We start from the raw sequence: 115,343 nt of genomic DNA on the forward strand, positions 1-115,343 counted from the left end.
GTCGGCGACGGTCGCCGGCGACACCACCCGCAGCCCCGGGATATGCGCGTAGAACGCCTCCAGGCTGTGCGAATGCTGCGCCGCCAGTTGCCGTCCCGCACCGGTGGCCAGGCGGATCACCAGCGGCACCCCCAGCTGCCCGCCCGACATGTGCCGCAGGGTGGCGGCGTTGTTGAGGATCTGATCGAGGGCGAGCAGGCTGAAATTGCCGGTCATGATCTCGACGATGGGCCGCATACCGCCCAGCGCCGCACCGATTCCCGCGCCCACGAATCCGGATTCGCTCAGCGGGGTGTCCCGAATCCGCTCCGGCCCGTATTCCTCCAGCAGACCGCGGCTGACGCCGAAGCAGCCGCCGTACGCGCCGACGTCCTCCCCCATGAGGAAGACGCGGTCGTCGTGATCGAGGGCCTCCCGCAGCGCCTGTCGCATCGCCTCCCGATAGGTGATCATGATGTCGGCTCTCCGTAGACGTAGCGGGTCAGGTCGGCGACCGGTTCCAGCGGTCCGGAGCGGCCGGTGGTGACGGCGTCCTCGAGTTCGGCCGCTACGGTCGCCTCGAGCTCTCGCAGCGCCGTCTCGTCCACCACGCCTTCGGCGAGCAGACGTGTCCGCAGTCGCGGAATCGGGTCGCGCGCTTTCCATTCCTCGATCTCGGCCTTGTCCCGATAGCGGTCGGCGTCGTACAGCGAGTGCGCCCGGAACCGGTAGGTGCGCAGTTCCAGGAAGCACGGTCCCGCTCCGCCGCGTATCGAGGTCACCGCGCGCCGGGTCGCCGCGGCCACGGCCTCCGCGTCCATCCCGTCGACCGGCCACGACATCAGTCCGTAGGACGCGGCTCGCAGCGCCAGATCGGTCGCGGCGTGCTCCCGGGCCAGCGCGGTGCCCATGGCGTAGCGATTGTTCTCGCACGCGAACAGCACCGGAAGCCGCCACAGCGCGGCCAGATTCAGCGACTCGTGGAATTCGCCCTCGGCCATCGCGCCCTCACCGAACAGGCATACGGTCACCCGTGGCCGCTCGCGCATCGCGTCGGCGAGCCCCAACCCCACCGCGACCGGAAGTCCGCCGCCGACAATGGCATTGCCGCCGTAGAAGCGCCGCTGGGCGTCGAACAGGTGCATGGAGCCGCCCCGGCCCCGGCTGCATCCGGTGGCGCGGCCGAACATCTCGGCCATGAGCGTCGGCAATGGGATGCCGCGGGCGATGGCGTGCCCGTGTTCGCGGTAGGTGGACACCACCGCGTCGTCGGGGCCGATCTCGCGCAGCAGTCCGGCGGCCACCGCCTCCTCTCCGATGTAGAGGTGCAGGAAGCCGCGGATCTCCTCGGCGCTGTAGAGCCGCACACAGCGTTCCTCGAAGCGGCGGATGCGAATCATGGTGCGCAGCAGGTCGATCCGTTCTTGGACGGAGAGGCTCCCGGTGGCGTCGAGCGCGGTCACGACACGCCCTCCAGGGTCGACACGTCACCCTCGGGCAGGCCCAGTTCGCGAGCCTTGAGCAGCCGTCGCATGACCTTGCCGCTGCGGGTGTGCGGCAGGCTCTCGGTGAATTCGATGCGTTTGGGCGCGACCGCCCCGAGTGCGCGCCGCCCGAAGGCGGTGATCTCGGCCCGCAGGTCGTCGTCGGGACGGAAGCCCGGGCGCAGCAGCACGAATGCCTTCACCAGCTCACCCGCGACCGGGTCGGGGGTGCCGATCACGCCGACCTCGGCCACCGCCGGATGCGACATGAGCGCGCTCTCCACCTCGAACGGCCCCACCAGATGTCCGGCCGACTTGATCACGTCGTCGGCGCGGCCCACGAACCAGTAGTAGCCGTCGGCATCGCGGCGCGCGAGATCGCCGGTGAGGTACCAGCCGTCCGCGAACGCCTTGGCGTAGCGCTCGGGATCGTTCCAGTACCCGCGGAACATCGAGGGCCACCCGGCCCGTAGCGCCAGCTCCCCCACCTCGTCGGTGTCGGCGAGGGTGACGGCGCCGTCGGTGACCGCGGCCCGGCCGTCGCCACCCCGGCGCAGGACGGTGACCTCTATTCCGGGCAGTGGACGTCCCATCGAGCCGGGCCGCACCTGCGCGGCGGCCAGATTGGCGATCATGATCGCGCCGGTCTCGGTCTGCCACCAGTTGTCATGCGCGGGACGGCCGAACACGCGATCGCTCCACACCACGACCTCGGGATTGAGCGGCTCCCCGACGCTGGCGATGAACCGCAGGTGCGACAGATCGGTGCCGGGCGGCAGTTCGTCGCCGCGGCGCATGAGCATGCGCAAAGCGGTGGGCGCGGTGTACCACACCGTCACCCGCTCGTCGGTGAGAACGCCGAACCAACGCTGCGGATCGAATTCGGCCTCGTCGCAGACCAGGGTGACGCCCAGGCTGAGCGGAGCGATCACCCCGTAGGACATGCCGGTCACCCAGCCCGGATCGGCGGTGCACCAGAAGATGTCGCCCGCCCGCAGGTCCAGCGCGTAGCGCGCGGTGACGCGGTGGGCGAGCACCGCCCCGTGCACATGCACCGCGCCCTTGGGTTTTCCGGTGGTGCCGCTGGTGAAGTGCAGCAGCGCCGGATCCTCGGAATCGGTTCGCACCACCTCGAATTTGTCGGAGGCCGCGAACATGGCCAGCGACAGATCGAGGGTGTCGTCCTCCTGCGGTGCCTCGATATCGGCGGCGTCGGTGACCAGCACGTGGCGCAGCGCGGGCACCTCGGCACGAATGGGAGCGACCTTGCGGTGATAGAGCTCCACCGTGGTGACCAGCGTGCTCGCCCCCGAGATCGCCAGCCGCTGCCGCACCGGCTCCGGCCCGAAGGCCGAGAACAGCGGGGACACCACGCACCCCGCCTTCCACGCGCCCAGAATCGCGATATACAGCTCGGGCGTGCGGTTCAACAGCACGCACACCCGGTCACCGCGCCGCACCCCTTGACTGCGCAGCACATTCGCGAACCTGTTGCTCAACCCGGCCAAGTCACGGTAGCTCAGCACACTGACATGTCCGGCCACATCCCGGCAGCGCAGCGCGACGGCGTCCGCGAGCGGCGTGCCCAGATGCCGGTCCACGGCCTCATGGGCGATGTTGACCCACCCCCGCGCCATCGTATCGAGATCGAATCGAGCGGCCTCCCAGGAGAATTCCCGGCGCGACAGGTCGTAGTCGGTCATGGTGGCGTCGGCCCGCTCCCGCGCCGACTTCTCGATGGGCTCCCACCGCACGGACGCGGTCTCCGGGACGCCATTCCGGTTCTCGGTCATTGTCGAACCTCCCGCAGTCAGTGAACGACGGCCGCCGCCAGCTCCGGCAGGGCGCAAAGACCATCGCCGCGGGGACCTCGGTCGCCTCTCGCCCCGGCGCGGTCGATCGGTGACCATGGTCCCGCCGGAACGGGGTATCAGGCCCCTCATCGAATCGGCCGCCACTGGGCAGGCTCGACGTATGACTACGAACTCACCTCGCATTTCGGTCGTCTTCGCCACCGCGCAGGGGTCGACCCGCGATATCGCCGAATTCATCGGTACCGAACTGGAGAGCCGCGGGGCGGTCGTGGAGATCGCCGAGGTCGAGCACGCACCCGATCTCTCGCGCTTCGACGCGGTGGTGCTGGGCAGTGCCGTGCACAATATGGCGCTGCTGCCCGCGCTCGAGGAGTACGTGCGGTCGCATCGGGACGAGCTGAGCGTCCGTGACGTCTGGCTGTTCAGCGTGGGGCTGGGACCGGCACTGAGCGGTCCGATCGGGCGGCGGTACGGCCGTCTGGTGCCCCAGCGGATCGCCGCTGTCCGCGATTCCATCGCGCCGCGTGATTACCGGGCGTTCGCGGGGCATTACGAACGCGTCGGGGTCTCGCTGTGGGCGCGCATCCTGTACCGGGTCCTGGGCGGCGGACGCTACGGCGATCTGCGCGACTGGACCGCGATCCGGGTGTGGACCGACTCCATCGCGCGCACGCTCGGCCTCCCGGCGGCACAGTCCACCTCCATGCACCCCTGACGGGGCGACCGGCCCGGAAGGACCGCCATGACCATCCGCCACGCACCGCTGTTCGTCATCGCCCTGCCCGTCGTGGTGGCGGGGCTGCAACTGGCGGGCATGCCCGCCTCGATTCTCTGGCTCGCACTGCTGCTGCTCGCCGCGCCGGTGCTGATGCTGCTGCTCATGCCCGCCGATATCCGTACCCCGCGCGCCGCGCCGCGCTCGGCCGGGCCACGCTGAAAAGGGTTGATGTACAAGTGCGTTCCACCATCCCACTCGGACGGGTGGCGGGCATCAAGGTCGGTGCGAACTGGTCGGTGCTCGTCACCATCGGACTGTTCACCTGGGTGCTCGGCAGCTTCCTGGCCGACACCGCGCGTCCCGCGGCGGTCTGGGCCGCCGCCGTCATCGGAGCGCTGACGCTCATCGCCTGCCTGCTGGTACACGAGCTCGCGCACTCGATCGTGGCGCGTCGCAGCGGGATCGGTGTAGATGGCATCACGCTGTGGCTGCTCGGCGGGGTATCCGAACTCGCCGACGAGCCCGAGGACGCGCGCACCGATCTACGCGTCGCACTGGCCGGTCCACTCGCGAGTCTGGGCTTGGCCGCACTGGCCTTCGGCGCGGCGACCGTCAGCGCCCTCGCCATCCCGGACGGGCCGGTCACCCCCACGCTGGTCTGGCTGGCCTCGGTGAATGTCATTCTCGGCGTGTTCAATCTGCTGCCCGGGGCACCCCTCGACGGCGGCCGGGTACTGCGCGCCATCCTGTGGTGGCGCGGCGGTGACCGGTTGCGGGCCGCGACCACCGCGGCGCGCAGCGGTCGGGTGCTCGGCACGGTGCTGATGCTGGTCGGCCTCGCCGAACTGCTGCTGTTCGGCCACCTCGGCGGACTCTGGCTCATCCTGCTGGGCTGGTTCCTGAGCGCCGCCGCCAATGCCGAGTTGTCCGTGGCCGGGCTGCGGCATCGCCTGGCCGACCATCGGGTGGGCGATGTCATGACGCCCGAGCCCATGGCCCTTCCCGCCGACTGGACCGTCGCCAGGCTGCTGCGCTCGGAAGCGCCCGATACCGGGCATCGGGTGTTCCCGGTGGTCGACCATAGCGGGCGACCGGTCGGTGTGCTCGCCTGGGCCGATCTGGTCGCGGCGGATGAGCGGTACCGCGACGGCATGAGCCTCGGCGACCTCGCCCGAAAGCTGCCCACCAGCGCGGTCGTCCACGCGGACGACCGACTCGCCGACGTGGCATCCCATACCGTCCTGCGACCCAATCTCGACGCGGTCGCGGTGGTCGACACCGGTGGCAGGCTGACCGGCCTGCTCACCGCCACCGACATGGTGCTCGCCTGCCAGCGGTCCGCACTCGGCATACCCGTTCATCACCACCGCGGGAGGCTCCCATGACCTCGGTACCGGTGCTGCGCGACGAACCGCAGCAGATCTTCCACGACCGCCGTGAAGCGGGGCGGGTACTCGCGCGGCTGCTCGAGCACTACCGCCACGATCCCGACGTGATCGTGCTCGGGCTGGCGCGGGGCGGCGTTCCGGTCGCCTGGGAGGTGGCGGCCGCGCTCGGCGCGCCGCTGGACACCCTCATCGTGCGCAAACTCGGCGCACCCGGAAATCCCGAATTCGCCATCGGCGCGCTCGCGGGCGGCGGCCGCCTGGTGCTCAACGACGACATCGTGCGCGGTCTGCGGCTCACCGCCGAGCAGGTGCGCACCATCGCCCGCGAGGAGGCCCGCGAGCTGCGTCGCCGGGAATCCGCCTACCGGGGTGAGCGCCCGCCGCTGGACGTGGCCGGGCGCACCGTCGTCCTGGTCGACGACGGCCTGGCCACGGGCGCGAGCATGTTCGCCGCCATCGAGGCCGTGCGGGCCGGTGAGCCCGAGCAGGTGGTGGTGGCGGTTCCGGCCGCGCCGGAATCGACCTGTCACGAAATGCGCGGCCTGGTCGACGATCTGGTCTGCGCGACCATGCCGTCCCCCTTCCTCGCGGTCGGCGATTCGTTCTGGAACTTCACCCAGGTCACCGATGACGAGGTACGGCTGCTGCTCGCCACCCCGACCACCGACGTCACACCGCGGGTGACCGATCCGGTCGCGATGCTGCGCGCCGCCGCCGTGGCCGCGCCGGCCGGCGTTCCGCCCGACGACGCATTGCGCGATCTCATCGGCGACGCCCGGTTCGTGCTGATCGGCGAGAGTTCGCACGGCACCCACGAGTTCTACGCCGCACGCGCCGAGATCACCCGCCGCCTGATCGTGGACCACGGCTTCCGCGCCGTCGCGGCCGAAGCGGATTGGCCCGACGCCTACCGCGTCGACCGATTTGTGCGCGGACACGGCACCGACGGTTCCGCCACCGAGGCGCTCGGCGGCTTCGAGCGATTCCCCTCCTGGATGTGGCGCAATGTGGTGGTCCGCGACTTCGTCGACTGGCTGCGCCGCTACAACGACCTCTCGGCCCAGGGAGCTCAGGCCGGGTTCTACGGGCTGGACCTGTACAGCATGCACCGGTCCGTGCGGCGGGTGATCGACTACCTCGAACAGGCCGACCCGCTCGCCGCGGAACGTGCCAAACGCCGCTACGGCTGCTTCGACCGCGGCTCCGGCGAGGACGGCCAGTCCTACGGCTTCGCGGCGGCCTTCGGTTCCGGCGAGTCCTGCCAGGCCGAGGTGGTGCGCGAACTGGTGGATCTGCAACGCAATGCCGCCGCGCTCATGGACGTCTACGACGGCGACGCCTACTTCGACGCGCTGCGCAACGCGTGGACCGTGCGCAATGCCGAGGCGTACTACCGCGCCATGTTCGGCGACCGGGTGAGTTCGTGGAACCTGCGCGACGAGCATATGGCCGACACCCTGGACGCCCTGGCCCGCCATCTCGACCGTCCCGGCGCGCCCGCGCGGATCGTGGTGTGGGCGCACAACTCCCATATCGGTGATGCCCGCGCCACCGAGATGGCCGCCGACGGTCAGCTCACCCTCGGCCAGCTGATCCGGGAGCGGCACGGAAGCGCCTGCCGCACCATCGGTTTCACCACCTCGCGGGGCACGGTGACGGCCGCCAGCCACTGGGACGGCCCGAGCGAGCACAAGATCGTGCGTCCGGCCCTGGCCAGCAGTATCGAAGAACTGCTGCACGACACCGGCATGCCGGCCCTGTTCCTGCGCACCGACCATCCCGAGGCCGCCGAGGTCCTGGCCGACACCCGGCTCGAACGCGCCATCGGCGTCATCTACCAGCCGCGCACCGAACGCCAGAGCCACTACTTCCACGCGCGTCCGGCCGACCGCTACGACGCCGTGATCCACATCGACCACACCACGGCCCTGGAACCGCTGCGCCCGGAGACCATTCGCCACGCGACCGGAGGACCTTCGGCCGTAGCCGACCGTCATCGGCACGAGAGACGCTGACAGCACACGACATTCGAGGGATCGGAGCCGTAATGGGTGACTATGTGGCGGGTCTGGCGGAACTGCGCCTGAGCGACGCCGACCGGGCCGGTGGCAAGGGGGCGAACCTCGGTGAACTGGTGGCCGCCCGGCTGCCGGTGCCACCGGGATTCGTGATCCTGAAATCCTGTTACGAGGAGGTCGTCACCGGCGGCCCGCACGGCGCCGAACTCGACGCGCTGCACAAGCAGGCGCTCGACGCCGCCCTGGGCGCTACCGCCGCCGACGGGCAACGGTTGGACGAACTGTGCCGGACCATGCGGGAGCGGGTGCTCGACACCCCGATCCCGGCCGCGGTGCGCGAGGCCGTGCTCGCGGCCTACCACCGGCTCGGCGACGCGCCCCGGGTGGCGGTGCGCTCCTCGGCCATCGGCGAGGACGGCGCCAAGACCTCGTTCGCCGGAATGAACCTCTCGCTCACCAATATTCGCGGTGACGACCGGCTGCTGACCGCCGTGGTCGAATGCTGGGCGTCACTGTTCACCCCGCGCGTGCTCACCTACCGCGCCCACCGCGACATGCGCGATCGCCCGGTCATGGCGGTCGTCGTGCAGTGCATGGTGAACGCGCGCAGCGCGGGCGTGGCGTTCACCGCCGACCCCTCCGACGGGCGTCGCGACCGCGTCGTCATCGACGCCGCCCGCGGCCAGGGCGAGGTGGTGGTCTCGGGGGCCACCGAACCCGACACCTATCTGCTCGACGCCGCCGGTCCCACCCTGCTCGCCACCCGTACCGGACACCAGAGCTTCGCCATCGTGGCCGGGACCGACGCCGACCAGCGGGTGGAACTGTCGGCGGCGGACCAGGACGCGCCGACGCTCACCGAGGAGCAGGCGATCGAGGTGGCCACGCTGGCGCTGCGGGTGCAGGCACATCACGGCGGCCGACCGCAGGATGTCGAATGGGCCTACGACGCCGACACGCTGTGGTTGGTGCAGGCCCGGCCGATCACCATGCTGCCCGACCATCCCACCGCGGCGGTCCGGCCGCCAGCGGACCAGCGGCCGGGGTCGGATCCGCACGAGGTGCTGGTGCGCGGGCTGGCCGCCTCACCCGGACGCGCGGCGGGCGCGGTCCGCGTGCTGCACGCACCCAGCGAGGGCGAGCAACTGCGCGACGGCGAGATCCTGGTGGCCCCCATGACCAATCCGGACTGGCTGCCCACCATCTCGCGGGCCGCGGCGGTGGTCACCGACAGCGGCGGTATGACCTGCCACGCCGCCATCGTGGCCCGGGAGCTCGGTGTGCCCTGTGTGGTCGGCGCGCGCACCGCGACCCGGGAGCTGCGCACCGGCACCGAGGTCACCGTCGACGGCGGCGCCGGGCTGGTGCGTGCCGGGCGGATGGCGGCCACGGTGGTCGGCAGCGCGCCCGAGCCGATCGCGGCCCCGGCCGTCGAACCGCTGGCCACCCGCGTATATGTCAATCTCGCCCTGCCCGAGGTGGCCGAGCGCGTCGCCGCCCGCGACGATATCGACGGAGTCGGTCTGCTGCGCGCCGAGACACTGCTGACCCGCGCGCTCGCGGGGCGGCATCCGCACGACCTCATCACCCGCGGTGAAGGCGAACGGTTCGTGACCGATCTGGCCGGCCCGTTGCAGCGCATCGCGGCGGCGTTCGCGCCCAGACCGGTGATCTATCGCGCTACCGATATGCGCAGCAACGAGTTTCGCGCCCTCGAGGGCGGCATCGCCTACGAACCCGAGGAACGCAATCCGATGATCGGCTTCCGCGGCTGCTATCGCTACGTGCGTGAACCGGAGATGTTCCGCTTGGAGCTGCGGGCGCTGGCGCGGGTCCGCGAGCAGTATCCCAACCTGCACCTGATGATCCCGTTCGTGCGCACCCGCTGGGAGTTGGAGGCGTGCCTGGAACTGGTGGACGCGAGTCCGCTCGGGCGCCAGCGCGGCCTGCACCGCTGGGTGATGGCCGAGGTGCCGTCGGTGGTGTTCCGACTGCCCGAGTACGTGGGCGCGGGCATCGACGGGGTGTCCATCGGCAGCAACGACCTCACCCAGCTCATGCTCGGGGTGGACCGCGATTCCGAGGAATGCGCCGAGTTGTTCGACGAGGCCGATGCCGCGGTGCTCGATGCCATCGACCGAATCGTCGGCACGGCGCGCCGGTTGGGCATCACCTCGTCGCTGTGCGGGCAAGCGCCCTCCACCCGGCCCGACTTCGCCGAGCATCTGGTGCGCATGGGCATCACCTCGGTGTCGGTGACGCCGGACGCGGTGACGCGCGCCCGGCGCTCGATCGGAGCCGCGGAACGGCGGGTACTGCTCGAACGCGCCCGGCGCGACTGAGTTCGAGCGGCCGACAGGTCTGGTTCGCCCGTCTTTCACACGGCCGCCCGGTGGTCCGGTAATAGAATGTGTCCCTGACATCGCGTAACCACGCGCGGTCGAACAAGACACAGGACAGCCGATATATGACCGTCGATCCGCAGAGCGGCTCCTACTCGGTTCGCGAGACCCTGTCGCAGCTGCGGCTACGAGAGCTGCTCACCGAGGTCAAGGACCGCGTCGAACAGATCCTCGATGCCCGCGACCGCATGGACGGCCTGGTCGAGGCCATGCTCGTGGTCACCTCCGGTCTGGACCTGGACCAGACCCTGCGCACCATCGTGCACACCGCCATCAGTCTCGTCGACGCGCGCTACGGCGCGCTCGGCGTGCGCGGGCACGACCACCACCTGGAACAGTTCATCTACGAGGGCATCGACGAGGAGACCCGTGCCCTCATCGGTGACCTCCCCGAGGGCCGCGGCGTCCTGGGCATGCTGTTCAGCCAGCCCAAGCCGATTCGGCTGGAGAATCTGGCCCACCATCCGTCATCGGTCGGCTTCCCGCCCAACCATCCGCCCATGCGCACCTTCCTCGGTGTGCCGGTACGCATTCGCGACGAGATCTACGGCAACCTCTACCTGACCGAGAAGGCGGGTGGGCAGCTGTTCACCGAGGACGACGAGGTCATCGTCCGCGCCCTGGCCGCCGCGGCGGGCACCGCCATCGACAATGCCCGCCTCTACGAGTCCGCGCGGACCCGGCAGGCGTGGATCGAGGCCACCCGCGATATCGCCACCGAGTTCCTGGCGGGCACCGACGCCAGCGAGGTACTCCCCCAGGTGGTCGATCAGGCGCGTGCGCTGACCCTGTCCGACTGCGGTTTCCTCGCCCTGTCGGAGGATCCGGAGACGCCGCCGGAGGAGATCACCGAACTGCGGATCGCGCACTGGTCCGGCAACGGCGACAGCCCCGCCGACCCGTACGTCCGCATCGGCGGCACCACCATCGGCGATGTGTTCGTCGAGCGCGCCCCTCGGCGTTTCGAGGGCCCCGACGACGCCCCGGACGCGCAGGCACCCGCTGAGTTCGGCAAAACGATCGCGAATCGCGGTCCCGCCATGATTCTGCCGCTGCGCGCGCACGATTCGTCCTTCGGTGTGCTCGTCGTGGTGCGTCCGCACGGCGCGGCCCCGTTCACGGAGGAGCAGCTCTCCCTGGCGGCGGCGTTCACCGATCAGGCCGCGCTGGCCATTCAGCTGGCCGAGGCGCAGCAGCGGATGCGGGCCCTGGATGTGCTCACCGATCGCGACCGCATCGCCCGCGATCTGCACGACCATGTCATCCAGCGGCTGTTCGCGGCCGGGCTGAGCCTGCAGGGCACCGTGGCCCGCGCCCGCACGCCGGAGGTGCGAAAGCGGCTCACCGACGTCATCGACGACCTCCAGGACGTCGTCCAGGAGATCCGCACCTCCATCTTCGATCTGCACAGTGGCGGCACGGGTCCGGCGCATCGACTGCGGCAACGCATCGAGCAGGTGGTCGCCAAGCACACCACCGATATGGATATCCGCACCTCGGTGCGGATATCCGGCCCGCTGTCGGTGGTGGACGCCGCACTCGCCGATCACGCCGAGGCCGTGGTGCGCGAGGCGGTCAGCAATGCAGTGCGCCATGCCGCGGCCGATACGCTCACCGTCGCCGTCGAGGTCGACGACGACCTCACCATCACCGTGACCGACGACGGCCGCGGCATACCCGAGAACATCACCCCGAGCGGTCTGCGCAATATGGCACACCGTGCCGAACAGGCGGGCGGCGCCTTCGAGATCGGCGCCGGCGAGGACGGCACCGGTACGCGGCTGCGCTGGTCGGTACCGCTCGACTGAGCCAGCACCGTCCGACCACTCCGGCCCGGCCGAGGCGATCCCACAGCCCAGGACGATCCTGCGGCACCACCGAGAACCACCGCGACCGTGACTCCGGCGATCAGCGCGACCGCACCACCACGGCCGGGCAGTCCACGCTGTGCAGCAGCGCGGAACTGGTGGAGCCCAAGAGCATTCCGGTGAATCCACCGCGCCCGTGGCTGCCGACCACCACCAGTTGCGCGTTCTCCGATTCGTCCAGCAGTGCGCGCACCGGGCGGTCCATCACCAGAATGCGGCGCACGGGCACGTCCGGGTAGCGCTCACCGTATCCGGCCAGGCGTTCGGCGAGCAACGCTTCCTCCTGATCGCGCACCATGTCCCAGCCCGGGGCCGGGAGGTACGGGCCCGTGTAGTCGCTCCAGGCGTGCAGTGCGGTGAGGCCGACCTTGCGCCGCGACGCCTCCTCGAAGGCGAAGGCCAGCGCGGGATCGCCGACCGGCGTCCCGTCCACGCCGACCAGCACGGGTTTCTCCGCCGAGATCGGATCCACGGCCGGACCGGGGATCACCGCGACGGGGCAGTGCGCGTGCCGGGTGACCGCGGTGCTCACCGAACCGAGCAGGCCGCGTCGGAAGGCGCCCAGGCCGCGGGTGCCAACCACCAGGGTGCGCGCCCGCTGCGAGCGGTCGATGAGATCGGGGATGACGGGGTGCAGGGTCACCTCGGTGGTGATCTCCAGGGCTTCACCGGGTGCGGCATTGCGGGCGATGCGCTTGGCTTCGGCCACCACGCGCTCGCCGTCCTCGTGCAGCCAGCGGGTATCCGATTCGGTCAGCTGCGCGCCGGGACCGAACGCGGTCGGCACCGACACGGAGGTGACCAGATGCAGCGGGCAGCCGTGCAGGGCGGCGTCCACCGCCGCCCACGCGGCGGCGTGATAGGACACCGCCGAACCGTCCACGGCCGCGATGACAGGCGGGTTCAGTTCCCCGCCCGGGGTTTCGGAGTTGTCGGTCATGAGCTTCTCCTCGAGGGGTCGTCCGGCGGCAGTTCGCCGTGTGCCAGGTCGTCCGATTCCAGTGTCGATCCGAACCGGGGTGTTATTCCAGATCTCGTCCGATGGGGCGGGACATGCCGCGCCATTCGGCCGCCCAAGCGGCCCGGCGGCGGGCATCCAGGGCATAGCCGGTTCCGGCGGCCAGGGCGGCGGCCGCACTCCAGGTGATCAGCAGCACCGCCGCCCCGGTGCCGATCCCCGCCTCGGCGGCGGTTCCGGCCCGCTGCGGCGAGTCGGTGGGCGTGCCGTCCGCGGTGAGCCAGGCGCTGGTGCGCTCCCCGGCCCGCAGACCGCCCGTCACCGGGACCGTCGTGGTTCCGGACCGGCCGTCGTACGCCCAGCGCACCGTCGCCTCGAAACGGCCGGTATCGGCGCGGCTGGCGGCCGCCGCCGGGTGCGGGTCGCCCACGAGGGTCGCCGGGACCTCGATCTTGCCCGCGTTCTCCACGGCGAGGCGTTCGGCCGTCTCGGTATAGCTCACGGTGCCCGCGGCACCCGCCAGCGGGACGGCGGCCAGGGCGATGGCGACGGCCACGATCCGGACCGAACTCTCACAGCGGTCGGAGAACCGCATGAGCGGATTGGCCGCCCACGGCCGCAGCCGCCATATGCGAAGCGGCAGTGCCGAACTGGCGGACATCGCCGATCACCTCTCTCGGAACTCGGGTGCTACCGCGCGCGGCGGTCACCGGGTGGTCGAGTCCACCGATCCCAGTGGCTCGTCCAGGGGATGCAGGACCTCGTCCAGCGGCAGTCGGGGCGTGGTCGGCACCGCCGCGCCGCTGGTCGCCGCCCAGCCCATGCGAATGATCAACTGCGGATAGCCGAAGTCGCCCAGGATGTCGTGGCGGATGCGGTCTCGGAACTCCGGCAGCTCCAGCGGTTCGCTGAGCGGACAGGTCGCCAGCCCGAGCGCGGTGGCGGCGAGCAGGACCGCACTGGCCGCCTCACCCGCCCGCAGCCGCGCCTGCGCGTCGTCGGTTCCGGTGCACAGCAACAGCATGCGCGCCGACTCATCGGTATCGTGCACCACCGTCTCGGCCAATCCGGGATCGCCGAACGGTCGGGTCGTCGCATCCCGCGCGGTGACGGCATTGCGGCCCGGAACACCGTGCGGCATGGCGTGATGCCCGCTCCAGACCGCCAGTTCGGCGCGGTAGGCGGGGTCGTGGGAGTGCGCGGTCGCCGCGCCCTCGAAACCGCGTCGCAGTGCCGCGAGTTCATCGGGGGCGTCGATGGCGCGGACCTGCACACCGCTGCTGGTGCCCGCCGCGGTCACCGTCGCGACCTGGGTGGCCGGCACCTCCCAGGAGGTGAACTGCCGCCGGTCGCTGTGCCGCCGCGAAATCGCCCGCGACAGCCGGACATCCTCGGGAGTCGGGGTGGCGGCATGGAATTCGACCGCGGCCAGATGCCGGATGTCGGCCGGATTCGGGAAGCGGTGCACCGCCGATTCCCACCCGAACACCCGCATGGCGACGCACAGATGATGCAGTGCCGCACCACAACTCACCAGCAGATCGCGCCCGTCCGGGTCGGTGTAGGGCAGCTGCCTGCTGTCGTCGGCGTACAGGTGCAGGGTGCGGTCGCCGATGCGCCAGAGCCAGGGTTGGCTGTTGTGCACCGAGGGTGCTCGCAGCGCCAGGGTCAGCGCCGCCCGCATGGTGGCGTGATCGGGGTGGTTGCTCGACATAGCTTCTGCTCCTTCAGGATTCGCCCAGGGCCAGGTTCTGTCCGGCGGTGGCGCCGCCGTCGAGTACGAACTCCGAACCGGTCGAGAAGGTGGCCTCGGTGACCAGGAAGCGCACCATGGCGGCGACCTCCTCCGGCTCGCCGAAGCGGGGCAACGGCTGTGCGGCGGCGACGGATTCGGGCAGCGGTTCGGTCATCGGGGTGCGGATGGGACCCGGATGCACCGAGCAGACCCGGATATCGTCGTGCCCGAGCTCCAGGGCGGCGGCCTTGGTGACGCCGCGCAGGCCCCACTTGCTGGCCACGTAGCCACTGATCCCGGCGTAGCCGATGAGTCCCGCGGTGGAAGAGACATTCACGATCACGCCGCCCCCGGCCGCCCGCAGCCGCGGAGCCGCCAGATGCATGCCCAACCAGGAGCCGTACAGGTTGACGTCGACGACATGGCGGAACATCGAGGGCGACTCGGTGTCGACGGTGCCGAAATCGAGAATGCCCGCATTGTTGATCAGGATGGCCAGCGGGCCGAAGGTCGCTTCGGCATCCGCGATCACCCGTTCCCAGCCCTGGGCGTCGGTGACGTCGAGGTGCCGGAAGAGCACCCGCGATCCCAGCGCGTCCGCCAGGGCCTCGCCCTCGCGATCGAGCAGGTCGGCGGCGACGACGCCGATACCCTCCTTGGCGAGCGCCGTCACCACGGCGGCTCCGATACCGCGTGCGCCGCCGGTGACGATGGCGCTTCTACCCTGGAAGTCGTTCATGGCGAAAGCCTTTCGTTCTGGTTCGGGAGACTGCCGCGGCAGCGTTCCGCTTCAGCATCTCGCGTCGCACCCCCGCATTGACGGGCCGAAGGTCACCGAACGCCCGGGTCGTCGGGCATTTTCGCGTCGTGCCGGACCACGAGCACCGGACATTGCGCGTGCTGGAGCAGCGCGGCGCTGGTCGATCCGATGAGCATGCCCGGGAAGCCGCCGCGACCATGGGTGCCGACCACCAGCAACTGCGCCCTGTCGGCGTGGTTGAGCAGCGCGCGCACCGGGGTGTCGCAGACGACCACGCGCTCCATGGGCACCTCCGGGTACCGCTCCGCGAAACCGGCCATCCCCTGCCCCAGCAGCACCGCTTCGGTCTCGTGGATGGCGGTCCAGCCGACCACCGGCAGGTCGTAGCCGTTGGTCTCGCCCCAGGCGTGCACTGCGACCAGGCCCACCTTGCGGCGCGATGCCTCCTCACACGCCAGTTCGATGGCGGGCTGGCTGTTCTCGGTGCCGTCCACACCCACCACCACCGGGAGCCGTGCGGCGTCCGCGTCGGTCTCCGACACGCCATGCACGACCGCCACCGGGCACTGCGCCCGCCGGCTGATGGCGGTGCTGACCGACCCCAGCAGGGCGCGCCGTACCGCACCCCGGCCGCGGTTGCCCACCACGATCATGACGGCCTCGGCCGACAACCGCATCAGGGTGGGGATGATCGGTTCGAAGGTGAATTCCGTGCTGACGGTGATGGATTCGCCCGGCACGGTGGCGTGCGCGACCGTGCTCGCCTCGCCGAGCACGCGAGCGCCGTCGCTGCGCAGCCACGCGGTCTCCGCCGCGCCCATCCCGGTGCGGGAACCGCGCCCCGTGGGGACGGCGTACGAGGTGATGATGTGCAGCGGGGCCCGGCGCAGATCGGCTTCCACGGCCGCCCACTTGACCGCCTGGTACGAGATTTCCGATCCGTCCACCGCGACGATGATCGGGGCGGTGCCCCGATCGGTCGCGGGGACGCTGTTGTCGGCCATGACGCCTCCTGAGTGTGGTTGTGCTCAGAGCATCTCGCCTGACCACGCCCACAGACAGGGACCAAGGTCACCGACCGGACTTGCGCAATGTCACCGGATGCGATGCCGAATCGACAGGGCTGTCGGCCGCCGAACGTCCAGGGGTCTTCACATGTCCGGATCTCGGCGCGGTCACGCCGACGCGGGACCGTGACCTGCGTGAAAGGTTACTGATTGCAGAGTTTGTAAATTGCCTACCTTGCGGAATTTTCAGTGAATCCCGACCGCGGCACCAACGGCGTGAGTAGCGTCTCGGCGCGCGGAGCTCCTTCCGGACACGTGGCAGAGAGGAACGAAAAACCATGGCGGACATGGATGTCGCATTGAAGGACATGATGATGTTGGACGGCGCGATCGGCGCTGCCGTCGTCGACTACGGCAGCGGCATGGCGCTCGGAGTGCTGGGCGGTTCGAAGAACCTGGATCTCGAGGTCGCCGCCGCGGGCAATACCGAACTCGTCCGCGCCAAGATGCGCACGATCGAACAGCTCGGTCTCAAAGAGGATATCGAGGATGTGCTCATCACCCTCGGTGCCCAGTACCACCTGATACGCCCGACCCGCGGCCGCCGATCCAAGGGGCTGTTCCTCTACCTCGCCCTGGACCGCAACCGCGGCAATCTGGCCCTGGCCCGGCACCGCCTCAAGGACATCGAGGAAGAACTCGAGGTCTGAGGCGAGCGCTCAGGCGTCGAGGTCGGCGGCGACCATTCCGGCGATCTTGTCGAGCGTGGCCTCGTCCTCGCAGGCTACGATGACCTCGGTGCCCGCGGCGGCACCGAGGGTCATGAGCATGAGCGCGGATCCGGCGTCGACGGGCGCGCCGCCGGGCACGGAGATGGTGACGGGGACGCCCGCGGCCTGGACGGCCTCCACGATGAGCGCGGCCGGGCGGGCATGCAGACCCTCGGCGGAACCGACGGTGACGGTGACCTGAGGCATGGTGAATCTCCCTGGTGGTGAGGTGGTTACACGGTGGCGGGGGCGGACGGGCCGACGGCCGCGGTGGTGCGGCCGAAGGTTTTGGCCGCGAGCACGCACAGCGCGGCAGCGAGCACGCCCACGGCCAGCGCGATCAGGAACCACGCGAGATGGCCGATGGCGAAGAAGACGAAGACGCCGCCGTGCGGTGCGCTGAGGGTCGCGCCCGCCGCCATGATGAGCGCCCCGGTCACCGCGCCGCCCACCATCATGGACGGGATGACGCGCAGCGGATCGGCGGCCGCGAAGGGGATCGCGCCCTCGGAGATGAACGACGCGCCGAGCAGCCAGGCCGCCCGGCCGTTCTCGCGTTCGGCGGGGGTGAACAGCCGAGGCCGCAGCACGGTGGCCAACGCCATGGCCAGCGGCGGCACCATACCGGCCGCCATGACCGCGGCCATGATGCGCAGCGACGCCGGATCGTCGACGCTCAGGCCCGCGACGGCGAAGGCGTAGGCCGCCTTGTTCACCGGGCCACCGAGGTCGAAGCACATCATCAGGCCCAGGATCACGCCGAGCACGATGACCGAGGTTCCGGACAGCCCGTTGAGCCAGTCGGTGAGCCCACTGGTGACCGCGGCGAGGGGTTTGCCCAGCACCACGAACATGAGCGCGCCCACGATGAGCGAGGCGAACAGCGGGATGACCACCACCGGCATGAGGCCCCGGGCCCACTGCGGCACCGCGAGCTTCGAGATCCACAGCGCCGCGAATCCGGCGATCAGACCGCCGACCAGGCCGCCGAGGAAACCGGCCCCGACGAAGACCGCCACCGCGCCGGCGGTGAAACCCGGTGCGAGACCGGGCCGGTCGGCGATGGCGAAGGCGATGTAGCCCGCGAGCGCGGGCACCAGGAATCCGAATGCCAACGCGCCCAACTGGAACAGCACCGCGCCGATATAGGTCGCCAGACCACCCTCGGGCAGCGCGGTCAGCGAATTGTCCAGCACGATCGTCTGGGCGTTGTCGGAGATCTCGTACCCGCCGAACAGGAATCCGAGCGCGATGAGCAGACCGCCCGCCGCGACGAACGGGATCATGTAGCTGACCCCGGTGAGCAGGATCTGCCGCAACCGGGTGCCCCAGCCGAGCCCAGCGGAATCCGCTGTGGCGGGCTCGGATTCGGCGTCCGGCCCGGACACCCGGGGCGCGGCGGGGTCGAGCGCGGCCCGCTGGGCCTCGGTCACCATGGCGTCGGGTTCGTTGATCGCGCGTTTCACGCCGGAGGCGACGAGCGGCTTACCCGCGAAACGCTCCCGACCACGCACGCCGACATCGGTGGCGAAGATGACCGCGTCCGCGGCGGCGATGGTCGCGGCATCCAGGGGCGTGCTGCCGGACGAGCCCTGAGTTTCCACGTGCACGGTGATCCCGGCGCGTTCCCCGGCGGCCACCAGCGAGTCCGCGGCCATGTAGGTGTGGGCGATGCCCGTCGGGCAGGCGGTGACGGCCACGATGGTGCGCACCACGGCGTCGTCCGACCGTTCGGCGGATGCCGGAGCCGAGTCGGGCTCGCGTTCGGGCATCGTCCCGGCGACCGTCGCTGTCGCGGCCTCCGGAGCCTTCGCGGCCTCCGGGGCTGTCGCGTTCTGCGACACCGTTGCGTCCGGTGCAGGGGCATCGGCCTTCGCCGGGAGATCGGCATTCGCAGGCGCACCGGCATTCGCTGACGCACCGGCTTTCTCAGGTGCACCGCGCTTCGCAGGCGCACCGGGCTTCGCAGACGCACCGGCCACTGCTGGCGCACTGGCTTTCGCTGGCACACCCGCCTTCTCAGGCGCACCGGCTCGGGCAGTCGCACCCGCCTCCGCAGTCGCACCGGGCTTCGAAGTCGCATCGACCGGCGCGAGCACACCGTCGACGAGTTCGAGCACGTCGGCGGCGGTGGGAGCGGCACGCAACGCGGCAACGAATTCGGGCCGCACCAGTGCTCGCGCGAGGGTGGACAGCACCTTCATGTGCTCGGCTCCCCCATCCGCTGGGGCGGCGATGAGGAAGACCAGGTCCGCGGGGCCGTCCGGGGCCCCGAAGTCGACCGCGGGGCGCACTCGGGCGAATCCGAGCGAGGCGCGCCGCACGGCCGCGGACTTGCAGTGCGGGATCGCGATGCCGCCGGGAAGTCCGGTGGCGGATTGACTTTCGCGCTCCAGGGCCGCGTCCCGCAGGGCGGCGGCGTCGGGTGTGCGGCCCGCGTCGGCGAGGCGCTGCGCCAAGGCGGCGATCACATCGTCCTTGGTCGCGCCCAGGTCGGCGTCCAGGGTGATCAGCTCGGCGGTGATGATCGGTTCGGCCATCGCGGTGTCCTTCAGGGATGGGGCAGGGAGTCCAGGGCCGTCACGGTGACGGCATCGATTTGGACGTGGTCCGGGCCGGGCAGACCGGTGCCGGGGAGGGTGACGGCGGCGGTCCCGTAGGCGACCGCGCGGCGCAGCCGGTCGGCGGGGGCAGCGCCGTCCAGATCGGCCAGCAGATATCCGGCAAGGGCGGAATCACCCGCGCCGACGGTGCTGCACGGGGTGACATCCGGCGCGGTGGCGTGCCAGGCGCCGTCGCCGGTCACCAGCACGGCACCCGCCGCGCCGAGGGTGGCCAGCACCGCGCCGACGCCGCGGTCGACCAGCCGCGCGGCCGCGCGGACCGCCTCGACCGGGTCGTGCAACCGCTCCGGATCGGCACCGGTGAGCTGGGCCAGCTCCTCGCTGTTGGGTTTGATCAAGGCCGGTGCGGCCGCATCGAAGCGACGCGCCAGGGCGATCAGTGGCGCGTCCGAGGTATCGACGGCGATCCTCGGGCCGCGCAGCCGCCGCACCAGTTCCACGTACCAGTCCGCGGGAACGCCGGGCGGCAGCGAACCCGACAGGACGATCCAGCTCGCGGTGGCGGACAGTTCGACCAGCAGTTCGGTCAGCGCGCGGCGGCGCTCCTCGTCCAGGGGCGCGCCCGGTTCGTTGATCTTCGTTGTGGTGCCGTCGATTTCGGTGATGGCGACATTGGTGCGGATCGGGCCGCCGCCGGGCACCACGCGATGGTCGATACCCGCCGCGGCCAAGTCACGCGATACGGGATCGCCTTCGCTGCCGGGCAGCACGGCGACGGTCGCCGCACCCGCCGTGGCGACCACCCGGGATACATTGACGCCCTTGCCGCCCGCCTGCACGGTCGCGCCCAGGGCTCGCTGCACTCCCCCGCGCCGCAGCGGTTCGGCCAGTGTGACGGTGCGGTCCACACTCGGATTGGCGGTGAGCGTCACGATCATGCCGTCACCACCTCGATGCCGTACTCGGACAACTCGTTGCGCACCGAGGGCAGCAGTTCGTCATCGGTCACCAGGGCGTCGATCTCCTCGATCGCCGCGAAGCGCACGAAATCCTCCCGCCCGATCTTGCTGGAATCGGCCACGACCACCACGCGGTGCGCGGCGGCGACCATGGCGCGCTTGACGGCGGCCTCATCCGGATCCGGGGTGGACAGGCCGTGCCCGCCGGTCAGCGCGTTGGTGCCGATGAATGCCACATCGACGCGCAGATCACCGAGCATGCGCAGGGTCTCCGGGCCGACCGCCGCCTGAGTGAGACCGCGGACCCGACCGCCCAGCAGTTGCAGGCGCACCGCGGTGTAGCCGGACAGGCGGGCGGCGATCGGCACCGAGTTGGTCACCGCGACGAGGTCGCGATCGGCGGGCAGCAGCGCCGCCACCCGCGCGGTGGTGGTCCCCGCGTCGAAGAGCACGCTGCCACCGGTGCGGGGCAGGAAGTCCAAGGCCGCCTTGGCGATTCGGTCCTTCTCGGCCGCGCGGCTGTGCTCGCGCTCGCCGGTGCCCAGTTCGATGGCGGTGAGCGCCGCCGCCGGGACCGCGCCGCCGTGCACCCGGCGCAGCAGTCCCATGCGGTCGAGTACCGCGAGGTCGCGGCGCACGGTTTCGGTGGTGACGCCGTACCGCTCGGCCAGCTCCGTGACCGAGACGCGCCCGCGTTCCCCGACCAGCGCGGCAATGGCCTGCTGCCGCTCCTCGGCGTACATCCGACCTCCAGACTCGATGTTGCTTTCTGTTGTTTTATGCCTGTATGTGTTGTTTTGTCAAGTATATGTACGTAGCCTGGATCACAGCGTGAAGGAGGATTCCATGTCTGTATCACTGCCGGAGCAAGCCGGATCTATAGTGCTCACGGGCATACCGGCGGTGGCCGGAGTGGTTGTGGCCCCGGTGATTCGGCCCGTGGAACGAGTTCGGATCGAGACGGCATCGGACAGCATCGCCGAGTCCGATCGGGCACCGGAGGCGGAGCGACTGCGCGCGGCGTCGGCGACCGTCGCGCAGCGTTTACGCGACCGCGCGACCCGGGCCGACGGTGCGGCGGCGGAGGTCCTCGCCGCGAACGCGGCCATGGCCGTCGATCGCGGCTGGCTCGGCGTCGCCGAACAATCCATCGCCACGGGCAGACCCGCCGCCGCGGCGACGACGGCCGCCATCGAACAGTTCGCCGAGATGTTCACCCGGCTCGGCGGCCGCATGGCCGAACGCGTGACCGACCTCTACGACATCCGCGATCGGGTGGTGGCCGAACTGACCGGCGCGCCCGAACCGGGCATCACACTCCCCGACCGGCCGTCGATCCTGCTCGCCACCGACCTCGCGCCCGCCGACACCGCCGGACTCGACCCGAATGTCATTGTCGGCCTGGCTACTTCACTCGGCGGCCCGACCAGCCACACCGCGATCATCGCCCGCCAGCTCGGTATTCCGTGCCTGGTAGCGGTCGCCGGACTCGACGAGGTGCCGGTCGGAGCGCAGGTGCTGCTCGATGGCACCACGGGTCGGGTCACCGTGCACCCCGACCCGGACGCCGCCGCGACCGCGGCCGCCGACCACCGCGCCGCGTCGGCCCGCGCCGCCGCCTGGTCGGGTCCCGGCGGCACCGCCGACGGCCACCGCGTCGACATCCTCGCCAATGTGCAGGACGGCGCGAGCGCCCGCGCCGCCCGCCGCACCCCCGCCGCGGGCATCGGCCTCTTCCGCACCGAATTGTGTTTCCTGGACCGCGAATCCGAGCCGAGTATCGAGGAACAGGCCGCCGTCTACCGCGAAGTCCTCGACGCCTACCCGGACGCGAAGGTGGTGATCCGCACCCTCGACGCCGGTTCCGACAAGCCGTTGCGCTTCGCCTCGCATCCGGACGAGGCCAACCCCGCCCTCGGCGTGCGCGGTATCCGCACCGCTCTCCTGGACGACGGTCTGCTCGACCGCCAACTCGACGCCATCGCCCTGGCCGCCGCCGACCGCGGCACCGCCCCCTGGGTGATGGCCCCCATGATCTCCACCGCCGCCGAAGCCGAATCCTTCGCGGCCAAGGCCCGCGCCCGCGCCCTGACCCCCGGCATCATGATCGAGGTCCCCGCCGCCGCCCTGCTCTCCGAAACCCTGCTCACCCACGTCGATTTCGCCTCCATCGGCACCAACGACCTGGCCCAGTACACCATGGCCGCCGACCGCATGTCCCCCCACCTCGCCACCCTCACCGACCCCTGGCAGCCCGCCGTCCTCCACCTGGTCGCCCGCACCGCCGCCGCCGGCCACGCCCTCGCCAAACCCATCGGCGTCTGCGGCGAAGCCGCCGCCGACCCCCTCCTCGCCTGCGTCCTCACCGGCCTGGGCATCACCTCCCTCTCCGCCGCCGCCCCCGCCATCTCCCCCGTCGGCGCCACCCTCGCCACCATCCCCCTCGAAACCTGCCGCCGCGCAGCCCAATCCGCCCTGGCCACCAGCAACCCGACCGAAGCCCGCGCCGTGGCGCGCACCGCATTGGGGCTGGATTCGTCGCAACCGGCCGAAATCGAGTAGCCGCCACGACGGGGCACCTCTACAGTCGCGCCGTGCCGCCACCCGACGATCCGAGCAAATCACGGTCCACCGAACCCCCTTGGGCCGAGCCGGACACCCTGCACGGCATGATCCAACGGGGCCGCGGTGCGTGCTACCCCGAAGCACTCGCGAACCGTGCCCGGGCCAGCGAGTACGTAATCGCCTGCATCGTTCGCGACCCTCGCTGGGATCACCAGGTAGAGGAGCGTGCGTGGCTCTATGCGGCCCTCATCGCGGACCTCGGAATCGATCTCACCCGATGCCGCCCGGCCTATACCAGTCCATCGGACCCGCACGGCGACTCCGATGCCTGGCTCGCCACCGACGTCCTGGCACTGCTTGCCCGGCGTGGCGTCGACGGAGCCGTCACCGAGTTGCGCCACTACCTACGCACCGGCCGCGATCTCGATCAGGCGCTGGCGAGGTTGCTCCCGTTCGCCGAGCACTCCGAGGCCGACGGGCTGCTCGATGACGTCCTGGCGGTCGCCGACGACGAGCGACTCGCCGCCGCCCTCGGCCCGTTCGGGCCATTCGACGACCTGTCCGCACCGCCCTGGCCGAACTGGTGTCGTGCGAATACCCGTGTAGGGGAGGTCATTGCGCTGGCCGAATGCACACGGACAGCACACCGAACCCCCGCACCCGACCGCGCCGCCCGCGACCGGCAACGCCTGCTCGCGGCCGCCGTCGACCGGAAACTCATCGACCCGACCGCAGCCCGCGATCTCACCGAGGAGCGTTGGGAGAACACACTTCTGACCCTCTCAGCGGATCTACTCGACAGCACGGACACCTCCGCCGCCGACCGCATCGCCCTGTGCAGATCCCTACGCACCCTGCGCTCCCCACGCACCCTGACCTGGGCACGCACGCATGCGGGCCTCCGCACCCCCGTCCAGCGCACCGCCCTGAGCCTCTTCGCCGAACGCGCCGAACCAGCCGACGCACCCCACCTCCTCGAACTCCTGACAACCGCCGCCTCCCCCGACACCCACATCTACACCCAGCACGACCTCGTCACCGCCCTCGGCCGCCTGCACCACTCCCCCGCCGCGCCGACCATCGAGGAGCTCTTCGACAACACCGTCTACTCCTATCTCCGAACCCGATGCGCCACGGAACTGAGCCATCTCACACGAGAATTCCCCGTCAGCCGAGCCACCGAGTGCCTCTACGACTGCGAATCCCGGACCCGAGCGATCGGCATCGCGCATGCCGACCTGTCCCTGCCCGAAGTCCGCGACCGACTCGCCCATATCGGCCATGACCCGACCGAGGACGACGACAACCGGCGAGCAGCCGCAGCCCGCATCAACCGTTGACCGACCCCGCACTGCACTCCAGCCACCGGTCAATGCGCGGCGGGCCAGGTGGTGGTGAGCCAGTAGCCGTAACCGCGTTCTGCCCCCTGCTGGGCCAACACATCGAGGGCGACGAGGATTCGAGGAGTGAAGTACCTGGTCCAGGCGAAAACGGCGAGCAGAAGCACTGCCAGGACGGGCAAAGTGAGGCCGCTGCTGGACGGCCCCTCGGGGACAACGATGACGTAGTAGATCACGCAGAAAGCGCTGATGACAGGAAGAAACCAGGACACCCGGTAGACAACCCACCGCCAGAGCAGCGCCGAACTCGTTGAATCCGGTCAGTGCCGCGAATCCCAGCAGCACCGCACACACCACCGGAACGACCACCCACAGCGGGGCGAACCGCAGCTCCCACAGCCGCTCACGGCCGCCTCGCACCGTCTTCATTCCCATCACCGCGGCTCCCGAGCCACGATGTCGGTGCGCCGCCATGCCCGCACCACGCCGGGCCAGGCGAGAAACCACATGATCGCCACAAATGCGACACCACCCGGCATCGACCACGAGTACCGGCCGGAGACCAGGTCGACGGTCAGCGAAATCGCGCCGCCCACGGTGACCAGCAGGAGATACAGCGTGACGCCGCGCAGCCGAGTGGCCCTGGTCAGCAGGGAGAACACTCGTCCGCGCACAGTGGCCGAGGAGCAGTCCGTGGGTTCATTCATACGCACCGAGTATGTCACGGCAAATTCTCAGCAACACCCCCGGCCTGCATGTACCGGTTCGCGGGCAGTGATCGATCCCAACCGTAATGTCATCGATCCGACAGGTGCCGCTGCCCGCGCGGCGCGAGGTCATCCGCAATGAGGTCCCATTCGGCACCGAACTTCCGGACAAGGATGTCGGCGAGATAGGAAACCAGATCCGTGCGCAGTGTGACCCAATCACTGCGCTCGAACTCTTCGAACGGCAAATCGTCTACGTACGTTTGCCACGCGCCAAACGCCGTCACGGGATCACGAACATAATCATCAGCGTCCGCACCCAAGATGTCACTCATCTCCGCTGCATTGGCCAGACAGTCCGAACTCCACTGCGAAAGCCCCTGCCGGGCTTGCTCGATCACTTCCGAGACTTCTGGAGACTTACTCACAGCTGTTCTCTCCCAAACCAATACGCACCGTACCCCTCCGGCCAACCTGCCGTGAAGCGGGTGAGCGACTGCGCTCAGTGAAAGAATTCACGCAGGACAGCCGCAACCGACGTGAAATCGTCGGGATTGTGGGTCTGCCTGGCCAACGACCTGAATCGTGAATCCGGCAATACCGCATCGAGTTTCTCCATGCTTTCCGGCCCATACCGATCGCTGGCGGCGCTGCCAGCAGCAGGGCGGGAATGCCCGTCGCGGACCAGCGGTTCAGGTCCGGATCCATCGCGCTGAGGCATTCCAGGTCAGCGATCAGTCCAGGCGCTCGGTCGGCCATGGCCGCTCCCAGCGAACGCAGGATGCCCTCGGGAACTGGTGAATCGAGTACGGCCCGGAAGAATTCGACCACCGAGTCGACGGGATGGTCGGCGACGAGCTCGCGGGCTCGCTCCAGTGTCGGCCGGAGCGGACCACCCGCCAATGCCAGGGGCGCCTCGTACAGCGCGAAGCGCCGAATGCTCGAAACGCCCGCAGCCACCAGCGGCTCCAATACAACCAGGCCACCGGCTGAATGTCCGAAGACGAAGCTCACATCGTCCTGGCGTTCGAGCACAGCGGCGAGATCCTCGACCTGCCGGGCGAAGATGCGTGGTTGTGTACCGCTTCCGCTCGGTGTGTAGCCCCGTCGACAGACGACTACGACTCGATAGTCGGTGGCCAGCAGCTCGGCCATCGGATAGTAGGTCTCCACCGTGACCGGCGCACCGTGCATGACTACCAGCGGCGGCCCGTCACCGAGAGCCTGGAAGACGATACGAGTGCCGTCGGCCGAGATAACACTGTCAGGTGTAGACCACATGAAGTATTCTCGCATTTCCGTCAGTCGCCTCGCCCCCAAAGCTCGTGCGCTGCTTCACCCCTCGGCGAAATGAAGACGGTAGACGTGCGGGTTTACCACTGGTCCCAGAGCACGTATGTCGTGTGATCGGCAGTTACAGAGGTTCTGTCGGCTTCAAGTCGGCTCGGCGGTTGGTCTTCGGCCCCGCCGCGCCTGCCGGTGCGGTCCGCGCGGGTCAGGCAACAGAACGTGTTTCGCCGTCAACCACCACGCACCCTCAGGGTGGGTACGAATCGATCTCGGCAGTCCAATCGTCCGCCGCCGCCGACACGGACACCGCGTCGACCCGGCACGAAATAACAAATGGATTGCCCGCACGGGTATGCCGTCGCCACGGCGGCGAGAGCTCCAGATCCAGACCGATACTCGGATTGATCGAACTCGTCTCGGCCGTGACGTAGGAGAAGGTCAAGTGCGGTGCAGTGAAACTCAGTCGCACACTCGAGTGCTCGTTGTCAGCAGACAACTCCCCCGCATGGTGAAGCCACTGCGCCAACGCGACGCCGTCCTCCGGGGTCAACGCCTGGCACCGGAAAGGACCCTGTTCCCTGAGGGCAGTACGCAGTCCCGGTGACGGCCAGCCAGCTCCTCCGCTGTTGCGGTTCGACCGCATCCGGGAATTGGTAACCCACCACGCCCAGTTCCACCCCGTACCCGTCGCTGCCGATCAACCTCATCTGTCCAGCATTCCACTGCGCCCGGTCCGCGATTCGCGCCCCCGTCGCGACGCAAAAGTCGTGCCCAGGCCACCCTGCAAGCAGCATATCCGTGCGTCCATTGGGCAGGGCCACGGCGGCGCGGACGAATCCGCGACCTGCCGCATTCCGATTCGTGGTTCGCAACCCACTCCCAGACGCAGGATTCCGCTGCGAGCGCAAACCTCGATCAATTGCGGCGACACACCGAAGCCGACCGTCAGCCGTGATGTCTCCGTCTCGCAGCGGGCTTTGATCTGTAGGCGTGGATATACCCCGCACGGAATGGGTTTCCGCGCGGGCCCCTATCACATTGTCGGTCTGCTCCGGTCCCGCGACATCGGCGGTCCTCTCGCCCTAACCGTGAGGTCGACCGTGCCCCTCGCTCTGGTCGTGATACCGGCTGCGGCGGGCCGGGTCGGGGTCAGGCGACTGGGGCTTACGACCGTAATGGTGGGGCTTGTCGCCGTGCCAGGGGTTATTGCCGCAGGGGCGGCGGTGGTAGCCCAGCGTCTTGTTTGACGCGCAGTCGGTGGATGGCGGGGCCGAGGAGTTCGTCGCCGTGGTGGCGGTGGTTGACCCGCCGACCCCGTGCCGGGTCGTGGTGAGTCGGGGGCCGCCACCCGGTACGCCCGGGGTACGGGGTGTGCGTGTCGAGGCGTTCGGTGGCCCATCCGGTGGGGTCGTCGGCGTCCTCGGCGACCTGGGCGTGGTGCCGGTCGCAGACCAGGGTGAGGTTGTCGATATCGGTGCCGCCGTGGTGTGCCCACGGGATGAGGTGGTGCACCGCGCACATCGTCGCGGGCACGTCACAACCAGGGAAGGTACAGCCACGGTCACGGGCTACACACGCCAACCGCTGCCAGCGCGACGCGAGGCGTTGTCCGCGTCCGAGGTAGAGCGGGACGCCGTCACGGCCGAAGAGCAACAGCCACGGGTAGCGGCCTTCGGCCAGCCGCAACGCGGCCGGGATCGACATCGTCGTGCCCGCCGCGGTGACCGCGTGCCCGGTGCCGCGTTCGAGGTCCTCGAGGCGCATGGTGAGCACGACCGAGACGGGCATGCCGCGGTGGCTGCCGAGGGTTTTCGCGCCCCCGGTCGCGGTCAGGAACGCGGTGAGGGCGTCATGGTTGCGTTGGGCCACCGTGCGGGTGTCGCGTCCGGCAGCGGCCTCGAGGTGTTTCGGGTCGATGGCGCGGGCACCCAGGGTGGGGCTGTCGGGGTCGGTGGGGTTGCACATGCCCGGTCGCGCGCCCTTGGCCAGCACCGCGTCCAGCAGCGCCCGCAACTGGGGGGTGAGCAGCCCGCTGATCTCGGTCATGCCGTCGATGCGTTGACGTCCCACCGTGATCCCCCGGACGCGGGCGCGGTCACGGTCGTCGGTCAGGGTGCCGTCGGGGTCGAGGTGGGCCAGGATCGATTCCCCGACCGTCACGATCGCGTCCGGGGTCAGCTCGCACGCGTGCTCGGCCAACAACCGTTCGGCCTCGACCCGTATCTCGGTCGGTACGGCGGCGGGGATGCGGTCCATGATCGTCATGATGCGGCGGGCGTGTTCGACCGACAGCAGCCCGGCGGTTTGGTGGGCGGCGGTGTGCGGGTATTCCGGTTCCCGGTCTTCTCCGTGCACGAAATGGAACACGCCGAGTTTCTGTGCTGCGCGGCGTCGTGCTCCGGCCTCGGCCATCGAGATCCGCAGGGTTTCGCTCAAATACTTGGCCAGGCTCTTGCATCCGGCGCGTTCGGGCAGGTGCCGGTCGCTGGTCTCGATGACCAGGCGATGCGACACCGCGCCCAGTCGGGCGCGGACGGCTTCGACGCGTCGCATCAGTTCCACGAAGTCGGTGTCGGTGTAGTGGGTGAGGTCTTCGTCGAGCAGGGCGGTGGTCGCGGTCGTCAATTCCTCCACGACCGCGAATACCTCACCCGCCCGGCTCGTATTCATGCCGTAATTCTATCGTGGAAAGGGTTGCGGCAGAATGAGAAAACCAATTCACGCACCCCTTCCAACAAGCGCAGTCCCCGATGGATGTCGTGAGCAGAAACCGGCGCGAGCCCGCAGATCTCGCGCCGGTTGCCCTGTCCCAGAACCTACTTCAGTTTGTCGCTCGACAGCCCCGGCACCCCGTCGGGCCACGATGAGCTGCTGGATCTGCTGGATGCCTCTAAATGGATGAGGATCTCGTGACCGGTTTCGGCTACATGGAGAAACGCTTGTACTCGTCGCCCTGATCTGGGCTGATCCTGCAACGGCACGCACTGGAATCAGTGCTGGTAGACCTGTCCGGTGATATTGGATCGGCTGGTGGCCGAACTGGATTCGTTGATGACACGGGGCCGCGACCAGATTCTGTCGGCCTGACCCGCGCGCCAGGGCACGTGAGAATGTATCGGGTCTGGCCACTGACCCGGAGCAGAAGAACGGGTGGACGCTGGCGAAGCGGGCGGGGAATCCTGGGTGTCACCCAAAACCGTCGTGACCATCGAATCAGTGCGTTCTGTCCGCCCTGCCCGGCCGGTCGGAAGCGACCCGTTGGCGGCAATGTAGATCATGATGCGTTCGACCACGGGACCGACCGGTTCGTTCCGCACGGTCAGCCCGCGCAGGGCACTCTCCCCGTATGGCCGTCACGGTCGCCAGCGCTCGACGTGGTGATCGTCGTAGGGCCAGCGTTCGGTTCCGAGGTCTCGAAGGACGCCGTGCCGAAAGCGCAACAGGTCCAGCCGTTCTCGGGGGGTGAGATCGTCGTCGGCAGGCGCGGGATCGTCCTCCCACCGGGCATCGATGTTGTAGTGCAATCCACCGTCGATGCAGTAGTCGCGGCGAAAGCTCGTGCGCCACTGCGAATTCGAACCCCAGCCGTTGGACAGGTCCTGCACCTTTCGATAGCAGCGCCAGAATGTCCAGTACATGCTGGATCGTGCGGCCGCGTGCGGGTCGAGGATCGACGAACCGGCGCGGACGGTGACTCCCGACCGGACCAGTAGCAGATTGCCCAGGAACGCTCCAGGCCAGTGCTGCTCGGCGATCGTGACCGGTTCTCGGGGGTCGTCGGCAACGATAACGTCGACGATCTCGTGGAAGAACGGATGGAACTCGTTCTCGGAGATGGGGACTGCGCCGATCATCGCGGTGAATTCCGACCATGCGGCGGGTGCCGCGCCCAGATAGGCGCTCTCCATGTAGTGCGGCTGATGCGGCACGAGCAGGACGTCCACGAGTCGACTCACGCCGTACAGCTGCCACCGTCGTTCCGGGGGAATCGGCGAGCGGTGCGCGGCCGGAGTGCCACATTCGTGCAGTGCGGCGCGCAGCCGTGGTCGCTGCTCGAACCACGGCGCGAATTCGCTGACTCCCCATCCGTCGGGACATGCCAGCAGAGAACCGAACAGTGCTTTGATATCCCACACGCTGTCGGACATCAACCGAACTTACAAGATCACGAGGCGGCGCGGACGGTGGACCAGGGCTGGGTTGGACTACGTTCCATGCGGTGACGTCCGATCCGCCGCACGCTGCTCCCACCCCTGATATGTCGTTCCCGGCGCGCCTGCTCGCCCACAGCGCCGTATCCACGGCCCTGGCGCTGCACAGCGATCACGGGTTACTCGAACTTCTCGACGCGGCCGCGCCGATCGGTGCCGGTATCGGCGGAAAGTCGGCGCTATTGGAGATCGCCGGTACCCAGGTCTTCGTGAAGCGGATTCCCCTCACCGACCTGGAACGGCAGCCGGAGCACGTCCGGTCCACGGCCAACCTGTTCGATCTGCCGCTCTGCTGCCAGTACGGTGTCGGCCTCATCGGCGGGCCGGGTTTCGGGGCCTGGCGTGAGCTCGCCGTGCACACCATGACGACGAACTGGGTGCTCGCGGCCGAGTACGAGCGGTTCCCGCTGATGTACCACTGGCGGGTGCTGCCTGATACGACGCCGCTGCCGGAGGAACTCGGCGACATCGATCGCGCCGTCGCGTACTGGGAGGGGCGACCGCAGGTACGCCACCGGATCGAGGCCCTCCGGGACTCCACCGCGAGCATCGCGTTGTTCCTGGAGTACATCCCGCACAACCTGCACCAGTGGCTCAGCGCCCAGATCGACGCGGACGCGCAGGATGCCGGTCGGGCCTACGCCATGGTGGAGCGGGAGCTGGCCGTCGGCACCGGATTCATGAACAGCCGCGGGCTGCTGCACTTCGACGTGCACTTCGGAAACATCCTGACCGACGGTCGACGCCTCTACTTCGGCGACTACGGCCTCGCGCTCTCCTCCGGGTTCGACCTCTCGCCGCAGGAGGTCGCGTTCTTCCACCGGAACCAGAGCTACGACCGCGGTTACACCTCCGCCTACTTGGTCAACTGGCTGGTCACCGCCGTGTACCGGCTCCGAGGGGAGGCACGCGCCGCGATAGTCCGCGCCCTCGCCGCGGGGAAACCGCCGGAGGGCGTCACCGAGGAGGCGGCCGCAGTCCTCACTCGGCACGCTCCTGTCGCCGCGACGATGTCCGACTTCATACGTGCGTTCCAGCGAGAGAGCCGCAATACCCCGTACCCGGACCAGGAAATCCGCCGCCTGCTGGACGGACCGGCCAGCGCCTGACGGATCGGCGGCAGCCCGCTCGCGAGCGACGGCAAGCTCGGCTTTCCCGGTTGTGTTTCGTTGCTGTCATGGCGGCCCTTGGGGCCCCGGCGGTACGGCACAAATACCGAATGTCAGCTGGCGACGCATGTATCATTTGCCAGTCGGCACAGCTCTGGCGCCGTTGTGACAGATGTCCGAACCGCAGGAGAGGTCGAAACATTGGCTGTACGCCGTCAATATGGTGCCGTAGCCCTCGTCGTTATCGGAATAGGTGCGCTTTTCGCGCAGGGTGGGATGAATCCGGCTCCGGCCCATGCAGCCGCACCGATAATGACCTGCGAGGAGACCGGGGGCGTGACGTGGCTGGGGCCTGGAGTCCTGGGCACGGCGACACCCGCAGCCTGGAACGCCACTGTTTCGTACAGTGATTGCTCCGGCTCCGCAATCGATGCGGACAAACCGTACCCGGTGCAGATGGTACTGAACGGAACCGAGACGGTGCAATGCGAGGGACCGACTACCGACCACCAGGGCACCGGCGTGTTGACGTGGTCGGACGGCACGACAAGCACCGTCCGGGAGGAACAGGTCAATGCGACCATGTCGGGCGATTCCGGCGAGGGAGAGTTCGCGGTCACCATCGATTCCGGCAATTACACGGGTTACAAATTCGTTGACAAGACGACGCTGACGTTCTCCGAAGGCGTATGTCCGGGCGTCACCGCTGGAACGTTCACCGGCACCTTGACAATGTTCTCCGAGTCCTGATGCCATCGTCGGCACGCCCTGCCGCTGACACGCAATTCGATCCGCCGATAGGGATTCGGGATATCGGTGTGCGGAGTACGGAAATACAGTGCCGTGCAATCCTCGAACGAGTTGTATCCGCCGCCGTCGGGCAGCAGTCCGCCGCGCTCGATCAACAATGCACCCAACCGTGCGACGATCACGCCGTCGGTCGTGTCGAGTTGCAGTGCGATATGCGACTCGTTGCATTCCGACCGCTCGTGGGTGGCGATCCGGGACAGTCCGCCACCTGTGGGCAGGGGCAGGACGAACAGCTCGACCATCGGAGAGTCGGCGTCGTGTGCGGCATCGCGCACGTGGACTATCGCGACCTCCAGGGCGTCGGCGTCCAGACCGTAGCGGCGGGCGAGTCGGCCGCGCACGACCACGCTCGGCAACGGCTCGCCGACGACCATGCCGAGGGCGCGCAGCTCGGCTAGCAATCCCTCGGTCGATGCCGGGAAGACCAGAGCGGCAACGTGCGCCAAGACGGTATGTGCCGCGACCTCGGCCCGTTGTGTTCCGGTCAGACCGGGCGCCACGACAGCGAGAACGGCATCGACCGAAGCACTACGCACGAACGACAGCGCATCGTCGAGCAGTGCCCGATCGGTTCGCTCGAGCTGCGTCGGCATTTGTGGGCTTCCCGCACGACTCCTAAGGCCGACCGTGGCGTCGGCCGGGGCGACGGGCTGTCTCACCTCACCCCGACAACATAAACCGCCAAGGGCGGAAAACCGTTGCAGAACACCGACGAAAAGCTCGACGTATAGGCGCCGGTATCGAGGATCCGCACGGAATCACCGGCTCGCAGCGTGGACGGCAGGAGAACACTGGTGCGCTGATAGAGCACATCGCCGTCAGCACAGGTCGGCCCGGCGATGACCACCCGCTCCGCCGGATCGCCGTCCCGGCTCGTCTCGATTCGGTAGGCAATGTATTCGGTGTCGATCAGTCCGCCGTGGCGGCCGATATCCAGGTACACCCAGCGCCGCCCGTCCGGCGCTGTGCGCACGTTCACGACCTCGGCGTGAATCACACCGGCGCTGCTCACCAGGGCACGGCCGGGTTCGACCACCAGATCGGCGTGCTCCGGGAGGTGCCGCGCCGCCGCGGCGGTGATCACCGAACCCAGCTCGGTCAGGTCCGGCACGGGGTCGGCATACGAAATCGGCATGCCGCCACCGATATTCACGGATTCGACGGATACATCCTTGGTGGCCAGCGCTTCCGCGATACCGCCGGCCTGTTCGATCCCGATCCGCCAGGCGGCCGGATCCAGCTGCTGCGAGCCCACGTGAAAGCACGGTCCGAGTACCCGGAGCCCGAGATCGCGCGCCCGCACCAGCAGCCGCACCGCTTCCCCGGGCGCGCAGCCGAATTTGGCACCGAACGACAGCCGCGACCGCGGCGCTGCGGCCAGGAACCGACACTCGACCTCGGCGCCCGGGGCGTGGGCGGCGATCCGATCCAGCTCGTCCTCGGTGTCGAAGACGAACCGGCGCACACCTGCCGCGTAAGCGGTGGCGATCTGGGTCGCCTTTTTCATTGGATTGCCGTAGCACATGACGGCCGGGTCGGCGCCCAGACTCAGACACTGCTCGATCTCGCCCACGCTGGCCACATCGAACTCCACGCCCTCATCGGCGAGTAGCCCTATCACCTCGGACACCGGGGCAGCCTTGACCGCGAAACGAATCCGTGTCGTCGGCAATGCGGACCGGAGTGCGCGGTAGTTTCGGTGTATCCGTTCGAGATCGATGACGAGACAGGGCGACACGGGCGCCGTGGATCCGATCGGAGTCACGGTGTTCCACCATATGACATATGACCGCCGTGAGAAGGTGCCGACGCGCGCCCGCGCTGCTGGTCGAAACCGGTCGGTTCCGACGCCGGGACTGTCGACTCCATGCCGTGTGCGGCAATGTCTGCCGCCGTGAGAGAGGTGCCGCCGATGGCTCACAGTACGGAGTATGGCGACGACTCCCGACGGGATCCGGTCCACGGGGAGGCGGCAATCGCACTGTGCGAGTTGTTCTCCGAGATACTCGAGATCCCGCGTGTCAGTCCGTTCATGACCTTCACCGAACTCGGAGGAGACAGTGTCCGAGCCATAGCGCTCACGGTACGAGCCAGGGCTTCGGGCCTACCGATCTGGACGGAAGACCTACTAGCCGACTGCACCCCCGAACGCCTCGCCGCCTTGGCGGCGCGCCGATCCTCGTTGCCCTCCACAGAACCCATGGCCGGGACGGCCCCGCCGGCGGCAGACTCGGGTCGGCCACAGACACTGTCGCCTCTGCAGCCGCACATGCTCGACGTCGCGGGCACGTACGGCGCGGAGACGGAGGCCGTGATGCTCTACGTCGACATCTCGGGCGACCTGGACGTACCACGACTCCAGGCGGCCGCGAAACAGCTTGTCCAGCGGCACCCGAACTGCCACTCCGGATTTCGCATCGCATCGGGGGACGGCCGGTGGGTACGCGAGGTCGGCACCGCGGTGCCACTGGCATGGCGCTACTGCGACCTCGGCGAACAGGAAATCGATGAAGCTGCCTTGCTGCGTGACGAACTGACGTCACGTTTCGACCTGACTCGGCCGCCACTGTTCCGGATCATGCTCATCAAACGTGGGCGTGCTCGATTCCGCCTGGTTGTCACGCACAGCAACATTCTCTGGGACGGGTGGTCCACCGGAATCCTCGCAGCGGAATTGGCAATGCTGTACGACGCTCCCGAGCAGCCGACGACGGCTGTCGATACCGGCACCGATCCGTATGACGACTACCTACGCTGGCTCTCTCGACAGGATCGCCGGAGCGCACTCCATGCATGGCGGAAGGTCCTGGCCGGAATCGAACGACCCACAGTTCTCGCAAGCGCAGCACCTCCGGAATCCATCGGCTCGACCGCCACAATCGAGCTGGCGCTATCGGAATCCGTCGGTACCGATCTCGAGATCCGTGCGCGCAGCCTGGGAACCACGCTCAGTACGGCCGTCCAATGCGCCTGGGGCCTGACCATCGCGGAAATCGTCGGTAGCGACGATATCGCCTTCGGATATACGACCTGTGGTCGCCCGGCTTCCGTTCCCGCGATCGACCGGGCGGTCGGATTGCTGATAAACGATGTTCCGATCCGCATGCGGATCTCCGACGCAGATACGGCGGCAAGCTTGCTCGCACAGATCCGGGATCAGCATTGCGAAATGATCCGGTATGAGTTCCTGGACTCGGACAGCATCCAGGGTGCCGCAGGATTTGTCCCACTGTTCGATACGCTGGTCGTCTTCCAGAATCTCATGCGGCCCGACGTGTACGTGCGTCAAGATTCGGGCCTGCGCATCGACGGCTATGGGATCATCGAATCGACCCACTACGCGCTGGTGCTATACGGCTACCCGGGTGATCATCTCACCTTCGAATTATCCTATCATCCGAACGTTTTCAGCAGATCGTTTGTCGACGGTCTCTGCGAACGTTTCCGCTACTACATCGAATTTATCGCCGACGACGCCGAACGCACGATTGCGTCGCTGAGCTCAGAAAGCAGCAACAGTCGTCGTTCGCATGCTCAATAGTCGAGGAGTCCCGATGTGGCCGACCGAGTTCGCACAGTCCTACCGAGCCGAAGGTTACTGGCAAGGAGAAACATTCGGTGAGCTTCTCGCTCGGCTGGCCGAGCGGCACGGAGATCGCACAGCCGTCGTCAGCGGCACCGCCCGCATCAGTTACGCCGAACTCGACCACCGAGCCGACCGCCTGGCCGCAGGGTTGCTCGAACGCGGAGTCCGCCCCGGCGACCGAGTGGTTGTCCAACTGCCGAATATCGTGGAGTTCTTCGATGCGATATTCGCCCTCACCCGTCTCGGTGCTGTACCGGTCCTCGCGCTACCCGCCTATCGAGCAACCGAGATCGAGAACCTCTGCGAAGCGACGGCGGCGGTCGCCTACATAACGACGAACGTCCCGGACGGCTTCGAGGGTCGGATGTCGGCCCGCGCCGACCCTCCGGTTCTTGTCATCGTGGTGGGCGACCCCGGGGAGAACCGGGCGCTGTCCAACCTCTACACGACCGTCCGAGAGCTCCCTCCGGGGCCGGCGCCGTGCGATACCGCGCTGCTGCTGTTGTCGGGCGGCAGCACCGGCACACCGAAATTGATCCCACGCACCCACGACGACTACCTGTACAGCGTGCGCGCCGGCGCACAGCTCTGCGGCCTTGATTCCGACAGCGTCTACCTGTGCGTGCTTCCGGTGGCACACAACTTTCCACTCGCATCGCCGGGAGTGCTCGGCACACTGCACTCCGGGGGCAAAGTCGTCCTTACCGACCGTCCGGACCCGGACCTCGTATTCGGACTCATCCAGCGCGAACGGGTGACGATCACCGCTCTCGTGCCGTCGCTGGCTCTGATCTGGTTGGAGGTCGCGGCCGCGATGGCGATAGACGTCGCCAGCCTGCGAATCCTGCAAGTCGGCGGTGCCAAACTCTCACCTGACGTCGCACGGCGATTGGGCCCGGCGTTCGGCTGCGTACTACAGCAGTCGTACGGGATGTCCGAAGGACTCGTCTGCTATACGCGACTCGACGATTCGGACGAGGTCATCACGACGACACAGGGCAAGCCGATGTCACCGGCCGACGAAATACGCATCGTCGACAACCATGACCGCGATGTACCGCCGGGCGCCATCGGTCACCTGCTGGCCAGGGGGCCGTCGACGATCAGGGCATATTGGAACGGCGGCGAGCGGAACCGAATGGCGTTCACCCGCAACGGCTTCTACCGCACCGCAGACCTTGCCCGCATCACCGCAGATGGCGATATCGTCGTCGAAGGCCGCGCCACGGACATGATCAACAGAGCGGGCGAGAAGATCGCCCCAGCCGACATGGAACGCCATGTCCGCGCCCACCCCGCTGTCCGTGACGTGGCAGTCGTCGGTGTCCCCGATCGGTACCTCGGCGAGCGCATCTGCGCATTCGTCGCCACACATCCTGATACCGATCCGCCCACCGCTGCGGACCTGAACAGATTCCTTCGCGCACGCGGCCTCGCCGAATTCAAGGTGCTGGACCGAGTCGAGACCGTGGAGAGCCTGCCGACAACGGCGGTCGGCAAGATCGACAGAAGGCGCCTTGTGCAAGCCTCCATTCCTTCATGGGAACAAGGCGTATGAACGGTGTGCTACTCCGGTGCCCGGAAGCCACCGATCTTCCGCTCCAACAGCTCGGCCAGCCGTAGTGGGGTGCGATCCTCGAACATGGGACCGATGAGCTGCACACCTATCGGCAATCCCTCGGCGGACCGACCGACGGGTATGGCGGTGGCGGGCAGGCCGGGCATGGTGGCCATGCCCGCCCAGACCAACTGATCGAAGTACGGGTATTCGACGCCGTCGATGTCGATGTGCCGGTCCTCCAGACCTCCCTTGTGGTTGTGCGGGAAGGCGGGCGTGGGCGTGATGGGGCAGACCACGGCATCGAATTCGGCGAAAAGCCGCCGCCAGCCCTGACGGTGGAGTTCGCGGCGGTGGTTCGCCTCGACCCAGTCGCGGTGGCTGAGCACCATGCCGCGCAGCCGCGCCGCGTCGAGGCTGTGGTCGTCCGCGCACAGGGTGGCGGCGTGGGTCCGTAGCTGGTCGTATGCGTCGATCGGGAGGTTCGCGGCGGCGTTCGACAGCATCAGCTGCATGTAAGTCGTCGCGGCTTCGACCGGATCGGGCAGCAGCGGACTGTGCCGTTCGACGTGAGCGCCTTCACCGGCGAGCGCCTCGGCGACTCGGTTGACGGCCGCCCGCACCGCCGAACCGGTCGGGATGAGCGGATGCTCCTCGATGATCAGGACGCGGAAGTCCGACAGCCGTTCGTGGCGCGCGGGCGGCAGTGCGATGTCGTAGGCGATGCCGTGGGTCAGCGGGTCGGGTCCGGCCATCACATCGAGCAACAGCGTGAGATCGCGGGCGGTGCGCGCCATCGGACCGACCACGGCGAGATCGAGGTCGATCGGCAGTGCCGGTGCGGGCGGCGCGACCATGCCGCGGGTGGGCGCCAACCCGAGCGTCGGCTTGTGCGCGTAGACACCGCAGAAGTGCGCGGGGGTGCGCAGCGAACCGGCGAGATCGGAGCCGATGGACAGCACACCGAATCCGGCCGCCAGGGCCGCCGCCGACCCGCCGGACGACCCGCCGGAGGTGCGGGTGTGGTCCCACGGATTGTTGGTGGTGCCGTAGATCTCGTTGAAGCTCTGGATATCTCGCAGCACCAACGGCACATTGGTCTTGCCGAGCAGCACCGCACCCGCGGCCTTCAACCGCGACACCTGCACCGCGTCCTCGGTCGGCACATGGTCGCGATACATGGGCATGCCCCAGGTCGTGGGCAGCCCGGCCATGTCGTAGGACTCCTTGACCGTCACCGGAATACCGAGCAGCGGCCGGTCCTCCCCACGGGCGCGCGCCTCGTCGGCACGCAGTGCATCGGCCCGCGCACGATCGAAGTCCGGCACACAGATCGCATTGATCCCCTCGTCCTCGCGCTCGATGCGGGCGATCGCCTCCTCGGCAAGCTCCACCGAAGTCACCGCGCCGGCACGCAGGACAGCCGAAAGTTCCGCCGCCGAAAGAAAACTCCATTCCATTGATCCGACGCTATCGATCCGCCACAGAGGACATAAAAATCCTCTTCGCACAACGGGATGGATATCTCAGTACTGGCCTCGTTCCTCTATCGTTGCTGAACGTGCGAGGTCTCCCGTACCTCGTTGCCAAAGCCCGTTGAGGAGGTTGCCCACGTGTGGACAGTGAATGCCAAGCTCGTTCACATCATGTCGGCTGCCAGAGATCGCCTCATGGGGGCAGCAGGAAAAGTGGGCGTTGGGGTACCTGCCGAGTTGCGGACGACCGGTCAGGGGATCGAGGATGCCGCGACACGCTTCGCACACGAAGACCAGGAGCTCGTCGAGCGCTTCGGCGGTATCTCGGGAGACGCCCGTATCGCAGGCGCGACGCTTCGAGCCGCACTCGACCGGGGACTGCTCACCTATCGGGACCTGCGCGATTACGTACAGCGATACGTTGTGCCGGACATGAACCCGGAGTCACCGCGGGATCGGGAACGACTCGCGGCTCGTACCTGGGGCGTCGCGATGGGGGCGAAACTCGATCACCTACGACAGCAGGATATAACCGGGATGTCGCGCGCGAAAGCGATGTGGGAATGGCAAGACGATATGGAACGCCAAGCTCGGCAGATGGGCGAGCCGCTTCCTTTTCCCGATGAGCTCAGCAGAAAATTGCCTTACCTGCGTACCGTGTACCGGGCTGACAAACGTCCACCAGAAGTCATCTTCAACGAGGGCTTCAAACCCTGGGGGGACGACACGGTGATCACGCCCGGCGCATTCGGTTACCCGCCGAAGCGAAACTACGTGTGGACTTCCAAGCGCCATGATGTCACGCCGGGCTACGTGAAAACGGGAGGCCACATCTATGTGGTGGAAGGCGCTCGTGGAGCTGTCGACATGAACGACCATTTCGGGCCGGACTACGCCATGTTCGACGACGACGAAGTGGTCTTCATGGGCGGCATTCCCGCAGACAAGATCAAAGGTGTTCTGATCGACAACAACGACCCGGACGCGGGAATCATCCCCAATCCCAACTTCGAACCCGTCGACACGACAGCGATCAGACCTCCGCGAGAAGACACACCGGAGTAGATATTGTCCCGGTCCGAATTCCACTGAGCAGCAACGGCCAGTCATGTTATTGGCCAGTAACTCGCGATTCGGATGACGAGTTGTCATCGAATCGGCGATAGCGGAAGTGCCGCTCCCCCAACACGGTTCGCGCTCACCCGCGCCGGACGACCGGTGCGCCTACGATGGCTCGCATGGACAGTGGTTGTGATCGAAAGCCCGGGGGGACTGTTCGACGCTCGGTGGTGTTGGGTGGCGGCGGAATCCCCGGGACCGCGTGGATGACCGGATTGGCCGGCGAGTTGCGCCGCCGAGGAATCGATCTCAGCTCGGCCGATTCGATAGTCGGTACCTCCGCGGGCGCGATTGTCGGTGCGGCGCTGGCGACCGGCCGCGATCTCGAATCGTTCGCCGACCATCAGGGTCCCGGCGCGGACGCTCGACCCGCGCCGAAGCCCGAGCTGCTCGCGTCGGTGTTCTCCCTGCTGTTCGACCCGAGCCTGGATCGGAATGTGATGCGGCGCAAGGTAGGTCAGCTGGCGATGGCCGAGGACCCGGCGCAGCCGAGGCACCTCGAACCAATGCAACGGCTGGTCGGTGGAATCGCCTGGCCGGACCGGCTGCGGGTTGTCGTCGTCGAGGCCGAGAGCGGTGAGCGCCAGGTCTGGACCAGCGGAAGTGGAGTGCCACTGGCGACGGCGGTATCCGCCAGCCATGCCCTTCCCGGTGCCTTTCCGCCGGTCGTCGTCGACGGCCGCCACTACATCGATGGCGGGGTGGGGTCGGCGACCAACGCCGACATCGCCGCGGACGCCGATATTGTCGTGGTCATCGAGCCACTGGCACACATGGTTTCGCGCGATCTGCCGCATAGCGAACTCGCCCACGCATCCGGCACGGTGGTGCGGTTCGGTCCCGACGCCGCCATGATCGACGTGTTCCGAACCTACGCCGCCAACCCGCTCGCGAGCTGGCCCGAAGCCTTCCGCCAAGGGGTACGACAGGCGGACTCATTGGCGCGGCAGCTGGGCGAGGCGGGCTGGGCGACGCCGAAGCGATGATTCGGCCCGTCTGACCGCGAGCGGCATGTCGGTCACGACGGTCGCGCGGGTCGGGTGCGACAGGAATGGCGAACCCGCGTGCGGCTAGCGATTTCCGGAGAGCATCGGGACGATCCGAGCGAGTCCGTCCGCCCCATGGCCTGCGTTCACCGCACGCCGGAAGACGGCGTTCGCGGCGTCGACGATGCCGGTGTCGATTCCGTGGCGCGCGATCAGATCGCGGAGAGAGGCGAACGCGTCCGAGGCCGATGCGATGGTGGTGTCGTGGCCGGGATAGTGACCGGCCTCGACCTGTTCGGCGGTGTCCGCCATCATCTCTGGCAGCAACGCGACCACAGCGGGCACGAACGACACCAGCTCGCTGCCCTTGATCCCCTCGGCCTCGGCGAGTGAGATGCCGAGTGATGTGCCGAAGAACGAGAGCCAGAACACCGACACCAGAGCGGCATCGAACGCGGCGGCACGACCGTAGTCCGCGCCCAGGTAGGTTCCCTGCCCGGCGAGCACCCGCAACGCCGATTCGGCTGTCCGATAGCCACGTTCGGAACCCGAGTACAGCACGAGCGCTTCCGCTGTCCCGATGCCCTGCGGTACCGCCATGACAGCACCGTCCACGTAGTCGGCACCGTGGTGCGTGGCCCACTCGGCTCGCCTGCGCGATTGCTCCGGGGTCGAGGACGTCAGGTTGACCAGCACCCGCCCGCGCAGCGCCGGGCCCGCGGTGCGCAACGTCTCCGCGACCGCCGCATCGTTGAGCAACGACACGACGACCAGCGGAGCGGCCGCGACCGCATCGGCCACCGACGATCCGCGTACCGCACCGAGGTCGGCCAGGACCCCGGCCTTCGTCTCGGTCCGATTCCACACCGTTGTCGGATACCCCGCCGCCAGGAATGCCTTCGCGATCGCCGAACCCATGAGCCCCAGGCCCAGGACCGTGACAGGTGTGCGCAGCGCCTCGGACATCCCAACCTCCCAATTGTTTGAAGAATATCCAACAATGATTGTTGTATTATCATCAAACTGTCAAGAGCTGGAGGAAGGCCCGTTGCCCGCAGAACTGCCGCATCCGGCAACCGCCGATCTCGAGCTGGCAGCGGTCATGCACGCGCTGTCCGATCCGGTCCGCCTCCAGTTGGTCGCCTGTCTGGCCTGTGACGAGGGCGAGAACTGCGGCGAACTCAGCCACAACATCGAACTGCACAAATCCACGCTGTCGCACCACTACCGCGTGCTACGGGAAGCGGGAATCACCCGGACGACAGTTGTCGGCCGCACCAGATTGATACGCCTGCGCTACGAGGATTTGCAGGCCCGCTTCCCCGGGCTGCTGGACGTGGTGTTCCGCGGCCTCGTCGACATGATCGAGGACGACGAGCAGTGGAACGGTTCGCCCGCGGACCGCGCGAAACTGCTCACGGCGTTGAAACGACCGGTGGACTCGCGACCGCTGCCCCAGCCGTGACCCTCGATGGACGCGGCGACTTCGCACGACGCGGCGCGCGAACCGCGTTCAGACGATGCGGACCGCGTAGGGCATGATGCCCTCCTCGCGCACCGGGGACACGCGGACGACTTCGCCGGATTGAGGGGCTTCGACCATTTTTCCGCCGCCGAGGTAGAGAGCTACGTGTTGGCTGCCGCCGGGGCCCCAGAACAGCATGTCGCCGCGTTCTCGGTCGGAGACGTTCACGCGGGTGCCCATGTTGTATTGGTAGCCGCTGTAGTGCGGGAGGGAGACGCCCACTCCGGCGAAGGCGTAGATCATGAGGCCGGAGCAGTCGAATCCGACCTTGTTGTAGTCGCCGTAGCTGTCGGCCACGCCGCCGTCGCGGATGCCGAGGGTGGGGCCGTTCTCATTGCCGCCGCCCCAGGCGTAGTCGACGCCGATCTGGGACATGGCGCGGTCGACCACCGTTTCGATGAGTTCGGCCCGACTGCCGGAGGGGATGCCGGGGAGCGTGCCGGAGCGTTGCGGGGGTGGGGAATCGCCGAGCTGGGTATGCGGACGGTGGGTGGTGGCGGCGCCCGCGGCGCGTTCAGCGGCGGCACGATCGGCCGCGACCCGCGCCGCGGCGGCCGCGGCGGCCGCGCGGATGGCGGCCTCTTCGGCTTGGCGCTGCTGATCCCAGGCGATGAAGGCGTCCCGCTGGCTCTGTAGGCCCTCCACTCGGGCTCGGGCCTCGGCGAGGCGTTGCTGGGCCGAATCCCGTTGCGCCACCAGGCCGTTGCGGACGGCCGTCTGCTGGTTCAGTTCGGCCTGGGCGGCGGCCACCGCGTTCTCGGCCTCCACCTTCTTGCGTTCGGCATCGGCCGCGGCGGCATCGGCGATCTGCTGGGCGCGGCGCGCCTCGGCGTTCTTGTTGGCCTGATCCACCTGGGCGCGGCGCAGGCCGTCCACCACCTGCCGCTGATTCTTCGAGGCGATGGTCAGCACCTGGGCGCGGGCCAGCGCGGTCTCCGGATCGGGAGCGGATAGATACGTCACCAGCGAGGTGGAGCCGGGCCGCATGTAGATCTGGGCGACGAACTTGTTGAACTCGCGGTGCGCGGCGTCGACGCGGGTGCCCGCCTCGGTGAGTTCCTGCTTGCTCGCCGCGACCGCCGCAGCGGCGGCATCGGCGACGGCACGGGCCTGCTGCAGATCCACCAGCGCCTTGTTGACGGCCTCGCGGCGCGCGGCCACCGCGTCGTCGAGATGGCGCAGCTGCTGTTCGATCGAGGCGACCTGATTGATCAGCGCGCCCACCTCACCGACCCCGGCATCGACCTGCGCGCCCGCGTCGGCGATCTCGCTGTCACTCGGATTGGGCGGGGGTGGCGGCACCGCATGGCCGGTACTCACGCCCACCGCGAAAACCGTTGCCACAACGAGCAATCCCGCAGCGACCCGCACCGGGCGTCCCCGCCACCTCGCCGGTAATCGCATCGCACCTCCCTGGATCCCGCTCGGCCCCGGGGAAAGGGAGCGAACAACTGCCCCATGAGCCTCATCAACACCATCCGAAACACCGGACTCCCGAGGCCCGCACGACACTTCTTCCCCAAGAGTGGCGTGGCGCCACGGTACGACACCCACGTCCCGGGATCGGGGAGGCACGCCACAATGACCACCATTCAATTCACTCGTTGCCGGTTATTAGCCCGATCTATATGACGCGTCAGGCATCGAGGACGGCGAACTCGCGGCCGGTCAACACCCGACCGCGAGCAACCAACGAGTGAACGAGACCCGGGCGTTGGAACGCACCGAATTCGTAGAAGTCAGGCGACCGGTTCGCGGTCCTTCGCGGCATCCGACGCCCCCGCAGCGCGGCGCGACTTCACCACGTACAGCCCGGCGATGATCGCCACCAGACCGGCCACCAGCACGGCCGTGATCAGGGTCCATGACAGACCCTCTTCGGACTTCATCCGGTCCACGAAGATGCGCGCCGCTTCCTCGGTGTGCGCCGGTCCGCGGTATTTGGCCTTGTCCTCGGCCCATTCCAGCCGCGCGCGGCTGTAGGTGTCACTCCAGGTGCCCACCCAGTCGTCACTGAAGACGACCACGGTGCCCTGCTCCTGCTCGCCCACTTCGGTGGCCAGATCGCGGAGCTTGGCTTCGATGCCCGGATTGCCGGGTATGACGATGATGTTCAGGTCGATGCCGTGTTCACGCGCATCGGCGGCGATATCGGCGAGGCCGTCCTGCTTGCGCCCCTCGGGTGCGGCGACATGGTTGTCGGCGAGATCGCGGAGAATGGCATCCAGATCGGTGTCCGGTGGTAGCTCGGCGAGCGCGGGGGTGAAAGCCTGGGTGTGCGAGACGGTCACGGGGTGCAGAGTACGGGACCGGTTGTCACATCACCTCACCACGGCGCGCCGAACGGTCGGTCACACCGCTCCGGATGCGCCCGGGACCCCTCCCCCGCTCGTTCACAGGACAAGCGTACTGTTAGGGTTGCACCCGGACGAGGCCGCGCGCCTCGACGAGCCATCGGCACAGCCCCGCCGGTGGCCCCCATTCACAGACGAGTGGAGCTGAAACGTGACGAGTATCGATACTTTCGGCGCCAAGGGCACCCTAGAGGTCGGAAGCAACTCCTACGAGATCTTCCGCCTCTCGGCCGTGCCCGGCACCGAGAAGCTGCCCTACGCGCTCAAGGTCCTCGCGGAGAACCTGCTCCGTACCGAGGACGGCGCCAACATCACCGCCGACCACATCCGCGCCATCGCCAACTGGGATCCGAGCGCGGACCCCGACACCGAGATCCAGTTCACCCCGGCCCGCGTGATCATGCAGGACTTCACCGGCGTGCCCTGTGTCGTCGACCTCGCCACCATGCGCGAGGCCGTCACCGCCCTGGGCGGCGACCCGAACAAGGTGAACCCGCTCTCCCCCGCCGACATGGTCATCGACCACTCGGTCATCCTCGACGTCTTCGGCCGCGCCGACGCCCTCGAGCGCAACGTCGACCTGGAGTACCAGCGCAACTCCGAGCGCTACCAGTTCCTGCGCTGGGGCCAGGGCGCCTTCGACGACTTCCGCGTCGTCCCGCCGGGCATGGGCATCGTGCACCAGGTCAACATCGAGTACCTGGCCCCGACCGTCATGGTCCGCAACGGCCAGGCCTACCCCGACACCTGCGTCGGCACCGACTCGCACACCACCATGGTCAACGGCCTGGGTGTGCTGGGCTGGGGCGTCGGCGGCATCGAGGCCGAGGCCGCCATGCTCGGCCAGCCGGTCTCCATGCTGATCCCGCGCGTCGTCGGCTTCAAGCTGACCGGTGAGATCCAGCCCGGCGTGACCGCCACCGACGTCGTGCTCACCGTCACCGACATGCTGCGCAAGCACGGTGTGGTCGGCAAATTCGTCGAGTTCTACGGCAAGGGCGTCGCCGAGGTGCCGCTCGCCAACCGCGCCACCCTGGGCAATATGAGCCCCGAGTTCGGTTCCACCGCGGCGATCTTCCCGATCGACGCCGAGACCATCAACTACCTGCGCCTGACCGGCCGCACCGACGAGCAGCTCGCGCTCGTCGAGGCGTACGCCAAGGAGCAGGGCATGTGGCACGACCCGGACCACGAGCCCGCCTACTCGGAGTACCTGGAGCTGGACCTGAGCACCGTGGTGCCGTCCATCGCCGGTCCGAAGCGTCCGCAGGACCGTATCCTGCTGTCGGAGAGCAAGATCGCCTTCCGCAAGGACATCTACAACTACGTCACCGAGGGCGACTCCACCCCGCACACCCAGCTGGACGAGGCCGTCGAGGAGTCCTTCCCGGCCAGCGATCCGGCCGTGCTGTCCTTCGCCGAGGACGACGCGGTGCTGCCGACCGCCGCCAACGGCTCGGAGGGCCGACCCACCAAGCCGATCAAGGTCTCCGATCCGGAGCGCGGTGACTTCGTGCTCGACCACGGCGCGGTCGTGGTCGCGGGCATCACCTCCTGCACCAACACCTCCAACCCGTCGGTCATGCTGGGCGCCGCCCTGCTGGCCCGCAACGCGGTGGAGAAGGGTCTGTCCTCCAAGCCGTGGGTCAAGACCAATATGGCCCCGGGCTCGCAGGTCGTCGCCGACTACTACGAGAAGGCCGGCCTGTGGCCGTACCTCGAGAAGCTCGGCTTCTACGTGGGCGGCTTCGGCTGCACCACCTGCATCGGCAACACCGGTCCGCTGCCGGAGGAGATCTCCAAGGCGATCAACGACAACGACCTGTCGGTCACCGCGGTGCTCTCGGGCAACCGCAACTTCGAGGGTCGCATCTCCCCCGACGTGAAGATGAACTACCTGGCCTCGCCGCCGCTGGTCATCGCGTACGCGCTCGCGGGCACCATGGACTTCGACTTCGAGCACGACTCGCTGGGCAAGGACAAGGACGGCAACGACGTCTTCCTGAAGGACATCTGGCCGTCCCCGCAGGAGATCGACGACACCATCAAGTCGGCGATCAACCGCGACATGTTCACCAAGTCCTACGCCGACGTCTTCAAGGGCGACGAGCGCTGGCAGAACCTGAGCACCCCGGAGGGCGACACCTTCGCGTGGGACGAGAACTCGACCTACGTGCGCAAGGCCCCGTACTTCGAGGGCATGGAACTCGAGCCCGCCCCGGTCGAGGACATCAAGGGCGCGCGCGTGCTGGCGCTGCTGGGCGATTCGGTCACCACCGACCACATCTCCCCGGCCGGTCCGATCAAGCCGGGCACCCCGGCCGCCCAGTACCTCGACTCGCACGGCGTGGCGCGCAAGGACTACAACTCCCTGGGCTCGCGTCGCGGCAACCACGAGGTCATGATCCGCGGCACCTTCGCCAACATCCGGTTGCGCAACCAGCTGCTCGACGATGTCTCGGGTGGTTACACCCGCGACTTCACCCAGGAGGGCGGCCCGCAGGCGTTCATCTACGACGCCTCGCAGAACTACCAGAAGGCCGGTATTCCGCTGGTCGTGCTGGGCGGCAAGGAGTACGGCTCCGGCTCCTCGCGCGACTGGGCCGCGAAGGGCACCCGCCTGCTGGGCGTCAAGGCCGTGATCACCGAGTCGTTCGAGCGCATCCACCGCTCCAACCTCATCGGTATGGGCGTGGTTCCGCTGCAGTTCCCGGCCGGTGAGAGCGCCAAGTCGCTGGGTCTGGACGGCACGGAGACCTTCGATATCGAGGGCATCACCAAGCTGAACGAGGGTGTGACTCCGAAGACCATGAAGGTGACCGCCACCAAGGGCAGCGGCGAGAAGGTCGTCTTCGACGCGGTCGTCCGCATCGACACCCCCGGTGAGGCGGACTACTACCGCAACGGCGGCATCCTGCAGTACGTGCTGCGGAATATGATCCGCGGCTGATTCGCCGCATTTCCCGCCAGCGCGGGAATGAGCCCTGTTGCGGCACAACCGAATAGCGAACTCCCCGGCATTCGTGCCGGGGACTCGCGTCCGGTATCGGTGGTAGGTGGCGGGTCACGCCGTCACCTGCCGCGCGACCTGTCCGGGTCGCTTCGCTCGTCGCTCGTGCGGGGTGTGTGCACCACTTCCGGTGCACGCGCCCCGCACAGATGGTTTCGGAGGAGTCCATGCCCAAGGTCAGTGACGACCACCTCGCCGCCCGCCGCGGCCAGATTCTCGATGGGGCCCGTCGATGCTTCGCCGAGTACGGCTACGAGGGTGCCACCGTGCGCCGCCTGGAAGAGGCGACGGGTCTGTCGCGCGGCGCGATCTTCCATCACTTCCGTGACAAGGACGCGCTCTTCCTCGCCCTGGCGCAGGAGGACACCGCCCGCATGGCCGAGGTCGCCGCCACCCAAGGCCTGGTGCAGGTGATGCGCGATATGCTCGCCCACCCCGAGGACTTCGACTGGCTCGGAACACGTTTGGAGATCGCGCGGCGGCTGCGCAACGATCCCGAATTCCGCGGCCACTGGGAGCAACGCTCCGAGGAACTCACCGCCGCCACCGTCGCGCGCCTGGAACGCCGCAAATCCGAAGGGGCGCTGCGCGACGACGTCCCCACCGAGGTGCTGCTCGGGTACCTCGACCTGGTGCTGGACGGCCTCATCGCCCGCATCGCCTCCGGCCACGCCGGGGACAACCTCTCGGCCGTCCTCGACCTGGTGGAGGCATCGGTCCGTCGCAAGAACTGACCGCCGTGTCGGGCAGCACCGGCTACCGAAGCACGAATCGACAGGCCGCCGCAGCGCACGCTCGTATCCCGGCGCGCGGCCCGGCGCGACGGCGGTCCCCGCGCGACGCGTCGACGACGCAGCTGCCCAGCATGCTCGCATCAGCCTGCTCGCATCAGCCCGCACGGACCGGTCGCGCCCCGGGCACCGCACTACCGCGAATCCAACTCCGCGACCAGCCGTTTCGGCGCAACGGCGCGATAGGCGTCCTCGACGATCTCCGCCACCTCGGTCCAGTCGACGGGTACGTCCAGATACACCCCGAGCCAGCCCCGATGCCCCACGTAGGGCGGGCGGAAGTAGCGCGTGGGCGCGGCCGCGATCAGCTCCTCCTGGACGCCGGGCGGGGCGGCGCACCAGAATCCGAGCCGATCGTCGTGATGGTGGTCGGCGAACATCACGAACAGCTTCTTGCCGCGCACGAACCAGCACGGCTCGCCGTGGCTGACGCGCTCGCTCACCTCCGGCAGCGCCAGGCACAGCGCCCGCAGGGATTCCAGTGGGTCGCTCATGAGCGGAGAATAGCGGCCCGGATCCGGCGGCGGCTTGGACGAATGGGAAGCGGCTCAGGGCACTGCGCCGGACTCCCAAGCGCGCAGCAGAGTGCGGCTCGCTGATCGTCTCCCGGCTGATGCCGCACGCCTTCGGCGCCGCCCCGACCAGTGGCGCTCGCATTCTGATCGCCCTCATGCCGGGGATCGAGTGTTTCGAGTACTTCCGGCTACTCGAACGATTGGCGCACGGCGCCGCCACCGTCGAAGACCTCGCGGCATCCCAGGAGGAGTTCGACAACTGGTTCGTCGACGCCCCGGGTGGTGGGCCGAGCGCACGGCCGGTCGACGCTGACACGCCGCGGCCGCGACGCGAGCCGGGCGGGCGCGCCAACCCCGCGCAATGCGTTCGCCCGCTGGCGATCGCGGTGGTAGCCGGGCGGTCGCCGATGTGCCGAAGACCACCGCGCAGCCGGGAATGCGGCCTATTGTGGGAGAGTTTGTCCGGTTATGGCTTTCTCTGTGCCCGTCACCGTGCGCGGTTACGAACTCGATATCAACGGTCATCTGAATCAGGCCGTTTACCTGCAGTACGCCGAGCATGCCCGCTGGGAACTGCTGAAGGCGGCCGGTGTCCCGGGCGAGAAGATGGTCGGATCGGGGATCGGACCCGTGGTGCTGGAACAGACCCTGAAGTACCAGCGCGAGCTGCATCTCGGCGATGAGGTGACCGTGAGCTGCGAGTTCCGCTGGAGCGGCGGCAAGGCGTTCCGCATGCACCAGGAGATCCGCAAGCTGGACGGCACCGTCTCGGCCACCATCGACGTGGTGTGCGGCATCATGGATCTGCGGCTGCGCAAGCTCGTCGCCGATCCCGCGGCCGCGCTGCGGGAGGTCGCGGAGTTCCCGGAGACGCTGGGCCTCTGAGCCCGATTGCGAACACCGAAAATCTTTCGGCGGTAGCGGTTTCCGCAGCGTCGACGCCGGTTTGCCGGTACGCCTGAAATCTTTCGTTGCGAACCGAACAGGCCATGTCGCGAGATATGATCTGGATCACGCTCGGCTCTACAGCAAATCCCGAGCAGATCGGAGATCAGTATGACTGGCGCCCTTCGTCCACGTGTTTCCGCGCCACCGGGCACCGCAGCCCCACCCACCGCTACCGCCTCGCCACCGCTACCGGGCTACCTCGTCGATGCCACCGAACGCCATATCCGCGTGCGGGTCACCGACGGCATCTGGACCTTCCGCTGGGCCGACGTCCTGGCCCTGACCGACTGTGAGTTCGGGGCCCAGGGTCCGCGTCTCGGCGACGCCCGCCCCGTACTGGTGCGCGTGCGTGCGGGCGCGACCGCCGACTTCACCCAGCGGCGGCGGATCGAACTCACCGAGCGCCCCCTGACCCTGCCGCAGGACCACACGCCCACCCGCGGGGACGACGAACTGGCGCGGCTCACCGAAAGCTGGGCTCGCCGCCTGGAACTCACCACCGGCCCCGGCATCGGCGGCGCGACCATGACCTGCTGCCAGACCCGTTCGCATTCCGGTAGCGACGACGGCGCGGCCTGCGACAGTCTCGACTGACGAGCCGATCGAGGCTCTCCGATATGACAGCCCGCACAACGGGTTCGGTGCTCATTGTGACCGAATCCGACGATCTCCATGGCGACGCCCTCGCCGTGACCCTGCGAAAGCATCACGGGCTCACCCCGATTCGGCTCGATATGCGCGACTTTCCGCGCGAGAATGGGACTTTCCGCCTGGCCCGTGACGGCACCGCCCGCAGTCTGTCCCATGTGCTCGGACTCGATGACGTGGTCTCGGTGTGGTGGCGTCGCCCGCATCCCTGCCTGGTACCCGGCAGTGCACAGCACGGCGACGACGCGTACCGGCAGGCCGAATGCGACGGTTTCCTACAAGGCATGCTCTGGTCCATACCGGCGCTGTGGGTGAACGATCCGGGGGCCGACCGCACCGCCACCCGCAAGATCGTGCAGCTGGAGACGGCCTATCGCGCCGGGTTCGCCATTCCGGAAACCCTGATCACCAATGACGCCGAGGAGGCGCACGCGTTCGTCGAGTCCCGCCCCGGCCCGGTGGTGTACAAGCGCACCGGCACGGGACGCGGCCCGTTCACCGAGACCCGCGTCGTCACACCGGGCGAGCTGACGCGGCTGCCCTCGATCCGCCACTCCCCCACCACGTTCCAGGACTACATCGTCGCCGCCTACGACCTGCGGGTGGTGTGGGTCGACGGGCTGGAGTGGGCGGTGCGCATCGACTCGCAATCCGGTGTGGGCCAGGTCGATTCGCGCCTGGACACCTCGGTCGACTTCACCCCGGAACGCCTGCCCGCCGCGGTGAGCAAATCGCTGACCACCCTGATGGGCGCGCTGGGCCTCAGTTTCGGCGTGCTCGACCTGCGGGTGGGCCTCGACGGGGAGTTCTACTTCCTCGAGGTCAACCCGCAGGGCCAGTTCGCGTACCTGGAGATCAAGACCGGGCTCCCGATCTTCCGGAGCCTGGCCAATCTCCTGGTGTTCGGCGACGGCACCGTGCCCGACCACTGAGCGGCACGCGCGACACCGTCGTGCGGCACCACTCGCCGTGGCGCCGCACGGTCGGCGAAATCGCCTACTTGCTGGCGGATTTGGCGCTGGACTTGCGCCGGTTCGCCCCACCCCGGCTGCGGAGCTGCACATGCGACTCCACGAGCACATTGTGGATGAAACCGTACGATCGCCCGGTCTCTCGCGCCAGCGAGCGGATGCTCGCCCCAGCCTCGTACTGCTTCTTGAGCTGGGTTTGCAGGCGATCTCGCGACTTTCCGGTGACGCGCGTGCCTTTACCCAATCCGGCTTTACCCTGTGCGGGCCTGTCACTCATGGCTTCCTCCGAGTCGCCCTGCAGCCTCTTTCCAGGCTAGACACTCGGAGAGCTGTGATCAACGGATTCCTGTGATGAGAATCACGCCAGCTGAATGAGTTCCAGATAATCCTGCGACCAGTGGTCCTCGGTGCCGTCCGGAAGCATGATCACACGCTCGGGGTTCAGCGCCTCGGCGGCGCCCGGGTCGTGGGTCACCAGCACCACCGCGCCCGCATAACTGCGCAGCGCGTCGAGCACCTGTTCGCGCGACACCGGGTCGAGGTTGTTGGTCGGCTCGTCGAGCAACAGCACGTTGGCCGCCGAGGACACCAGACCCGCGAGCGCCAGTCGGGTCTTCTCACCGCCGGACAGCGTGCCCGCGGGCTGCTCCAGCTGCGGGCCGGAGAACATGAACGCGCCCAGCAGGCCGCGCAGATCCTGTTCGCCCGCGTCGGGGGCGGCGTGCCGGATGTTCTCCCAGACGCTGGCCCGATCGTCCAGGGTGTCGTGCTCCTGGGCGAAATAGCCGACCTTCAGGCCGTGCCCGGGTTCGAGCTCACCCGCGGTGGGGGTCTCCACGCCCGCGAGCAGCCGCAGCAGCGTGGTCTTGCCCGCACCGTTGAGGCCGAGGATCACCACTCGGCTGCCGCGGTCGATGGCCAGGTCCACGCCGGTGAAGATCTCCAGCGAGCCGTACAGTTTGGTGAGGTTCTTGGCCATGAGCGGCGTCTTGCCGCAGGCCGCGGGTTCGGGGAACTTGATCCGCGCCACCTTGTCGGCCACGCGCACCTCGTCCGCCTCCGCGAGCATGCGCTCGGCGCGCTTCAGCATGTTCTGCGCGGCAACGGCTTTGGTGGCCTTGGCGCCCATCTTCGCGGCCTGCTGCTTGAGCGCGGACGCCTTCTTCTCGGCATTGGCGCGTTCGCGGCGGCGGCGCTGCTCGTCGGTGGCGCGGGCGTCGAGGTACTTCTTCCAGCCCATGTTGTAGATATCGGCCTCACCGCGCACGGCGTCGAGGAACCACACCTTGTTCACCACGTCGGCCAGCAGCTCCACATCGTGGGAGATGACGATCAGGCCGCCGTCGTGATTCTGCAGGAAGCCGCGCAGCCAGGTGATGGAGTCGGCGTCGAGGTGGTTGGTGGGCTCGTCCAGCAGCAGCGTGGTATCGGATTTGCCGCCGGAGCCGTCCGAGGCGGCGAACAGGATGCGCGCCAACTCGATTCGCCGGCGCTGACCGCCGGAGAGGGTGCGCAGCGCCTGGGCCAGCACCCGGTCGGGCAGGCCCAGGCTGTGACAGATGCGCGCCGCCTCGCTCTCGGCGACATAGCCACCCAGGGCCGAGAAGCGCTCCTCCAGGCGGCCGTACTTGCGAATGGCCTTCTCCCGCTCGCCGTCGTCGACCACCTCGGCCATGAGCGCCTGCTGCTTCTCCATATCGCGCAGTAGCTTGTCCAGTCCGCGCGCCGACAGCACCCGGTCCTTGGCCAGCACGTCGAGATCGCCCTCGCGCGGATCCTGCGGCAGATAGCCGATATCGCCGGAGCGAATCACCTTGCCCGCGTAGGGTTCCCCCTCGCCCGCGAGAATTCGCAGGGTGGTGGTCTTGCCCGCGCCGTTGCGCCCGACGAGACCGATCCGGTCACCGGCCTGCACCCGCAGCGCCGACCCGGGTGCGGTCAGCAGGGTGCGGACTCCGGCCCGGACCTCCAGATCGGTCGCGGTGATCACACAGGTCTCCTCGGTGCGCGGCGGATGGCAAACGTGTCGATTGTGTGTCCCCTCGACACACAAGAACCACCGATTTTACCGCCGACACCCCGGTTGGGCCGAATCGAGCGTATCGCCCGCAACCGGACGCCCGGGCCGCTCACCTGCGCGATCCGCGCGCGAGGACCGCCGCCCCACGGCCCCCGGCGTCCGACAGTGACACATCTCACCGCGGCGATCACGGTCCGGTGCTGTCGCACCCGGCCCGACCGGCGTCGAATCCGCCGCGCTTTCGCCCGGTCGCTACGGGCACGGTGTGGTTAGCTGATCATGTGCTGTAAGTCGGACAAATATCCCGCCCGAATGAACTCAGGAGGTCCGATCATGCCCACCCGTGATTCCGCGTGGCCGCAGGGCACACCGTGCTGGGTCGACTGTTCGGTGGACGACCCGGCCGCCGCCCGCGAGTTCTATTCGCGCCTGCTGGGATGGGAGGTGCTCGACGGCCCGCCCGAGGCGGGCGGATACCTGATGGCGATGCTGAACGGACGCGCCGCGGCCGGAATCGGTCCGAAGATGGGCGACGGGCCCATGCCGTCGGTGTGGACCACCTATTTCGCCGCCGACGACGTGGACGCCGTCGCGGCGGCCGTCAGCGCGGCGGGTGGCACGGTGTACGTGCCGCCGTTCGACGTGATGGAGGTGGGCCGCATGTGCGTGGCCGCGGACGGCGACGGCGCCGTCTTCGGGGTCTGGCAGGCCAAGGCGCACACCGGGGCCGAGATCTGCAACGAACCGGGCGCGTACTGCTGGAACGAGTTGCACACCAACCGGTTCGCACAGGCGAAGCAGTTCTACCTGAGCGTCTTCGGATGGTCGTACCACACCGTCAGCGATACCGACCGATTCCGCTACGCCACCTTCTCCACCCCGGGTTCCGCCGCCGAGGTGGGTGGCCTCATGGACTCCACCACCGTGCCCGGCGAGACGCCGTCCTACTGGCTGGCCTGGTTCCAGACCGCCGATGCCGACACCAGCCTCGCCACGGCGCGCGAACTGGGCGCGAACGTGCTGATGGGCCCGGAGGACAGTGCGTTCGGGCGCATGGGCATCGTCCAGGGCCCGCAGGGTGAGGTGTTCGGACTCATCGACACCACGCGCACGGTCGGCGACGCCCCAACCAGCTGATTCCGGCCCCGGAGCACCGGGCCGCGAACGACCCGATGCCCGACCGTCGGCACCTCGGCGCGACCGATCCACCGTCCGCGCGGTGCCGGACGGCCCGGGGTGATCCACCCGTTTCGGACGGTTTGCCGATCGGTCGCCGACACTTGCGATCAAACAACAACCGGACCACCCGGTTCTTGGTATCTTCTGCCCGGAGCGCCGCCGTCCACCGGGCTTGGAGCTCGGGACGTGGATATCGCGGCGCTGTCGCGCGATCTGGAGGAGTCAGTCCGAACGTTCCGAACAAGGAGTGTGCGCCTTGTCTTTTCGAACTACCCGATCGTCCTCGACAACCTGGGGCCTGGCAGCGGCCGCCGTGCTGGCCGCGTCCGCAGCGCTGTACACCGCGGACGCGCCCCCGGCCGCCGCCGCCCCGAACGCCTGCCCCGACCTCAATGTGATCGCCGTGCCCGGCACCTGGGAGACCTCCCGGGAGGAACCGGGCCAGGGCATGCTGGCCCAGGTCACCCAGGGCTTGCCGGGCAATGTGCGCACCGACTACGTGACCTATGCGGCCACCGCCCTGCCGTGGGAGGGCGCGGTCTACGGCCGGTCCAAGAAGGAGGCCGTCGACACCGCGCGCGGCCTGCTCTCCGCCACCGCGGCCCGGTGCGACGCAACGCGTTTCGCGCTCATCGGCTACAGCCAGGGTGCCGATGCGGCCGGCGATCTGGCCGCCGAGATCGGCACCGGATTCGGTGTGGTGCCGCCGGACCGGATCGCGGCGGTCGGCCTGATGTCGGATCCGCGCCGCTCCCCCGCCGACGCGCTGGTGGGCCCGCCGGTGCCCGGCGCGGGTGCGGGCGGGGCGCGTGTCGGCGGCTTCGGCTGGCTGTCGGACAAGGTGCGCACCTTCTGCGCGGAGGGTGATCTGTACTGTTCGGTGCCCAATGACGATCTCGCCGGGCGCTTCGCGGGCTTCGCCACCCAGTTGTCCGCGCCGGATCCGCTGCAGGTCGGCAATTACGCCTACACGCTGCAATCGATTCTGGCCGAGGCGCTCATTCCGGGCGGCACCGCCATTCTGGCCGCTCCGGCCGAGGATCCGGCCGGTGAGCAGTGGGTGCGCCAGGTGCAGGAATTCCTGATCTCCGGTGTGCACCAGTCCTATCCGCGCTATGTGGTGGACGGTAGCGGTGCGACCGCCACGCACTGGCTGCACAACTGGCTGGCCGACGTGGCCGTGGCGGACTGAGCGTCACCCCGCACCGGCGGATGTGCGCGCCCGCAGCCGGTCGTAGCCGAGGGTGGTCGCGACGCCCAATCCGACCGCGATCACGACACCGAGCGTGCACATCCCCACCGCGCGGGTCAGGCCCGCGTCGGCGCGGGCGTCGAAGTACAGGATCGAGCGGATACCGAGATAGACCTGATGCATCGGCTCGAATCGCGACAGTGCCCCGTATGCCGGCGGCGTGGCCTCGATGGGCACGATGCCGCCGGACGACGGCAGCCCCAGGGCCAGGAAGAGCAGCATATTGATGGGCATGCCGAGGGTGTTGAGCACCGGCAGCCGCAGCGCCGTCGCGGCGGTGGCGACCACCGTCAGAATGGTCATGGCGGTCATGCCGATGGCGAGTGAGGCATAGGCGCTGAACAGGTAGAGCGCCGTGTGATGGTCCATCGGCATGCCCAGCGCCGCGGCGATGAGCTGGTAGACACCGGCCATCACCACCGCCACCACGCCCGCGAGTCCCCACTTGTAGAGCAGCACCCGCCACCGCGAGATCCCGGTGTCGTGCGCTACGGCCGCGTCCACGCCGCCATTGATGAGCAGACTGCCGGTGAATCCGGCGAAGACCACCAGCAGCGTGTAGTAGAAGGCCGAGATGCCATTGGCGCTGCCCGCGGGCAGTGGATGGAATTCGACGACCGACATCCGGAAGGGTTCGGCGAGGGTGATCAGGGCGGCGTCGGTCAGCGGCGCCCCGTTCGCCCGCGCCCGGTTCAGCACGTCCGCGCCGAGTTCACGGTTGGCCCGCTCCAGCACCGGATCCACGAGCCGTACCGCCAACGAGACCGCCGTGGCACCGGTGCGCGGATTGGTCCGGATCTCGACCACCGGCGCCGCGCCCACGCCGGTGTGCTGTTCGAGGGCGGTCACCCGGGTGCTGAAGTCGGCGGGAATCACGATGGCGGCGTACGCCTTTCCCGCCGACAGCACCGATTCCGCGGTCGCGGCGTCGGTCGCCCGGAGGCTGACCTGATCACCCCGCAGCCCGGCGGTCACCGTATCGGCCACGGCGGCGCCGTACTCACCCCGATCCTCGTTCACCAGCAGCAGCGGGAAGTCGTGCAGATTGCGCTGCGGATCGAGGATGCTGGCCAGATACGACAGCGCCAGCAGACTCAGCAACCCCATCGCGACCAGCAGTGGAACCGCCCAGAGCTGATGTTCTCGGCGGGGTGGGACCGGATTCGGCGCGTCGGTCGGCACTCAGCCGACGCTAGCAGCACACCCGGGGCGAACGTTCGCGGTGGGTGGTCAGTCGCCGGTCAGGGCGGCGTAGCCGGTGGCGTCCAGCAGCGCACCGGTGGTTTCGACCCGCACCCGGAACAGCCAGCCCGCACCGTACGGGTCGGAGTTGACCGTATCCGGATCGTCGACGACCGCGGCGTTGATCTCCACGACCTCGCCCGTCACCGGCGAGTACAGGTCGCTGACGGATTTGGTGGACTCGATCTCACCGCAGACCTCCCCCTGCGCGACACGGTCGCCGACGGCGGGCAGTTGCACGAAGACCACGTCGCCGAGCGACGAGGCGGCGAAGTCGGTGACGCCCACGGTGGCGGTGCCGTCGACGACATGCAGCCACTCGTGCTCTTCGGTGTAGCTCAGATGTTCGGGAAAACCCATGATGGACGACCTCTTTCAGGAGCGGGAGTAGAAGGGCAGGGCGGTGGTCTCGACCGGTTCGCGACGGCCGCGCACGTCGATGGTCAAGGCCGTGCCGGGGGCCGCGTGGTCGCGGTCCACCATGGCCATGGCGATGGGCACGCCCAGGGTCGGGGAGAGCGCACCGCTGGTGACCACGCCGACCGCTCGGTCGTCGGCGTAGATCTCGTAGCCGTGGCGACCGGCGCGGCGGCCGGATCCGATGAGTCCCACCAGCGTTCGGCCGCCGCCCGCCTGCTCGCGGGCGGCCAGCGCGGCGCGCCCGACGAAAGTGCCGGGCTTGTCGAACTTCACGACCCGGCCGAGGCCGATGTCGAACGGAGTCACACCGACATGGAGCTCGTTGCCGTACAACGGCATTCCCGCCTCCAACCGCAGGGTGTCGCGGCAGGCCAGACCCGCGGGCAGCAGGCCGTGCGATGCCCCGGCCGCGCTCAGCGCCCGCCAGATGTCGGCGGCCCGCTCGGGCGCGCAGTACACCTCGAAACCGTCCTCACCGGTGTAGCCGGTGCGTGCCAGCAGCGCATCGACTCCGGCGATCCGGGCGGGCATGCCGGCGTAGTACTTCAGCGGACTCGGATCGACATCGGTCACGGCTCCGACGATCGCCGCCGAGCGCGGCCCCTGCACCGCGATGAGGGCGTAGTCGGTCGAACGGTTCGCCACCTCGGCGGCGAAGCCGTGTGCCCGATCACGCAGCAGGATGTAGACGATCTCGGCATTGGCGGCATTGGCGACCACCAGGAACCGCTGCTCGGCCAACCGGTACACCACCAGATCGTCGAGGACGCCGCCGTTGTCGTGGCAGAGCATGGTGTAGCGGGCGCGACCGACCGGCACCGCCGACAGCCGCCCGACCAGTGCGAAGTCCAGCATGCGCGCGGCCTCCGGCCCGGACACCTCGATCTCGCCCATATGCGAGAGGTCGAAGATCCCGGCGGCCTCCCGCACCGCACGGTGCTCGGCGAGTTCGCTGCCGTAACGCACGGGCATCCGCCATCCGGCGAAGTCGATGAAGACGGCGCCGTGCTCGGCGTGGACGGCTTCCAAGGGTGACGACGTGCGGGTGGGCACGCCGTCGCGAGCGACAGTCATGGGAGGTCCTCGAGTCGACCGGGACGCGACCCGGTGTCCGGAACTCCCCCTCTGTCATGGGACCTGAGAGCTTCACCGCCGCAGGCGGTTTGCACCGTGGGTGAGGCGCTCGGTGCGCCTGCTTTCCAGAGTGGCCTGGTCGATGCGGTACCTGTACCTGAGAGATTCCGGGGAGTTTGCTCCTTCGGCGCCCCGCTGCCGGGGACTCTCCCGCTACGACTCGTCGCGGCCCGATATGCGGTTGTGGCGGTCAGCATAGGCGAAGACCGCGCGCGAGGCATCCTTCGCCCCGCGCGCGGTCGCCGATCCCGGTGGGTGCGGCGGTCTTGGCGTCGGGTCACGCGGCACCGCGCCGGGTCGGTTCACTTCCGCGGTGCTGCCGCCCGCAGGAAGAACATGAGGTTGGCGGGCCGCTCGGCCAGGCGCCGCACGAAGTAGGCGTACCACTGGTCGCCGAAGGGCACGTACACCCGCAGCCGCTGTCCCAGTCCCGTCAGCCGGGCCTGTTCGTCCGCGCGCACGCCGTAGAGCATCTGGTATTCGAAGTCGTCGGTGCCCCGCCGCGCGGTGGTGGCCAACAGCGCGGCCGACCCGATCAGGGCCGGATCGTGGGTGGCGACCATGGGATACCCCTTGCCCGCCATGAGGATTCGCAGACAGCGCAGGTAGGCCGCGTCGACGTCGCGGCGGCCGCGGTGGGCGACGGTCGCGGGTACGTCGTAGGCGCCCTTGCACAGCCGGATGCGCGCGCCCGCGTCGGCGAACTCCTCGCAGTCGGCCTCGGTGCGGCGCAGATACGCCTGGAGCACCGTGCCCACCGTGTCCGGGTGGTCGCGGCGCAGTTCGCGCACGATGGCCAGGGTGGAATCGGTGGTGGTGTGGTCCTCGGCGTCGAAGGTCACCCAGATGCCCCGCGCGGCGGCGGCCTCGACAATGGTGCGGGCGTGGGCGAGGGCGGTGTCCTGCCCGGTACCGGGCAGCGACCGGCCGAGGGCCGACAGCTTGACCGACACCTCGAGTGGCCGCGGACGGTCGTCCGGCGTATCGGACCCGAGTTCCGACAGGGCGCGCAGCAGCGTCTCGTATTCGCGCACCACCTGCCGGGCCTGTTCGGGGCGGGTGATGTCCTCGCCGAGATGGTCGACGGTGACCGAGCGGTGCTGCTGCCGCAGTGCCCGCACCACCGCCAGCACGGCGGCGGTGGTGTCGCCCGCGACGAAGCGGTCGACGAGGCCGCGGGTCACCGGCATGCGGGTGACGGCCTGCTCGAGGCGCGCCGAACGCGCGGCGGCCAGCAGCGCCGGTCGCAGCGGATTGCGCGACATGCTCATCGTCCCTCCTCGGATTCCGGTCGCTGGTGCGGATACTCGTGCGATCGGGCGGGGACGAAGGTCTCCTTGATCGAGCGCGGCGAGGTCCAGCGCAGCAGGTTCAGCGGCGATCCGGCCTTGTCGTTGGTGCCCGACGCGCGTGCGCCGCCGAACGGCTGCTGCCCCACCACCGCACCGGTGGGCTTGTCGTTGACGTAGAAGTTCCCGGCCGCGAAACGCAAAGCCGCGCCGGCCTTGTCGATGGCGTGGCGGTCCTGGGCGAGGATCGCCCCGGTGAGCGCGTAACCGCTGCCGGAGTCGACCATCCGCACTGCCTCGTCGAAGGAGTCGGCGCGGCTGTCGTCGTAGACGTGCAGGGCGAGAATCGGTCCGAAGTACTCGGTGGCGAAGGCCGCGTCGGTGGGATCGTCACCGAGCAGCAGGGTCGGCGCGATGAAGTAGCCGACGCTGTCATCGTAGGTGCCGCCCGCCGCGATGGTCAGTCCGGCGGTGGCCTTGGCCCGCTCGATGGCGGCGGCATTGCGGTCGAAGGCACGGCGATCGATCACGGCCCCACCGAAATTCGTGAAGTCCGTGATATCCCCGTAGGCCAGCGAGCCGATCCGTCCGATCAGCTCGTCACCCATGCGTGCCCACAGCGAACGGGGGACGAAGGCGCGCGAGGCGGCCGAGCACTTCTGCCCCTGGTATTCGTACGCGCCGCGGATCAGCGCGGTGATCAGGACTTCCGGGTCGGCGGAGGGGTGGGCGAGCACGAAATCCTTGCCGCCGGTCTCGCCGACCAGTCGCGGATAGCCGTGGTAGCGCTCGATGCGGCTGCCAACCTCGCGCCATAGGTGCTGAAAGGTGCTGGTGGAGCCGGTGAAGTGGATGCCGGCGAGCCGCGGATCGTGCAGCGTCACCTCGGAGACCTCGGGGCCGTACCCGTGCACGAGATTGATCACGCCCGGCGGCAGTCCGGCGGCCTCGAGCAGGCGCATGGTGTGGTAGGCGGCCACGGCCTGGGTGACGGAGGGCTTCCACACCACGGTATTGCCCATGAGCGCGGGGGCGGTCGGCAGATTGCCCGCGATGGCCGTGAAGTTGAACGGCGTCACGGCGTAGACGAACCCTTCCAGGGGCCGGTGGTCCATCCGGTTCCACACCCCCGGCGCGGAATTGGGCTGCTCCGCCAGGATCTGCCGCGCGAAGTGCACATTGAACCGCCAGAAGTCCACCAGTTCGCAGGGTGCGTCGATCTCGGCCTGGTAGGCGGTCTTCGATTGGCCCAACATGGTTGCGGCGGCGATGGTTTCGCGCCAGGGACCGGCCAGCAGGTCGGCGGCGCGCAGGAAGACCGCCGCACGTTCGTCGAAGGGCAGTTCCCGCCACGCGGGCGCGGCGGCCGTGGCCGCGTCGACGGCCGCCTGCGCATCGGCCGCGTTCGCCGTGGTCAGCGTACCGAGTACGGCGGCGTGCCGATGAGGTTGCACCACATCGACACGCTCTCCGCCTCCGGTCCGATGCACGCCGTCGATGACGTGGCGGATGTCGGTGGGCTCGGCCGACAGCGTGTCGAGCGCCGTGCGCAGGCGGGCCCGCTCGGGGCTGCCCGGCGCGTACTGATTCACCGGTTCATTGGTCGGTGCGGGCACCGTGGTGATCGCGTCCATGTCGAGCAATAAACCCGAAAACCGCCCCCCTGTGATTGGCCGATCGGATGAAATGAGACAGAGGATTTCGTTCGATGCGATGACGAGGATGAGCATGCGACTATCGCTGGATGGCAGCCGTGCGTAGTTCCATTCCCCTGGCCGAGCTGCTGTCCGCGCTGACCGATGCCGTCGCCGAACTCGTGGACGCCCCCGCGGGCACCGCGGTCGGCATCGGTTCGGTCGCCTTCCTGGATACCGGCGACCTGACCGCAGAACCCCCACCCGCCCGTGCGCTGCCACACCTGTTTCTCCAGGTCAGCGCGAGCATCGAGGACGCCGTCCGCTGGCTCGAGCTGCTCTCAGACGGCTGCCCCGTCGAGCTGCGGCCGCGCGCGGTCTTCATCAAGGACGCCGACACCCTGCCCGATGTGCGCGCCGCCGCCCGCGCCGCCGGTGTGGCACTGGTCAGCGTCAACCCGCAGGCGCGCTGGGAGATGGTGCACGCGCTGGTCAACCGCATCATTCGCGCGGGCGGCACGCCCCATTCGGCCGGTGCGCCCGGTGCGCTGACGCCCGACACCGATCTCTTCGGGCTCGCGCAGACCGTCGCGGAATCAACGGGTGGTCTGGTCTCGATCGAGGACGAGCAGTCCCGGGTGCTGGCCTATTCCGCCGACAGCACCGAGGACGCCGACCCGGTGCGGCGACTCTCGGTCCTCGGCAGGCAGGGGCCGCCGGGTTACCTGCGCTGGTTGCAGCGCACGCACGTCTTCGAACGGCTGCACAGCTCCGGCGACGTGGTGGAGGTGCCGGCCAACGGCGAATGGGAGACCCGGGGCCGCCTGGCCATCGGCATCCGCGCACACGGACGTCCGGGCGATCGACCGGAGCCGCTGGGCACCATCTGGGTGCAGGAGGCCGCTGCGGCGCTGCCCGCCGACTGCGCCGACGTCCTGCGCGGGGCGGCCGCCATCGCGGCCCGGGTGCTGTGGCGGGCCCGGCACGCGCCCAGCACGGACACCCTGCTCATCCAGCGGCTCTTCGGCGAGCACGGCGGCGATGTCGACATCCCCTCCGTGGCGGCTACTTTCGGCATCGCCGCCGAGGGCAGCGGCGCGGTGGTCGGCTTCAGCTGCGCCGACCGCACCCGCCCCGACGACGCCGCCATCCGCCGCGCCGCCGTCACCCTGCGTCTCCATGCCAGCAGCTTCCGACAGGACTGCATCACCACGGTGATCGACAGCCGCCCCTATGTGCTGTTCCCCGAACACCATTCGATCGACAGCGTCGAGTCGTGGACCCGCCAGATCATCCTCCGCCTGGAGGAGCAATCGGGCTCTCCCCTGCGCGCCGCCATCAGCGCCCCCGTCGCCGGACTGGCCGACGTCGCCCGCGCCCGCGCCGAGGTGGACCGCGTTCTCGACCGCACCGCCGCCCTCCCCCACACCGAACAGGTGACCACCCTCGCCCGCTCCCGCACCACCGTCCTCCTCGGCGAAATCCTCACCCTCATAACGAACAACCCGCAACTGCGCGACCCGCGCCTGGACACCGTCATCGACTACGACGCCCGCTATTCCGCCGAACTACGCGACAGCGTCGAACAGTATCTCCGCTGCCACGGCGATGTACGCACGGCGGCACGCCTGCTGCGAATCCACCCGAACACCCTGCGCTACCGCCTACGCCGAGCCGCACATATCCTCCACATGGATCTCGACGACCCGGCGGATCGACTGCTATTGGAACTCCAACTCGCCGCCGACCGGGAGAAGCGCGGAGAGACACGTTGAGGAGATCAACCGGGCGCTGGATCGCCGCACAGCCGTCCGGTCACTCCCGCGAACGCATGATCCGACGGTGACCCGTTTCAGGAGGAGGCCACCGCAGCGGGCGATTCCGCATTCGTCCGTCCGGTCAGCTCCACCGACCGGATACGATCTTCGATCTGTGTGGCGTGGTGGGCGAGGATGAGTTCGTCGGCCTGGATGTCGGCGGCGAATTCCTGCAGGTACGACTGCACCTCGGCAGGGGTGCCGGCGGCGGTGTACTGGGTCATGGCCGCGAGGTGGCGGCCGTTAGGGGATGCCAGGAAGGCGTCGATCTCGGCGTCGGTGAAGTCGTGGCCGGCGGCGCCGCGTTTGATCATCGCACGGGTGCGGGCGCGGTAGGCGATGGTCTGCTGCTCGACCGCCGCGTCGTGGTCCTCGGCCGCGAAGACGTTCACACCGGCCATGACGTACGGTTCGGGCTGCTGCTCGGAGGGGCGGAAGGTGTCGCGGTAGACGGTGACCGCCTGGTGCAGGGCGTCGGGGGCGAAATGGGAGGCGAAGGCGTAGGGCAGGCCCAGGTGGGCGGCCAGCTGGGCGCCGAAGAGGGAGGAGCCCAGGATGTAGAGGGGGACAATGCCTTCGGCGCGGGGAACCGCCTGAACGCCGGGGATGCGGGAGTCGCCGCTCAGGTAGCCCTGGAGTTCCAGCACGTCCTGGGGGAAGGAGTCCGCGGAGGAGTGGTCGCGGCGCAGGGCGCGCATGGTGGTCTGGTCGCTGCCGGGCGCCCGGCCCAGTCCGAGATCGATGCGGCCCGGGTAGAGGGTTTCCAGGGTGCCGAACTGTTCGGCGATCACCAGCGGCGAATGGTTCGGCAGCATGATGCCACCCGCGCCGACCCGAATGCTCTCGGTCTTGGACGCCACATGGCCGATGAGCACACTGGTCGCGCTGGAGGCGATGGACTTCATATTGTGGTGCTCGGCGTACCAGACCCGGCGATACCCGCTGCGTTCGGCGGCCCTGGCCAGGGCGACGCTGTTGTCGAAGCTGTCGCGGGCCGACTGGCCGCGCGCGATGGTCGCGAGATCGAGGATCGACAGTGCGAAGGGCATAGGAGGGGCAACGCCGCGAGGGTCCCGCGATATTTCGCCGCCCGCTGTGACCTGGCGTTCAGTCCGGCGGGTGGACGCGCGGGCCGATGACGGCGAGTGCCGTGTCCACCGCCACGTCGATGACGCCGGTGACCGGCTCCCCCGCCTCGATGGTGGTGGCGATCAGCTCCCGGAAACCGCCGTAGAGGATGGTGGCCATCTGCCGGGTGGGCGGATGCAGGTCGGCGGCCTGGAATTCCGGTGAGGCGGTGAGGTTCTGGATGAGGGTGATGAAGGCTTCGGCCTCGATCTGATGCTGCCGGTGCGCGCCCTCGCCGAGTGCGGGCGACTCCCGGATCCAGACCAGGCTGATGGCCAGGTCCTCCTCGGTGGAGTCGATCCACGCCCGCACGGCCTGCCGGATCTGCACCCGCCACGGGGCGGCGACGTCCACGGCCGCGTAGATCCGCGCGATGGTGCGCTGGTTCCACTCCTCGAGGACCGCGATGAAGCAGTCCTCCTTGCCGGTGAAGTGCTCGTAGAAGGTGCGCCGCGAGGTGCGGGCGCGGCGAACCACGTCGGCGACCGTGGTGTCCCTGTAGCCCCGTTCGCGCACCGACTCCACCATGCCGTCGAGGAGGCGACGCCGGAATCCGGAATCCGGCGTCGCCGCGCTGATGTTCGAGGTCGCGGGCTCGGCACGGGTCACGAAGCTCAGCGTAGTTGCTCGGCCCGGACCGCCGACCGCACGAACCGCACGGCCGTCCCCGATGTGGCCGTGCCGGAGAGGATGAGCTCGCGAGCGTCGACGGTACGGTCGGACTCCGGAGCGCCGCCGGATCCGGTCGGCGAATCCGTCTGCCGCGTGCGGCGGCACACGGACGCCCACGGCTACGACCGATCCGGCAACACGTCCTGGATACGGTGTGCCGCACCGATTCCCGACCGTCCCGCTCCGACGATGAGCACATCGATGTGCCCGCTCATGCCGTGACCTCGGAGGTCCGCGCCGGTTCGGGCAGTTCCACCACACGCTCGCGCTCCGGCCGCACGCGCCTGCGCACCACGGCGCGGCCCTTCTTCGCGGGCACCAGTGCCACGCCGCGGAAGTGCGGGCGTTCATCGGGAGCGGCGGTGGTCTCGAGGGTGAAGTCACGCAACAGCGTGCGCAGCACGATATTCAACTCCAGGCTGGCGAAGGACGCGCCGATGCAGCGTCGCGCACCGCCGCCGAAGGGAATCCAGGTCCAGGTATGGGGCCGCACGCCGAGGAACCGGTCCGGATCGAAGGTGCGGGCGTTGGGGAACAGTTCCTCGTTGTCGTGCACCAGGCGGATATTGACCAGTACCTTCTGACCGCGCGGCAGCGTCCAGCGCCCGAGCTGGAAGGATTCCGCGCGGATCTGGCGCGGCGTCGCGTCGATCACCGGCCGTACCCGCTGCACCTCCACCAGGGTGGCCTCACGCAGTTCCGAACCGCCCGCGTCGACCTCCTCGACCAGCCGGCGCAGGATGTCGGGATGCCGCCGCAGTCGCTCGACCGTCCACGCCAGGGTGGTGGCGGTGGTCTCGTGTCCCGCGGTGAGCAGGGTCAGCAGTTCGTCGGCGATATCGCCGCGGCTCATGGCCGAGCCGTCGTCGTAGCGGGTCTGCACCAGCATGGCGAGTACGTCGTTGCGGTCCGACAGCTCGGGATCGCCGGTGGCACGGTCGATGAGCCGCCCGACGATATCGTCGTAGGCGCGCCGGTGCGCGGCGAAGCGGGCCCACGGGCCGTAGTTCCCCAGGAAGCCGCGCGGTATCGGCAACGCCGCCAGCGCCGAGCCGACCAGCACCAATTTCGGTAGCAGGGAACGCAATTCGTCGAATTCGGAGCCCTCCGCTCCGAAGACCGCACGCAGGATCACATTCAGCGTGATCCGCATCATCGAATCCATGGTGGCGAATTCGACGCCTTCGGGCCAGTTCGCCATCTCCCGGACGGCCTCGTCCTCGATGAGCTGCTCGTAGACGGCAAGACGCCGCCCGTGGAAGGGCGGCGTCAGGAGTTTGCGCTGTTTCCGATGTTCCTCGCCCTCGAGCGAGAAGAGCGAGCCCGGCCCGAGCACCTGGCCGAGATTGACGTCGACGGTGTCGACCTGATCCGTGCTCGCGGTGAACAGTGCCTTCACCTCCGCCGGATCCGACAGCACTACCGTCGAACCGAAGCGTGGCATCTGGACCGTGAAAGCCGAACCGTATCGCCGATGCCAGCGCCGCCAGGCGCGTGTGCGGCCGCCGAGTATCTGTATCCCGTGGACGAATCCGGGCGTGGACGGCCCGGAAGGCAGTGTCGGAGTGGACATATGCCACCTCTCCCCGTGGTACTCCCATGTACCACTCGCACGGTACGCTTACGTACCAGCTGTGGCAAGGGTCACTCCGGGGAGCGGCGGGCGCGCGAGATCAGCAGGTGGTCGGTACCGGATCGCCGCGGAATCGGGCTTCCACGTAATCCCATGCCTCCGGGAATCCGGCGACGGCGGTGGTCAGGTGCTCGGCGATGTCGTACGGGCGGAACATCAGCGGCACCCCGGCCGCGCAGTACCGTTCGGCGACCTCGGCCACCGGACCGAAATGCGTCATGGTGTCGAACCGGCCCTGCCAGAAGAAGGTCGGCACGGTGGGAATCCCGTCGTGGTAGCGCAGGCTGTTCTCGCGCAGCACCGCATGCGCCTCGGGGCTGTTCATCATGTCCTTGGACGCGGCGAGCTGTTCGGCATTGCGGGAGACGCCGTGGAAGAGCAGGAAGCGACGGCAGGCGTCCTTGGTGAAATCCCGGAACCACAGGCCGTTCTCGTTGAGCTGGTCCGATACCGGCAGACGCTGCGGGTATTCGCGCTCCAGTCCCATGGCGGCCGCGAAGGCCAGGCCGAATCCGGGATGCGGGTCGAATCCCAGGGCAAGGGCCATCTCCCGCAGATCGGCCGGAATTCCGCCCGCGACGACCGCGGTCAGCTTCAGATCCGGTGCGTAGGTGGGTTGCAGTGCGCCCGCCCACGCCGTGGCCATCCCGCCGCCGGAGTACCCGGCCAGCACCACCGGCACCGAACCGAGGCCGAGTTCGGTGGCCTGGCGGACGGCCTTGACGCTGTCGAGGGTCACCATACCGCCGAGCCGCGCCGCGCCGTAGGCGACATGCGGCCCCAGGTAGTCGGGTAGGGAGATGGCCCAGCCGCGCCCGATGGGCAGCATCGCGCCCACCGCGTCCTGGAGTTCACCGTTGAACAGCGAGCGCGACGGATTGCACTGCGCGCCCAGGGAATTGATCAGGGCCTGATAGGAGACCAGCGGCGGGTTCGCCACTCCGCGCGGCAGCAGGACCGTGGTGACGCCCATGATGGGGTCGCCACCGGAGTTGGTGGAACGGAAGGCCACCTGCCACATGTCGGTACCGACGTAGGGCCCGGAGTCGATGCGCCGGATCCGCACCACGTCACCCGGCTTCTTGTCGGTCAGGTCGTCGGGGGCGTGGTAGAAGGGGTCCGGGTCGGGTGTCGGGTACAGCGGCGAGGCACCGGAGGGCGAGGCCAACGCGCCGATCGACAGGACAGTCATCACCAAGATCATCAGCTTGGTCGCGGCTCTGATCACGGGCGAAAACTACTTCCAATTGGGCGTTTTGCCCAAATCGCCGGGCAAATTTTCGTCGAGAATACAAAAGACCGAGGTCAGCACTATCGGATATCACAGCGCCCGGGGCCCGTTCGGGGACCGGCACATCCGGTCCCCGGCATCGTCCTACGCCGAGGATGGTTCGACCGGGGCGGCCAGCCCCGCCAACCGGTGCGGCGCGAGCAGTTCGGCCACGGCCTCCGGGGACAGCAGGCCGAGTTCGGTCGCGATATCGCCCACATACCGCCCGGTCACCAATGCCTGCTTGGCGATGGCAGCGCTGGCCGCGTAGCCGATCCGGGGTGCCAGCGCGGTGACGATGCCGACCGAGCGGCGCACCCCGGCCTCCAGATGATCGCGATTGGCGGTGATTCCCGGAACGCACCTGGTGGCCAGCGCGTCCGCCGCCGCGATGAGATGGGTGGTCGTCTTCAGCAGGCTGTAGGCGATGATCGGTTCGAAGGCGTTGAGCTGCAACTGCCCGGCCTCGGCGGCCATGGTGACGGTCAGGTCGTTGCCGATGGCCTCGAAGGCGATCTGATTGACCAGCTCGGGAATGACCGGGTTGACCTTGCCCGGCATGATCGACGAACCGGCTTGCCGGGCGGGCAGCCGGATCTCCCCGAAACCGGTGGCCGGGCCGGAGGACATGAGCCGCAGATCGTTGCAGGTCTTGGACAGCTTCACCGCGACCCGCTTGAGAATGCCCGACACCTGCACGAACGCCCCCGCGTCCTGGGTGGCCTCGATGAGGTTCTCCGCGGGTGTCACCGTCTCCCCGGTGATCTCACTCAGGTGCGCGCAGGCCAGCGCGGAGTACCGCGGGTGGCCGTTGATCCCGGTCCCGATGGCGGTGCCGCCGAGATTGCTCTCGCACAGCAGCGCCCGGCCCTCGTCGAGCCGCTGGCAGTCCTCGCGCACCATGACCGCGAAGGTGGCGAACTCCTGGCCGAGGGTCATGGGGACGGCGTCCTGGAGCTGAGTGCGGCCCATCTTGATGACATCGGCGAATTCCACCGATTTGGCGTCGAAGGCGTCGGCGAGCCCGGCCAGCGCCGCCGAGAGCTTCCGAATGTGCTGCACCACGGCCAGATTCACCGCGGTCGGGTAGACGTCGTTGGTGGACTGCCCGAGGTTCACATGGTCCAGCGGGTCGAGTTCGGCGTAGTGGCCGCGCTCGAAACCGAGGATCTCCAGCGCCCGATTGGCGATGACCTCGTTGGCGTTCATATTCGTGGAGGTGCCCGCACCGCCCTGGATGGGGTCGATGGGGAACTGGTCGTGCAGCCGACCGTCGCGGATCTCCGCACAGGCCCTGTCGATGGCGTCGGCGCGGCGCGCGTCGAGCACGCCCAACTCCCGATTCGCCCGGCAGGCGGCCTGTTTGACGGCTGCGAGGGAGCAGATGAGCGCCGGATAGTTGCCGATGGCGTCACCGGTGACGGTGAAGTTCTCCAGGGCGCGCGCGGTGTGCACGCCCCAGTAGGCGTCGCGCGGCACCGACAGGGAGCCGAGGGAGTCGCTGTCGATACGGGTGTCGTCGGTCATGGTTCGCTCCAGATCCTCTCAGTGCGCGGCATAGGCGTGGTGCAAGCTCGAATCGCGCGCCGCCGGAGACGGATTCGAGAGTTCACCGAGCAGATTGGTCTCCATGGCGTGCCGCAGTCGCGCACCGCAGAACCCGCTGTCCACCAGATGGGACAGTTTGGCCAGCGCGGCCTCCCGGGTCATGTCGCCACCGCTGATCACGCCCGCGTCCAGCAGTGCGCGTCCGGGCTGATAGCGAGCGAGATCCACACCCCCGCTGTCGCATTGGGTGATGACCACGACCGGCGTTCCGCGCAGGATGGCGCGGCGCAGCGAATCCATCATGTCCGTGCCGTGCAGCGGCGCGGTGCCGGAGCCGTAGCACTCCAGCACCAGGCCGCCGCGATAGTGATCGACGGCGGCGTCGAGCAGGGCGGCGTGCAGGCCGGGGAATACCGTCAGCAGGCCGACCGGCCCGCGCGCCTCCCGGGGCCGCGACGCCTCGGGCAGGACGGCGGGTACCGGGGGCGGCGTCAGCGCCCGAATGGTGGTGAAGCCCTCGTAGTCCTCGACGGCGCGCTTGGAGGCCCGCACCGCCGGGTGCAGGCCCGCACCGAAGGCCAGGTAGGTGCCCGGATCGGTGCGCGCCACAATCGATTTCAGCGCCAGGCGCAGATTGTCGCGGGCATCGCTGCCGGGCTGTCCGAGCGGGATCTGCGCACCGGTCAACAGGATCGGGATCGCGCAGCCGCGCAGTTCGAACGCGATCCGCGCTCCGACGTAGGCCATGGTGTCGGTGCCGTGGATGACGATGACGCCCTTGGGCCGTCCCGAGGCGATCCCGGCGCGCACGCGTTCGGCGATGCGGCGGCCGGTGCCCGCGTCGGCCTGCGCACTGTCGATGACCGGGTCGAGTTCGCTGTACCGGTAGCCCACCGACAGCCCCGCCGCGGCTTCGAATTCGGCGACGATCTCGGCGATGTCGGCCCCGATTCCCGCCCGGGGGCGCATACCCGCCCCCTGGTCGACCATGCCGAAGGTGCCGCCGGTGTAGAGGATGTCGATCACGGCCGCTCCACCGGTGCCAGCACGTCGTGGTCGAGCCGATCGCGCACCCGGTACCAGCCCACCACCATGGCGACGGCCACGGCCAGGAAGGCGACCACGGTGATCCGCCCGATCTCTTCGTCGAAGATCATGAGCACCACCACTCCCACCAGGAAGGCCAGTGTCGCGATATTGAGGACGGGGGCCAGCGGCAGGCGGAAGTCGGGCCGGGTGTAGTCGCCGCGTTCGGCGCGGCGCACGAAGATCCAGTGACAGATCATGATCGACGCCCAGGTGCCGACGATGCCGAGCCCGGCCAGGTTCAGCACGATCTCGAACGCCTTGTGCGGCATCACGAGGTTGAGCACCACCCCGGCGATCCCCACGGCGCTGGTGATGAGGATGCCGCCGTAGGGCACCCCCTGCCGGTTCATGCGCGCGGCGAAACTCGGTGCGGTACCGGCGACGGCCATGGATCGCAGGGTGCGTCCGGTCGCGTAGAGGCCCGCGTTCAGGCTGGACATGGCGGCGGTGAGCACCACCAGGTTCATGACGTCCCCGGCGTGCGGGATGCCGACCTTGCTCATGACCGTGACGAACGGACTCTCGCTGGCCGAGTAGGCCGTCCACGGCAGCAGCAGCGTGAACAGGATGACCGATCCGGCGTAGAACAGGATGATCCGCCACATGATGGAATTCACCGCGCGCGGCACCACGCCCCGCGGATCATCGGACTCGCCCGCAGCCACGCCGATCATCTCGGTACCGCCGAAGGCGAACACCACGCCCAGGGCGATGGTGAGCATGGGGGCCAGCCCCTGCGGGAAGAGTCCGCCGTTGTCGGTGATGGTGGCGATGCCCGGCACGTTGCCGTCGATCGGGGTGCCGGTGACGATGAGCCCGACCGACACCAGCATGAAGATGACGATGGTGCCGACCTTGATCAGCGCGAACCAGAACTCCATCTCGCCGAACAGGCGCACCGACACCACATTCAGCGCGACCACCACGGCCAGGGCGATGAGCGCCAGCACCCACTGCGGAATCGCGGTGAACATGGACCAGAAGTGGGCGTACAGCGCCACGGCGGTGATATCGGCGACCAGCGTGGTCGACCAGTTCAGGAAGTACAGCCAGCCCACGGTGTAGGCCCCGCGTTCGCCCATGAATTCGCGGGCGTAGGAGACGAAGGCTCCGGAGGAGGGCCGGTACATGACCAGCTCGCCCAGTGCGCGCACCACCATGAAGGTGAACAGGCCGCACACGATGTAGACGATGGCCAGCGACGGTCCGGCCAGGGCCATCCGGCCGCTGGCGCCGAGGAACAGGCCGGTGCCGATGGAGCCGCCGATGGCGATCATCTGCATATGCCGCTTGCGCAGCTGTTTCTGATAGCCGACATCGCCGATATCGAGCGTGGGCGCGGTCGTGGGCGCGGGCGCGGTGGCCGTGCGCGCCGACGGTTCGTCGTGCATGGAAACCTTCCTCGGGCGGACCCAGCCTGTGCGGCGACCGGCGAGCGGAAGATGCCAAGCTGTCAGGCTGTAAGACAGGCTGACAGTAATGGCGGTCACATCGCGCTGTCAATGTCGGCTGTCCATATCGGCGACACTCGCCGTTCACGTTTTGACCCTCCCCGGCCCCGTACCCATACTGATCGCGTGACGGTCGAAGAAGGACAGGTGCAGCGCATCGGCGCTACCGAAGCGGTCTTTCGACGACTCAAGAGCCTCATCCAGGGTGACGAGTACGCCGTCGGCGACCGGCTGCCCGGAGAACTCGCCCTCGCCAAGGAGTTCGGGGTGAGTCGCCCGGTGGTGCGCGAGGCACTGCACGCGTGCGCGACCCTGGGCCTGACCGAAACCCATACGGGGCGCGGCACATTCGTCATCTCCAAGAAGGAGAATCCGCGCCTGACCTTCGCGGGCGTCGACGCCGAGGACCTGATCGAGGCGCGACGACTGGTAGAGATCCCCACCGCCGGGTACGCCGCGCAGCGCCGCACCGAGGAACAGCTGCGCCACCTGTTCGACATCCTCGACCACCTGGCGAACGCCACCGACGACCGCGAATGGGTGCGCTACGACGGCGAACTGCACACCGCCATCGCCGCCGCCAGCGGGAACACCATGCTCACCACCTTCGTGGCCGACACCCGCAGCGCCCTGGACCTGCAATCGGAATTCCTCAACCTCACCCAGGACCGGCGCACCGACTCCGATCGCGAACACGAGGCCATCGTCCGCGCCATCGAGGCCCGCTCCGCCGACGCCGCCCGCGCCGCCATGACCGAGCACCTGGAACGGGTGGCCGACACCATCGCCCGCATCGGCGACTGATCGACAACCGGCGGTCTTCCGCCCGATTGCCCGCGCGCATCGTGCCGCGGAACACACCCGCCCCCGGTTTCGGTGAACGCCCGGCGACCGGCATGCCGGGTAGTCTGGACATTTGGTCACCGCAGAGTTCGCTCATTGGTAACCCAAGTGTGAAACAACGAATGCCGAAACGTTGGGGAGTGCTGTGAGAGGTGGTCAGGGCGTGATGCCGCAGCCGGATACGGATACCGCGGAGGGTGTGAACCCGATGCTGCGGGCCACGCTCGCACCGCCGGCTCGCACCCTGGTCGACATCCTCGCCGCCACCGCCTTGGCCCACCCCGACGCCCCCGCCGTCGACGACGGCGAGGCGGTGCTCAGCTACGCCGAACTGCTGGCCGAGGTCGACGCCACCGTGGCGCGACTGGCGGCGGCGGGCGTGCGCGCCGGTGATCGCGTCGGCGTGCGCATGCCCTCGGGCACCCGCGACCTCTACATCACCATCCTGGCCGTCCTGCACGCCGGCGCCGCCTACGTCCCGGTCGACGCCGACGATCCGGACGAGCGAGCCCGCCTGGTCTTCGGCGAGGCCCGGGTCAGCGCGATCGTCACCGCCGCCGGAATCGAAAGCACCGGCACGGCAGCGGATTCGCCTGCGGCCGCACCGCCCACGGCCACCACTCACCCGACAGCACCGGCACGGCCCGAAGATTCGGCCACCACGGGTCCGGCCGCCGTGGCCGCAGGGGCGACGGCCACCGCGTCTGCGAGCACGAGCACGACAAGCACGATGGCCACCCACTCGGCGAGTACGGCCGGGGTGGGCAGCGCCTCGACCCGAGCCGCGGAGGCGACCGCGGTGGGCGACGTCCGCCCGGCGAACTCGGTCGCGGCCCCCCTGCCCGAGGACGACGCCTGGATCATCTTCACCTCGGGGTCCACGGGGACGCCGAAGGGTGTCGCGGTGACGCATCGCAACGCGGCCGCGTTCGTGGACGCCGAGGCGCGGATGTTCCTGCCGGACGCGCCGATCGGGCCGGGTGATCGGGTGCTGGCCGGACTGTCGGTCGCCTTCGACGCCTCGTGCGAGGAGATGTGGCTGGCGTGGCGGCACGGCGCGTGCCTGGTGCCCGCACCGCGCGCGCTGGTGCGCACCGGCGCGGATCTGGGGCCGTGGCTGGTGCGCCGCGAGATCAGCATCGTGTCCACCGTCCCGACGCTGGCGGCCACCTGGCCCGCGGAGGCGCTGGATTCGGTGCGGCTGCTCATCTTCGGCGGCGAGGCGGTGCCGCCGGAGCTGGCGGAACGGCTGGCCGGGAACGGGTCCGGGGAGCGCGATACGACCCGCGAGGTGTGGAACACCTACGGCCCCACCGAGGCCACCGTGGTGGCCTGCGGCGCCCTGCTCGACGGTTCCTTCCCGGTGCGCATCGGCCTGCCGCTGGACGGCTGGGATCTGACCGTCGTGGACGGGGACGGCAATCCGGTGGCCGAGGGCGAATCCGGGGAACTCGTCATCGGCGGCGTCGGGCTGGCGCGCTATCTGGATCCGGCCAAGGACGCGGAGAAGTACGCGCCACTCCCCTCGCTCGGCTGGGAACGTGCGTACCGCAGCGGCGATCTGGTGCGCAATGACCGCGCGGGCCTGGTCTTCCTGGGTCGCGCGGACGATCAGATCAAACTCGGCGGCCGCCGGATCGAACTGGGTGAGATCGACAATGCCCTACAGCACCTGCCCGGGGTGACGGGCGCGGCCGCCGCCATCCGAACCACCAAGGCGGGCAACAAGATCCTCGTCGGCTACCTGACCGGACCGACCGCCGACTACGATATGGCCGCCGCCAGAGCCCTACTGGCCGAACGGCTTCCGGCCCCGCTGGTCCCCCGCCTGGCCGTGGTCGCCGACATGCCCACCCGCACCTCCGGCAAGGTGGACCGCGACGCACTGCCCTGGCCGCTGCCCAAGGCCGCCGCCGATCCGGCCGATTCGGGGCTGTCCGCGACCGAGCGATGGGTGGCCGGTCTCTGGGACTCCATTCTCGGAGCCGAGGTCAGCGACCACACCTTCGACTTCTTCGATCTGGGCGGCGGCTCACTGGCCGCCGCACAACTGGTGGCCGCCCTGCGCGAACGCCACCCGCGCGTCACCGTCGCCGACCTCTACGACCATCCCCGCCTGGGCGCGCTGGCCGCCTTCCTCGACGACAGCGCCCCCGCCGACGCGGTGTGCGAGCGGGTCGTGCACCCGGTGCCGCTGCCCGCCCAGCTGTTCCAGGTGCTGGCCACCGTTCCACTCACCACGCTCACCGGCCTGCAGTGGCTCACCTGGCTGGGCATCGTCGGCAATATCGCCGCCTGGTCCGGCTCGCTGCCGTGGCTGCCGCACCTGTCGTGGTGGTGGGCCCTGGTCGCCTTCCTGCTGTTCATCTCCCCGCCCGGCCGCATGCTGCTGTGCGTGGCCGGTTCCCGGCTGCTGCTGCGCGGCGTCGCGCCGGGCAGCTATCCGCGCGGTGGCAGCGTCCATCTGCGGCTGTGGACCGCGGTGCGGCTGTCCGAGGCCAGCGGTGCGGAGAACCTGTCCGGCGCACCATGGATGGTGCCGTTCGCGCGCGCCCTCGGCGCGACGATCGGCAAGGGCGTCGACCTGCACACCCTGCCGCCGGTGACCGGCATGCTGGAACTCGGCGACGGATGCAGCGTCGAACCCGAGGTGGATCTGTCCGGCTACTGGATCGACGGCGATGTGGTGCACATCGGCCCGATCGTCATCGGGCCGGGTGCGGTGGTCGGCGCGCGCTCGATCCTGTTACCGGGCAGCAGGATCGGCAAGCGGGCCGAGATCGCGCCGGGCTCGGCGGTGTCGGGCAAGGTGAAGGCCGAACAGGAGTGGGCGGGCTCCCCCGCGGTGAAGGTCGGCAAGGCGCGGCACCGCTGGCCCGACCACGCCCCCGCCCGCGCCGCGCACTGGGTGGCGATCTTCGGCATCACCTCCATGGTGCTGGCGGCGGTGCCGATCCTCGGGCTGGCCACGGGCGGTGCGTTCATCGCCTGGTGCATTCGCGACACCGCCACCCTGACCGCCGGGCTCGGCCGCGCTGTCGCCGTGCTTCCGGTCGCCACCCTGCTGAGTCTGGGCGTGTACGCGGCGGTGACCATCCTCGCGGTCCGCCTGTTCGGCATCGGGCTGCGGGAGGGCTATCACCCGGTGCGCAGCCGGATCGGCTGGCAGGCGTGGGCCACCGAACGCCTGCTGGACTCGGCCCGCACCTTCCTGTTCCCGCTCTATGCCAGCCTGCTGACCCCGATCTGGCTGCGCCTGCTCGGCGCGAAGGTCGGCAAGCGGGTGGAGGCGTCCACGGTGCTGCTGCTGCCCAAGTTCACCACCGTCGCCGACGGCGCGTTCCTGGCCGACGACACCATGATCGCCAGTTACGAACTCGGCGGCGGCTGGCTACGCATCGGTGAGGCCAAGGTCGGCAAGCGCGCCTTCCTCGGTAATTCCGGGATGACCGCGCCCGGTCGCCGGGTGCCCAAGAACGGCCTCGTCGCGGTGCTCTCGGCCGCACCCTCCAAGGCCAAGGCGGGATCGTCGTGGCTGGGCAGTCCACCGGTGCGGTTGCGCCGGGCCGCCGAGAACGCCGATACCGCGCGCACATTCGATCCCCCGCCGCGCCTGCGCCTGGCCCGCGCGGTGGTGGAGACCTGCCGCCTGATTCCGGTGCTGGTGACCTTCGCCATCGGTCTCGGCGTGCTGTTCACCCTGGCGTGGCTCGCCCGCACCCTGGGCCATCTGCCCGCCGCGCTGCTGAGCGGACTGGTGCTGATGGCGGCGGGCGCGGTCGCCGGAGTCGCCTCCGTGGTGGCGAAATGGCTGCTGGTGGGGCGGATTCGAGCCGAGGAGCATCCGCTGTGGAGTTCGTTCGTGTGGCGCAACGAGGTCGCCGACACCTTCGTGGAACATGTCGCCGCGCCCTGGTTCGCCCGCGCGGCGACCGGTACGCCCGTACTCAATCTCTGGTTGCGCGGACTCGGCGCGACCATCGGGCGCGGGGTATGGTGCGAGTCCTATTGGCTCCCGGAGGCGGATCTGGTGACACTCGGTGACGGCGCGACGGTGGAACGGGGCTGCGTGGTGCAGACCCACCTGTTCCACGACCGCATCATGGCCATGGACACCGTAACCCTGCATGCCGGAGCGACTCTCGGCCCGCACTGCGTCGCCCTGCCCGCCGCCGTCATCGGCGCGGGCGCGACCATCGGCCCGGCCTCGCTGGTCATGCGGGGCGACAGCGTGCCGCCGTCCACCCGGTGGTGGGGCAATCCGATCGCGCCGTGGCCGGGTGTGGAAGCGGCGCGATGATCCGCGACAAGTTCTACGAGGATCCGATCGACGACTACCTGCCGCAGAACGGCAATCGCGGATACCGGGTGTCGCGCTACGAACTGGAACTGGTCTACAAGGTCGCCAGCAACCGGCTGGCGGGGCGCGCGGCCATCACGGCCGTCACCACCGGGGTGTGGGATCGGTTCGCGTTGGACCTCTCCCAGGCGCTGAATGTGTCGAAGGTGTTCGTCAACGGCTCGAAGGCGGCGAAGTACAGCCACCAGCGCGGCAAGCTGGTGATCACGCCGCAGCAGAAGATCCCCTCGGGCGGCGCGCTGCACCTGGTGGTCCAGTACGCGGGGGTACCGAAACCGGTGCGCGGTCCGTGGGGCGAGGTCGGCTGGGAGGAACTGTCGGAGGGTGCGCTGGTCGCCAGCCAACCCAATGGCGCGGCGTCCTGGTTTCCGTGTGACGATCATCCGAGTTCCAAAGCCAGCTACCGGATTTCGATCACCACGGACTCGCCGTACTACGCCCTGGCCAACGGCACCCTGATGCGCAAGTTGACCAAGGCCAGCCAGACCACCTGGGTGTACGAGCAGCCCGAACCCATGTCCAGCTATCTGGCCACCATCCAGATCGGGCACTACCGCAAACAGCGCATCGACGCCCCGCACGGATCCGTGCCCATGCAGGCGGTGCTGCCACCGCGCCTGCGCGTGGATTTCGACCACGATTTCGCGCGCCAGCCCCGCATGATGGAGGTGTTCACCGAGAAGTTCGGGCCGTACCCGTTCGAGGGCTACACCGTCGTCGTCACCGATGACGAGCTGGAGATTCCCATCGAGGCCCAGGGCATCTCGGTCTTCGGGGCCAACCATTGCGACGGGCGGCGTGGCTCCGAACGCCTCGTCGCGCACGAACTGGCCCACCAGTGGTTCGGCAACAGCCTCACCATTCGCCGGTGGCGCGATATCTGGTTGCACGAGGGCTTCGCCTGTTACGCCGAATGGATCTGGTCCGAGGCCGCCGACGGACCCACGGCCGATCAGCTCGCCCGCGCCGCCCGCCACAATCTGGCCCGCGAACCGCAGGACATTCGCGTCGGCGATCCCGGCCCCACCCGCATGTTCGACGATCGCGTCTACAAGCGCGGCGCGCTCACCCTGCACGCCCTGCGCCTCGAGCTGGGTGAGCGCGCCTTCTTCGACCTGTTGCGCGAGTGGACCGCCCGCTACCGGCACGCCTCGGTCACCACCGACGAATTCACCGATCTGGCCGGGCATTACAGCACGGTGCCGCTGCGCTCGTTCTGGGAGAGCTGGCTCCGCGACGAGCCGCTCCCCCAACTGCCGCCGCACGGCGGTTGAACGGTACCGCTCAGTTCCAGTCGTCGATCTTGACGTCGTGCGGATCCGGTGCGCCCTTGCCGGTTTCGACCAGCGACTTCAGACTGAGCAGGAAAACCGCCCACTTGGTGCTGCAGTGGTGCATGAACTCCACCGGCTCCTTCCAGCCCTCGTGAGCGAACAGCACGATGGTGTGGTCTCCCGCCGGTTTCAGATTCCAGCGCACATGGGTGCCGACCCATTCCTCCGGCCCCTCGACGACCTCCCACAGCACGTGGCGGTCCGGGTCCAGATCGCGCACCCGCATATCGAAACCTCCGGCCCCGAACCGGAATTGGAGCAGGCCGCCGATCTCGTCACCGTCTCCGGCGGTGTCGGTGGTCCACCATCCGGCCAAGCCCTCGGTGGTGGTGAGGGCGGTGTACACCGCGGCCTCCGATGCACGGATGCCGACCCGGTGCAGGATGTCTACCATTTCTTCGCGTCCTTCGTCTGCTGGATTCTTTCGGCGTGCTGGATTGTTTCGGCGATACGTTTGATGCGCCGGAGCCGGGCGTCCCAGGCCGCTCCGACCGAGGACAGCTGCGCCACCGCGCGGGCGAGCCGTTCCTCGTCCACCCGGTATCGACGCTCCCGCCCGGCGGCGGTGGCGTGCACCAGGCCGACGCGGTCGAGAACGCCGAGGTGTTTGGCGATGGCCTGCCGGGTCACCGGCAGCTCCTCGCTGAGTCCGGTGGCCGTGCCCTCGCCCGCGGCCAGCAGCAGATCGAGCATGCGCCGCCGGGTGGGATCGCCGATGGCCGACCACAGTTCGTCGTCGATGACGGTCACGGCGCGGACACCAAGCGGGTGACGTACTCCCCGAGCCGGGGGAGGTAGAAGTCCCAGCCGGTGACGTGTTCGCCGTACTCCTGCGCCAGTTTCGCTTCCGCCCAGCCCATTTCCCGGAATCCGGTCTCGGTGAGCCGGATCAGGGTGCCGGTGCCGGACGGCACGAGTTCGAAGGTGACCAGCAGTGAATCCGCGATCTCGTCGGCGGTGCCGTCCGGATAGGACCAGCGGAAGGCGAACAGGCGCGGCGGGTCGGCCCGAACGACCGTCATGGCCTCCACATGCTCCCGATTCCCCCAGGCGAGTTCGCCGACCGCACCCGGGGTCGGCTCGAATTCGGCCTCGTCGCTCCACCACTGGGCCATATGCCGCGGATCGCTGACCACCTCGTACACCACCTCGGGTGTGGCGTCGACGTGTATCTCACGTTCGATGCTGCCGTATTCCACGACCACCTCCATGTGCAACCATTAGTTGCACATCACCCTAGAGGCGGACGGCGAATTGCGCAACCGTTGGTTGCCTATTGGGTCGCGGCCGGCACCGAGCGAACCCGCCACACCGTCGTCGCGGCCGCGATCAGCAGGACGACGTAGGCGGTCACGTACCCGTTCATGAGCAGTGGGGCGATCGGCCACGACGGCGGAAACAGGAACAGCCCCACCGTTACCGAGGTGTCGCTCCAGTGGTACGCCCAGGCCGCGGTCCACAGCCACAGCGCCGCCGCCGCGACCCACCAGCGGGCATCCCGCTGGGCGCGGTGGGCACAGTAGACGAACAGCGGGACGAACCAGACCCAGTGGTGACTCCACGAGAACGGCGATACCGCGCACGCGGTCGCTCCCGCGAGAGTGACCGCGAGCAAGCGTTCACCGCGGCGGTCCAGCGCCGCCACGACGGTGAGAGCCACGGCGACAACGCCCGTCGCGAGCAGTAACCACAGCCATGTGGGCACGGCACCGTCGGCCAGATGGGCGAGTGTGCCCCGAATCGACTGATTGGCCGGATGTCCGTCGGGCGCGATGCGATCCGAGCGCAGAAAGGTCGAGCCCCAGTACTGCCGCGAGTCGTCGGGCAGCACGATCCAGGCCAGCACGACGGTGGCGGCGAGGGCCGCCGCGGCAATCATGGCCGAACGCCATTGGCGCAGCGCGAGAAAGTAGAGAATGAAGAAGCCGGGTACGAGTTTGATACCGGCGGCCAACCCGACACCGAGGCCGCGGAGTCGAGCGTGCTCCGGCCGCGACACGCCCCACAGCACGAGCAGCATGAGAATCAGATTGATCTGCCCGTAGTACAGCGTGGTGCGGACGGGCTCGAGGAAGACGCAGATGGTCGCCAGCAGTGCGCTGAGGCCGACCAGCCGGGGACCGATCCGGTAGCCGAGAATACGCCAGCACATCACGACACAGCCGAGGAGCGTGACCAGATTGAGCGCCAGCCAGGTGTTGGTCACGTAGGCCCACGGCACCGCCACGACCGGCAGGAACACCAGGGTCGAGAACGGCGTGTAGGTGTACAGCAACCCGTACAGCGTGGTCTCGGTGTAGAGCGGCTGCCCCCGCAGGATGCGCAGCGCGCCATCGCGATAGATGTGCGCGTCCAGACCGCCGACCAGGATCCCGACCTTGTCCAACCAGGGGTCGACTGTGGAGAACAGCAGCGATACCGCGACCACCGCGCTCACGGAGAGCAGGAGAAGCGTTCGGGCGGAGCGTGGCGCCTCCGGCGATCGCACGTTGTCCACGGGTGGTTAGGTTACCTAAGCAGATGACCTCGGGCATGCCCCGAAAACCGCGGGGCATCCGACCGCCGCGCGCCGGATGAGCGAATTCTCGGAAACCTATGACGGTACGTGCCGGAAACCTCTGACATTCCGTGCCACCAGGCGTGCAATGCCGTGCCCGGGGCGGCGGCCCCATTACCGTATCGACGGGCATTCCGATCACGAGGCGCGGCAGGCGGACTCCCGGCCGATCTGCCGCTACCTTCCAGCAGCCTCGTGCTCGGAGTGTTTGGGGGTTGCTCGCCCAACAGCGGCCCCCGGCCCCGTCCCGTTGTGGGGCCGACGCGGTACACGAAAACGCCGACACCGGCGGGCGGCAGTGCTCCCGTGACTCCCTGCCCCCGCCGGTGCGGTCGCGTGTACGGCCGAGGCCGGGCACCGGGACTCCCCCGCAAGCGTGCAGGACGATGACGGAGGTGATCACGGCGAACACCGACGCACAACGGCTGCTGGCGGAAATCCTGGCCCGCTACGGCAGCATGCAGGCCTTCTTCGACCAGCTGCAACGCGAACTCGACGGGCCCACCGAAGAACTCCCCCGCGTGACGGAGCCTGTCACCTCCCCGTGGGCCGACCCCGCCGAATGGCCCATCCGCCCCGTCCCCACCGGCGGCGGTGGCCGACACGCCCGCAAGGACGGCTGAGCACCCACCGATCCCGGCACCGCCGCGTCCGCACGCGCGAGCGCCGCCCACGCCGAGCGGCCGTGCCCCGTGCGGTCATGGCGTACTCCACTGTCGGTGCGGTGTATGCCGAACCGGAATATCTCACTTCGGGTCGACGCACGGTCAAGACCGCGTAACGACGCGAGGTTTTCGATCTTGATCTGCGCGCCCGGGCATAGGCTCGCACGGGTTACCTCGCAGTCGACGGATCGGAAGGGAGTGGGCGTGGTTCACACAGTGGGTACAACCGTCAAAATCGCGACCGGAACGGTCATGACCATGGTGGTGCTGGCCGGGCCGGGTGCCGGGGCGGCACACGCCGACGGCGGGCCGGTGGTCGGCGGCGGCTCGGGTATCGCCCTGCAGACCAGCAACCCGCGCATGGTCGCGCTGTGCACCATGACGGCGGTGGGTTACGACCGCGAGAACCGTCTCGTCGGCATCACCGCCGGACACTGCGCCGAGGACGCGGGGGTGGCGGTCTGGGCGGAGGCCGATCCGCATGCCGGGCCGATCGGCTTCGCCGCGGTCAAGGACGTCGACCACGACTGGGCGGTCATCGAACTCGACCCCGCCCGCGTCACGCCGGTCCGCCAGGTCGGTCCCTCCGTGGTCGCGACGGTCGGCGCTCCCGCCCAGGCGATGGAGACGGTGTGCAAGAACGGCCGCACCACCGGGTTCACCTGCGGGGTGGTATGGGATGCCTATCCCGACGAATTCCTCAGCCAGGTCTGTGCGAACCATGGCGACTCGGGCGGGCCGGTGCTGCGCGGCGACCAGCTGGTGGGCATGATCAACGCTGGTGTCGGCCTACCGGGCTCCTCCGAAATGCCCTGTACCGGACCCGGAAACCCGTTCCACGATCCGGACGTGTCCAACCAGATCACCGCGGTGCTGGCCGAGATCGACCGACTCGGGGTGGTGGGCGCCGGATTCCGCCCGCTGTAGCGATCACGCCCCGCAGTTCTCGAACCGCAGGGTCACCCGGGTCCCGTGCGGGGTGCGCACGGTGTCGATCGCATCGGCCAACCCGTTCATGAGGGTGAACCCGCGGCCGCGCTCGCTGTCGATCTGCGTGGTGGGGGCCGGAATCCACCGGCCCGCATCGCTGATCGTGGCGACCAACGACTTCCCGTGCCGGAATGCCTCGAGTGTCACGGTGGCACGGGAATCGAATCCGCCGCCGTGCTCGATGGCATTGGCCAGCGCCTCGCCGACCGCCAGCAGGATGTCGTACTCGCGATCCGGGGCCACGTCGTGCGCGGTCAGCCAGCGCCGCAAGCGATCTCGAATACCGGGCACCTGCGCGGGCGCGGCGGGCAGCACGGCGGCGAAGCTGCGCGCCGTCGCATGCACCGGACGCACCGCCAGCAGCACCACGTCGTCGGTGTATCCGTGCGGTGGCGCCAAGCGCCGCAGCAACTCCGAGCAGATCTCGGCGACGGGCAGGTCGGCGCATTCGGCCAGGGCCGCGCGCAAACGAGCGAAACCCTGGTCGAGGTTCTCCCCGGGCCGCTCGATGACGCCGTCGGTGTACAGCAGGATGACACTGCCGGGAGCGATATCCGCGCGACCGGTGCCGCCGCGCTCCGGCGGCGGCACCGCGACCGGCGTCCGGCGGCCACCGGTCAGGAATCCGACCGCGCCGTCCGGGCCGAGTACCAACGGATAGGGATGTCCGGCGCAGGTGTACTCCAGTGTCCGCGCGCGGCTGTCGACGACCGCGTAGGTGACGGTCGCGCAACGGCTGCCGGGCACCACGGCCGCGTAGCGGTCCACCAGATCCAGCACCGTGGTCGGATCGGCCGCCGTGATCGCGCCCGCCGCCACTCCGGCACGCAGCTTGCTCATGACCACCGCGGCGGGCAGTCCGTGCCCGACCACATCGCCCACCGAGATGCCGAGCCGATCGGAGCCGTGGAACGGCACCACCAGGTACCAGTCCCCGCCGACCCGCATGGCCTCACCCGCCGGCTGGTACACCGCCGCCACCGCGGCCGCGGTCGAACGCCGATCCAGATCCAACAGCTGATCCTGGAATTCGACGGCGATCCGATGCTCGCGCTGCATGGTCCGCACCCGGCTCACCGCGGTCTGGGTGACGGTGGCGGTGCGGGCCAGCACATCCAGGTCCTCGGCGGCGAAGGTGCGCGATTCGGCCCACAGCAGCGCGACCGCGCCGACCACGCGATCCGCGCCGTCGCGCAGCGGGTAGGCGACACTGGACCGGTGGTCGGCCACACCCCCGATCACGTCGGTGCCGTCGCCGGAGTGAGCGTCACCGACCACGACCAGCCGCCCGGTGCGGATGACCTCGACGATGGGCAGCGGCGAGTCCAGTGCCAGCACCTGCTGCCTCGCCCGCACCGGGGTATCCGCGGTGTTGATATATGCGGTTCGCACACAATCTGTCTCGGCGTCCAGCAGGGCGATTGCCGCAGCCCGCACGCCCGCACCGGACAGTGATTCCAGCAGCGCGGCCAGGACGGCCGTGAGGGTGTCGGCCGTGCGCAGCACGGTATCGAGTTCGGTCACCGCCGCCATGGCGCGCGCCAGCGCGTCACCGCGCAGCCGTCCGGCTCGTTCCCGCGCCGCGGCGGCCAGCCGTGCCGCGACCCGGTCGACCAACTCCTGCGAGGTGAAGGGTTTCGCCACGTAGTCGTCCGCGCCACCGGCGAAACCCTCGCGTGCGGCCTCCCGGCCCGCGCGGGCGGAGAGCAGCAGCACCGGCGTCGACGCCAACTCCGGTTCGGCGCGAACCGCGGCCAGCAGTTCGAAGCCGTCCAGCCCCGGCATCATGACATCGGCGACGACCGCGTCCGGGCGATGCTCGCGGACCGCGCGCAGGGCCGAATCACCGTCGCCCACGACCATGGTGTCCCATCGGACCGACAGCACGCGATCCAGGTGGTTTCGCATATCGGCGTTGTCGTCGGCGACGAGCACCAGTTCCCGGCGGCCGCCACGCGGTCGCGGCTCGGCCGGAAGACTGAGCCACTGCCCGGCCTCGGTGACATAGGGGTTGTTCGCCAGGCTGGGCAGCATGCCGGATTCGACGGTCCGCGTCGCGTCCGAGCGCGGCAGCCGGATGATCACCGCGGTACCGCGACCCGGTGTGCTCTCCACCGCCACCGTGCCGTGCTGCAGTTCCACCAGGCCGCGCACCAGCGACAACCCGATCCCACTGCCCTCGACGCTGCGCCCACGTGCGTTGTCGGCCCGATAGAACCGATCGAAGAGCCAGTCCAGGTCGTTCGGGTCGATACCGATACCGGTGTCGCGCACCGTGATTCGGCACGAATCCGGTTCCTCGACGCGGACCTCGACCCGGATCGAGCCGTCGAAGGTGAACTTCACCGCGTTCGACAGCAGGTTCAGAACGACGGTCTCCCACATATCGGGATCGATATCGGCCGCCACGGTGTCGCAGTCCAGCTCGAGGGTCAGACCGGCGCGCTGGCACAGCTCCGCGAAGGAAGCGGCGATATGGGCGGTCAGCACGCCCACGTCCAGGCAGCGCGGCCGGGCGGTGGCGCGCCCGGCCTCGATGCGGGAGAAGTCGAGCAGCGAATCCACCAGTCGCAGAAGCCGTCCCGCATTGCGGCGGGCGGTGTGCAGCCGGTCGCCCAGGACCGTGTCCGCGGCGTCGTCCTCGGCCAGCGCATCGTCGAGCGGGCCGAGCAGCAGGGTCAGCGGGGTGCGGAACTCGTGGCTGACATTGGTGAGGAAAGCCGTTTTGGCCCGGTCGATCTCGGCGAGCGCATCGGCGCGGCGGCACTGCTGCTCATAGGACACCGCCGCGGCCAGCGCGGAGGCCAGTTGGTCGGCGAGCAGGCGGCAGAATCCGCGATACTGCTCGTCGAGCGGCCGACGCGGGCTGATGCCGATTACCAGCGCCCCGATGACCGTGCCCTCCCCCAGCGGCAGCACCAGGGCCCGTTCCGGAGCACCATCCGGAAACGCTTCCGCCAGGCCGGGAACGACGGCGCGCAGATCGGCGATCTCCCGGCTGTCCGCCCGGGTGGGCCGCGCGGGCGACCCGGGGGCCAGGTCCGACAGCGACGGCGGCAGCAGCGGTGACACCGCCGCGCTCGCCCCGAGCAGTGTCGGATCGCGACCGTCGGCGTCTTCCGCGTACACCGCGATGAAGGGCAGATCGGCGGCCTGCTGAGCGCACACCGTCACCGCCGCGCGCACCACGTCGTGCGCGGTGCGCGATTCCATGACCGCCGCGTTGACGGCATTGAGGGCGTGCAGTCGTCGTTCGCCGAGCACGCGCTCGGTCGTCTCGGTGACGGCGCAGAACACCCCGCACACCGTGCCCGTGGCGGCGAGGAGCGGGCTGTAGCTGAAGGTGAAATACCGTTCCTGCGGACGCCCCTCCGTCAGCAGTGGCAGCATCAGATCGTCCGACCAGGTGGCGGCCCCGGTGGCGACCACGCTGGTCAGCATGGGGCCGATCGACTCCCAGATATCCCACCACACCTCGCGTCCGGCTCGCCCCAGGGCGTCCGGGTGCCGATCGCCCAGGATCGGGAGGTAGGCGTCGTTGTAGACCAGGAACAGCTCCCGCGCGTCCAGCCACAGCAGAATGGGGAACCGCGACGTCAGCGCCACGGTCACACTGGTGCGCAGCTCGGCGGGCCAGTCCGCGGGCACACCGAGCGGGTGCGCGGCCCAATCGAATTCGGCGAACCGCCGCCCCATCTCACCGCCCAGCGCGATCGCGGCGCGCAGGTCGGGCGGGATCGCGGGGCCGGACGGCGGGGGTGCGGTCATGGGTGTCTCCTGACGCTCCTCAGTGCTTCCTGGCCTGCGCCGATGTCGGATAGACGGCCAGCACGCTGTCGAGGTTCGTCACCTGTAGCGGCCGGACCACCCGCAGGTCGGAGGCCACCAGCCGCACGGATATCCCGGCGTCGATTCCGTGTTCGTGGCAGTCGAGCAGGGCGTTCAGTCCGGCGCTGCCGAAGTACGTCACACCGTCGAGGTCGACGACGAGCAGCCGGGCCGGATGTTCGAGCGCCGACTCCAGGGCGGCTCGCAGCCCCTCGGTGAGGGTGTGGACGCTGCTGATGTCCACATCGCCCTCGGCTCGCACCGTCACCGCATCGTGGTCCACCTCGTGGTCGACCCGCAACCGATTCATCCGCCGTCCCAGTTCCAACCGTCGTATACCGCCGTCGAGATTACGGGCGGCGGTCCTCCGGCGCGGCGCTACCGTGTGGACCGGAGTGCGGCGGTATGCGTTCGTGCACCGTGAGCAGCAGATGATCGAAGCGGCTCTGCACATTCGGCGGGGCGGGCGGCACGGAATCCAGTTCCGCGATGAGTTGCGCGGCCAGATCGCGCAGCTTCGTATTCGTCTCCTGGGACCGCCACCGCAGCACCTGGAACGCCTGCTCGGCGGTGATCCGGTAGATGCGCATGAGCACGCCCTTGGCCTGCTCGATGACGGCGCGATTCTCGAAGAGGCCGGGCAGCGTCTCGTCGAGCATGGTCTGCGCCGTCTCGGCGATGGTGTCGGTGAGGTCGATGTAATAGCCCGAGGTGCCGACCACCGCGCCCGCGTCGTCGAACATGCGGTCGGCCACCACGATCACATTGTGGATGCGCCCGGCGGTGTCGACGAAGCGGTGTCGGCTCGAGAACGACTCCCCGGAGTGCAGGGCGTAGTCCAGGATGTCCTGGACGTGCGCCCGGTCCTCGGGGTGCTTGTGCGACAGCAGCAGCTCCGTCGTCGGTTCGACGGTGCCGGGTGCGTATCCGTGCATCCGCGCCACCTCGTCGGACCATTCCCAGCGCTGCCCGACGAACCAGAAGCGGAATGTGCCCACGACCTGCCGCTGCTGCCCGGTCGCGGTGATCTCGTACGCGTCCGGACCGCTCTCCGGAATCTGCACTGGCCCCTTCACTCCACGGAGTATCCCACCCCTCGAACTCCCGTACGAGCGGCTCGCCGGATCCGCTCAAAAGTGCTGTGCGGCATGTGCTCTGACAGGGGTCCGGATCACTCTCCGTACGCGGGGCGGGGAGGTTTGACGGATGCCGGAAGTGGGCACCCCCGGAAAGTACGTCGACTCGGTGAAGAAAGCCGCCGGTTCGACGAAGTCGGAGGGAACGAGGAGAACCCGATGGCTGAGTCGACCCCTGCGCGCACCACCGCCGCCGACGCTCCCGCGTCGGCCCGGCGACGTGGCAGCCGCGGTGACAGCTATGAACACCTCGAGCCGTTGTTCGCCCGGCTCGCCGCCTTCGAATCGGACGACCCGCGCCGGGAGCGGGTGCGTTCGGAAATCGTGCGCCTCGGACTGCCCCTAGCCGAGCACATCGCCCGCCGCTTCGCGAACCGCGGCGAACCGTTCGATGATCTGTTGCAGACCGCCCGGGTGGGCCTGGTGCAGGCGGTCGATCGCTTCGACCACACGCGCGGCGCGGCCTTCCTGTCCTTCGCGGTGCCGACCATCATGGGCGAGGTGCGCCGCCATTTCCGCGACCACACCTGGTCGGTGCGGGTGTCCCGGCACACCAAGGAGATCCACGGCCGGATCGGATCGGCCACCGAGGTCTTGGCCCACCGGCTGGGGCGGATGCCCACCGCGCGCGAACTCGCCGTGGAACTCGAGGTGGATGTGACCGAGATCAGCCGGGCCATGATCGCGGCCAACTGCTACACCACCGATTCGCTGGACATGACCGTTCGAGACCAGGACGGCGACAGCTCGACTCCGGCCGTGGAGCGCCTGAGCACCGAGGAGCCCTGCTACCGGCTGCTGGAGGACGCCATGGCGGTGCGGCCGCTCATCGCGCGGCTGCCGCAGCGGGAGCGGCAGATCCTGATCTGGCGCTATTTCGGCGCCATGACCCAGAGCCAGATCGCCGATCGACTCGGTATCTCCCAGATGCAGGTGTCCCGCATTCTGTCGCGCACGCTGACCCGGCTGCGGGACGAGGCGCTGGCGGACCCGGAGCCCGCCGAAGATGATTCGAGATCGGCGCTGAGCGTGCGCTAGATTCCGCATACTTCATCACGAGTCCACTAGATTCACGAATTATACTCAGTTCACTGGACCTAAACTCGCATTATTTTCATACTTTCACTCCGAAGCTGCTCACCGAGACCAATACGACAGTCAGGAGTGCCGGTGCAGATCGGAATCCCCCGCGAGGTCAAGAACCACGAATACCGCGTGGCCTGCACACCCGCCGGTGTGCACGAACTCGTCACGCGCGGACACGAGGTGTTCATCGAGGCCGGAGCCGGGGCGGGCTCGGCCTTCGCCGACGACGCCTACGCGGCGGTGGGCGCGCGCGTCCTCGACACCGCCGACGAGGTCTGGGAACGGGCCGACCTGGTGCTCAAGGTGAAAGAGCCGGTGGCCGAGGAGTTCTCCCGGATGCGCGCCGATCAGGTGCTGTTCACCTACCTGCATCTGGCGGCGTCGCGGGAGTGCACGGACGCACTGCTGGACTCCGGTATCACCGCCATCGCCTACGAGACGGTCACCGGTCCGGACGGCTCGCTGCCCCTGCTGGCCCCGATGAGCGAGGTCGCCGGGCGGCTGGCCCCGCAGGCGGGCGCGTACCACCTCATGCGCAGTCAGGGCGGGCGCGGTGCGCTGCTGGGCGGGGTGCCGGGGGTGCGCCCGGCCAAGGTGACCGTGATCGGCGCGGGCGTGGCGGGCGGCAATGCCATCGCCATGGCGGTCGGCCTGCACGCCGAGGTCACCGTGCTGGACCTGAACATCGCGCGCCTGCGCGCCGTCGACGAGCAGTACGACGGCCGGGTGCGGACCGTCGCCTCCAACGCCTACGAGGTCGCCGATGCCGTGCGCGAGGCCGATCTGGTGATCGGCGCGGTGCTGGTGCCCGGGGCCAAGGCGCCCACCCTGGTGTCCAATGGCCTTGTCGCCCAGATGAAGCCGGGCTCGGTGCTGGTCGACATCGCCATCGACCAGGGCGGCTGCTTCGCCGATTCGCGGCCGACCACCCACGCCGAACCCACCTACCGGGTGCATGACTCCATCTTCTACTGCGTGGCCAATATGCCCGGGGCGGTGCCGAATACGTCCACCATCGCGCTCACCAACGCCACCCTGCCCTATGTCACGGCGCTGGCCGACCGCGGCTGGCGGGATGCGGTGGCGGCCGATCCGGGCCTGGCCGCCGGGCTCAGCACCGACCGCGGCCGACTGCTGTCGGAGTCCGTGGCGGCGGCGCACGGCTACGCCGCGCACGAACTGGTCGGCGTCTAGGACCGGTCGCGCTCGGTACCCGCCGGGCGCAGATGTTCGAAGATGAGAATGGTCTCGGTCGCGGATACCGCCGGGTGCGCGCTCAGATGTTCGAGGACGAAACCGCGCAACCCGTCGGTGTCGGCGGTGGCGACATGGATGAGGTAGTCGTCCGCCCCCGCGATGAAGTAGACGTTGAGGACCTCCGGCAGCGCCGCCAGCTGCCGCCCGAATTCGGCGAGGTATTTGCGCGAATTGCCGTGCAGCCGAACCGCGATCATGGCCTGCAGGCCGCGCCCGAGCGCGGCGGGGTCGATATCGGCGTGGAAGCCGCGAATGACGCCCCGCTCCACCAGCGACCGCACCCGGCCCAGGCAGGTCGACGGTGCGATACCGGCCGCCTCGGCCAGGGCGTTGTTGGTCATTCGCCCGTCGCGTGCCAGGTGATCCAGTAGGACTCGATCGATGGCGTCGATCGCGACCGGGCCACGCCCGGAGGTCGGCGGTACGGGTGGACGCGCGGGCGAATCCTTCCTGCTCACCGGCCTACCGTACCGAATGTTCGGGATCGCATCGGCCGGTCCGCACCACGCCGCGCGGGCGCGGTGGATGCGTTGTGACACAGGTCGCCGCCCGCGGGGCTGGCGCTACCGGGCCGCCGAGGCATACGCTCACGACGGCACGAACGCGAAATCCCTTGTTCTAAAAGAACATTCGTAGCAAATAGGACAATCGACCACAGGATTGCCGTATTCCGTCGCACCTCGTGCCGGTTCCCGACCACGCCGTCAGGCGCATCGTCGCAAGGAGTTGTGCCGGTGCCGGTTGCTTCCCGTCCGCACGGTCCGCTCACCCGCCGTCGCGCCCTCGCCGCGCTGACCCTCTTCGCGCTACCCGCCGCCCTCGGGGCGCGCTCGGCCGCCGACGGCGAGCCCGCCCGCCCGCATTGGGATTACGCGGCCGACGGTCCCGAGCACTGGGCCGACCTGGACCACCGCTTCCTGGCCTGCCGGGTGGGCCACCAGCAGTCCCCCATCGATCTGCCCCGCCACGCCCCGCTCGATCCCGCCGACCATCTGGCCTTCGCCTACGGCCCGCTGCCCGCGGTCGCCCTGACCGACAACGGGCACACCCTGCAGGCGGCCGTGCCCGCCGCCGGCGGACACCACATCGTCCTGGACGGCCGCCGGTACGCGCTGACCCAGTTCCACTTCCACACGCCGAGCGAGCACACCGTCGACGGCGTGGGCACCGTCATGGAGCTGCACCTCGTCCACACCGATGCCCGGGGCAACCTGGCGGTGGTCGCGGTTCTCATGGAGACCGGCCCCGCGCCCTCGGCGTTCACGCCCCTGTTCGCCGAGCTGCCGCCCCCGGGCGGCTCCCACACCACCGGCCCATTCGACCTGCGTACCCTGCTCCCCACCGATCACGCCCAGTTCCGCTACGGCGGATCGCTCACCACACCGCCCTGCACCGAGGGCGTGGCATGGACGGTGCTGCGCGAACCCGTCCGGGTGACGGCCCGGGAGGCCGACCGCTACCGCGCGCTGTTCCCGCACAGCAACCGCCCCACCCAGCCCCGCAACGGCCGCCCGGTCCTGCTGGCGGGCGGCTGACGCACGCCCGAACCGCCCGCGCCGCGAGCCGCGAGCCGCGAGCCGCGAGCGAACGGAGTGCCGCAACCCATCGCAGGTGGCCGACCGGTCTGTTTCCGAATCGGAATCCGGCCGCCACACCGGGCGTCGATCCGAGATCGTCACGATCGACGGTGTCGGGGTGTAGGAAAGGACGCAGCGGCTATCGCTGCATCGAACGGACGAGGAACCGGGACCGGGAACCGCCAGCGGTGGCGCGATCAGTGGGAGGTGCGATGACGCGGGGTGTGTGGGCCGCGCCGGGACGGGTGAACATCATCGGTGAGCACACCGACTACAACGGCGGCTACGCCCTGCCGATCGCGCTACCGCAGGTGGTGCGGTGCGCGGCGGCGACGGAAACCGATGGGCGCGTGCGGGTTACCTCCCGGCAGCACCCGGGCGAGCGGATCGACGTCGCTGTCGCGGAGCTCGGGCGGACATCGATCGCCGGGTGGGCGCGCTACCCGCTCGGCGTGGTGTACGAGTTCCAGCGCCGCGGGCACGGCATCCCCGGTGTCACCCTCGAGCTCGACGGTGCCGTGCCGATCGGCGCCGGCCTGTCGTCGTCGGCCGCCGTCGAGTGTGCGGTGGCGCTCGCGCTGCGGGATCTGTTCGACCTTCCGGTGCGGGTACCCGAGCTGATCGACATCGCCCGCACCGCCGAGAACGACTACGTGGGCGCGCCCACCGGCAGTCTCGACCAATCCGCCGCCATGCTCTGCACCGCCGGGCACGCTCTCTTCCTGGACTTCGGCAAGGGCGACCACGAGCAGGTCGCCTTCGATCTGGCCGGGGCGGGACTGGAGCTGCTGGTCGTCGACACCGATACCCCGCACCGGCTGGTGGACGGCGAATACGCGCGCCGCCGCCAGCAGTGCGAGGCCGCGGCCACCGCGCTCGGCGTCGCCACCCTGCGCGAGGTCGCCGATCCGCGCGCGGTCGACACCCTCGTCGATCCCCTGCTGCGCCGTCGGGCCCGCCACGTGGTCACCGAGAACGCCCGGGTGCTGGCGGTGGCCGACGCGCTGCACACCGGGGCGGATCCGCGCACCATAGGACCGGTTCTCACGGTGGCGCACGCTTCCCTGCGCGACGACTTCGAGGTGTCCACGCCGCAACTCGACACCGCCGTCACCACCGCGCTGGCGGCGGGCGCGCTCGGCGCGCGCATGGTCGGCGGCGGATTCGGCGGCAGCATGGTGGCGCTCACCGAACGCGGCGCCGCCGAGCCGATCGCCGCGGAGGTCGAGAAGCGTTTCCGCGCCTGCGGTTTCGCCGCACCGAAGTGGTTCGTGGCACTCCCCTCCCCCGGCGCGCGGCGCATCTCCTGATCGTCGGTACGAAGGTGATCGTCGGTACGAAGGCCGCTGTCACACCAGCGACAGAGCCACGGTCATCGCCGCCAGCGCCGCGTAGATCGCCAACGCCACCCGTAACCCGAAGCGCAGCAGCGTATTCTCCGAGACCCCGGCACCGCTGGCCCGGTCACCCGCGACCGCCAGGATCAGCATGATCATCGGCAGCGAGGTGAAGACGGCATGGCCCGCACCGCTGTTCTGCACCGCCGCGAACCAGACGTCCAACCCGGACGGCGCGAGCTGCTGCTGCAACGGCATCGTCAACACGTTGCCGCCCACATTCGATCCGGTGACGAAGCCGCCGAGCATGCCGAGCGCCGGTGCCGCCAGCGCGATCACCAGCGGCGGGGCCGCCGCCACCGCCCCGCCCACCCGCTCGATCATGCCGCTGTCGACCATCAGCCGCCCGAGCACGACGAATCCGGTCAGCGCCAGCAGCGGCCGACCCACGCGCACCAGCGCTGCCCGGACCTCCGCCCACCGCACCCGCCCCCGGTCCAACACCAGCGCCGCCACCAGCAGCGGCAGCCCCGGCGACGCCAGCAGCGCGAAACTCGCACCGCCCGCGTGCAGCGCCACGGACGGCACACCCACCGCGGTGGCCGCGCGCGATGTCGCGATACCACCCAGCACCAGCCCGTAGGCGTACAGCACCGCCCCCGGCGGAACCAGCCGCCCGGGACGCACGGACCCGTCGCCGAGCCCGAACGCGGGTCGGCGTTCACCAGCGCCCACGCCCACGCCCACGCCCCGAGCCATTCCACCCCGCCGAGGAATCACCCCGCCACCCGTGCCCGCGCTTCGCGAGAATCGCCGCAGCCATCCCCGATCCGCACCGCCCACCGCCACGGCACGCGAGCAGCGTGACGCGCACCCACCCTCGCCGCCGCCTCCGGTCGCACTACCCGGGAAGCGCGAGGCACTCCGATTCCCCGCACCACGTCCGGTCCCACCCCGCGCGAACCGCGACACACCCGCATTCCACACACCATCTCGGGCGGTCGGGTGCGTGGCGCGTAATGTCCAGCGGGCCTCCATATCTCGCGAACTTGTCGTCCGCCGCGGGTGGGCCCGATTCCGGCCCGCAGTTCCCGCAGCGGTGGCCTCGCCGGTCGCTTCGGGCGTCCGCACGGCTCCTGACGGCCGCCGCGCAGCGCACAGCAGCAGGCCGACGGTGGTGGTGAACAGCCCGGCCAGCACACCCGCGGGCGAGACCACGCCCAGGTGGTTGCAGGCCAGCAGGGTGAGTGCGAGCAGCCCGCCCGCTCCCGCCGCCTGCACCGTGGTGCGCAGCCGGTGGTCCGGTCGGGCCAGCAGCGCCGCCCAGACCGTCACCAGCGGAAAGACCAGGGCGCTGGTGACCGCCGTGGCGGTGCCCAGGGTCGGCAGCGGCAGGTCGGTGAGCGTCGCGCCGATCACGGTGGCCAGGCCGAGCGTGCCCCAGGGCATGATGTTCATGCCCAGCATGGCCTGACGCAGTGCGGTGGCGGGCGGGGCCAGCGCCAGCAGGACAGGCACGGTGACCAGCAGCGACACCCCGAAGCCGGTGAGCGCCTCCACCATGGGCGCGATGCCCGCGACCACCAGCGCGACCTTGGCGGGCCCCGACAGCGGCAGCCCGCGCACCCATTCCCGAAGCGACTCGTGCACGCCTCGGCGGGTGAGCACCTGGCTGAGGTAGACACCGGGCAGCATGACCGCCGCCGCGTTCAGGACCAGCAGGCCCGCGCCCGCCGCCCCGGTGCCGAGCGCGGACCGAGGCAGCGCGAACTCCGGCCGCCATCCGATGAGCAGCACCGCCGCCCCCACCCCCGCGACCGCGGCCCAGTGCGCCGGACGGCGCAGCCCGGTGATCATTCCCAACACCACCACCAGCGGGATCACCGCCGCAACCAACACCATCGCCGCCTACGCCCTCTCCTCGTGTACCGAATGCGCACCCAGCCTGACGGCGGCGACGGTCGGCGGTCTTGAACGAAAATCTCGGCCCGCGAGGGCCGCAGGGCATCAGGGCCGGATCGCGCCCGGTGTCACCCCGAAGTAGCGCTTGCAGATCCGGGTCAGATGCGCTTGGTCGGCGAATCCGGTCGCTGCCGCCACCTCGGCCGGTGGCCGCCCGGCCAGCAGCAGTCGGCGCGCGCGATTGGCGCGCAATCGCAGCAGGTAGGCGTGCGGCGGCAGCCCGTACGCCTCCCGGAAGGCGGTGATGAGGGTGGTTCGCGGAATCCCCGCGGCGGCACCGAGTTCGGCGATGGTGACCGACTCGGCCCACCGGTCGTGCAGAACCTGCCTGGCCACGTCCAGACCCCGGCGCGGCGGTGTTCCGCCCGCACCCGCCCGGCCGGGGCGGGCGTGCCGACGCAGCACCGCGCCCAACCCCGCCAGCAGCAGGGATTCGGCGGTCAGCCGATCACCGGCCAGCTCCTGTTCGCGGTGGGCGCCGCGCAGCCGGACGAACAACTCGTCATCGCGCACGGCCGTCTCGGGAAACCAGACGTCGGACCGGCCGAGCAGTTCACCGGCCAACTCCTCGACCAGCTCGGTGTCGAAATAGAACATCCGGTAGCGCCAGCCGGATTCCGCGGCGGCGAATCCGGTATGCACCTGTCCGGGATTGATGATCACCACTTGTCCGGCGGGTATCACCACTTTCCCGCCCGCCATGTGCAGCCCTTCCGCGCCCTGTTCGATGACGCCGACGGAAAGCTGCTCGTGACTGTGCCGATCGAAGGCGAAGGTCTCGAATCGCGCGGCGAGCAATTCCACCCGGGGACTGGCCGCGGCGGTCCACAGTCGAGCGTGCTCACCTGCCCTTTTCACCCGCACAGCCTATCGCCGGCAGCTCGGGCGGGAATGTGCTTACCCCCGGGCTTGCACGTGCAATTGCAGAATTCTTCGACTCAGCAATCTTGAAAGTCGTTGTGGCACAATCGCCTACGCGATCCACCAAATGTCAGGAGGGAGTCGTCATCAAAGCCGAGGCCGTGGGGGGTCACACCGTCGGGGGGAACGGGCCGCAGGAGAAGCCCGCACTGGTGCGCCGATTGGGGGTGAAGGTCGGCCGTCCCGGGCTCGGACGCACGGATTCCCACCTCGCCCTCGAGCAGGCGGCGTCGGTGGTGCGCTCCTACGCGCCGGGGGTGGTGCCGGAGCTGTTGCAGACCGCCGGTTACGCCCATGCCGTCGCCGCCATCGCCCGCCCCGCGTCGACGGCGCAGATCCAGCAGCAGGTGGAACTGCTCATGCGGCGTCAGCATCTGCTCGATCGGCCCGCCCCACTCACATTGTGGGTGGCGATCGAGGAGGCGGTGCTGCGACGCCCCTTCGGCGGCACGGAGGTGTGGCGCGACCAGCTGGACCACCTGACCCGAATGGCGCGCCGCGACAACGTGACCGTGCAGATCGTCCCGGATCACGTGGGCGGCCCGGCCATCAGCACGGTCCCGTTCACCATCTTCCGGTTCGAGCGCCCGGATGTGTGCGATGTCGTACACCTGCACCATGCGACCGGCACCCAGTTCCTCGACGACCGCACCGATCTGGACGCCTACCACCTGATCTGGGACCGACTGAGCGTGCACGCCATGCCGCCGGAGTACACCGGCGAACTCCTCACCGCCCTCACCGCGCAACGACCGGCCACCGCACTGCCGTCCGCCACCATCCAACGGGTGTGACCGGCGTCGACGCACCGCCCCACCCCGTGGGGCGGTGCGTCGGTGCGTGACCTCACGGCGCGACCGCCGGTGAACTATCCGATGGAGGAGTCCGACAGTCGCGAGGCGAGCAGTTCCTTGCCCATCCGCGCGCCCTTGCGGCTCTCGTTCTGCGCCTTGCGGAAGAACTCGACGAGCTCGGTGTCACCGTCGCGTTCGGCATCGCTGATGTAGGTCTCCAACCGCAGCGCGTTGTCCAGGGACGCCTCCACGAACCAGATCAGGTTGTAGTCCTTGTCCTTGGTGCCGGTGATGGTGCCCGTCTCTTCGGTCTTGCTCATATCCGATACTCCTCTGTCGCTGACACGTCCTACGGTCGTCCTACCCACGGCATGCGGCGGGAAACGGGGATCAGCGGGTCGGTTCGTGCACATGCGGAGCGAGCTCGGGTGCGTACAGTTCGTCGATCTCGCTCGCGTACTTGGCGGTCACGGCCCGCCGCCGGAGTTTGAGGGTGAGGGTGATCTCGTCGCCGCCCGCTTCCCAGAACAGCGGGAGGATGCGGAAGCGCTTGATCTGTTCCACCCGCGACAACCGCTGGTTCCCGGCCGCGATACCGGTCGTGATCGCCTGTACCACACCGGGATCCGCGGCCAGGGTGGCCGCCGACGCGTCGGGCAGGCCGTGGCGGCGGGCGTACGGTTCGGCCGATTCGGCGTCGAGCACGATCAGTGCGGTGTTGTAGGGGCGGGCGTCGCCGATGACGGCCATGGCGCCGATGAGCGGAGTGGCGGCCTTCACGGCGTTCTCGATGGTGGCGGGCGACATGTTCTTCCCGGCGGCGTTGATGATCAACTCCTGCTTGCGGTCCACCACCGTGAGGTAGCCGTCGGCGTCCACGGTCACGATATCGCCGGTATGCAGCCAGCCGTCGGCGTCCACGGCCGCCCGGGTCTCGTCCGGCAGGCCGCGGTAGCCGCGCATGACCAGCGGTCCGCGGACGAGTAGTTCACCGTCCGGTGCGTGGCGAGATTCCATGCCCGACAGCAGTTTTCCGACCGTGCCGAGCCTGGCGTCACGCGGGTGGCTGACGCTGCAGATGCAGGACAGCTCGGACATGCCCCAGATCTCGGCGATGGGAATGCCGAGTCCGGCGAAGAAGCCGAGGGTCTGGGGCGGGATGGGGGCGGCGCCCGAGAGCGCCCAGCGCAGCCGGTCGAAGCCGAGCGCGGTCCGCAGGCCGCCCAGCACCAGGTCGTCGGCGCGCTCCCATTCGGCCGCGAGTTCGGCGGGGATCGGCGTTCCGGCCAGCCGGTGGGCGCTGCGCGCGGCGGCCACGCCCAGCGCCCATTCCATGGCGCCGCGGCGGCGGTCGTCCGGCTCGTTGGCGACCTTCGATTCGATGGCCGCCTTCAGTTTCTCCCAGACACGCGGGACGGCACCCCATACCGTGGGGCGCAACTCGGCCAGCGCGGGCGCGATCCGTGCGGGGTCCGCGACACAGGTCACCTGGGTGCCGAGCACCTCCTGCACGTAGAGGGCGGTGAGCCGATCGGCGATATGGGCGGTGGGCAGGAAGGAGGTGATGGTGTCGCCGAAGCGGAAGCCCAGCACATCGTCGATGCCGTAGACCTGGAAGAGGAGGTTGGCGTGGGTCGTCTCCACCCCCTTCGGGTTGCCGGTGGTCCCCGAGGTGTAGATGAGCGTGGCGACATCCTCCGGCCGGACCGCCCGCCAGGCCGCCTCGAAGTCGAATTCCGGTGTGCCGTAGGCGATCAGCTGTTCCACCGACAGGGTGCCCACCGGTGCGTCGTCGACGCAGATCACATGGTCGAGTTCGATGCCGCTGTCCCACAGGCGCGGCAGGAATTGCGGTTCGCAGATCACCACGCGCGCTCCGGCATTGCCGAGCACGTAGGCGAGTTGTTCGGGGGCCAGGGTGTTGTAGACCGAGAACGAGGTCGCGCCGAGATGCTGTGCGCCGACTTCGAGCGGATAGAACTCGATGCGGTTGGTCAGCATCAGGGCGACGGTGTCGCCGCGGCCGATGCCGAGGCCCGCCAGTCCCGCGGCCACCGCACGCACCCGGCGCGCGTACTCGCCCCAGGTCATGGTGCGGGTGTCGCCGGGGGTGCGGAGTGCGACCGCGTCCGGGTCGATCGAGGCGGTGTGCTGGAACGCCGCGGGCAGCGTGCCGAAACGGGGGATGCTCACTGGGGGCCTTTCGGAGAGGTGCGCGACGGCGGTGCGCGCGAGGGTGTCAGCGGCGCTCGATGGCGCGAACGAGTTCGTGCACGGCCGAACTCGCGGCGAGCCTGCTGTCGAGTACGACATTGACCGCACCGCGCAGCAGCGCGTACGGCTCCCACCCGGCGGGTGCGATGGTGCGGGCGGCACGGCGGGCGATGGCGTCGGCGATGGCGCGTGCGGCCCGCGCCGCGGTGATCCGCACGCCGAGCGGCCACGGCAGCAGTTGGTCGAGCTCACGGCCGAGGTCGTCGGCGTCGAGCATGTCGTGGGTCATGGCGGTTTCCACGATCCCGAAGTAGGCGACTCCGGCGCTGGCACCGGATGCCGCGAGTTCGACCCGCAGCGCCCGACCGAACTGTTCGACCCCGGCCTTGCTCACCATGTACGGCGATCCGCCCATACCGGGTGCGAAGGCGGCGCACGAGGACACCACCACGACATGGCCTTTCGCCCGCACGATGTGGTCCAGTGCGGGGTGCACGGTATTGAAGACCCCGGTGAGATTGATGCTCAGCACCCGGTCGAAATCGTGCGGGTCCATGGTGCGGACGGTGGCGGGCACCGGGGTGACACCCGCGTTGGCGACGACCACGTCGAGGCGGCCCAGCCGCTCGACCACCGTGGCCACCACCTGGTTCATCCGCGCGCGGTCGGCGACGTCGGCCCCGATCGCGAGGGCGCGCGCGGACAGCGCGCAGGCCGCCTCGTGGGCGGCGGCCTCGTCGATGTCCACCAGGACCACGATCGCGCCCCGGGCATGCAGGATGTCGGCCAGCTCCCGCCCGATGCCCTGCCCCGCACCGGTGACGAGCACGACCTTCCCCGCCACGTCGAATCGTGGCGCGCCGAATCGTCCGAACAGCTCGAGCATCACGCCACCTCGTAGGCGTCGACGTCGAATCGCCGCGTGCGCCTGCGGTATTCGAAACTCCAACTGGGGTACAGGCCCGCATTGCCGCCCTCGGGGGTGGTGTAGTAGCTCTGGCATCCTCCGGTCAACCAGACGGTATCGTCGCTGCGCCTGCGCATTTCGTCGACGAAGGCGTCCTGCGCGGCGGCCCGCACCTCCACCCGGCGCGCGCCCCGCGCGCGCAGGGTGACCAGCGCGTCGACGATGTAGGCGAGCTGCGATTCGATCATGTAGATGGCGGATTGATTGCCCGCGGCCCCGAACGGCCCCAGCGTGCAGAAGAAGTTCGGGAATCCCGCCACGGCCGTGCCGAGATAGGTGCGCGGCCGCTGGTGGTACAGCTGCGCGATGGAGATCCCGTCGCGCCCGGTGATGCGGTCGAACGCGGTCGGGATGGGTTCGAATCCGGTGCCGTGGATGATGGTGTCCACCTCGATCTCCGCCCCGGCCCGGGTCAGGATCGATCGTGGCCGGATCTCGGCGATCCCGTCGGTCACCACCTCCACATTGTCCCGATCGAGCGCGGGGAGGTAGGCGTCGGAGAAGATGGCCCGCTTGCACCCGATCACGTAGTCGGGTGTCACTCGCGCGCGCAGCTCGGGATCGCTGATCTGGCGGCGCAACTGCCATCGCCCCAGCAGTTCGTACGGATGCCGGAAGCGATTGTCCACGAAGCCGACCAGGCCGAAGCTTTCGATCAGCGTGTACCAGGTGCCGCGGACGGCCTTGCGCGCCAGCGGGAACTGCCGCAACAGCAGCCGTTCCAGACCGAGGGTGGGTCGATCCAGGCGGGGCACGATCCACGGCGCGGAGCGCTGGAATACGGTCAGCGACCGCACCTTCGGCTGGATCTCGGGGATGAACTGCACCGCCGACGCGCCGGTGCCGATCACCGCGACCCGCTCCCCGGTCAGATCGTGGTCGTGCCTCCAGTGCAGCGAATGGAAGGTGGTGCCCTCGAAGTTCTCCAGCCCGGGAATCGCGGGATACTTGGCCTCGGCGAAAATGCCTGCCGCCGAGATGAAGTAATCGGCCGTCAGCGCCCCCCGCGAGGTCTCGATGCGCCAGCGCGATGCCGTGTCGTCCCAGCGGGCGTCGAGCAGTTCGGTGTTCAGCCGGAGATGGCGCACCACATCGTGTCGCTCGGCGACGGAGCGCAGATAGCCCAGGATCTCGCGCTGTCGCCCGTAGGTGCGCGACCAGTTCGGATTGGGCGCGAACGAGTAGCTGTACAGCTGGGACGGCACATCGCAGGCGCAACCGGGATAGGTGTTCGCCTGCCAGGTCCCGCCCAGCTCATCGGCGCGCTCGAGCAGTACGAGATCGTCGAAACCGGCTTCGCGCAGCTTGATCGCGAGCCCGATACCGCCGAAACCCGCCCCCAGCACGGCGATCTGCCGGTGTTCGGTGTGTGTGGTCATGAGACCGTATGCCTTTCGCGGTCAGAGGTCGAGAACGAGCGGCCCGCCGGTGGACCGGGAGACGCAGGTCAGCATGTGCTCGGCGCGCTCGCCCGGGGTCAGCAGCCGGTCCCGGTGCTCGACCTCCCCGGCCAGCACCCGGGTGCGGCAGGTACCGCAGAAGCCCTGGCGGCACGAGTAGACGGCATCGGGTTTCACCCGCCGGACGGCGTCCAGCACGGTCTCTCGGCTGCCGACCGTGACCTGGGTTCCGGTGTGCGCCAGGCGCAGCGGGAAGGCGCGGCCATCGGTGACCGGCAGCGCCGAGAAACGTTCGGTGTGCAGCGATCCCGTCGGGTCGAGCGAGAAGAAGCTGCGCTGCGCGGCGGCGAGCACCGGCGGCGGGCCGCAGACGTACACGGCCGCACCGGGTGCGGCGGTGGCGAGGATGGCGGGCACATCGGGCGGCCCGTATTCGTCGTCGGGCCGGATATCGGCATGCAGCGGCAGTTCGTCCAGAAACGGCATGGTGGCCCGCGAGCGCCCGGTGTACACCAGATGTCCGCGCCGACCGGCCGCCCGCACCATGGGCAGGATCGGCGTGATCCCGATTCCGGCGGCGAGGAACAGATACGACGGCGCGGTCTCGACGAAGGTGAACGCGTTGCGCGGTCCCCTGATGCGCAGGGCGTCACCCGGCCGCAGGGTGTGCATCTCCCGCGACCCACCGTCGCCGTCCGCGATGCGCCGCACGGCGATGCGGTAGCGGTCGCGGTCGCTCGGGTCGCCGCACAGCGAGTACTGTCGCTGTCGCCCCGAGGGGAGGAAGACGTCCAGATGCGATCCGGGACGCCAGGCGGGCAGCGGATCGCCCGTGGCGGTCACCAGGGTGAAGCTCTCCACGTCCACCGCCTCGATGCACACCGACTCGACCACGACATCGAGGTCGAATCCGCTGTGCCGCACCGGGTTCGGCGGTGAGATGGCGGGGGTGGTGAAGATCCGCTTGTAGACGTCCACGGCCACGCCGAGCAGGCGCAGGCTCGGCGTGGCGACGGCATCGCCCCGGGTCATGGCCGGGCCGCCGGGGAATGCGCCAGGTAGCGCAGGGCATTGTCCATCGACCCCAGCTGCGAGGGATGGAATCCCGGCCGCAGGTAGCGCGGCAGCTCGGTGAAGAAGGTGGTGAAGCTGGGGATCACCCCCCGCACGGTCGCGCTCACGAACTGCCGCCCCCAGAATCCGCCCTTGTCCGGGCTGGGATCCTTGCCGTACAGGTAGGCGGTCGAGATCACGAACAGCGGCAACAGCATTCCGGTCGCCAGCAGCCCGGTGCGCGCCCGCCGCCCGTAGCCGCCGTCGACGTGCATATAGGCGTCGAATACCACGCTGCGGTGCTCGACCTCCTCCGCGCCGTGCCACCGCACCAGATCCAGCATGGTCGGATGCATGCCCGCTGCCTCCAGGGCTGTCGACTCGAGCAGCCATTCGCCGATCACGGCGGTGAAATGCTCCATCCCGGCGAAGATTCCGAGCCGTTCCTTGAGCCATTCCTCCTTGGCCCTGCCGCTGAGCCCCTGATCGCCCAGGACGCGATCGACCAGCCACGCCACCTTCGCCACGAAGGACTCCACGTCGAGGCCGATGGACTGGAGGTGGGTGCGCGCTCCCTCGTGACTGCTGGCGTGCTTGGATTCCTGGCCGATGAAGCCGGCCACCTCCTCGCGCAACCGCTCGTCGTCGATATGCGGTAGCGCCTCGGCGAGGCAGGCGGCCATGGCCCGCTCCCCCTCGGGCAGCACCAGATGCATGACATTGGTGACGTGGGTGGCCAGCACCTCGCCCGGGATGTAGTGCATGGGCACCGACGAGAAATCGAAGTGGACGTCACGCGCGTGGATGGCGTGGGCTTCTTCCTGATAGGAGCGCCTCGTTGCACTGTTATCAGCCATGGGCCGACCGTACAGTGCAACATTCTCCATGGCAATGTTGCAGCCACAAATTGGCCGCGATTGTTGCAAACGGGTCGATCGCTGCTAGCGTCGTACCATGTCCTCCGCCGCCGCCACCTCGGGAAACAAGGCCGATTCCATCGAAGAGCGCATTCTCGACGCCGCTCTCGTGCAATTCGGTCGCGTCGGAGTGAAGAAGACGACGATCGAGGACATCGCCCGGCAGGCCGAGGTGGACCGGGTCACGGTGTACCGCCGCGTGGGCTCCCGCGACGATGTGGTCCGCGCGGTGACGGGCCGGGAGATCCAGCGACTGCTCACCGAACTGCACGAGATCCCGGCCCGGCACCGGGAAATGGCCGATATCGTCGTCGACCTCTTCGTCATGGTGGTCACGCGCTGGCGCGCCCACCCGCTGGTGGAGCGGCTGCTCACCGTCGAACCGGATCGGCTGCTGCCGCAACTCACCACCGAGGGCGGCGCCTTCTTCACCATCTCGGTCGCCGCCACCACCGAGATACTCCGCAACGCGTTGCGGGACAGGGAGCTACCCGAACCGCCCGACCTCACCACCCGGGTGGAGGTCGGGTGTCGCGTGGTGCACTCGCTCATCCTGCAACCGGTGGGACCCACCGACCTCGGCTCCGAAGCGGAACTGGCCGCCTTCGCCCGTACCTATCTCACCCTGATCCTGCCGAGCTGACGCCGTTCACCAGCGCAGCACGGCCTCGACCTCATCATCGACCAGTTCGCCGGTGGGCTCGAAGCCGAGCGCCCGGTAGAACCCCTCCGGGCTGCCCGGACCGACCCGGTAGCTGGTGTAGAACCGCGTGGTCCCGCGCGCCCGCAGCTGCTCGACGACGATCTCTAGCGCACGACGGCCGTAACCCTTGCCCTGATGCGGCCCGGCGATCATGAACCGCCACAGCGATACTCCCGGCTCCTCGATATCCATGCCGAGATCCAGCATGAGGAAGCCGACCGGCTCGTCACCTACGTAGATGCCGCGAAACCACGCCGTCTCCGAGAAGTGCGCCTCCGCGATGGATATCCCATTGTCCGCGACCATCTTCCGCTGCTCCGCCGACAGCGTCGTACTGAGCTTGCAGACCTCGTACACCGTATCCGCACAGAGTTTCCGCAGTTCGACCGCCGATCCGGCGTCTGATTCCGTCACACGCTCTTCGTATCCGAGAGCGGCCGTCCGGTTCAACGGATTTACGCGCGGGGGCCGGGTCCGGCGGCGAGCGTTCGCGCACGATTCCGGACGCACGCGACATAGCGCACGGTGAACACCATCGGGATGGCGAAGCTGAGCACCTGTACGACGACGCGCGGCGTCGGCGCGTGGGCGAGCGCCGCGAGCGCGAGCGCGCCGAGGGCGAAACTCGCCGTCCACACCGAGGTGAGCACGTATCCGGTGCGAACGAACAGCGGCTGCTCCCAGAATTCACGCGGCGCCGACTGTTTGGCGATCGACAGGGTGAACGGCGCGCGCAGCGCGAGCGAAACGCCGGCGATGACCGCCAAGACCGCATTGGCGAGGGCCGGCGTGTAGTCGTGCAGGCCCGCGCCCGGGCCGGCGAAGGCGACGACGGTGATCACGGCGAAGAACGCCGCCGAGCCCAGCTCGAGCACCAACGCGTCCCAGCCGCGCCCGGCCCGGCGCTGGTGGGCGATACCCGCGAGCGCGATCCCCGTGGCGAGCAGTGCGGACCACCGCCAGTAGTGCGTCGGGACGGCGGCGTAGACGATCCAGGGCGCGAAGGTGCGTAGGTAGGCCACCCGGTCAGCATGATATTCCATATTCGACATGTCAACTCTGGAATGTAAGGTGGGGGTATGAGCCTCCGCCACGCTTTGCTCGGACTACTGGCCGAACGCCCGGCCAGCGGCTACGACCTGCTGGGCAGCTTCCGGGAATCCCTGGCCAATGTCTGGCCCGCGACGCAGAGCCAGATCTACACCGAACTCGCCACCCTGGCCGAGGCGGGCCTGATCGCCGTCTCGGACGAGGGACCGCGCGGACGCAAGGAGTACACGCTCACCGAGACCGGACGCGACGAGCTGCGCACCTGGCTCACCACCACCGAACCCAAGCGCCGCAACCGCAACGACATGCTGCTGCGCGTCTTCTTTCTCGGCATCGTGCCCGAGCATGCCCGGGACTATCTGACCGAGATCGCGACCACCGCCGCCACCGCGCAGGCCGATCTGTCCGCGCTGCGGGAGACCACCGCATGGAGCGAGAGCGACCTGTCCCGCTACGGCCGCATCGCCATGGAATGGGGCGAGCGCTTCCACGCCATGAACCGGGAGTGGGCACAGTGGGCGCTCACCCAACTCCCCGACCCGGACCGGTAGCCAACCCCGGCACCGCGCAGGGCTCGAGCACGGCGAAGTCCCTCCGGCCCACCCGAAGTCGCGGTAGACCAGGTATCACCGTCCGTGCGGTCCCAGGGGCCGCTGACCATCCCGGCACCACGCGGATCGGTCGGCACATCGCACACTCGGGTACGCGGTGGCGGCGGCCATGCGCAATGGCGCGCGATATCAGCGATAAGCACCCATGAGCGCGATGTCATGGCCGCGACCGCGCGATGTCGTCGGTCAGGGTCTGACGGGTTCGGCGGGTCGGTATCGGTAGTCTGCGCCGACCGCGGGCATCCACGGCGCGCATGAGCGTGGTGACCAGACGGGAGCGTAGCCGGGAGGCCGGGTACCACAGTGGCTCGCGGGGTAGGGCGGGGCCGCGCGGGACGGTGATGGCCTGTTGGCGGCAGTACTTGCGGATTCCCGCCGCGCCGCCCCAGCGCGCGCCGATGCCCGAATCCTTCCAGCCGCCCATGGGCAGGGCGAAGCTCATGAGATTGGCGAAGGCGTCGTCGACATTGACCGCTCCGACCTCGAGGCGGCGGGCGACGCGTTCGCCGCGGCGGCGGTCGCCGGTCCACACCGTGGCGGACAGGCCGTATACCGAATCGTTGGCCAGCCGCACCGCCTCGTCCTCGTCGGCCACCGCGACGACCGGGATGAGCGGTCCGAAGGTCTCCTCGGTGAGGCAGAGCATGGTGTGGTCGACATCAGCCAGCACGGTCGGCTCGAAATAGCGCCCGCCGCCGAACGCCTTGCCGCCGCACAGGATTCGCGCGCCCTTGGCGACGGCGTCCGCGACGTGCCGAGTGACGATATCGCATTGCGCGGCGGTCGCCATCGCACCGATATCGTGGGTGAACGCCCGGCCGTCGCGGCCCTGCCGCAGCGCCCGCACCTCGCCGACCAGCCGCTCCACGAAGCGGTCGTAGACGGCTGCCTCGACGTACACCCGCTCCACCGAAATGCACACCTGCCCCGCATTGAACAACGCCCCGTAGGCGACTCCGGCGGCGGCGCGGTCGATATCGGCGTCGGCCAGCACGATGGCCGGATCCTTCCCGCCCAGCTCCAGGCTGTAGGGGATGAGCCGCTGCGCGCAGGCGGCCGCGATGGCGCGGCCGGTGCGGGTGGATCCCGTGAACTGCACGAAATCCACGGTGTCCACCACCGCCCGGCCGGTGTCGCCGCCACCGGTCAGCACGCTGAACACCGGCGGCGCACCGATCTCGGCCCAGCCGCGCGCCAGCTCCACCGCGCTCAGCGGTGTCACCTCGGACGGCTTCACGAGCACGGCGGCACCGGCCAGCAGTGCGGCGAAGGCGTCGAAGCAGGGGTTGAGCAGCGGCAGATTCCACGGCGTGACGATGCCGACCACCGGATGCGGCCGCACGGTCGAGACCAGTCGTTTGGTGAGGCCGATCGGACTGTGTGGCCGGGGCCGCTCGTCGGCGAGGAAGCGCTCGGCGCGGTCGGCCCAGTACTTCGCGAGATCGACGGCGGCGGGCACCTCGATCTCCGCGTCGAACCGGGTCTTACCGGTCTCCGATCGCACCACCTCGGTGAGCCGGGATCCGTTGTCCAGCAGCCAGTCCTGGAATGCGCGCAGCCATTTCGCGCGCTCGCGCACCCCGATGGCCTCCCATTCCGGCTGCCGCGCGCGCAGCTGCCGCACGGCCTCGGCGACCGCGGCCGCCGAGTGGTCGGTGACCCGTCCGACGACGCGGCCGGTCGCCGGATCGCGCACGTCGATAGCGGCGGTGTCGGGCGCACGGCCGGTGGTGTCGGGTGTGGCGGTATTCGACACGGGAATCCCCTCGATCGGTTCGTCCGGCAGGATCTGCCGGTTCGTCACGCGCGGGGCAGCCGCACCAGCATCTTGCCGGTATTGGCCCCGCGCATCATGTCCAGGAAGGCGTCCACGGCGTGGTCGATGCCCTCGACGACGGTCTCCTCCGCGCGGAGGGTGCCGTCGGCCAGCCAGCCCGCGGCGGTGCGCACCCACTCCCCCGCTCGTGCGGTGTGGTCGCCGACCAGGAAGCCGCGCAGGGTGATTCGTTTGCGGGTGGCCAGGTGCAGATTGTTCGGCCCCGGAGCCGGGTCGGTGTCGTTGTACACCGAGACGGCACCGCACAGCGCCACCCGCCCGAAGTCGTTGAGGACGGTCAGCGCCGCCTGAAGGTGTTCGCCGCCGACATTGTCGAAGTAGACGTCGATGCCCTCGGGTGCGGCGGCGGCCAACTGGGCCGCGATATCGCCGCGGCGGTAGTCGATGGCGGCGTCGAAGCCGAAGTCGTCGAGCAGGCGTGCGCACTTGTCCCGCCCGCCCGCCGAGCCGATCACCCGGGCGGCACCCAGATTGCGGGCGATCTGTCCGGCCACCGAGCCGACCGCGCCCGCCGCTCCGGAGACGAAGACGGTATCGCCCGCCCGCACCCCGGCGATATCGGTCAGCCCCACGTACGCGGTCAGCCCGGTCGCGCCCAGTACGCCCAGATACGCCTGTGCCGGGGAGCGCCGCACGTCCACCGGCTGCGCGTCGCTCGCGTCGAGGACGGCGTATTCCCGCCAGCCCGCGAAGTGGATCACGCTCGCACCCACCGGAATCGACGCCGCGCACGAGGCGGTGACGGTGCCGACGGCCCCGCCCGACATGGCCCGGCCCAGTTCGAAGGGCGGCATATACGATCTGCCCGCGTTCATGCGACCGCGCATGTACGGGTCCACCGACAGCCACTCGTTGGCCACGAGTATCTGCCCCGGCCCCGGTTCGTCCAGGGTGACGCCGGCGAGTTCGAAGTCGCGCGGTGTCGGCTCGCCCTGCGGGCGGGCGATCAGCCGCCATTCCCGTGACCGTGTCATCGTGCCCCCAGCGCCTGCCGGTACAGCGGACTGTCGACGCTGTAGTAGTTGCAGTGGAATCCGCTCGGAATCGCGAACGGTATCCGCACCCGGGCCAGCGGTCCGGATGCCAGATCACCGGCCGCGAACACCGCCAGCTCGGTGTCGGCGGCACCGGCCGCGTGGACGAGAGTCAGTGCGTATCCGTCCACTTCGTCGGTGGCTCCGACGCGGGGGGCGAAGATGAGTTCACCGGCGGCGGCCCCGTCCCCGAAGTGGTAGATGTCCTCGGCCCCGGTGCGGGTGTCCACCCGCACCACCGAGTCCATGCCGTCGGCGCGGCCGTCCACCGAGTGCAGGTTGCTGTTGGCGAAGGCGTAGCGGCTGGGTCGCGTCGTGAGGCGGTCGTCGGGCCGGGGGAACTGGATGTCGCGGTCGTTGAGGATCTCCTCGCGCACCACGTCGGTGTGCGCGGCCGGGTCGATCACCCAGCGCCGCAGGCTCTGTCGCGTCTCCCGGTGGGTGCGGCGGCGGCCGTCGACGTCCGGGAACAGCGCGGTGCCCTCGGCGGCCGCCACATCGGCGACGATGCGGCCGTCCTCCTCCCACACATTGGCCTGGTGCATCATGTGCCGGGGCGCGGCCTCGAACCAGCGCACGTCGGCCGCCCCGCCGCGACGGGGCATGACCCCGAGTTTGGTGGGGCGGTCGGGATCCCACGCCACCATCGGCCCGCCCGCCATGGCCCGTCGCAGGCTGACGTCCAGCGGCGTCACCGGGAACACCACGTGGTTCTCGGTGACGAAGAAGGTGTGCAGCATGCTCTGATGCGGTAGCGGCACGGTTTCGGTGACGATCGGGGTGCCGTCGGAATCGATGATGTCGTAGCGCAATTCGGGTGCGGTGCCGCCGCGGCGCGCGATGGAGCCGATATTGATCAGCTCGCCGGTGGCGTGGTCCACGGTCGGGTGCGCGCCGAAGGTCGTGGTGACCACGCCGCCGTAGTGTTCCTCGCCGATGGTGTCGAGGGTCCGCGGGTCGAGTTCGACCGGCGGCGCGCCCTCCATGAGCGCGAGCAGCTTGCCGCCGTGCAGGACGACATTGGTGTTGGCGGTGTTGTACCGGGTGCCCGCGGCCAGCGGATCGGTGCTGGCCGGGTTGCCGTGCACGCCGAAAAGCCGTCTGCCCTCCTTCATTTCCAGCAGCAGCTTGTCGGTGCGCACCCAGCGGTTGCGCATCGAGACCCGGCGGCCGTCGAAGAAGAAGGCGTACACCATGCCGTCGCCGTCGAACCAGTGGTAGTCCTCGTCGGTGGGCGGATACAGCGGCTCCGCGCCGTTGCGGTAGAAGACCCCCGCCAGATCGTCGGGCAGCTCGCCCTCGACGAACAGGTCGGGGGCGTCCACCTCCATCCGGGTGGGCCGGTGATGGCCGGTGAGGAAGGGACTTTCGCGATATCGGGTGCCCACCATGGTGTTCAGCCCTCCCGTTCCAGCACGCCCAGCGGGGTGCCCACCGGATAGTCGACGTCCACCTCGACCGCGCCGTAGCGCAGCACGCCGCCGACGGGGGCGGGGATCTCGGTCTCCACCTTGTCGGTGCCCACCGTGTACAGCGGCTCCCCCTCGGTCACAGCGGTGCCGTCGGGCACCAGCCAGCCGAGAAAGGTGCCGTCGGTCATCGACACGTCGAGTTTGGGCATCCTGATCTCCATACGACTTCCGCTTTCGTTCACCGGACCCGAGGTCCGCACCGTTCTACTGCTCCAGGCGCAGGGCGCGGCTGGGACAGGCGGCCACCGCCTGCGCCGCGAGTTCGCCTTGCGCATCGGATAATTCGGCGAGCAGCACCCGCGCCACGCCGTCGTCGCCGACGGCGAACAATTCGTCCGAGACCGCCTCGCACAGTCCGTGCCCGACGCACAGGTCCCGGCTCACCACTACCTTCACGACTCACCTCACCGGGTCAGCACGGTGCAGCCGCTCAATCCGGGCGCACCGTAGACATGGGACAGCGCGGTGCGCACCGGCCGGGCCACCTGTCGCGCACCGGCCGCGCCACGCAATTGCAGGACGTTCTCGTGCAGCTGCCGCAGGCCGGACGCCCCGATAGGTTCCCCGTTGGCCAGGCAGCCGCCGTCGGTGTTGACGGGCAGGCGACCGCCCAGGCCGGTGGCCCCGCCCTCGATCAGCGCGGTCTGCTCGCCGTGCTCGCACAGGGCGGTCTCGGCCAGATGGATGATCTCCGCGCCCGCGTCGGTGTCCTGCACCTGGGCGATATCGATGTCCGCGGGCCCGATTCCGGCCTGTTCGTACACCGCCCGGGCGGCGTCCACGGTCGGGCTGTCCCCGCGCCGGATGGACAGCGACGGGCTGAGCACCTCGAACGAGCCCGGCGTGCGGGTGCGCACCGCGACCCCCGCCACGTACACGGGGTCGGCGCGAAAGCCCTTGGCCGCCTTGGCACTCGACAGTACGAGTGCGGTCGCGCCGTCGCCGGGTGAGCACAGCATGTACTGCCGCAGCGGGTCCACCAGCATGGGTGAGCCCTCGACGTCGTCCACCGACAGCGCCTTGCGCCGCCAGGCATTCGGATTCAGCGACCCGTTGTGGAACGCCTTGGCCGCCACCCGGCCGAGCAGTCGCGGCGGCAGCCGGTGCTCGTACAGGTAACGCTGGATCTTCAGGGCGAAGAACTGCGCGGTCACCGCCATTCCGGTACTGCCGTACCAGCCGCCGAGTCCCAGGTGCGCGGTGGAGATGGTGAACGCGCCGCGCGGGTGGGCGTCGAAGCCGACCACCAGCGCGAGTTCGGCCGCGCCGGAGTCGATGGCGTGCACGGCGGCCAGCAGCGCGCTGCTGCCGGTGGCGCACCCGTTGAGGACATTGACGAACGGCACCCCGGTGAGCCCGAGTTCGGTGACCAGGCTGTCGGCCGATCCACCGGACAGGCTGCCGCCCACCGCGTAGTCGATATCCGACCAGTCCACGCCCGCGTCGTCGAGCGCCTGCCGCACGGCGAGCACGGCCTGCGCTCGGGCGGTGGTGTCGCGGTAGCGGCCGAAGGGTCGGCAGCCGACCCCGATGACGGCGGTCTCGGACATCACCGTTCCCCTTCGTCGATGGGCGCGAATGCGAAAGTGGTTGCCGTTCGCCCGGATTCGACGGGCACCGGCAGGGTGGTCATGCGCATGGGCATACCGATGCGCAGGCGTGCTGGATCGCTGTCGGTGAGCAGTGTCTCCACGATCAACTGGCCGGGCAGTTCCACATAGCCGAGTCCGAAGGGCACGAAGTCGTCGGGCCGACGTGTGTAGGGCGGGCTCGGCGGCGGGAAGCGTTGCACCGTCCAGCTCCACAGCACGCCCTCGTCGGCGAGTACCGTCTCCGCGATCTCCGCGCCGCCGCAGCGCGGGCAGGTGGCGCCGAGCGGGAAGTGGTGGTCGCCGCAGCCCGCGCAGCGCCCGCCCCGCAGGCGGTAGCGGCCCCCGGCCGACACCATCAGCTGGGGGTCGATCAGTTCATCGGTCACGATCGCTCATCTCCTGATCCGTTGCCCGGGGACGGCCGCGCACCCCGCGCTTGAGCACCACCACATCGCCGTGCACGCGCGCCTGACAGGCCAGGCGCACCGGCCCGCCGCCGCGCGCCCGCAGCTGGCGCACCGCCTGGGTTTCGGTGTCGGCCGGTTCGGACAGATGCTCGGGGTGGTCGAGCACCTCGATATGGCAGACCAGGCAGTCGCCGAGACCCCCGCAGATGGTGGGCCAGCGGTATCCGGCCGCCTGGGCGGCGGCCATCACGGATTGTCCGCTCGCGGCGGTGAATCGCAGGCCGGACGGGCGCACCGTCACCGTCGGGCCGTGGTCGCTGTCGGTCCCGCTCATCCGTGCCGCGTTTCGTTCCAGGGCCTGCCGCGCTCGGGGTCGGGTTCCCGGTCCAGGCCGAGCACGCGTTCGGCGATGATGGTGCGCTGGATCTCCGAGGTGCCGCCCGCGATGGTCAGTCGTCGGCTGTCCAGCAGCGCGTACGCGCCGGGGGTGAGGGCCGCGTCGTCGGAGTAGGCGGCCCGCGCGCCCGCGATCTCGTAACCGATCTCGGAAATGCGTTGGGAGAGCTCCGATTGCGCGAGTTTGGTGATGGAGCCGCGCGGTCCGTCGGCCGCACTCGCCCGATTCCGCAGAGTGGTCAGGTGCAGTGCGCGTTCGGTGACCAGCAGGGCGGTGAGCCGATCGCGCAGCACCGGATCGCGCCAACCGCCCGTGGCGCGGGCCAGCGCCAGCACCGGAGCCAGCGGCACCCCGCTCGCCTCGGAACTGTCGGAGAGGCCGGATCTTTCGGCGCTCAGGGTGGACAGCGCGACCCGCCAGCCCTCCCCCACGCCGCCGAGCCGGTCCGTGTCGGGCACCACCACCTCGTCGAGGAACACCTCGCAGAAGTGCTGTTCCCCGGTGAGCTGGCGCAGCGGGCGCACGGTGACGCCGGGTGTGTGCATATCGAGCAGAAAGCAGCTGATGCCGGCGTGTTTGGGCCGTTCGGGATGGGTGCGCGCGAGCAGCATGCCGTAGCGGGCCCGGTCGGCGAAGGAACTCCACACCTTCTGTCCGCGCACGATCCAGCGGTCGCCGTCGGATGTGGCGCGGGTGGCCAGCCCGGCCAGGTCCGAGCCCGCGCCGGGTTCGCTGAACAGCTGGCACCACACGTCGGTGCCGGCGGCGATGCCGGGCAGGTAGTGCCGCCGCTGCTCCGGGCTGCCCCAGGCCATGACGGTGGGTCCGATCAGGGTGCGGGACACGAAGTACGGACCGGGCAGATCGGCCCGGTAGCGGGCGATCACCGCGGCCACCACGGCGGCCTCGGCGTCGGACAGTCCCGCGCCACCGTATTCGACGGGCCAGTGCGGCACCGCCCAGCCGCGCTCGCACAGGGCGGTGTACCACTCCCGGGCCGCCGCCGGATCGGCGAGCGCCGGATCGGTTCCGGTCGCGCCGGAATCGATGGTGCGCACCCACGATTCGGGCAGCCGGGCGCGGACCCAGGCTTCCGTCTCCTGCCGCAGGGTGTCGAGATCGGTTGTCTCAGTGGTCATACGCACCGTCCTCGAGATCCACGAGTTCGGCGAGCCGCCGCCGATGGTCGCTCGCGCTGCCGGTGAGCGCGACCATGGCGTGTGCCCGCCGCAGATACCGGTGCGCCCAGTGCTCCCACGTGATGGCGATACCGCCGTGCAGCTGCACCGCCGCTTTGGTGACGGTGGTGGCGGTATCGGCGGCCAGGGCGGCGGCCACCGCGAGATCGCTGTCGATGCGCGGGTCCTCGCGCGCCGCCCCGAGTCGCCAGGCCGCCCCGTACACCGCCGACCGGGTGAGTTCGACCTGGATGAGCAGATCGGCGAGCCGGTGTTTGACCGCTTGGAACGACCCGATGGTCCGCCCGAACTGAACGCGCCGCGCGACGTACTCCACGGTCCGGTCGAAGGCCCGCTGCGCGACACCGAGCAGTTCGGCCGCGACCAGCAGCCTGCCTCGCCGCCGCAGCGCCGCGATCACCGTCTGCTCGATGACCACGAGTTCCACTGCGGCCCGCCGGCATTCGAGTCGCCCCAGCGACCAGGACGGGTCGAACGCCGTGAGCGCACCGACGCCGACACCGCCGGTGTCGCCCGTCAGGACGACCACGCCCGGCACGCCGTCGACCGACGCCGCGCACATGATCGCCTCCGCACCCGCGAGATGCCACACCGGTGCCACCGTGCCGTCACCCAGCGGCCCCGCCGGGCCGCGACGAACCGTCAGCCGGTTCGGGCGATCGCCCGGCCCCTCGAGGCCCTGCGCCGCTGGGTCGAGAACGGCGGGGTCGAGCGCCGCCGGATCAAGCGCCGCAGAGCCGAGCGTCGCCGCGTCCAGCACCGGCGAGTCGAGCACCGCCGGATCCAGGGCCACCCTCGGGTGCCGCAGCAGACGGGCGGCCAAGGCGGGCTGCTCGTCCCGGAGATGGCCGAGCAGTACGCCCAGCAGTGCGGCCGGGAGCAGCGGGCCGCCGTACAGTGCGGCACCGGCTTCCTCGGCGAGAATGGCGAGATCGACCGGCGTACTCGCCGATGCCGCACCCTCGCGGTCGAACAGCATGTCGTCCACGCCGATATCGCCGAGCAGCGCCCGCCAAGCGGTCGGATCGGCGGTATCCGCCGGGGTGGCCGTATCGTCCGCGCCGTCCCCGGTGGCCAGATCCTCGGCCCCCTCCCGGAGGGCACTGCCAGCCCGGTCAGCGCC

The 115,343-nt window shown here is 69.2% G+C and carries 102 protein-coding genes and 1 riboswitch (2 of these 103 cut by a window edge); of the genes, 35 read left to right on the plus strand and 67 right to left on the minus strand.

All coding sequences use genetic code 11. From position 1 onward, the window contains the following. The 3 genes in view from QJS31_RS01030 to acsA are tightly spaced (each overlapping or abutting the next) and all read right to left on the minus strand, a layout consistent with a single transcriptional unit that may run on beyond the window. A protein-coding gene (locus tag QJS31_RS01030; RefSeq protein ID WP_306355904.1) for an alpha-ketoacid dehydrogenase subunit beta crosses the window boundary here: on the minus strand, window positions 1-456 show its 5' end (the start). It extends 516 nt beyond the left edge of the window; 456 of the gene's 972 nt are visible here — the first part of the coding sequence; its start codon is at window positions 454-456; its stop codon lies beyond the left edge, outside the window. After that, a complete protein-coding gene (gene pdhA / locus QJS31_RS01035; protein ID WP_349239523.1) occupies window positions 450-1,442 on the minus strand; it encodes a pyruvate dehydrogenase (acetyl-transferring) E1 component subunit alpha in 993 nt (330 codons plus the stop codon). The genes QJS31_RS01030 and pdhA overlap by 7 nt, the downstream gene beginning before the upstream one ends. After that, a complete protein-coding gene (gene acsA, locus QJS31_RS01040) occupies window positions 1,439-3,256 on the minus strand; it encodes an acetate--CoA ligase (protein ID WP_282780106.1) in 1,818 nt (605 codons plus the stop codon). The genes pdhA and acsA overlap by 4 nt, the downstream gene beginning before the upstream one ends. Before the next feature lie 181 nt (window positions 3,257-3,437). Between acsA and QJS31_RS01045 the strand changes: the two genes are divergently transcribed. The 6 genes from QJS31_RS01045 to QJS31_RS01070 all read left to right on the plus strand — a co-directional run bounded on the left by QJS31_RS01045 (window position 3,438) and on the right by QJS31_RS01070 (window position 11,611). Next, window positions 3,438-3,992, plus strand: coding sequence for a flavodoxin domain-containing protein (locus tag QJS31_RS01045; protein ID WP_282780107.1), 555 nt, complete (start codon window positions 3,438-3,440; stop codon window positions 3,990-3,992). A gap of 27 nt (window positions 3,993-4,019) precedes the next feature. Then, window positions 4,020-4,214 carry a hypothetical protein gene (locus tag QJS31_RS01050; RefSeq protein ID WP_282780109.1) on the plus strand — a complete coding sequence of 65 codons (195 nt, stop codon included), beginning with the start codon at window positions 4,020-4,022 and terminating at the stop codon, window positions 4,212-4,214. Between the two features lie 17 nt (window positions 4,215-4,231). After that, entirely contained in the window at window positions 4,232-5,380 is a 1,149-nt protein-coding gene (locus QJS31_RS01055) for a site-2 protease family protein (protein ID WP_282780111.1), read from the plus strand. Continuing rightward, on the plus strand, window positions 5,377-7,398 hold the full coding sequence (locus QJS31_RS01060; RefSeq protein WP_306355731.1) for an erythromycin esterase family protein: 2,022 nt from the start codon (window positions 5,377-5,379) through the stop codon (window positions 7,396-7,398). Before QJS31_RS01055 ends, QJS31_RS01060 begins: the two co-directional genes overlap by 4 nt. Window positions 7,399-7,430: 32 nt before the next feature. Continuing rightward, on the plus strand, window positions 7,431-9,743 hold the full coding sequence (ppsA, locus tag QJS31_RS01065) for a phosphoenolpyruvate synthase (protein ID WP_306355732.1): 2,313 nt from the start codon (window positions 7,431-7,433) through the stop codon (window positions 9,741-9,743). Window positions 9,744-9,868: 125 nt separating this feature from the next. Beyond that, entirely contained in the window at window positions 9,869-11,611 is a 1,743-nt protein-coding gene (locus QJS31_RS01070; RefSeq protein ID WP_282780116.1) for a GAF domain-containing sensor histidine kinase, read from the plus strand. Between the two features lie 100 nt (window positions 11,612-11,711). Here the strand turns inward: QJS31_RS01070 and QJS31_RS01075 are convergent, their stop codons facing one another. From QJS31_RS01075 to QJS31_RS01095, 5 genes are all read right to left on the minus strand, one after another. Continuing rightward, window positions 11,712-12,611, minus strand: coding sequence for a universal stress protein (locus QJS31_RS01075; RefSeq protein ID WP_143981190.1), 900 nt, complete (start codon window positions 12,609-12,611; stop codon window positions 11,712-11,714). Between the two features lie 82 nt (window positions 12,612-12,693). Continuing rightward, a complete protein-coding gene (locus tag QJS31_RS01080) occupies window positions 12,694-13,290 on the minus strand; it encodes a hypothetical protein (protein WP_306355733.1) in 597 nt (198 codons plus the stop codon). A 45-nt stretch (window positions 13,291-13,335) separates the two neighbouring features. Then, the gene (locus tag QJS31_RS01085; protein WP_282785642.1) at window positions 13,336-14,343 is read right to left on the minus strand and encodes an NAD(P)H nitroreductase; all 1,008 of its coding nucleotides are present in this window, start codon (window positions 14,341-14,343) and stop codon (window positions 13,336-13,338) included. A 13-nt stretch (window positions 14,344-14,356) separates the two neighbouring features. Then, window positions 14,357-15,103 (minus strand): SDR family NAD(P)-dependent oxidoreductase, encoded by a 747-nt coding sequence (locus tag QJS31_RS01090; protein WP_039818876.1) that lies wholly within the window; start codon window positions 15,101-15,103, stop codon window positions 14,357-14,359. A gap of 92 nt (window positions 15,104-15,195) precedes the next feature. Then, window positions 15,196-16,128, minus strand: a complete 933-nt coding sequence (locus tag QJS31_RS01095) for a universal stress protein (RefSeq protein ID WP_282785643.1) — start codon at window positions 16,126-16,128, stop codon at window positions 15,196-15,198. Between the two features lie 341 nt (window positions 16,129-16,469). Between QJS31_RS01095 and QJS31_RS01100 the strand changes: the two genes are divergently transcribed. Further along, window positions 16,470-16,841: a hypothetical protein gene (locus tag QJS31_RS01100; RefSeq protein WP_029928817.1), complete on the plus strand. Its 372-nt coding sequence runs from the start codon at window positions 16,470-16,472 to the stop codon at window positions 16,839-16,841. 9 nt (window positions 16,842-16,850) lie between these two features. Here QJS31_RS01100 and QJS31_RS01105 read toward each other — a convergent pair whose 3' ends face one another. Genes QJS31_RS01105 through QJS31_RS01120 form a run of 4 tightly spaced genes read right to left on the minus strand, consistent with a single transcriptional unit; the run spans window position 16,851 to window position 21,167 of the window. After that, window positions 16,851-17,108, minus strand: a complete 258-nt coding sequence (locus QJS31_RS01105; RefSeq protein ID WP_029928818.1) for an HPr family phosphocarrier protein — start codon at window positions 17,106-17,108, stop codon at window positions 16,851-16,853. Window positions 17,109-17,134: 26 nt separating this feature from the next. Next, window positions 17,135-19,441: a fructose-specific PTS transporter subunit EIIC gene (locus tag QJS31_RS01110; protein WP_306355734.1), complete on the minus strand. Its 2,307-nt coding sequence runs from the start codon at window positions 19,439-19,441 to the stop codon at window positions 17,135-17,137. Between the two features lie 11 nt (window positions 19,442-19,452). Further along, a complete protein-coding gene (locus QJS31_RS01115; protein ID WP_306355735.1) occupies window positions 19,453-20,403 on the minus strand; it encodes a 1-phosphofructokinase family hexose kinase in 951 nt (316 codons plus the stop codon). Beyond that, a complete protein-coding gene (locus QJS31_RS01120; RefSeq protein WP_306355736.1) occupies window positions 20,400-21,167 on the minus strand; it encodes a DeoR/GlpR family DNA-binding transcription regulator in 768 nt (255 codons plus the stop codon). The genes QJS31_RS01115 and QJS31_RS01120 overlap by 4 nt, the downstream gene beginning before the upstream one ends. Before the next feature lie 103 nt (window positions 21,168-21,270). On the opposite strand from QJS31_RS01120, the gene QJS31_RS01125 reads away from it, so the two are divergent. Then, on the plus strand, window positions 21,271-22,986 hold the full coding sequence (locus tag QJS31_RS01125) for a putative PEP-binding protein (protein ID WP_306355737.1): 1,716 nt from the start codon (window positions 21,271-21,273) through the stop codon (window positions 22,984-22,986). Window positions 22,987-23,018: 32 nt separating this feature from the next. After that, entirely contained in the window at window positions 23,019-24,329 is a 1,311-nt protein-coding gene (locus QJS31_RS01130) for a hypothetical protein (RefSeq protein ID WP_306355738.1), read from the plus strand. Between the two features lie 29 nt (window positions 24,330-24,358). Here the strand turns inward: QJS31_RS01130 and QJS31_RS01135 are convergent, their stop codons facing one another. From QJS31_RS01135 to QJS31_RS01160, 6 genes are all read right to left on the minus strand, one after another. Then, window positions 24,359-24,496: a hypothetical protein gene (locus QJS31_RS01135; protein WP_306355739.1), complete on the minus strand. Its 138-nt coding sequence runs from the start codon at window positions 24,494-24,496 to the stop codon at window positions 24,359-24,361. A gap of 267 nt (window positions 24,497-24,763) precedes the next feature. Next, the gene (locus tag QJS31_RS01140; protein WP_306355740.1) at window positions 24,764-25,036 is read right to left on the minus strand and encodes a hypothetical protein; all 273 of its coding nucleotides are present in this window, start codon (window positions 25,034-25,036) and stop codon (window positions 24,764-24,766) included. Window positions 25,037-25,125: 89 nt separating this feature from the next. Next, window positions 25,126-25,464, minus strand: coding sequence for a hypothetical protein (locus tag QJS31_RS01145; RefSeq protein ID WP_282781924.1), 339 nt, complete (start codon window positions 25,462-25,464; stop codon window positions 25,126-25,128). Beyond that, window positions 25,457-26,332: an alpha/beta fold hydrolase gene (locus QJS31_RS01150; protein WP_282781923.1), complete on the minus strand. Its 876-nt coding sequence runs from the start codon at window positions 26,330-26,332 to the stop codon at window positions 25,457-25,459. The genes QJS31_RS01145 and QJS31_RS01150 overlap by 8 nt, the downstream gene beginning before the upstream one ends. 1,197 nt (window positions 26,333-27,529) lie before the next feature. Further along, entirely contained in the window at window positions 27,530-28,996 is a 1,467-nt protein-coding gene (locus QJS31_RS01155) for an HNH endonuclease signature motif containing protein (protein ID WP_306355741.1), read from the minus strand. A gap of 683 nt (window positions 28,997-29,679) precedes the next feature. Continuing rightward, the gene (locus QJS31_RS01160) at window positions 29,680-30,474 is read right to left on the minus strand and encodes a hypothetical protein (protein WP_306355742.1); all 795 of its coding nucleotides are present in this window, start codon (window positions 30,472-30,474) and stop codon (window positions 29,680-29,682) included. Window positions 30,475-30,545: 71 nt separating this feature from the next. Here QJS31_RS01160 and QJS31_RS01165 point away from each other — a divergent pair, with 71 nt between their 5' ends. Beyond that, window positions 30,546-31,646: a protein kinase family protein gene (locus QJS31_RS01165; RefSeq protein WP_306355743.1), complete on the plus strand. Its 1,101-nt coding sequence runs from the start codon at window positions 30,546-30,548 to the stop codon at window positions 31,644-31,646. A 644-nt stretch (window positions 31,647-32,290) separates the two neighbouring features. Here the strand turns inward: QJS31_RS01165 and QJS31_RS01170 are convergent. Together QJS31_RS01170 and QJS31_RS01175 are read right to left on the minus strand one after the other, a co-directional pair. Next, window positions 32,291-33,115: a hypothetical protein gene (locus QJS31_RS01170; RefSeq protein ID WP_306355744.1), complete on the minus strand. Its 825-nt coding sequence runs from the start codon at window positions 33,113-33,115 to the stop codon at window positions 32,291-32,293. Then, window positions 33,112-34,221 (minus strand): type III PLP-dependent enzyme, encoded by a 1,110-nt coding sequence (locus QJS31_RS01175; protein WP_306355745.1) that lies wholly within the window; start codon window positions 34,219-34,221, stop codon window positions 33,112-33,114. Before QJS31_RS01175 ends, QJS31_RS01170 begins: the two co-directional genes overlap by 4 nt. A 147-nt stretch (window positions 34,222-34,368) precedes the next feature. Here QJS31_RS01175 and QJS31_RS01180 point away from each other — a divergent pair, with 147 nt between their 5' ends. Beyond that, entirely contained in the window at window positions 34,369-35,997 is a 1,629-nt protein-coding gene (locus QJS31_RS01180; RefSeq protein ID WP_372341792.1) for a condensation domain-containing protein, read from the plus strand. Window positions 35,998-36,010: 13 nt separating this feature from the next. After that, complete coding sequence (locus QJS31_RS01185) at window positions 36,011-37,600, plus strand: (2,3-dihydroxybenzoyl)adenylate synthase (protein ID WP_282782196.1); 1,590 nt, start codon at window positions 36,011-36,013, stop codon at window positions 37,598-37,600. 8 nt (window positions 37,601-37,608) lie between these two features. Here QJS31_RS01185 and QJS31_RS01190 read toward each other — a convergent pair whose 3' ends face one another. Then, window positions 37,609-39,060, minus strand: a complete 1,452-nt coding sequence (locus QJS31_RS01190) for an amidase (RefSeq protein ID WP_282782198.1) — start codon at window positions 39,058-39,060, stop codon at window positions 37,609-37,611. A gap of 162 nt (window positions 39,061-39,222) precedes the next feature. Here QJS31_RS01190 and QJS31_RS01195 point away from each other — a divergent pair, with 162 nt between their 5' ends. Together QJS31_RS01195 and QJS31_RS01200 are read left to right on the plus strand one after the other, a co-directional pair. After that, window positions 39,223-40,140 carry a hypothetical protein gene (locus QJS31_RS01195; protein ID WP_306355746.1) on the plus strand — a complete coding sequence of 306 codons (918 nt, stop codon included), beginning with the start codon at window positions 39,223-39,225 and terminating at the stop codon, window positions 40,138-40,140. 173 nt (window positions 40,141-40,313) lie between these two features. After that, the gene (locus tag QJS31_RS01200; protein ID WP_282782202.1) at window positions 40,314-41,180 is read left to right on the plus strand and encodes a patatin-like phospholipase family protein; all 867 of its coding nucleotides are present in this window, start codon (window positions 40,314-40,316) and stop codon (window positions 41,178-41,180) included. A gap of 84 nt (window positions 41,181-41,264) precedes the next feature. Here the strand turns inward: QJS31_RS01200 and QJS31_RS01205 are convergent, their stop codons facing one another. Continuing rightward, window positions 41,265-42,146, minus strand: coding sequence for an NAD(P)-dependent oxidoreductase (locus QJS31_RS01205; protein ID WP_282782204.1), 882 nt, complete (start codon window positions 42,144-42,146; stop codon window positions 41,265-41,267). An 82-nt stretch (window positions 42,147-42,228) separates the two neighbouring features. Between QJS31_RS01205 and QJS31_RS01210 the strand changes: the two genes are divergently transcribed. Next, entirely contained in the window at window positions 42,229-42,645 is a 417-nt protein-coding gene (locus QJS31_RS01210; RefSeq protein WP_282782206.1) for a helix-turn-helix transcriptional regulator, read from the plus strand. Window positions 42,646-42,693: 48 nt separating this feature from the next. Here QJS31_RS01210 and QJS31_RS01215 read toward each other — a convergent pair whose 3' ends face one another. Beyond that, complete coding sequence (locus tag QJS31_RS01215) at window positions 42,694-44,109, minus strand: NlpC/P60 family protein (protein WP_306355747.1); 1,416 nt, start codon at window positions 44,107-44,109, stop codon at window positions 42,694-42,696. A gap of 335 nt (window positions 44,110-44,444) precedes the next feature. Further along, complete coding sequence (locus QJS31_RS01220) at window positions 44,445-44,996, minus strand: DUF6676 family protein (protein ID WP_282782370.1); 552 nt, start codon at window positions 44,994-44,996, stop codon at window positions 44,445-44,447. Window positions 44,997-45,210: 214 nt separating this feature from the next. Here QJS31_RS01220 and QJS31_RS01225 point away from each other — a divergent pair, with 214 nt between their 5' ends. After that, a complete protein-coding gene (locus QJS31_RS01225) occupies window positions 45,211-48,009 on the plus strand; it encodes an aconitate hydratase (protein ID WP_282782372.1) in 2,799 nt (932 codons plus the stop codon). 227 nt (window positions 48,010-48,236) lie between these two features. Next, complete coding sequence (locus QJS31_RS01230; RefSeq protein ID WP_029925007.1) at window positions 48,237-48,803, plus strand: TetR/AcrR family transcriptional regulator; 567 nt, start codon at window positions 48,237-48,239, stop codon at window positions 48,801-48,803. Between the two features lie 191 nt (window positions 48,804-48,994). On the opposite strand, the gene QJS31_RS01235 is transcribed toward QJS31_RS01230, so the two are convergent. After that, entirely contained in the window at window positions 48,995-49,354 is a 360-nt protein-coding gene (locus tag QJS31_RS01235) for an MmcQ/YjbR family DNA-binding protein (protein ID WP_282782376.1), read from the minus strand. 489 nt (window positions 49,355-49,843) lie between these two features. Between QJS31_RS01235 and QJS31_RS01240 the strand changes: the two genes are divergently transcribed. From QJS31_RS01240 to QJS31_RS01250, 3 genes are all read left to right on the plus strand, one after another. Continuing rightward, on the plus strand, window positions 49,844-50,260 hold the full coding sequence (locus tag QJS31_RS01240) for a thioesterase family protein (protein WP_282782378.1): 417 nt from the start codon (window positions 49,844-49,846) through the stop codon (window positions 50,258-50,260). Window positions 50,261-50,431: 171 nt separating this feature from the next. Continuing rightward, window positions 50,432-50,917: a hypothetical protein gene (locus QJS31_RS01245; protein WP_282782380.1), complete on the plus strand. Its 486-nt coding sequence runs from the start codon at window positions 50,432-50,434 to the stop codon at window positions 50,915-50,917. A gap of 23 nt (window positions 50,918-50,940) precedes the next feature. Next, complete coding sequence (locus QJS31_RS01250) at window positions 50,941-51,903, plus strand: hypothetical protein (RefSeq protein WP_282782382.1); 963 nt, start codon at window positions 50,941-50,943, stop codon at window positions 51,901-51,903. 64 nt (window positions 51,904-51,967) lie between these two features. Here QJS31_RS01250 and QJS31_RS01255 read toward each other — a convergent pair whose 3' ends face one another. Both QJS31_RS01255 and QJS31_RS01260 read right to left on the minus strand, forming a co-directional pair. Continuing rightward, complete coding sequence (locus QJS31_RS01255; RefSeq protein WP_039813075.1) at window positions 51,968-52,219, minus strand: helix-turn-helix domain-containing protein; 252 nt, start codon at window positions 52,217-52,219, stop codon at window positions 51,968-51,970. 81 nt (window positions 52,220-52,300) lie between these two features. Further along, window positions 52,301-53,932: an ABC-F family ATP-binding cassette domain-containing protein gene (locus tag QJS31_RS01260; RefSeq protein WP_039813078.1), complete on the minus strand. Its 1,632-nt coding sequence runs from the start codon at window positions 53,930-53,932 to the stop codon at window positions 52,301-52,303. 363 nt (window positions 53,933-54,295) lie between these two features. On the opposite strand from QJS31_RS01260, the gene QJS31_RS01265 reads away from it, so the two are divergent. Together QJS31_RS01265 and QJS31_RS01270 are read left to right on the plus strand one after the other, a co-directional pair. Next, a complete protein-coding gene (locus QJS31_RS01265) occupies window positions 54,296-55,099 on the plus strand; it encodes a VOC family protein (RefSeq protein ID WP_282782386.1) in 804 nt (267 codons plus the stop codon). Between the two features lie 298 nt (window positions 55,100-55,397). Beyond that, window positions 55,398-56,333, plus strand: coding sequence for a cutinase family protein (locus QJS31_RS01270; protein WP_306355748.1), 936 nt, complete (start codon window positions 55,398-55,400; stop codon window positions 56,331-56,333). 3 nt (window positions 56,334-56,336) lie between these two features. On the opposite strand, the gene QJS31_RS01275 is transcribed toward QJS31_RS01270, so the two are convergent. The 5 genes from QJS31_RS01275 to pruA all read right to left on the minus strand — a co-directional run bounded on the left by QJS31_RS01275 (window position 56,337) and on the right by pruA (window position 62,112). Next, window positions 56,337-57,575 carry a YhgE/Pip domain-containing protein gene (locus QJS31_RS01275; RefSeq protein ID WP_306355749.1) on the minus strand — a complete coding sequence of 413 codons (1,239 nt, stop codon included), beginning with the start codon at window positions 57,573-57,575 and terminating at the stop codon, window positions 56,337-56,339. Window positions 57,576-57,623: 48 nt separating this feature from the next. Further along, entirely contained in the window at window positions 57,624-57,998 is a 375-nt protein-coding gene (gene gcvH, locus QJS31_RS01280; RefSeq protein ID WP_372341533.1) for a glycine cleavage system protein GcvH, read from the minus strand. Between the two features lie 12 nt (window positions 57,999-58,010). After that, on the minus strand, window positions 58,011-59,129 hold the full coding sequence (gcvT, locus tag QJS31_RS01285; protein WP_282786522.1) for a glycine cleavage system aminomethyltransferase GcvT: 1,119 nt from the start codon (window positions 59,127-59,129) through the stop codon (window positions 58,011-58,013). Between the two features lie 135 nt (window positions 59,130-59,264). Next, window positions 59,265-59,352: riboswitch (glycine riboswitch) on the minus strand. Window positions 59,353-59,491: 139 nt separating this feature from the next. Then, a complete protein-coding gene (locus tag QJS31_RS01290) occupies window positions 59,492-60,460 on the minus strand; it encodes a proline dehydrogenase family protein (RefSeq protein WP_306355751.1) in 969 nt (322 codons plus the stop codon). Continuing rightward, on the minus strand, window positions 60,457-62,112 hold the full coding sequence (gene pruA, locus QJS31_RS01295) for an L-glutamate gamma-semialdehyde dehydrogenase (protein WP_306355752.1): 1,656 nt from the start codon (window positions 62,110-62,112) through the stop codon (window positions 60,457-60,459). The genes QJS31_RS01290 and pruA overlap by 4 nt, the downstream gene beginning before the upstream one ends. A 110-nt stretch (window positions 62,113-62,222) precedes the next feature. Between pruA and QJS31_RS01300 the strand changes: the two genes are divergently transcribed. Then, the gene (locus tag QJS31_RS01300) at window positions 62,223-63,887 is read left to right on the plus strand and encodes a CdaR family transcriptional regulator (protein WP_282785639.1); all 1,665 of its coding nucleotides are present in this window, start codon (window positions 62,223-62,225) and stop codon (window positions 63,885-63,887) included. Between the two features lie 77 nt (window positions 63,888-63,964). Here QJS31_RS01300 and QJS31_RS01305 read toward each other — a convergent pair whose 3' ends face one another. The 7 genes from QJS31_RS01305 to QJS31_RS01335 form a co-directional block, all read right to left on the minus strand. Next, the gene (locus QJS31_RS01305) at window positions 63,965-64,978 is read right to left on the minus strand and encodes an LLM class flavin-dependent oxidoreductase (RefSeq protein ID WP_282785640.1); all 1,014 of its coding nucleotides are present in this window, start codon (window positions 64,976-64,978) and stop codon (window positions 63,965-63,967) included. A 58-nt stretch (window positions 64,979-65,036) separates the two neighbouring features. Further along, window positions 65,037-65,666, minus strand: coding sequence for a TetR/AcrR family transcriptional regulator (locus QJS31_RS01310; protein WP_306355753.1), 630 nt, complete (start codon window positions 65,664-65,666; stop codon window positions 65,037-65,039). A 274-nt stretch (window positions 65,667-65,940) separates the two neighbouring features. Then, window positions 65,941-67,302 (minus strand): cytochrome P450, encoded by a 1,362-nt coding sequence (locus tag QJS31_RS01315; protein ID WP_306355754.1) that lies wholly within the window; start codon window positions 67,300-67,302, stop codon window positions 65,941-65,943. Between the two features lie 100 nt (window positions 67,303-67,402). Beyond that, on the minus strand, window positions 67,403-68,566 hold the full coding sequence (locus QJS31_RS01320) for a lipase family protein (RefSeq protein ID WP_282776410.1): 1,164 nt from the start codon (window positions 68,564-68,566) through the stop codon (window positions 67,403-67,405). A gap of 171 nt (window positions 68,567-68,737) precedes the next feature. Then, window positions 68,738-70,159 (minus strand): aspartate ammonia-lyase, encoded by a 1,422-nt coding sequence (locus tag QJS31_RS01325; RefSeq protein WP_282776357.1) that lies wholly within the window; start codon window positions 70,157-70,159, stop codon window positions 68,738-68,740. Window positions 70,160-70,177: 18 nt separating this feature from the next. Continuing rightward, complete coding sequence (locus tag QJS31_RS01330) at window positions 70,178-71,206, minus strand: asparaginase domain-containing protein (RefSeq protein ID WP_282776355.1); 1,029 nt, start codon at window positions 71,204-71,206, stop codon at window positions 70,178-70,180. Beyond that, window positions 71,203-72,660 carry an amino acid permease gene (locus QJS31_RS01335; protein ID WP_282776353.1) on the minus strand — a complete coding sequence of 486 codons (1,458 nt, stop codon included), beginning with the start codon at window positions 72,658-72,660 and terminating at the stop codon, window positions 71,203-71,205. The genes QJS31_RS01330 and QJS31_RS01335 overlap by 4 nt, the downstream gene beginning before the upstream one ends. A gap of 186 nt (window positions 72,661-72,846) precedes the next feature. On the opposite strand from QJS31_RS01335, the gene QJS31_RS01340 reads away from it, so the two are divergent. The 3 genes from QJS31_RS01340 (at window position 72,847) to QJS31_RS01350 (ending at window position 79,197) form a co-directional block, all read left to right on the plus strand. After that, window positions 72,847-73,524, plus strand: coding sequence for a FadR/GntR family transcriptional regulator (locus QJS31_RS01340; RefSeq protein ID WP_039813102.1), 678 nt, complete (start codon window positions 72,847-72,849; stop codon window positions 73,522-73,524). Window positions 73,525-73,729: 205 nt separating this feature from the next. Beyond that, a complete protein-coding gene (locus QJS31_RS01345) occupies window positions 73,730-77,863 on the plus strand; it encodes a Pls/PosA family non-ribosomal peptide synthetase (RefSeq protein WP_306355755.1) in 4,134 nt (1,377 codons plus the stop codon). Continuing rightward, entirely contained in the window at window positions 77,860-79,197 is a 1,338-nt protein-coding gene (locus QJS31_RS01350) for a M1 family metallopeptidase (RefSeq protein WP_306355756.1), read from the plus strand. Before QJS31_RS01345 ends, QJS31_RS01350 begins: the two co-directional genes overlap by 4 nt. A gap of 10 nt (window positions 79,198-79,207) precedes the next feature. Here QJS31_RS01350 and QJS31_RS01355 read toward each other — a convergent pair whose 3' ends face one another. The 4 genes from QJS31_RS01355 to QJS31_RS01370 form a co-directional block, all read right to left on the minus strand. Then, on the minus strand, window positions 79,208-79,651 hold the full coding sequence (locus tag QJS31_RS01355; protein WP_282776345.1) for an SRPBCC domain-containing protein: 444 nt from the start codon (window positions 79,649-79,651) through the stop codon (window positions 79,208-79,210). Beyond that, the gene (locus QJS31_RS01360) at window positions 79,645-80,007 is read right to left on the minus strand and encodes a metalloregulator ArsR/SmtB family transcription factor (RefSeq protein ID WP_282776344.1); all 363 of its coding nucleotides are present in this window, start codon (window positions 80,005-80,007) and stop codon (window positions 79,645-79,647) included. The genes QJS31_RS01355 and QJS31_RS01360 overlap by 7 nt, the downstream gene beginning before the upstream one ends. Further along, a complete protein-coding gene (locus QJS31_RS01365) occupies window positions 80,004-80,456 on the minus strand; it encodes an SRPBCC domain-containing protein (protein WP_306355905.1) in 453 nt (150 codons plus the stop codon). The genes QJS31_RS01360 and QJS31_RS01365 overlap by 4 nt, the downstream gene beginning before the upstream one ends. A 74-nt stretch (window positions 80,457-80,530) precedes the next feature. Continuing rightward, entirely contained in the window at window positions 80,531-81,694 is a 1,164-nt protein-coding gene (locus QJS31_RS01370) for a glycosyltransferase 87 family protein (protein ID WP_282776340.1), read from the minus strand. A 506-nt stretch (window positions 81,695-82,200) separates the two neighbouring features. On the opposite strand from QJS31_RS01370, the gene QJS31_RS01375 reads away from it, so the two are divergent. Both QJS31_RS01375 and QJS31_RS01380 read left to right on the plus strand, forming a co-directional pair. After that, window positions 82,201-82,437, plus strand: a complete 237-nt coding sequence (locus tag QJS31_RS01375; RefSeq protein ID WP_282776338.1) for a hypothetical protein — start codon at window positions 82,201-82,203, stop codon at window positions 82,435-82,437. A gap of 258 nt (window positions 82,438-82,695) precedes the next feature. Continuing rightward, entirely contained in the window at window positions 82,696-83,406 is a 711-nt protein-coding gene (locus tag QJS31_RS01380) for a S1 family peptidase (protein WP_282776335.1), read from the plus strand. Between the two features lie 3 nt (window positions 83,407-83,409). Here the strand turns inward: QJS31_RS01380 and QJS31_RS01385 are convergent, their stop codons facing one another. Genes QJS31_RS01385 through QJS31_RS01395 form a run of 3 tightly spaced genes read right to left on the minus strand, consistent with a single transcriptional unit; the run spans window position 83,410 to window position 88,325 of the window. Then, complete coding sequence (locus tag QJS31_RS01385) at window positions 83,410-87,237, minus strand: SpoIIE family protein phosphatase (RefSeq protein ID WP_306355757.1); 3,828 nt, start codon at window positions 87,235-87,237, stop codon at window positions 83,410-83,412. A 19-nt stretch (window positions 87,238-87,256) separates the two neighbouring features. Continuing rightward, a complete protein-coding gene (locus QJS31_RS01390; protein WP_143981242.1) occupies window positions 87,257-87,607 on the minus strand; it encodes an STAS domain-containing protein in 351 nt (116 codons plus the stop codon). A 40-nt stretch (window positions 87,608-87,647) separates the two neighbouring features. After that, entirely contained in the window at window positions 87,648-88,325 is a 678-nt protein-coding gene (locus QJS31_RS01395; RefSeq protein WP_282782925.1) for a PAS and ANTAR domain-containing protein, read from the minus strand. Between the two features lie 267 nt (window positions 88,326-88,592). Between QJS31_RS01395 and QJS31_RS01400 the strand changes: the two genes are divergently transcribed. Together QJS31_RS01400 and ald are read left to right on the plus strand one after the other, a co-directional pair. Continuing rightward, a complete protein-coding gene (locus QJS31_RS01400; RefSeq protein ID WP_282782909.1) occupies window positions 88,593-89,471 on the plus strand; it encodes an RNA polymerase sigma factor SigF in 879 nt (292 codons plus the stop codon). A gap of 132 nt (window positions 89,472-89,603) precedes the next feature. After that, window positions 89,604-90,713 carry an alanine dehydrogenase gene (gene ald, locus QJS31_RS01405; RefSeq protein WP_282782911.1) on the plus strand — a complete coding sequence of 370 codons (1,110 nt, stop codon included), beginning with the start codon at window positions 89,604-89,606 and terminating at the stop codon, window positions 90,711-90,713. On the opposite strand, the gene QJS31_RS01410 is transcribed toward ald, so the two are convergent. Continuing rightward, window positions 90,710-91,234, minus strand: a complete 525-nt coding sequence (locus tag QJS31_RS01410; protein WP_282782913.1) for an Lrp/AsnC family transcriptional regulator — start codon at window positions 91,232-91,234, stop codon at window positions 90,710-90,712. The genes ald and QJS31_RS01410 overlap by 4 nt on opposite strands. A gap of 276 nt (window positions 91,235-91,510) precedes the next feature. On the opposite strand from QJS31_RS01410, the gene QJS31_RS01415 reads away from it, so the two are divergent. Together QJS31_RS01415 and galK are read left to right on the plus strand one after the other, a co-directional pair. Beyond that, window positions 91,511-92,311, plus strand: coding sequence for a carbonic anhydrase (locus tag QJS31_RS01415; protein WP_306355758.1), 801 nt, complete (start codon window positions 91,511-91,513; stop codon window positions 92,309-92,311). Between the two features lie 254 nt (window positions 92,312-92,565). Continuing rightward, window positions 92,566-93,663, plus strand: a complete 1,098-nt coding sequence (galK, locus tag QJS31_RS01420; protein ID WP_282782916.1) for a galactokinase — start codon at window positions 92,566-92,568, stop codon at window positions 93,661-93,663. 39 nt (window positions 93,664-93,702) lie between these two features. On the opposite strand, the gene QJS31_RS01425 is transcribed toward galK, so the two are convergent. Further along, window positions 93,703-95,592 carry an L-lactate permease gene (locus tag QJS31_RS01425; RefSeq protein ID WP_306355759.1) on the minus strand — a complete coding sequence of 630 codons (1,890 nt, stop codon included), beginning with the start codon at window positions 95,590-95,592 and terminating at the stop codon, window positions 93,703-93,705. Between the two features lie 105 nt (window positions 95,593-95,697). Then, on the minus strand, window positions 95,698-96,510 hold the full coding sequence (locus QJS31_RS01430) for an AraC family transcriptional regulator (protein ID WP_282782920.1): 813 nt from the start codon (window positions 96,508-96,510) through the stop codon (window positions 95,698-95,700). 164 nt (window positions 96,511-96,674) lie between these two features. Between QJS31_RS01430 and QJS31_RS01435 the strand changes: the two genes are divergently transcribed. Next, window positions 96,675-97,367, plus strand: coding sequence for a DUF5753 domain-containing protein (locus QJS31_RS01435; RefSeq protein WP_282782922.1), 693 nt, complete (start codon window positions 96,675-96,677; stop codon window positions 97,365-97,367). 74 nt (window positions 97,368-97,441) lie between these two features. Here QJS31_RS01435 and QJS31_RS01440 read toward each other — a convergent pair whose 3' ends face one another. From QJS31_RS01440 to QJS31_RS01465, 6 genes are all read right to left on the minus strand, one after another. Further along, the gene (locus QJS31_RS01440) at window positions 97,442-97,687 is read right to left on the minus strand and encodes a hypothetical protein (RefSeq protein ID WP_029924932.1); all 246 of its coding nucleotides are present in this window, start codon (window positions 97,685-97,687) and stop codon (window positions 97,442-97,444) included. Between the two features lie 70 nt (window positions 97,688-97,757). Then, the gene (fadD11, locus tag QJS31_RS01445; protein WP_306355760.1) at window positions 97,758-99,560 is read right to left on the minus strand and encodes a fatty acid--CoA ligase FadD11; all 1,803 of its coding nucleotides are present in this window, start codon (window positions 99,558-99,560) and stop codon (window positions 97,758-97,760) included. Window positions 99,561-99,606: 46 nt separating this feature from the next. Further along, the gene (locus QJS31_RS01450; protein WP_306355761.1) at window positions 99,607-100,467 is read right to left on the minus strand and encodes a short-chain dehydrogenase/reductase; all 861 of its coding nucleotides are present in this window, start codon (window positions 100,465-100,467) and stop codon (window positions 99,607-99,609) included. After that, entirely contained in the window at window positions 100,467-101,927 is a 1,461-nt protein-coding gene (locus QJS31_RS01455; RefSeq protein WP_306355762.1) for an NAD(P)/FAD-dependent oxidoreductase, read from the minus strand. Before QJS31_RS01455 ends, QJS31_RS01450 begins: the two co-directional genes overlap by 1 nt. Window positions 101,928-101,948: 21 nt before the next feature. Beyond that, the gene (locus QJS31_RS01460) at window positions 101,949-102,980 is read right to left on the minus strand and encodes a PDR/VanB family oxidoreductase (RefSeq protein ID WP_282780359.1); all 1,032 of its coding nucleotides are present in this window, start codon (window positions 102,978-102,980) and stop codon (window positions 101,949-101,951) included. Continuing rightward, the gene (locus tag QJS31_RS01465; protein WP_282780357.1) at window positions 102,977-103,858 is read right to left on the minus strand and encodes a metal-dependent hydrolase; all 882 of its coding nucleotides are present in this window, start codon (window positions 103,856-103,858) and stop codon (window positions 102,977-102,979) included. Before QJS31_RS01465 ends, QJS31_RS01460 begins: the two co-directional genes overlap by 4 nt. 97 nt (window positions 103,859-103,955) lie before the next feature. Here QJS31_RS01465 and QJS31_RS01470 point away from each other — a divergent pair, with 97 nt between their 5' ends. Next, on the plus strand, window positions 103,956-104,561 hold the full coding sequence (locus QJS31_RS01470; protein ID WP_282780355.1) for a TetR/AcrR family transcriptional regulator: 606 nt from the start codon (window positions 103,956-103,958) through the stop codon (window positions 104,559-104,561). A gap of 6 nt (window positions 104,562-104,567) precedes the next feature. Here QJS31_RS01470 and QJS31_RS01475 read toward each other — a convergent pair whose 3' ends face one another. Both QJS31_RS01475 and QJS31_RS01480 read right to left on the minus strand, forming a co-directional pair. Further along, complete coding sequence (locus tag QJS31_RS01475) at window positions 104,568-105,035, minus strand: GNAT family N-acetyltransferase (protein ID WP_306355763.1); 468 nt, start codon at window positions 105,033-105,035, stop codon at window positions 104,568-104,570. Between the two features lie 41 nt (window positions 105,036-105,076). Next, window positions 105,077-105,664, minus strand: a complete 588-nt coding sequence (locus QJS31_RS01480; RefSeq protein WP_282780350.1) for a hypothetical protein — start codon at window positions 105,662-105,664, stop codon at window positions 105,077-105,079. Between the two features lie 36 nt (window positions 105,665-105,700). Here QJS31_RS01480 and QJS31_RS01485 point away from each other — a divergent pair, with 36 nt between their 5' ends. Next, a complete protein-coding gene (locus QJS31_RS01485; protein ID WP_282780348.1) occupies window positions 105,701-106,222 on the plus strand; it encodes a PadR family transcriptional regulator in 522 nt (173 codons plus the stop codon). A gap of 217 nt (window positions 106,223-106,439) precedes the next feature. Here the strand turns inward: QJS31_RS01485 and QJS31_RS01490 are convergent, their stop codons facing one another. The 10 genes in view from QJS31_RS01490 to QJS31_RS01535 are tightly spaced (at most 55 nt apart) and all read right to left on the minus strand, a layout consistent with a single transcriptional unit that may run on beyond the window. Continuing rightward, on the minus strand, window positions 106,440-108,038 hold the full coding sequence (locus tag QJS31_RS01490) for an aldehyde dehydrogenase family protein (protein ID WP_282780346.1): 1,599 nt from the start codon (window positions 108,036-108,038) through the stop codon (window positions 106,440-106,442). A gap of 44 nt (window positions 108,039-108,082) precedes the next feature. Then, on the minus strand, window positions 108,083-109,093 hold the full coding sequence (locus QJS31_RS01495) for an NADP-dependent oxidoreductase (protein WP_306355764.1): 1,011 nt from the start codon (window positions 109,091-109,093) through the stop codon (window positions 108,083-108,085). After that, entirely contained in the window at window positions 109,090-110,544 is a 1,455-nt protein-coding gene (locus tag QJS31_RS01500; RefSeq protein WP_282780342.1) for a carotenoid oxygenase family protein, read from the minus strand. Before QJS31_RS01500 ends, QJS31_RS01495 begins: the two co-directional genes overlap by 4 nt. Window positions 110,545-110,549: 5 nt before the next feature. Beyond that, window positions 110,550-110,774, minus strand: a complete 225-nt coding sequence (locus QJS31_RS01505) for a biotin/lipoyl-containing protein (protein ID WP_282780340.1) — start codon at window positions 110,772-110,774, stop codon at window positions 110,550-110,552. A 55-nt stretch (window positions 110,775-110,829) separates the two neighbouring features. Beyond that, window positions 110,830-111,021 (minus strand): ferredoxin, encoded by a 192-nt coding sequence (locus QJS31_RS01510; protein WP_282780338.1) that lies wholly within the window; start codon window positions 111,019-111,021, stop codon window positions 110,830-110,832. An 8-nt stretch (window positions 111,022-111,029) separates the two neighbouring features. Next, complete coding sequence (locus tag QJS31_RS01515) at window positions 111,030-112,175, minus strand: thiolase family protein (RefSeq protein ID WP_282780336.1); 1,146 nt, start codon at window positions 112,173-112,175, stop codon at window positions 111,030-111,032. Further along, complete coding sequence (locus QJS31_RS01520; protein ID WP_282780334.1) at window positions 112,175-112,603, minus strand: Zn-ribbon domain-containing OB-fold protein; 429 nt, start codon at window positions 112,601-112,603, stop codon at window positions 112,175-112,177. The genes QJS31_RS01515 and QJS31_RS01520 overlap by 1 nt, the downstream gene beginning before the upstream one ends. Next, on the minus strand, window positions 112,593-112,958 hold the full coding sequence (locus QJS31_RS01525) for a 2Fe-2S iron-sulfur cluster-binding protein (RefSeq protein WP_282780332.1): 366 nt from the start codon (window positions 112,956-112,958) through the stop codon (window positions 112,593-112,595). Before QJS31_RS01525 ends, QJS31_RS01520 begins: the two co-directional genes overlap by 11 nt. Next, window positions 112,955-114,160: an acyl-CoA dehydrogenase family protein gene (locus QJS31_RS01530; RefSeq protein ID WP_306355765.1), complete on the minus strand. Its 1,206-nt coding sequence runs from the start codon at window positions 114,158-114,160 to the stop codon at window positions 112,955-112,957. The genes QJS31_RS01525 and QJS31_RS01530 overlap by 4 nt, the downstream gene beginning before the upstream one ends. Further along, window positions 114,150-115,343, minus strand: partial view of an acyl-CoA dehydrogenase family protein gene (locus QJS31_RS01535; protein ID WP_306355766.1) — the 3' portion only. The gene runs 279 nt beyond the window's last position; 1,194 of the gene's 1,473 nt are visible here — the last part of the coding sequence; the start codon falls outside the window, past its right edge — the gene reads right to left on this strand; the stop codon is at window positions 114,150-114,152. The genes QJS31_RS01530 and QJS31_RS01535 overlap by 11 nt, the downstream gene beginning before the upstream one ends.

Origin of the sequence: Nocardia sp. CC213A (genome assembly GCF_030766805.1) — a bacterium.
Classification (GTDB): domain Bacteria; phylum Actinomycetota; class Actinomycetes; order Mycobacteriales; family Mycobacteriaceae; genus Nocardia; species Nocardia otitidiscaviarum.

Coding starts and splice junctions, on each gene's coding strand:
- QJS31_RS01045 (WP_282780107.1), top strand. CDS start 3,438: ATGACTACGAACTCACCTCGCATTTCGGTCGTCTTCGCCACCGCGCAG.
- QJS31_RS01240 (WP_282782378.1), top strand. CDS start 49,844: ATGGCTTTCTCTGTGCCCGTCACCGTGCGCGGTTACGAACTCGATATC.
- QJS31_RS01305 (WP_282785640.1), bottom strand. CDS start 64,978: ATGCCCTTCGCACTGTCGATCCTCGATCTCGCGACCATCGCGCGCGGC.
- QJS31_RS01500 (WP_282780342.1), bottom strand. CDS start 110,544: ATGGTGGGCACCCGATATCGCGAAAGTCCCTTCCTCACCGGCCATCAC.
- QJS31_RS01530 (WP_306355765.1), bottom strand. CDS start 114,160: ATGACCACTGAGACAACCGATCTCGACACCCTGCGGCAGGAGACGGAA.
- QJS31_RS01250 (WP_282782382.1), top strand. CDS start 50,941: ATGACAGCCCGCACAACGGGTTCGGTGCTCATTGTGACCGAATCCGAC.
- QJS31_RS01350 (WP_306355756.1), top strand. CDS start 77,860: ATGATCCGCGACAAGTTCTACGAGGATCCGATCGACGACTACCTGCCG.
- QJS31_RS01235 (WP_282782376.1), bottom strand. CDS start 49,354: ATGAGCGACCCACTGGAATCCCTGCGGGCGCTGTGCCTGGCGCTGCCG.
- pruA (WP_306355752.1), bottom strand. CDS start 62,112: ATGGACGCGATCACCACGGTGCCCGCACCGACCAATGAACCGGTGAAT.
- QJS31_RS01485 (WP_282780348.1), top strand. CDS start 105,701: ATGAGCCTCCGCCACGCTTTGCTCGGACTACTGGCCGAACGCCCGGCC.
- QJS31_RS01185 (WP_282782196.1), top strand. CDS start 36,011: ATGTGGCCGACCGAGTTCGCACAGTCCTACCGAGCCGAAGGTTACTGG.
- QJS31_RS01180 (WP_372341792.1), top strand. CDS start 34,369: ATGGCTCACAGTACGGAGTATGGCGACGACTCCCGACGGGATCCGGTC.
- QJS31_RS01440 (WP_029924932.1), bottom strand. CDS start 97,687: ATGAGCAAGACCGAAGAGACGGGCACCATCACCGGCACCAAGGACAAG.
- QJS31_RS01060 (WP_306355731.1), top strand. CDS start 5,377: ATGACCTCGGTACCGGTGCTGCGCGACGAACCGCAGCAGATCTTCCAC.
- QJS31_RS01205 (WP_282782204.1), bottom strand. CDS start 42,146: ATGTCCGAGGCGCTGCGCACACCTGTCACGGTCCTGGGCCTGGGGCTC.
- QJS31_RS01125 (WP_306355737.1), top strand. CDS start 21,271: ATGTCTGTATCACTGCCGGAGCAAGCCGGATCTATAGTGCTCACGGGC.
- QJS31_RS01075 (WP_143981190.1), bottom strand. CDS start 12,611: ATGACCGACAACTCCGAAACCCCGGGCGGGGAACTGAACCCGCCTGTC.
- QJS31_RS01110 (WP_306355734.1), bottom strand. CDS start 19,441: ATGGCCGAACCGATCATCACCGCCGAGCTGATCACCCTGGACGCCGAC.
- QJS31_RS01215 (WP_306355747.1), bottom strand. CDS start 44,109: ATGCGATTACCGGCGAGGTGGCGGGGACGCCCGGTGCGGGTCGCTGCG.
- QJS31_RS01505 (WP_282780340.1), bottom strand. CDS start 110,774: ATGCCCAAACTCGACGTGTCGATGACCGACGGCACCTTTCTCGGCTGG.
- QJS31_RS01390 (WP_143981242.1), bottom strand. CDS start 87,607: ATGAATCGGTTGCGGGTCGACCACGAGGTGGACCACGATGCGGTGACG.
- QJS31_RS01385 (WP_306355757.1), bottom strand. CDS start 87,237: ATGACCGCACCCCCGCCGTCCGGCCCCGCGATCCCGCCCGACCTGCGC.
- QJS31_RS01090 (WP_039818876.1), bottom strand. CDS start 15,103: ATGAACGACTTCCAGGGTAGAAGCGCCATCGTCACCGGCGGCGCACGC.
- QJS31_RS01300 (WP_282785639.1), top strand. CDS start 62,223: ATGGCAGCCGTGCGTAGTTCCATTCCCCTGGCCGAGCTGCTGTCCGCG.
- QJS31_RS01190 (WP_282782198.1), bottom strand. CDS start 39,060: ATGGAATGGAGTTTTCTTTCGGCGGCGGAACTTTCGGCTGTCCTGCGT.
- QJS31_RS01230 (WP_029925007.1), top strand. CDS start 48,237: ATGCCCAAGGTCAGTGACGACCACCTCGCCGCCCGCCGCGGCCAGATT.
- QJS31_RS01525 (WP_282780332.1), bottom strand. CDS start 112,958: ATGAGCGGGACCGACAGCGACCACGGCCCGACGGTGACGGTGCGCCCG.
- QJS31_RS01245 (WP_282782380.1), top strand. CDS start 50,432: ATGACTGGCGCCCTTCGTCCACGTGTTTCCGCGCCACCGGGCACCGCA.
- QJS31_RS01335 (WP_282776353.1), bottom strand. CDS start 72,660: ATGCACGACGAACCGTCGGCGCGCACGGCCACCGCGCCCGCGCCCACG.
- QJS31_RS01115 (WP_306355735.1), bottom strand. CDS start 20,403: ATGATCGTGACGCTCACCGCCAATCCGAGTGTGGACCGCACCGTCACA.
- QJS31_RS01455 (WP_306355762.1), bottom strand. CDS start 101,927: ATGACCACACACACCGAACACCGGCAGATCGCCGTGCTGGGGGCGGGT.
- acsA (WP_282780106.1), bottom strand. CDS start 3,256: ATGACCGAGAACCGGAATGGCGTCCCGGAGACCGCGTCCGTGCGGTGG.
- QJS31_RS01140 (WP_306355740.1), bottom strand. CDS start 25,036: ATGAATGAACCCACGGACTGCTCCTCGGCCACTGTGCGCGGACGAGTG.
- gcvT (WP_282786522.1), bottom strand. CDS start 59,129: ATGACTGTCGCTCGCGACGGCGTGCCCACCCGCACGTCGTCACCCTTG.
- QJS31_RS01470 (WP_282780355.1), top strand. CDS start 103,956: ATGTCCTCCGCCGCCGCCACCTCGGGAAACAAGGCCGATTCCATCGAA.
- QJS31_RS01465 (WP_282780357.1), bottom strand. CDS start 103,858: ATGGCTGATAACAGTGCAACGAGGCGCTCCTATCAGGAAGAAGCCCAC.
- QJS31_RS01450 (WP_306355761.1), bottom strand. CDS start 100,467: ATGCTCGAGCTGTTCGGACGATTCGGCGCGCCACGATTCGACGTGGCG.
- QJS31_RS01085 (WP_282785642.1), bottom strand. CDS start 14,343: ATGTCGAGCAACCACCCCGATCACGCCACCATGCGGGCGGCGCTGACC.
- QJS31_RS01375 (WP_282776338.1), top strand. CDS start 82,201: ATGACGGAGGTGATCACGGCGAACACCGACGCACAACGGCTGCTGGCG.
- QJS31_RS01105 (WP_029928818.1), bottom strand. CDS start 17,108: ATGCCTCAGGTCACCGTCACCGTCGGTTCCGCCGAGGGTCTGCATGCC.
- QJS31_RS01290 (WP_306355751.1), bottom strand. CDS start 60,460: ATGAGCATGTCGCGCAATCCGCTGCGACCGGCGCTGCTGGCCGCCGCG.
- QJS31_RS01255 (WP_039813075.1), bottom strand. CDS start 52,219: ATGAGTGACAGGCCCGCACAGGGTAAAGCCGGATTGGGTAAAGGCACG.
- QJS31_RS01120 (WP_306355736.1), bottom strand. CDS start 21,167: ATGTACGCCGAGGAGCGGCAGCAGGCCATTGCCGCGCTGGTCGGGGAA.
- QJS31_RS01425 (WP_306355759.1), bottom strand. CDS start 95,592: ATGGTGTTGGTTGCGGCGGTGATCCCGCTGGTGGTGGTGTTGGGAATG.
- QJS31_RS01460 (WP_282780359.1), bottom strand. CDS start 102,980: ATGACCCGGGGCGATGCCGTCGCCACGCCGAGCCTGCGCCTGCTCGGC.
- QJS31_RS01480 (WP_282780350.1), bottom strand. CDS start 105,664: ATGGAATATCATGCTGACCGGGTGGCCTACCTACGCACCTTCGCGCCC.
- QJS31_RS01050 (WP_282780109.1), top strand. CDS start 4,020: ATGACCATCCGCCACGCACCGCTGTTCGTCATCGCCCTGCCCGTCGTG.
- QJS31_RS01325 (WP_282776357.1), bottom strand. CDS start 70,159: ATGACCGACGACACCCGTATCGACAGCGACTCCCTCGGCTCCCTGTCG.
- QJS31_RS01150 (WP_282781923.1), bottom strand. CDS start 26,332: ATGCGAGAATACTTCATGTGGTCTACACCTGACAGTGTTATCTCGGCC.
- QJS31_RS01345 (WP_306355755.1), top strand. CDS start 73,730: ATGCCGCAGCCGGATACGGATACCGCGGAGGGTGTGAACCCGATGCTG.
- QJS31_RS01400 (WP_282782909.1), top strand. CDS start 88,593: ATGGCTGAGTCGACCCCTGCGCGCACCACCGCCGCCGACGCTCCCGCG.
- ppsA (WP_306355732.1), top strand. CDS start 7,431: ATGGGTGACTATGTGGCGGGTCTGGCGGAACTGCGCCTGAGCGACGCC.
- QJS31_RS01320 (WP_282776410.1), bottom strand. CDS start 68,566: ATGATCTTGGTGATGACTGTCCTGTCGATCGGCGCGTTGGCCTCGCCC.
- QJS31_RS01315 (WP_306355754.1), bottom strand. CDS start 67,302: ATGTCCACTCCGACACTGCCTTCCGGGCCGTCCACGCCCGGATTCGTC.
- QJS31_RS01070 (WP_282780116.1), top strand. CDS start 9,869: ATGACCGTCGATCCGCAGAGCGGCTCCTACTCGGTTCGCGAGACCCTG.
- QJS31_RS01155 (WP_306355741.1), bottom strand. CDS start 28,996: ATGAATACGAGCCGGGCGGGTGAGGTATTCGCGGTCGTGGAGGAATTG.
- QJS31_RS01160 (WP_306355742.1), bottom strand. CDS start 30,474: ATGTCCGACAGCGTGTGGGATATCAAAGCACTGTTCGGTTCTCTGCTG.
- QJS31_RS01100 (WP_029928817.1), top strand. CDS start 16,470: ATGGCGGACATGGATGTCGCATTGAAGGACATGATGATGTTGGACGGC.
- QJS31_RS01095 (WP_282785643.1), bottom strand. CDS start 16,128: ATGGCCGACAACAGCGTCCCCGCGACCGATCGGGGCACCGCCCCGATC.
- QJS31_RS01080 (WP_306355733.1), bottom strand. CDS start 13,290: ATGTCCGCCAGTTCGGCACTGCCGCTTCGCATATGGCGGCTGCGGCCG.
- QJS31_RS01265 (WP_282782386.1), top strand. CDS start 54,296: ATGCCCACCCGTGATTCCGCGTGGCCGCAGGGCACACCGTGCTGGGTC.
- QJS31_RS01495 (WP_306355764.1), bottom strand. CDS start 109,093: ATGACACGGTCACGGGAATGGCGGCTGATCGCCCGCCCGCAGGGCGAG.
- QJS31_RS01200 (WP_282782202.1), top strand. CDS start 40,314: ATGGACAGTGGTTGTGATCGAAAGCCCGGGGGGACTGTTCGACGCTCG.
- QJS31_RS01515 (WP_282780336.1), bottom strand. CDS start 112,175: ATGTCCGAGACCGCCGTCATCGGGGTCGGCTGCCGACCCTTCGGCCGC.
- galK (WP_282782916.1), top strand. CDS start 92,566: ATGACGCGGGGTGTGTGGGCCGCGCCGGGACGGGTGAACATCATCGGT.
- QJS31_RS01355 (WP_282776345.1), bottom strand. CDS start 79,651: ATGGTAGACATCCTGCACCGGGTCGGCATCCGTGCATCGGAGGCCGCG.